The sequence below is a fragment of the Verrucomicrobiia bacterium genome, from assembly GCA_035574275.1.
GTDB lineage: Bacteria > Zixibacteria > MSB-5A5 > DSPP01 > DSPP01 > DSPP01.
The window spans coordinates 1-115343 of the sequence record DATLYY010000022.1; the positions used below are offsets into that span (position 1 = coordinate 1).

The 115343-nt window shown below is 54.8% G+C and carries 102 protein-coding genes, 1 tRNA gene and 1 riboswitch (1 of these 104 running past the window's edge); of the genes, 81 read left to right on the plus strand and 22 right to left on the minus strand.

Annotated features, from left to right (window positions below; translation table 11 throughout):
• Window positions 1–455: 455 nt before the first annotated feature.
• From VNL73_03655 to VNL73_03665, 3 genes are read right to left on the minus strand one after another with little or no spacing between them, the layout of a single operon-like run.
• Window positions 456–1511 carry a 2-oxoacid:ferredoxin oxidoreductase subunit beta gene (locus tag VNL73_03655; GenBank protein ID HXF48508.1) on the minus strand — a complete coding sequence of 352 codons (1056 nt, stop codon included), beginning with the start codon at window positions 1509–1511 and terminating at the stop codon, window positions 456–458.
• 7 nt (window positions 1512–1518) lie between these two features.
• Window positions 1519–3390: a 2-oxoacid:acceptor oxidoreductase subunit alpha gene (locus VNL73_03660; GenBank protein HXF48509.1), complete on the minus strand. Its 1872-nt coding sequence runs from the start codon at window positions 3388–3390 to the stop codon at window positions 1519–1521.
• Entirely contained in the window at window positions 3363–5156 is a 1794-nt protein-coding gene (locus VNL73_03665; GenBank protein HXF48510.1) for an FAD-dependent oxidoreductase, read from the minus strand. The genes VNL73_03660 and VNL73_03665 overlap by 28 nt, the downstream gene beginning before the upstream one ends.
• Before the next feature lie 362 nt (window positions 5157–5518).
• On the opposite strand from VNL73_03665, the gene VNL73_03670 reads away from it, so the two are divergent.
• The 18 genes from VNL73_03670 (at window position 5519) to VNL73_03755 (ending at window position 25061) form a co-directional block, all read left to right on the plus strand.
• Window positions 5519–7549 carry a fibronectin type III domain-containing protein gene (locus VNL73_03670; protein ID HXF48511.1) on the plus strand — a complete coding sequence of 677 codons (2031 nt, stop codon included), beginning with the start codon at window positions 5519–5521 and terminating at the stop codon, window positions 7547–7549.
• 75 nt (window positions 7550–7624) lie between these two features.
• Window positions 7625–8164, plus strand: a complete 540-nt coding sequence (locus VNL73_03675; GenBank protein ID HXF48512.1) for a hypothetical protein — start codon at window positions 7625–7627, stop codon at window positions 8162–8164.
• A gap of 253 nt (window positions 8165–8417) precedes the next feature.
• The gene (locus VNL73_03680; protein ID HXF48513.1) at window positions 8418–9554 is read left to right on the plus strand and encodes a Re/Si-specific NAD(P)(+) transhydrogenase subunit alpha; all 1137 of its coding nucleotides are present in this window, start codon (window positions 8418–8420) and stop codon (window positions 9552–9554) included.
• Window positions 9554–9847, plus strand: a complete 294-nt coding sequence (locus VNL73_03685; protein ID HXF48514.1) for an NAD(P) transhydrogenase subunit alpha — start codon at window positions 9554–9556, stop codon at window positions 9845–9847. Before VNL73_03680 ends, VNL73_03685 begins: the two co-directional genes overlap by 1 nt.
• Window positions 9847–11244 carry an NAD(P)(+) transhydrogenase (Re/Si-specific) subunit beta gene (locus tag VNL73_03690; GenBank protein ID HXF48515.1) on the plus strand — a complete coding sequence of 466 codons (1398 nt, stop codon included), beginning with the start codon at window positions 9847–9849 and terminating at the stop codon, window positions 11242–11244. The genes VNL73_03685 and VNL73_03690 overlap by 1 nt, the downstream gene beginning before the upstream one ends.
• A 190-nt stretch (window positions 11245–11434) precedes the next feature.
• Window positions 11435–11995, plus strand: a complete 561-nt coding sequence (locus tag VNL73_03695; protein ID HXF48516.1) for an NADPH-dependent FMN reductase — start codon at window positions 11435–11437, stop codon at window positions 11993–11995.
• Between the two features lie 76 nt (window positions 11996–12071).
• Window positions 12072–13055: a hypothetical protein gene (locus VNL73_03700; protein HXF48517.1), complete on the plus strand. Its 984-nt coding sequence runs from the start codon at window positions 12072–12074 to the stop codon at window positions 13053–13055.
• A gap of 22 nt (window positions 13056–13077) precedes the next feature.
• Window positions 13078–14763, plus strand: coding sequence for an amidohydrolase (locus VNL73_03705; protein ID HXF48518.1), 1686 nt, complete (start codon window positions 13078–13080; stop codon window positions 14761–14763).
• Between the two features lie 76 nt (window positions 14764–14839).
• On the plus strand, window positions 14840–15559 hold the full coding sequence (locus tag VNL73_03710) for an alpha/beta fold hydrolase (GenBank protein HXF48519.1): 720 nt from the start codon (window positions 14840–14842) through the stop codon (window positions 15557–15559).
• The gene (locus VNL73_03715) at window positions 15560–17428 is read left to right on the plus strand and encodes a bifunctional homocysteine S-methyltransferase/methylenetetrahydrofolate reductase (GenBank protein ID HXF48520.1); all 1869 of its coding nucleotides are present in this window, start codon (window positions 15560–15562) and stop codon (window positions 17426–17428) included.
• Complete coding sequence (locus VNL73_03720) at window positions 17425–17769, plus strand: tetratricopeptide repeat protein (GenBank protein HXF48521.1); 345 nt, start codon at window positions 17425–17427, stop codon at window positions 17767–17769. The genes VNL73_03715 and VNL73_03720 overlap by 4 nt, the downstream gene beginning before the upstream one ends.
• A gap of 113 nt (window positions 17770–17882) precedes the next feature.
• Window positions 17883–18329 carry a D-aminoacyl-tRNA deacylase gene (gene dtd, locus VNL73_03725; GenBank protein HXF48522.1) on the plus strand — a complete coding sequence of 149 codons (447 nt, stop codon included), beginning with the start codon at window positions 17883–17885 and terminating at the stop codon, window positions 18327–18329.
• A gap of 1 nt (window position 18330) precedes the next feature.
• The gene (locus VNL73_03730; protein ID HXF48523.1) at window positions 18331–18969 is read left to right on the plus strand and encodes a Maf family protein; all 639 of its coding nucleotides are present in this window, start codon (window positions 18331–18333) and stop codon (window positions 18967–18969) included.
• Entirely contained in the window at window positions 18966–19706 is a 741-nt protein-coding gene (locus VNL73_03735; protein HXF48524.1) for a RodZ domain-containing protein, read from the plus strand. Before VNL73_03730 ends, VNL73_03735 begins: the two co-directional genes overlap by 4 nt.
• An 11-nt stretch (window positions 19707–19717) precedes the next feature.
• Window positions 19718–23299: a chromosome segregation protein SMC gene (gene smc / locus VNL73_03740; GenBank protein HXF48525.1), complete on the plus strand. Its 3582-nt coding sequence runs from the start codon at window positions 19718–19720 to the stop codon at window positions 23297–23299.
• Between the two features lies 1 nt (window position 23300).
• Window positions 23301–24227 carry a signal recognition particle-docking protein FtsY gene (gene ftsY / locus VNL73_03745; GenBank protein HXF48526.1) on the plus strand — a complete coding sequence of 309 codons (927 nt, stop codon included), beginning with the start codon at window positions 23301–23303 and terminating at the stop codon, window positions 24225–24227.
• Entirely contained in the window at window positions 24224–24619 is a 396-nt protein-coding gene (locus VNL73_03750; GenBank protein HXF48527.1) for a secondary thiamine-phosphate synthase enzyme YjbQ, read from the plus strand. The genes ftsY and VNL73_03750 overlap by 4 nt, the downstream gene beginning before the upstream one ends.
• A 1-nt stretch (window position 24620) precedes the next feature.
• Window positions 24621–25061 (plus strand): 23S rRNA (pseudouridine(1915)-N(3))-methyltransferase RlmH, encoded by a 441-nt coding sequence (locus VNL73_03755; GenBank protein ID HXF48528.1) that lies wholly within the window; start codon window positions 24621–24623, stop codon window positions 25059–25061.
• Between the two features lie 5 nt (window positions 25062–25066).
• Here VNL73_03755 and VNL73_03760 read toward each other — a convergent pair whose 3' ends face one another.
• The 13 genes from VNL73_03760 to VNL73_03820 form a co-directional block, all read right to left on the minus strand.
• Complete coding sequence (locus tag VNL73_03760) at window positions 25067–25432, minus strand: VOC family protein (GenBank protein HXF48529.1); 366 nt, start codon at window positions 25430–25432, stop codon at window positions 25067–25069.
• A gap of 63 nt (window positions 25433–25495) precedes the next feature.
• Window positions 25496–25675 (minus strand): hypothetical protein, encoded by a 180-nt coding sequence (locus tag VNL73_03765; protein ID HXF48530.1) that lies wholly within the window; start codon window positions 25673–25675, stop codon window positions 25496–25498.
• Between the two features lie 411 nt (window positions 25676–26086).
• Entirely contained in the window at window positions 26087–26740 is a 654-nt protein-coding gene (locus VNL73_03770) for a class I SAM-dependent methyltransferase (protein ID HXF48531.1), read from the minus strand.
• A 1-nt stretch (window position 26741) separates the two neighbouring features.
• Window positions 26742–27371, minus strand: coding sequence for a uracil-DNA glycosylase (locus VNL73_03775; protein ID HXF48532.1), 630 nt, complete (start codon window positions 27369–27371; stop codon window positions 26742–26744).
• 76 nt (window positions 27372–27447) lie between these two features.
• A complete protein-coding gene (locus VNL73_03780; protein ID HXF48533.1) occupies window positions 27448–28005 on the minus strand; it encodes an SRPBCC domain-containing protein in 558 nt (185 codons plus the stop codon).
• Between the two features lies 1 nt (window position 28006).
• Window positions 28007–28468, minus strand: coding sequence for a DinB family protein (locus VNL73_03785; protein ID HXF48534.1), 462 nt, complete (start codon window positions 28466–28468; stop codon window positions 28007–28009).
• Between the two features lie 2 nt (window positions 28469–28470).
• On the minus strand, window positions 28471–28929 hold the full coding sequence (locus VNL73_03790) for a DinB family protein (GenBank protein ID HXF48535.1): 459 nt from the start codon (window positions 28927–28929) through the stop codon (window positions 28471–28473).
• Window positions 28930–28991: 62 nt separating this feature from the next.
• Window positions 28992–29417, minus strand: coding sequence for an OsmC family protein (locus tag VNL73_03795; GenBank protein ID HXF48536.1), 426 nt, complete (start codon window positions 29415–29417; stop codon window positions 28992–28994).
• The gene (locus VNL73_03800) at window positions 29414–29872 is read right to left on the minus strand and encodes a nuclear transport factor 2 family protein (GenBank protein HXF48537.1); all 459 of its coding nucleotides are present in this window, start codon (window positions 29870–29872) and stop codon (window positions 29414–29416) included. The genes VNL73_03795 and VNL73_03800 overlap by 4 nt, the downstream gene beginning before the upstream one ends.
• Before the next feature lie 53 nt (window positions 29873–29925).
• Window positions 29926–30813, minus strand: coding sequence for a DMT family transporter (locus VNL73_03805; protein HXF48538.1), 888 nt, complete (start codon window positions 30811–30813; stop codon window positions 29926–29928).
• A 19-nt stretch (window positions 30814–30832) separates the two neighbouring features.
• Window positions 30833–31315, minus strand: a complete 483-nt coding sequence (locus VNL73_03810) for a DUF6265 family protein (GenBank protein ID HXF48539.1) — start codon at window positions 31313–31315, stop codon at window positions 30833–30835.
• Window positions 31316–31334: 19 nt separating this feature from the next.
• Window positions 31335–31736: a hypothetical protein gene (locus VNL73_03815; GenBank protein HXF48540.1), complete on the minus strand. Its 402-nt coding sequence runs from the start codon at window positions 31734–31736 to the stop codon at window positions 31335–31337.
• A 24-nt stretch (window positions 31737–31760) separates the two neighbouring features.
• Window positions 31761–32861 (minus strand): methyltransferase domain-containing protein, encoded by a 1101-nt coding sequence (locus VNL73_03820; GenBank protein HXF48541.1) that lies wholly within the window; start codon window positions 32859–32861, stop codon window positions 31761–31763.
• A 153-nt stretch (window positions 32862–33014) separates the two neighbouring features.
• Window positions 33015–33139: riboswitch (FMN riboswitch) on the plus strand.
• Between the two features lie 125 nt (window positions 33140–33264).
• On the opposite strand from VNL73_03820, the gene ribD reads away from it, so the two are divergent.
• The 10 genes from ribD (at window position 33265) to VNL73_03870 (ending at window position 41943) form a co-directional block, all read left to right on the plus strand.
• Complete coding sequence (gene ribD, locus VNL73_03825) at window positions 33265–34368, plus strand: bifunctional diaminohydroxyphosphoribosylaminopyrimidine deaminase/5-amino-6-(5-phosphoribosylamino)uracil reductase RibD (GenBank protein HXF48542.1); 1104 nt, start codon at window positions 33265–33267, stop codon at window positions 34366–34368.
• Entirely contained in the window at window positions 34353–34985 is a 633-nt protein-coding gene (locus VNL73_03830; GenBank protein HXF48543.1) for a riboflavin synthase, read from the plus strand. Before ribD ends, VNL73_03830 begins: the two co-directional genes overlap by 16 nt.
• Entirely contained in the window at window positions 34975–36180 is a 1206-nt protein-coding gene (ribB, locus tag VNL73_03835) for a 3,4-dihydroxy-2-butanone-4-phosphate synthase (GenBank protein HXF48544.1), read from the plus strand. The genes VNL73_03830 and ribB overlap by 11 nt, the downstream gene beginning before the upstream one ends.
• A gap of 1 nt (window position 36181) precedes the next feature.
• The gene (ribH, locus tag VNL73_03840) at window positions 36182–36664 is read left to right on the plus strand and encodes a 6,7-dimethyl-8-ribityllumazine synthase (GenBank protein ID HXF48545.1); all 483 of its coding nucleotides are present in this window, start codon (window positions 36182–36184) and stop codon (window positions 36662–36664) included.
• Complete coding sequence (gene nusB / locus VNL73_03845) at window positions 36661–37086, plus strand: transcription antitermination factor NusB (GenBank protein HXF48546.1); 426 nt, start codon at window positions 36661–36663, stop codon at window positions 37084–37086. The genes ribH and nusB overlap by 4 nt, the downstream gene beginning before the upstream one ends.
• 86 nt (window positions 37087–37172) lie before the next feature.
• Window positions 37173–37871, plus strand: a complete 699-nt coding sequence (locus VNL73_03850; protein ID HXF48547.1) for an amino acid ABC transporter permease — start codon at window positions 37173–37175, stop codon at window positions 37869–37871.
• Window positions 37871–38593: an amino acid ABC transporter ATP-binding protein gene (locus VNL73_03855; GenBank protein HXF48548.1), complete on the plus strand. Its 723-nt coding sequence runs from the start codon at window positions 37871–37873 to the stop codon at window positions 38591–38593. Before VNL73_03850 ends, VNL73_03855 begins: the two co-directional genes overlap by 1 nt.
• Window positions 38594–38849: 256 nt before the next feature.
• Window positions 38850–40190, plus strand: coding sequence for an acetyl ornithine aminotransferase family protein (locus VNL73_03860; GenBank protein HXF48549.1), 1341 nt, complete (start codon window positions 38850–38852; stop codon window positions 40188–40190).
• A gap of 8 nt (window positions 40191–40198) precedes the next feature.
• Window positions 40199–41263, plus strand: coding sequence for an asparaginase (locus tag VNL73_03865; protein HXF48550.1), 1065 nt, complete (start codon window positions 40199–40201; stop codon window positions 41261–41263).
• Window positions 41260–41943 carry a DUF554 domain-containing protein gene (locus VNL73_03870; GenBank protein HXF48551.1) on the plus strand — a complete coding sequence of 228 codons (684 nt, stop codon included), beginning with the start codon at window positions 41260–41262 and terminating at the stop codon, window positions 41941–41943. The genes VNL73_03865 and VNL73_03870 overlap by 4 nt, the downstream gene beginning before the upstream one ends.
• A gap of 173 nt (window positions 41944–42116) precedes the next feature.
• Here the strand turns inward: VNL73_03870 and VNL73_03875 are convergent, their stop codons facing one another.
• Entirely contained in the window at window positions 42117–42446 is a 330-nt protein-coding gene (locus VNL73_03875) for a metalloregulator ArsR/SmtB family transcription factor (GenBank protein HXF48552.1), read from the minus strand.
• A gap of 392 nt (window positions 42447–42838) precedes the next feature.
• Between VNL73_03875 and porU the strand changes: the two genes are divergently transcribed.
• The 9 genes from porU (at window position 42839) to VNL73_03920 (ending at window position 60432) form a co-directional block, all read left to right on the plus strand.
• Window positions 42839–46768, plus strand: coding sequence for a type IX secretion system sortase PorU (porU, locus tag VNL73_03880; GenBank protein ID HXF48553.1), 3930 nt, complete (start codon window positions 42839–42841; stop codon window positions 46766–46768).
• Window positions 46769–46800: 32 nt separating this feature from the next.
• Window positions 46801–49446 carry a PorV/PorQ family protein gene (locus tag VNL73_03885; protein ID HXF48554.1) on the plus strand — a complete coding sequence of 882 codons (2646 nt, stop codon included), beginning with the start codon at window positions 46801–46803 and terminating at the stop codon, window positions 49444–49446.
• Window positions 49447–49450: 4 nt separating this feature from the next.
• Window positions 49451–52687: a T9SS type A sorting domain-containing protein gene (locus VNL73_03890; protein ID HXF48555.1), complete on the plus strand. Its 3237-nt coding sequence runs from the start codon at window positions 49451–49453 to the stop codon at window positions 52685–52687.
• Window positions 52688–52789: 102 nt separating this feature from the next.
• Window positions 52790–53617 (plus strand): hypothetical protein, encoded by an 828-nt coding sequence (locus VNL73_03895; GenBank protein ID HXF48556.1) that lies wholly within the window; start codon window positions 52790–52792, stop codon window positions 53615–53617.
• A gap of 1 nt (window position 53618) precedes the next feature.
• On the plus strand, window positions 53619–54383 hold the full coding sequence (locus VNL73_03900; protein HXF48557.1) for a hypothetical protein: 765 nt from the start codon (window positions 53619–53621) through the stop codon (window positions 54381–54383).
• 172 nt (window positions 54384–54555) lie between these two features.
• Entirely contained in the window at window positions 54556–55347 is a 792-nt protein-coding gene (locus VNL73_03905) for a hypothetical protein (GenBank protein ID HXF48558.1), read from the plus strand.
• 3 nt (window positions 55348–55350) lie between these two features.
• Window positions 55351–55680 carry a pyrimidine dimer DNA glycosylase/endonuclease V gene (locus tag VNL73_03910; protein ID HXF48559.1) on the plus strand — a complete coding sequence of 110 codons (330 nt, stop codon included), beginning with the start codon at window positions 55351–55353 and terminating at the stop codon, window positions 55678–55680.
• Window positions 55681–56125: 445 nt separating this feature from the next.
• Window positions 56126–58933: a hypothetical protein gene (locus VNL73_03915; GenBank protein HXF48560.1), complete on the plus strand. Its 2808-nt coding sequence runs from the start codon at window positions 56126–56128 to the stop codon at window positions 58931–58933.
• Window positions 58933–60432, plus strand: a complete 1500-nt coding sequence (locus tag VNL73_03920) for a hypothetical protein (GenBank protein ID HXF48561.1) — start codon at window positions 58933–58935, stop codon at window positions 60430–60432. The genes VNL73_03915 and VNL73_03920 overlap by 1 nt, the downstream gene beginning before the upstream one ends.
• Here VNL73_03920 and VNL73_03925 read toward each other — a convergent pair whose 3' ends face one another.
• Window positions 60433–60810 (minus strand): hypothetical protein, encoded by a 378-nt coding sequence (locus VNL73_03925; protein HXF48562.1) that lies wholly within the window; start codon window positions 60808–60810, stop codon window positions 60433–60435. It abuts the gene before it with no gap.
• Between the two features lie 528 nt (window positions 60811–61338).
• Here VNL73_03925 and VNL73_03930 point away from each other — a divergent pair.
• The 32 genes from VNL73_03930 to VNL73_04085 all read left to right on the plus strand — a co-directional run bounded on the left by VNL73_03930 (window position 61339) and on the right by VNL73_04085 (window position 98002).
• Window positions 61339–63564 (plus strand): TonB-dependent receptor, encoded by a 2226-nt coding sequence (locus tag VNL73_03930; GenBank protein ID HXF48563.1) that lies wholly within the window; start codon window positions 61339–61341, stop codon window positions 63562–63564.
• Between the two features lie 144 nt (window positions 63565–63708).
• Window positions 63709–64716, plus strand: a complete 1008-nt coding sequence (locus VNL73_03935) for a lysylphosphatidylglycerol synthase transmembrane domain-containing protein (protein ID HXF48564.1) — start codon at window positions 63709–63711, stop codon at window positions 64714–64716.
• A 45-nt stretch (window positions 64717–64761) separates the two neighbouring features.
• Window positions 64762–65259 carry a peroxiredoxin family protein gene (locus tag VNL73_03940; GenBank protein ID HXF48565.1) on the plus strand — a complete coding sequence of 166 codons (498 nt, stop codon included), beginning with the start codon at window positions 64762–64764 and terminating at the stop codon, window positions 65257–65259.
• Between the two features lie 51 nt (window positions 65260–65310).
• Window positions 65311–66930, plus strand: a complete 1620-nt coding sequence (gene bshC / locus VNL73_03945) for a bacillithiol biosynthesis cysteine-adding enzyme BshC (GenBank protein ID HXF48566.1) — start codon at window positions 65311–65313, stop codon at window positions 66928–66930.
• Window positions 66927–68045: an N-acetyl-alpha-D-glucosaminyl L-malate synthase BshA gene (gene bshA, locus VNL73_03950; GenBank protein ID HXF48567.1), complete on the plus strand. Its 1119-nt coding sequence runs from the start codon at window positions 66927–66929 to the stop codon at window positions 68043–68045. The genes bshC and bshA overlap by 4 nt, the downstream gene beginning before the upstream one ends.
• A 35-nt stretch (window positions 68046–68080) precedes the next feature.
• Window positions 68081–68797 carry a bacillithiol biosynthesis deacetylase BshB1 gene (gene bshB1 / locus VNL73_03955; protein ID HXF48568.1) on the plus strand — a complete coding sequence of 239 codons (717 nt, stop codon included), beginning with the start codon at window positions 68081–68083 and terminating at the stop codon, window positions 68795–68797.
• A gap of 72 nt (window positions 68798–68869) precedes the next feature.
• Window positions 68870–68963, plus strand: a tRNA-Sec gene (locus tag VNL73_03960).
• A gap of 5 nt (window positions 68964–68968) precedes the next feature.
• Entirely contained in the window at window positions 68969–70321 is a 1353-nt protein-coding gene (gene selA / locus VNL73_03965) for an L-seryl-tRNA(Sec) selenium transferase (protein HXF48569.1), read from the plus strand.
• Window positions 70321–72180: a selenocysteine-specific translation elongation factor gene (gene selB, locus VNL73_03970; protein HXF48570.1), complete on the plus strand. Its 1860-nt coding sequence runs from the start codon at window positions 70321–70323 to the stop codon at window positions 72178–72180. Before selA ends, selB begins: the two co-directional genes overlap by 1 nt.
• Entirely contained in the window at window positions 72177–73784 is a 1608-nt protein-coding gene (locus VNL73_03975; GenBank protein ID HXF48571.1) for an amidohydrolase, read from the plus strand. The genes selB and VNL73_03975 overlap by 4 nt, the downstream gene beginning before the upstream one ends.
• Window positions 73785–73815: 31 nt before the next feature.
• Complete coding sequence (locus VNL73_03980) at window positions 73816–75135, plus strand: nodulation protein NfeD (protein HXF48572.1); 1320 nt, start codon at window positions 73816–73818, stop codon at window positions 75133–75135.
• Window positions 75136–75168: 33 nt separating this feature from the next.
• Window positions 75169–75933, plus strand: a complete 765-nt coding sequence (locus tag VNL73_03985; GenBank protein ID HXF48573.1) for a slipin family protein — start codon at window positions 75169–75171, stop codon at window positions 75931–75933.
• Window positions 75934–76118: 185 nt separating this feature from the next.
• Window positions 76119–77438 carry a glutamine synthetase family protein gene (locus VNL73_03990; protein HXF48574.1) on the plus strand — a complete coding sequence of 440 codons (1320 nt, stop codon included), beginning with the start codon at window positions 76119–76121 and terminating at the stop codon, window positions 77436–77438.
• 99 nt (window positions 77439–77537) lie between these two features.
• A complete protein-coding gene (gene gatA, locus VNL73_03995) occupies window positions 77538–78995 on the plus strand; it encodes an Asp-tRNA(Asn)/Glu-tRNA(Gln) amidotransferase subunit GatA (protein HXF48575.1) in 1458 nt (485 codons plus the stop codon).
• Between the two features lie 10 nt (window positions 78996–79005).
• Window positions 79006–80445 carry an Asp-tRNA(Asn)/Glu-tRNA(Gln) amidotransferase subunit GatB gene (gene gatB, locus VNL73_04000; GenBank protein ID HXF48576.1) on the plus strand — a complete coding sequence of 480 codons (1440 nt, stop codon included), beginning with the start codon at window positions 79006–79008 and terminating at the stop codon, window positions 80443–80445.
• Entirely contained in the window at window positions 80435–81031 is a 597-nt protein-coding gene (purN, locus tag VNL73_04005) for a phosphoribosylglycinamide formyltransferase (protein ID HXF48577.1), read from the plus strand. The genes gatB and purN overlap by 11 nt, the downstream gene beginning before the upstream one ends.
• A complete protein-coding gene (locus tag VNL73_04010; GenBank protein HXF48578.1) occupies window positions 80970–82610 on the plus strand; it encodes a BamA/TamA family outer membrane protein in 1641 nt (546 codons plus the stop codon). Before purN ends, VNL73_04010 begins: the two co-directional genes overlap by 62 nt.
• The gene (locus VNL73_04015) at window positions 82603–84033 is read left to right on the plus strand and encodes a glycosyltransferase family 39 protein (protein HXF48579.1); all 1431 of its coding nucleotides are present in this window, start codon (window positions 82603–82605) and stop codon (window positions 84031–84033) included. The genes VNL73_04010 and VNL73_04015 overlap by 8 nt, the downstream gene beginning before the upstream one ends.
• A 37-nt stretch (window positions 84034–84070) precedes the next feature.
• On the plus strand, window positions 84071–84997 hold the full coding sequence (locus VNL73_04020; GenBank protein ID HXF48580.1) for a phosphoribosylaminoimidazolesuccinocarboxamide synthase: 927 nt from the start codon (window positions 84071–84073) through the stop codon (window positions 84995–84997).
• Entirely contained in the window at window positions 84997–86595 is a 1599-nt protein-coding gene (purH, locus tag VNL73_04025) for a bifunctional phosphoribosylaminoimidazolecarboxamide formyltransferase/IMP cyclohydrolase (GenBank protein HXF48581.1), read from the plus strand. Before VNL73_04020 ends, purH begins: the two co-directional genes overlap by 1 nt.
• A 44-nt stretch (window positions 86596–86639) precedes the next feature.
• Window positions 86640–87116, plus strand: coding sequence for a DUF494 family protein (locus VNL73_04030; protein ID HXF48582.1), 477 nt, complete (start codon window positions 86640–86642; stop codon window positions 87114–87116).
• A complete protein-coding gene (coaBC, locus tag VNL73_04035) occupies window positions 87116–88306 on the plus strand; it encodes a bifunctional phosphopantothenoylcysteine decarboxylase/phosphopantothenate--cysteine ligase CoaBC (protein ID HXF48583.1) in 1191 nt (396 codons plus the stop codon). Before VNL73_04030 ends, coaBC begins: the two co-directional genes overlap by 1 nt.
• Window positions 88303–89055: a uracil-DNA glycosylase gene (locus tag VNL73_04040; protein ID HXF48584.1), complete on the plus strand. Its 753-nt coding sequence runs from the start codon at window positions 88303–88305 to the stop codon at window positions 89053–89055. Before coaBC ends, VNL73_04040 begins: the two co-directional genes overlap by 4 nt.
• Window positions 89055–90467, plus strand: a complete 1413-nt coding sequence (gene dnaB / locus VNL73_04045) for a replicative DNA helicase (GenBank protein HXF48585.1) — start codon at window positions 89055–89057, stop codon at window positions 90465–90467. The genes VNL73_04040 and dnaB overlap by 1 nt, the downstream gene beginning before the upstream one ends.
• A gap of 78 nt (window positions 90468–90545) precedes the next feature.
• Complete coding sequence (locus tag VNL73_04050) at window positions 90546–91328, plus strand: ABC transporter permease (protein ID HXF48586.1); 783 nt, start codon at window positions 90546–90548, stop codon at window positions 91326–91328.
• Between the two features lie 47 nt (window positions 91329–91375).
• Window positions 91376–92122, plus strand: a complete 747-nt coding sequence (locus VNL73_04055) for an ABC transporter ATP-binding protein (protein HXF48587.1) — start codon at window positions 91376–91378, stop codon at window positions 92120–92122.
• A complete protein-coding gene (gene radA, locus VNL73_04060; GenBank protein HXF48588.1) occupies window positions 92122–93477 on the plus strand; it encodes a DNA repair protein RadA in 1356 nt (451 codons plus the stop codon). The genes VNL73_04055 and radA overlap by 1 nt, the downstream gene beginning before the upstream one ends.
• Before the next feature lie 53 nt (window positions 93478–93530).
• Window positions 93531–94637: a tRNA guanosine(34) transglycosylase Tgt gene (tgt, locus tag VNL73_04065; protein ID HXF48589.1), complete on the plus strand. Its 1107-nt coding sequence runs from the start codon at window positions 93531–93533 to the stop codon at window positions 94635–94637.
• Between the two features lie 59 nt (window positions 94638–94696).
• Window positions 94697–94951: a preprotein translocase subunit YajC gene (gene yajC, locus VNL73_04070; protein ID HXF48590.1), complete on the plus strand. Its 255-nt coding sequence runs from the start codon at window positions 94697–94699 to the stop codon at window positions 94949–94951.
• A complete protein-coding gene (gene def, locus VNL73_04075) occupies window positions 94951–95463 on the plus strand; it encodes a peptide deformylase (GenBank protein HXF48591.1) in 513 nt (170 codons plus the stop codon). Before yajC ends, def begins: the two co-directional genes overlap by 1 nt.
• Window positions 95460–96407 (plus strand): methionyl-tRNA formyltransferase, encoded by a 948-nt coding sequence (gene fmt, locus VNL73_04080; protein ID HXF48592.1) that lies wholly within the window; start codon window positions 95460–95462, stop codon window positions 96405–96407. The genes def and fmt overlap by 4 nt, the downstream gene beginning before the upstream one ends.
• On the plus strand, window positions 96404–98002 hold the full coding sequence (locus VNL73_04085; protein ID HXF48593.1) for an Rne/Rng family ribonuclease: 1599 nt from the start codon (window positions 96404–96406) through the stop codon (window positions 98000–98002). Before fmt ends, VNL73_04085 begins: the two co-directional genes overlap by 4 nt.
• Window positions 98003–98028: 26 nt before the next feature.
• Here the strand turns inward: VNL73_04085 and VNL73_04090 are convergent, their stop codons facing one another.
• The 4 genes from VNL73_04090 to bstA form a co-directional block, all read right to left on the minus strand.
• Complete coding sequence (locus tag VNL73_04090; GenBank protein HXF48594.1) at window positions 98029–99468, minus strand: sialidase family protein; 1440 nt, start codon at window positions 99466–99468, stop codon at window positions 98029–98031.
• 118 nt (window positions 99469–99586) lie between these two features.
• Window positions 99587–101419 (minus strand): peptidylprolyl isomerase, encoded by a 1833-nt coding sequence (locus VNL73_04095; GenBank protein ID HXF48595.1) that lies wholly within the window; start codon window positions 101417–101419, stop codon window positions 99587–99589.
• Window positions 101420–101548: 129 nt separating this feature from the next.
• A complete protein-coding gene (locus tag VNL73_04100) occupies window positions 101549–102970 on the minus strand; it encodes a Glu/Leu/Phe/Val dehydrogenase (GenBank protein ID HXF48596.1) in 1422 nt (473 codons plus the stop codon).
• A gap of 105 nt (window positions 102971–103075) precedes the next feature.
• Window positions 103076–103600: a bacillithiol transferase BstA gene (gene bstA / locus VNL73_04105; GenBank protein HXF48597.1), complete on the minus strand. Its 525-nt coding sequence runs from the start codon at window positions 103598–103600 to the stop codon at window positions 103076–103078.
• Window positions 103601–103730: 130 nt separating this feature from the next.
• Between bstA and VNL73_04110 the strand changes: the two genes are divergently transcribed.
• The 12 genes from VNL73_04110 to VNL73_04165 form a co-directional block, all read left to right on the plus strand.
• Entirely contained in the window at window positions 103731–104426 is a 696-nt protein-coding gene (locus VNL73_04110) for a rhomboid family intramembrane serine protease (protein HXF48598.1), read from the plus strand.
• Entirely contained in the window at window positions 104413–104862 is a 450-nt protein-coding gene (locus VNL73_04115; GenBank protein HXF48599.1) for a GNAT family N-acetyltransferase, read from the plus strand. The genes VNL73_04110 and VNL73_04115 overlap by 14 nt, the downstream gene beginning before the upstream one ends.
• The gene (locus VNL73_04120; GenBank protein ID HXF48600.1) at window positions 104859–108308 is read left to right on the plus strand and encodes a DNA polymerase III subunit alpha; all 3450 of its coding nucleotides are present in this window, start codon (window positions 104859–104861) and stop codon (window positions 108306–108308) included. The genes VNL73_04115 and VNL73_04120 overlap by 4 nt, the downstream gene beginning before the upstream one ends.
• Complete coding sequence (locus VNL73_04125; GenBank protein ID HXF48601.1) at window positions 108305–108493, plus strand: hypothetical protein; 189 nt, start codon at window positions 108305–108307, stop codon at window positions 108491–108493. Before VNL73_04120 ends, VNL73_04125 begins: the two co-directional genes overlap by 4 nt.
• An 86-nt stretch (window positions 108494–108579) precedes the next feature.
• Window positions 108580–109149 carry a thioredoxin fold domain-containing protein gene (locus VNL73_04130; GenBank protein ID HXF48602.1) on the plus strand — a complete coding sequence of 190 codons (570 nt, stop codon included), beginning with the start codon at window positions 108580–108582 and terminating at the stop codon, window positions 109147–109149.
• Between the two features lie 120 nt (window positions 109150–109269).
• Window positions 109270–109821 carry a TlpA disulfide reductase family protein gene (locus tag VNL73_04135; GenBank protein ID HXF48603.1) on the plus strand — a complete coding sequence of 184 codons (552 nt, stop codon included), beginning with the start codon at window positions 109270–109272 and terminating at the stop codon, window positions 109819–109821.
• Window positions 109822–109946: 125 nt separating this feature from the next.
• Complete coding sequence (locus VNL73_04140; protein HXF48604.1) at window positions 109947–110456, plus strand: heavy-metal-associated domain-containing protein; 510 nt, start codon at window positions 109947–109949, stop codon at window positions 110454–110456.
• An 85-nt stretch (window positions 110457–110541) separates the two neighbouring features.
• Window positions 110542–111486, plus strand: a complete 945-nt coding sequence (locus tag VNL73_04145) for a PorV/PorQ family protein (GenBank protein HXF48605.1) — start codon at window positions 110542–110544, stop codon at window positions 111484–111486.
• 30 nt (window positions 111487–111516) lie between these two features.
• Window positions 111517–113259, plus strand: coding sequence for a peptidylprolyl isomerase (locus VNL73_04150; GenBank protein HXF48606.1), 1743 nt, complete (start codon window positions 111517–111519; stop codon window positions 113257–113259).
• A 161-nt stretch (window positions 113260–113420) separates the two neighbouring features.
• Window positions 113421–113864, plus strand: a complete 444-nt coding sequence (locus VNL73_04155) for a hypothetical protein (protein HXF48607.1) — start codon at window positions 113421–113423, stop codon at window positions 113862–113864.
• Between the two features lie 223 nt (window positions 113865–114087).
• Window positions 114088–114288 carry a cold shock domain-containing protein gene (locus VNL73_04160; protein ID HXF48608.1) on the plus strand — a complete coding sequence of 67 codons (201 nt, stop codon included), beginning with the start codon at window positions 114088–114090 and terminating at the stop codon, window positions 114286–114288.
• A gap of 153 nt (window positions 114289–114441) precedes the next feature.
• Window positions 114442–115343: the 5' portion of a GntG family PLP-dependent aldolase gene (locus tag VNL73_04165; GenBank protein ID HXF48609.1), read on the plus strand. 613 nt of this gene lie beyond the right edge of the window; only the first 902 of its 1515 coding nucleotides appear in the window; the start codon lies at window positions 114442–114444; its stop codon lies off the right edge, out of view.

The window sequence follows — 115343 nt, forward strand, 5'->3', positions numbered from 1 at the left end:
AACCAAAAAAAGCCGGAATAGAACACCAAAGCGCCGCGCAAGCGGCGCAGGGCAGCTGCCTCTTTGAAGGCAGCCAACCCAATAGAACTGAAGGGAAGGTGGCGCCTCCCCTTCACATGCCGCCCAAATCCCGCGAACCCAAAGCCCTAAGACCCAAGGGCAGCCAAAAGGGTCAAAAGGAAAGGCAAAAGGGGCGGAGCGTACGCTCCGCCCCTCCCTTCCCTTAAATAATCGTCTTTAAATGGAGGTGACGAGCGGACGAATCACTAATCTCTGATCTCTAATCTCCGTCTTTCTTGTCCCCTCTCCTTGTAGGAGAGGGTCAGGGAGAGGTTGCGTTTTCCCCTGCAAAATCCCCCCGATTTTGCAGGAATAAAAATATAGAGAAGGGGATTTTTTTTATTTTTTTACAAAATCACAACCAAAACGGTGTCGTTTTTGAAGATTTAAGATTCTTACCGGAAATCTTCCATCAGCTTTTCCAGCTCTTTTGAGCCGGGGCAGAGGGAGGAAAAGGGGAGCTTGACGAGGGGGGTTTCGGAAGTGCCAATCATTTCGTGCATTTCGCCCACGGACTCGTCCAGATACAAAAGGCCGGTGGGGATGACGCCTTTGGCTTGGTGCTCCTGCAGGTAGGTGAAAACCTTGGCGCGGTCGGTGGGGTCGTAGCCATCGGGAACCGACGAGAAGCGCACCAGCGAGCCATCGTGCATCGGAACCACGGTTTCGCCATTTTCGCCAACATGGGCGGAAATTTCTTTTGCAGGCGGGACGAAATCGGCCTGGGCGACCTGCTGTTCGTGCTTGCGGGTGTACAAATAGCTTTTGGTGGAGCCCTCGTGGTCGTTGAAGGTGACGCAGGGAGAAATCACGTCCACCAACGCCAGCCCGCGGTGCTTCAATCCGGCTTTTAAAATCGGGACCAACTGTTGTTTGTCGCCGGAAAAGGAACGGGCGACGAAGGTGGCGCCGATGGAAAGCCCGAGCATCACCGGGTCGATGGGGGCCATCAAGTTCACTTCCCCTTTTTTCAGCTTGGAGCCGACATCGGCTGACGCCGAAAACTGCCCCTTGGTCAGGCCATAAACGCCGTTGTTTTCGATGACGTAGAGCATCCTAAGGTTTCTGCGGATGGCGTGGCACATCTGCCCCAGGCCGATGGAGAGGGAGTCGCCATCGCCGGAGATGCCGATATAGTAGAGTTCGCGGTTGGCGGCGTTGGCACCGGTGGCGACGGCGGGCATTCTACCATGGACGGAGTTGAAGCCGTGGGCGCCGGAGGCGAAGTAAGTCGGCGTCTTCGAGGAGCAGCCGATGCCGCTCATTTTGGCAATCAAGTGCGGCTTTAGGGAAAGCTCCCAGAGGGCGCGAATCAAGGCGGCGGTGATGGAATCGTGCCCGCAGCCGGCGCACAACGTGGACATGGCGCCTTCGTAGTCGCGAATGGTCATCCCCAACTCGTTTTGCTGGAGGGAGGGATGGGCGGCTATCGGTTTGGTTATCGAGGGCATTAGTTCATCATCCTTCAGCTCCACTTAGTGCTTTTGGCAATCCTTCGGGCAGCAGTTCGCGAACAGTTTTGCCATCCAGTTTGCCGAGAGCTTTCAAGAGGCCGTCCACGACTTGTTTTGCACTTAAAGGAAAGCCGCCGTAGAAAAGCAGGGATTTCAGCTTCTGCTTGGGGACGCTCGTTTCCACGGCAATCAAGGATTTCAACTGGTGGTCGCGGTTCTGTTCGACAATATAGTTCACTTCGTGGTCGTTCAAGAATTTTTCCACCGCGCCGTCGAAGGGGAAACCGCGAATACGCATGTAGTCGGCCTCGATTTTACGGGTGGAGAGGATATCCAGCGCCTCGCGCACGGCGGCGTCGCAGCCCCCCAGCGTAACGAGGGAGAGCTTGGCTTTTTTCTTCCGCTCAATTATCGGGGGTGGGATGAACTTGGCGGCGGCCTTGTGCTTTTCCAACAACCGGTCGAGCACGTCCTGATACTCCTCCGGCAGTTCGGTGTAACCCCCCAGGCGGTTGTGGCCGGAGCCGCGGGCCAGATAAGCCCCCTTTTCCGAAAAACCGGGCAGGGTGCGGGGGGTGACGAAATTTTCGTCCCAGTCGGAATAGCGGTGGAAACTTTTTATTTTTTCCAGCTCCTCCGGCGAGAGCACGCGGCCGCGGTCGGGCTTATAGCCGTCGTCCCATTTCAACTCCGGCACCACCCAGTCGTTCATGCCGATGTCCAAATCGCTCATCAAAATCACGGGGGTCTGGAATTTTTCCGCCAAATCGAATGCTTTTACGGCGAACTCGAAGCACTCGGCGGGGTCGGATGGAAAGAGCAAAATATGCTTGGTATCGCCGTGGGAGGCGTAGGCGGCGAGCATCAAATCGGCCTGCTGGGTGCGGGTGGGCATTCCAGTGGAGGGGCCGACGCGCTGGACATCCACCAAGACGGCGGGGACTTCGGCATAGTAGGCCAGCCCCAGAAACTCGTTCATCAAGGAGAGACCCGGACCGGCGGTCGAGGTGAAGGCCCGGGCGCCGGCCCAGCCGGCGCCGATGACCATGCCGATGGCGGCCAGTTCATCCTCGGCCTGCAAAATCGCAAAATTGTTTTTTCCTGTTTTGTCTTTTCGATAGCGGTTGCAGAAGCCCATGAACGCTTCCATTACGGAGGTCGCGGGCGTGATGGGATACCAGGCGGCCACCGTCGCTCCCGCGTAGAGCGCACCCAAAGCGGTGGCGGTGTTGCCGTCGATTAGAACTTTGCCGCCGTTGGCGTCCATCCGCTGCACACGGATAGGAAGCGGGGTTTCCAGATTTTTTTTGGCGAAGTCGAAGCCCAACTGCAGGGCCTTGTGATTGGAGTCCAAGAGGGCTTTTTTTTTGCCGAAAGTTTCCTGCAGCAACTCCTCCACCACTCCCATTTCGATATCCAGAAGGGCTATCAAACTGCCGGTGTAAGCAATATTTTTCATCAAAATCCGCTCGCGGGGTTCCTTGAAATTTTGAATACAAAGCTGGGCGTAGGGGACGCCTAAAAAGGTGACATCATCCCGGTGGAGCCGCTTGTCCAAGGGCCAACTTGAATCGTAGAGCACCCAGCCGCCGGGGCGGACTTCGCGGATATCGCGGCTATAGGTCTGGGCGTTCATCGCCACCATCAAATCGTATTCCAAGGCGCGGGAGGTATGGCCTTCTTTGTTCACGCGGATTTCGTACCAGGTCGGAAGCCCCTGAATGTTGGAGGGGAACAAATTTTTGCCGGAGACCGGAATTCCCATCCGGAAGATGGCCTGCATCAAAAGCCCGTTGGCGGAGGCGGAGCCGGTGCCGTTGACATTGGCCAGCTTGAAGGCGAAATCGTTTATACGGGAATCGGCTCGCTGGTCCATTTCAGAGTTCCGGCATAGGGTAAAATGACTTCCGATTTCTGCATATCCCAGGCGGCGGTGGGGCAGCGCTCCGCGCACAACCCGCAGTGGACGCATATGTCTTCATCCTTCACCATCACCCGTTTGGTCTGGGGCAAATCCTCCGACACAAACAAGGCCTGCTCCGGGTTGGCAAAAGGGGCGGAGAGGCGGGATTTTATTTCCTCCTCGGTGCCGTTGGGGGTGATGGTCAAACACTGCACGGGGCAGACGTCGATGCAGGCGTCGCACTCGATGCAGCGGGGGGCTTCGAAAACGGTCTGGATGTCGCAGTTCAAACAGCGTTCCACTTCGCGGGCGGTCTGCTCCGCCGAGAATCCCAACTCCACCTCGATGGAAAGCTCGCTGAAGCGCTTTTTCAAATCGACGTGGCTCATCTTCTGCCGATGGACGGGGTTGAAGTCGTTGGAGTAGCTCCACTCGGAGAGCCCCATTTTCTGGCTGATCAAATTCAAGCCGCGCGGCGGCCGCTGGGTTACCGGCTGGCCGTGGACGAACTGGTGGATGGAGATGGCGGCCTCGTGGCCGTGGGCGACGGCCCAGATGATGTTTTTGGGGCCCCAGGCGGCGTCGCCGCCGAAAAAGACGCCGGGGCGGGAGGACATAAAGGTTTTCTCATCCACCACCGGCAGGTCGTATTTGCCAAATTCAATGCCGATGTTGCGCTCAATCCAGGGGAAGGCGGTTTCCTGCCCGATGGCCAGGATTACGTCGTCGGCCGGGAGAAAGACGGTGTCGACTACTTTGGAATTTTTGGCTTCAGCATCCCATTCGAGCCGCTCGAACTCCATCCCGACCAGTTTGCCGTTTTCCACCACAAAGCGTTTGGGGGCATGGTTGATGACGATTTCAATTCCTTCCTCCTCGGCGTCCTCCAGCTCCCACGGGGAGGCCTTGAAGAATTGGCGGGGGCGGCGGGCCATCACCTTAATATCCATTCCGCCCAAGCGCCGCGAAGAACGGCAGCAGTCCATCGCCGTGTTGCCGACGCCGATGATTAAGACCTTTTCTCCGATTTTGTCAATATGTCCGAAGGCAATCGATTCGAGCCAGTCGATGCCGATGTGGATGTTGGCGGCGGCTTCCTGTCTGCCGGGGAGCTCCAAATCCTTGCCGCGCGGCGCTCCGCTGCCGACGAAAACGGCGTCGAAATTCTGTTCCAACAACGCTTTCATGCTGGTCACCGGCGAGTTGTAGCGGATATCAACCCCCATATCCAGAATGGCGGCGCATTCTTCCACCAGCACTTTTTCCGGCAGGCGGAAGGAGGGGATGTTGGTGCGCATCAAGCCGCCGGGTTTGTCGTGCTTTTCAAACAGCACCACTTCGTAACCGAGTGGCATCAAATCGTTGGCCACGGTCAGCGAAGCCGGGCCGGCGCCAATCAAAGCGACCCGTTTGCCGTTTTTCTTTTTGGGGGCTTTGGGGAGCAGGTGGCCGATTTCCCCTTTCAGGTCGGCGGCGACACGTTTCAAGCGGCAAATCGCCACCGGTTTGTCGTTTTCCAGCCTTCCTCTTCGGCAGGCGGGTTCGCAGGGGCGGTCGCAGGTTCTTCCCAGAATGCCGGGGAAGACGTTGGATTCCCGGTTCAGCATATAGCTGTCCGTGTAGCGCCCCTGGGCAATCAGCCGGATGTATTCCGGCACGTTGGTATGGGCCGGGCAGGCCCACTGGCAATCAACGACTTTGTGGTAATAGTCCGGATTTTTGGTATCGGTTGGTTTCATTCGACTATCTATAACTGCTGCCGGTTCTTTTCCATCCCTTCTCTTAACAACAGGAATGATGGGAAAGTGCCGGTCCTGGGGGCGGAGTTAAGTATCCGCTTTTTCCTGAAAGGCCTCCATCCTACAATTTTCAAGATAATCGAAACGGCTTCCATATTCAAGCCGAAGCGGATGACGACCTACAATCCCCATTTAGATGGGTCGGCCAACTGCTTATCGGGCTTGAGGTTTTCCCTTAATATTTTCAGACCTTCCCGGTGGGGATCCGGGTACTAATTAATTTTCCGAGCCAATGTAGGTAAACAGCATGGGAAATAGAGGTCGTGTTGGCAAGAGGGGCGAAAGATGCTATACTTTATATCATGGGCAGGCGACTTCAGTGCACGATAGGCACGGTCGTGATTCTCGGCTTCATTTTGAACGGTTGCAACAGCAAACGGCCGACCGGCCCCGAAAGGAATGTGCCCTCTGCGGTGACGAACTTATCTGCTGACTCGCCGACGGACACGAGCCTACGGCTGACTTGGACAGCCCCCGGAGACGACGGGATGACGGGAACTGCATCGCGGTATGATATTCGATTCTCTAAGAGTGTTAGTGCGACTTGGGAAGTGATGGCGCAGGTCATCGGAGAGCCAACGCCGAAAGCTGCAGGACAAACGGAGAGTTTTACCGTTGGCGGACTTTCTCCGACTACGACCTATTATTTCCTGCTCAAGACAGCAGACGAAGTGCCGAACTGGTCGGGACTTTCCAATAAGGCGGTCGGAATGACAAGTGCAAATCCGACCATCGCATTTAACCCGACATCAGTGACTTTCACCGACACGATTGGGACGTCGAGCCCGGCGGCCAAGACCGTGGATGTCACCAACGGCGGTGGTGGGTCGTTGACCGGGTTAGCGGTGGGTTCCATCACGTATGGTGCCGGAGCGAGCGGGTGGCTATCGGCCGGTTTGAGCGGCACGAGTGCGCCGACTACGTTGACGCTAACGGCAAGTCTTTCAGGGTTGTCGGCCGGGGGCTACACGGCGACCGTCCCGGTCACCTCTGGCGTGGCATCAAACAGTCCGCAGACGGTAAGCGTCACCTTTCAGGTTGTGGACCAATCGCCGACCATCGCATTTAACCCGACATCAGTGACTTTCACCGACACGATTGGGACAGCGAACCCGGCGGCCAAGATCGTGAATGTCACCAACGGCGGTGGCGGGTCGTTGACCGGGCTGACGGTCGGCACCATTAGCTACGGTGCCGGAGCGAGCGAGTGGCTGACGGCGGTGCTGAGCGGCACGACAGCACCGACGACACTTACGTTGATGTCAAACCTTTCAGGGCTGTCGGCTGGTAGCTATACGGCGACCGTCCCGGTCACGTCCGGCGTGGCATCGAATAGTCCGCAGATGATAAGTGTCAGTTTCAAGGTGGAGACAGCTCCGACGATTCAAGGTCGAGTTGTTGGCTTGAAACCGTCAGGATTTGTTGACCCAACCGGTCTCCGATTCTTCGTCCGTGCAGGCGCAACTGTAGATTCCGTCGATGTTCAAGGCGGCCAGTTCTCACTTTCAACTGAACTGCTGCGATTTGACTCCGTGGAATTATACCTAGACGCAAAGGATCCAAGTTTAAGAGAATTCCATCCGAGCTATATCAAAACGAGTAGCGCTGAAGTTATGAATCTCGTGGGACAAATGCGCCTCAATTTTGTCTTGGTCCCATACCAGTGGCTAGTAACAAACGGCATTCACGCAGGTAGTAACGTCGCCACAACCATGAGTGAAGCTTTCCAGAAAGACCCGATCAACCCAGAGCCGATAAACGTTGAACCCTTTTATCTGAGGGAACAGAGTGTTGTTCGCCTTGATCGTCCACTTAAGACCGCGTTCGATAGAGAGAAATCTAACATGCCGATCACAACCACAGACTCTGTTGCCTTCTGGACAAGCATCGACAGTTTACACGCTTACCTTGGGATGGGAGCCCTTTTCGCGCCAGCCAACATTGATGAACTGCCTTCCAGTGCTCGTGGAGTTAGAATCATCGTGGACACGACCGGATGCCGGGCCTGCGCCAGCCCCAATGTGGCGGTGGACAGAATCATAGGTGGGCAATTCGAAGTGAATTCAGTGCAAGTCTTCGCAAATCCTCGTATCATTATGCACGAGGCGATTCATGTTTTTGGATTCGGTCACACATGTTTGTGGCATACCATCATGATCAGACTTGGGTGTTCCTCATTCCCGACTCCGTATAGCTCCACTACGCCCACACCGATTGATGTCGCATACATTTGGATTATGTATTTAATCCGAGACTTTCAAATTGAAGAGAATTTTCCTTATGGAATCCTTGAGGCGAAGAATGGTGAAGAGATGGTGTCCCGGCTCCGATAGCGCAGGGGGCACCTACACTGCTTATCGTCCGCAGTTCATATACAATATGTTATTGCGGAGGAGGGGAAATCGTAAATGAAGCAGACGCTTGAGGGTTACATCGATGAGTATAACCAGCTAAGGGCAGAGATCCGAATGTATTTGGAGCATGGCACAAAGAGCCTGCAGATTGCAATGGTTCTGAGCGTAGCTGCGATGACCTTTGGTCATCAATACAAATTTCCGTGGCTACTTATCCTTTCCTCCCTGATTGTTTTGTACCTTTGGTATGACGAGATCCGGCATCTTCGCGCGGTCAAGAGAACGGCGGCATACTTGGAAGTTTTCGTCGAGCAAAAAGTTCCCGGTCTAAATTGGGAGACGTACAGTGCCGACCATCCGTTTGATAAAAGTTTTGTGAATCGGGCCATTGCGGCTGCGCCTTTCCCCACTTTGGTGGTTGTACAAGCGCTATACGGCTTCCATCTGGCAGGTTGGCCACTCTGGCTAGGTATAACGGGCATCGCCATCTTTACGGGCTATTTTTCTAGACTGTCGTATCTCACGGCTAAGTATGGCCGAGAGGAGGAGCGACAACACTGGGAAGAGGTTTTACGAAAGCGTACCTCGGACTAGCAAGAAAAATTACCAATGCCTGTGAAAGCACGGCTGGTACGGCCGCGTAAGAGACGGTAATACTGTTGTAGAATCTTCTATTCAAAACCTAAGACGAATGCCGCCTGTAAATTTGCGGCGCGTCATAGGTGTATTTTCGGGTTGCGCAAGGGGTTGTCGGCCCGAAAGTTGGCTGGCTGCGGTTTAGGGGATATAAGTTTTTTCGATTTTTCAGTTGCGTCAATGGACTTTCTGATTATATTAGCCGGCTCTTATGCGTATCGCCGTGCCGCTCGAAACTGCCCCCGGAGAAACCCGGGTTGCCCTTATTCCCGAATCCGCCGCCAAGCTGGTGAAAGCCGGGCAGGAGGTTTTTGTCCAATCCGGGGCCGGGATGCGGGCGCATTTCACGGACAAGGCCTATCAAGAAGCCGGGGCGACGGTCGTTGCCAGTGCGCGGGAAGTTTATGCCAAGGCGGAGCTGGTGGCGAAAGTCCGAGAGGTGATGTCGAGTTCCGAGGCCGGCGGGCACGAGGCGGATTTGATTCCGGAAGGGGCGGTTTACATCAGCTTTTTGGGGCGGAACAAAAATTCGGAGGCGGTCAAAAAACTGGCGGCGCGACGGGTCACCGCCTTTTCGATGGAGATGATTCCGCGCACCTCGCGGGCGCAGAAAATGGATGCGCTTTCCTCGATGGCCTCCATTGCTGGTTACAAGGCAGCTTTATGGGGGGCGGGGCATTTGGGGAAATTCTTTCCTTTAATGATGACGGCGGCGGGGACGATTGCGCCATCCAACGTTTTCATCCTTGGCGCCGGAGTCGCCGGTTTGCAGGCGATAGCCACCTGCCGGCGGTTGGGTGCCGTCGTCGAAGCATTTGACGTGCGGCCGGCCGTCAAGGAAGAAGTGCAAAGTTTGGGGGCGAAGTTTATCGGGCTGGAGCTTTTGGCCGAGGAGGCGGTCGCCGCCGGGGGATACGCCAAGGAGCTTTCGGAAGAGCACCAGAAAAAAGAGCGGGAGCTTATCGCCGTCAGTTTAAAAAAAGCGGACGTGGTCATCACCACGGCCGCCATTCCGGGGAAAAAAGCTCCCCTGCTCATCACCGAAGCAATGGTCAAGGATATGAAACCCGGCTCGGTCATTGTTGATTTGGCGGCGGAAACCGGCGGCAACTGCGAGCTGACCGAAGCGGGAAAAGATGTGCACAAGCATAACGTTTTGATTATGGGGCCGGTGAACGTCCCCGCCTCGCTTCCTTTTCATGCCAGCCAGATGTACTCGCGCAACGTTTTGGCGCTCATCCAGCTTATGCTTACGAAGGAAGGAAAGCTCAATTTGAATTTTGAGGACGACATCATCCGGGACAGCTGCATCACACGCTCGGAGGCGGTCGCGGCGGGGAAGGTGTAATGGATATTCTATACGAAGTTTACATTTTTCTTCTGGCGGTTTTTGTCGGGTTCGAGGTCATCTCCAAGGTGCCGGTGGTTCTGCACACCCCCTTGATGTCCGGCACGAACGCCATCCACGGCATCGTAATGTTGGGCGGGATGCTCGTTTTGGCCGAGGCGCAGGAGCCGCTTTTGGTCTGGCTTGGATTTGCGGCGGTTGTCCTCGGGGCGGCCAATCTATTCGGCGGGTTCGTGGTGACCGACCGGATGCTGGAAATGTTTAAGGCGAAGAAACCGGCGGCGAAAAAATAATGGACGCCAAAGTTCTTTCCGATCTCGCCTATCTAACGTCCGCCTTCCTTTTCATCATCGGCCTGAAATTCTTGAGCCATCCGGCCAAGGCGCGCCGGGGGAATTTTTTGGCGATTTTGGGGATGGCGTTCGCCCTCGTGGCGACTTTCATCTTTCTCTGGAGCGGGGGTTCGCCTGCGCGGGGGATGCTCATAATCGCCGGCATTGCAATCGGCGGGCTTTTGGGCACGGTCGGGGCGCGGATGGTGGCCATCACCAATATGCCGCAGATGGTGGCCTTGCTGAACGGCTGCGGCGGCGGGGCAGCGGCTTTGATTTCCACGGTCGAGTTCGTGGGCGGACATACCACAGACCCGGTCGGTTTCGGCTCTACGATTTTCGGCTGCATCATTGGCTCCATTTCCTTTTCCGGTTCTTTGGTTGCCTTTGGCAAGCTGCAGGGGATTATCTCCGAGCGGGCCGTCACCTCGACTTTCCAGAAAATTTTCAACGCCCTTTTGTTCTTCGCTTTAATTGCCAACATCATCTGGATTGCGGCAGGGGGCGGAGAAACGGCTTTTCTTTTGTTTCTGGCGGGTTCCCTCGTTTTTGGCGTTCTGATGGTCATCCCCATCGGCGGGGCGGACATGCCGGTGGTGATATCCCTTTTGAACTCCTTTACCGGTCTCGCGGTGGCGGCCACGGGGTTTGCGCTCAAGCAGCCGGCGCTCATCATCAGCGGGACTTTGGTCGGCGCTTCCGGAACGCTTCTGACCGTTCTTATGTGCAAGGCCATGAACCGCTCGCTGGCCAACGTGCTTTTTGCCGGGGTGGGGGCGGGTCCCGTGGCAACGCCGGGGGCGGCAGCGGCCGGGGAAGCGGCCAAAACGGCGCGGGAGATAACGCCCGAGGATGCGGCGGTTTTGCTCGGCAACATTCAATCCCTCATCATCATTCCGGGCTACGGGATGGCCGTGGCGCAGGCCCAGCACGTCGTACGGGAGATGGCGGATATACTTGCGGCCCGCGGGGTGGAAGTGAAATACGCCGTGCACCCGGTTGCCGGGCGGATGCCGGGGCATATGAACGTGCTTTTGGCGGAGGCGAACGTGCCCTACGACCAGCTTTTCGACTTGGACCAGATCAATCCGGAGTTCGAGCGGTGCGACGTGGCCTTGGTAATCGGGGCCAACGACGTGGTGAATCCGGCCGCCCGTTACGATAAATCCAGCCCGATTTACGGGATGCCGATTCTGGACGCCGACAAATCGAAGCATATCATCGTCATCAAGCGGAGTTTGAATCCGGGCTTTGCCGGCATCGACAACCAACTGTACTACGACCCCAAGACCTTCATGCTTTTTGGCGACGCCAAGGGGGCGGTGGCCAAGCTGGTGGAAGCGCTGAAGGCGGTTTGATTTTTCCTTACCGGGAGTAGTTGACCCCACTTCCACCCCTCCCCTCCAGGGGAGGGCAAGAAAGCGGGGAGTCCGGTTTTAATTTGTAAGGGACTCCGGAGCGGGGGCTCCGGATTACCCAAAAGAAAACAGCGTTGCACCGTCTCCCCGCATCTCGGATGGAACCTTTTTCTGTTATAATCGAATGGATATGGAACCGATAAAGATTTTTGCCGTGGCCGGGGCTTTGCGGGCGGGGTCGTACAACCGGAAGCTTTTGGCCGCCGCCGTGCACAAGATAAAGGACGCCGTTGTCGATATTGGTGATTTAAAAGAATTCGATATACCCCCTTATGACGGCGATTTGGAGGCAAAAGGACTGCCCGCCGGCGTCGTCAAATTGAAAGAACGGATAGCCGCTGCGGACGGGTTACTCATTGCCACGCCGGAATACAACTGGTCGATTCCGGGAACTTTCAAGAATGCCATTGACTGGGCCTCACGGCCGCCTTCCAATCCCTTCCGCGGAAAAACGGCCTTAATCACCGCCGCCTCCAACGGGCACTTTGGCGGCACGCGTTCCGTTTTGCACTTGCGGCAGGTCTTGGTCACGCTCGGCGTTTTGGCCATTTCGGAGCAGGTTACCGTCCCCTATGCCGACAAGGCCTTCGACGACGCCGGAAATTTAATCGACCCCAAGCTGAACGCCAGCTTGCAGAAGGGGGTCGACGCGCTCATCCGCTTTACGACCGCATTGAAGGCCAGTAAATAATCTTGCTTTGATTTTCTTATTTCCTTGACACGATTTTGGAAGGCGGCGTATAATAGGTAGGAAAACGGAGGTGCCTATGTCGCCAAAGGCCGAATGGATTCGGAAGAGAGGGGTTTTTGGTTCACTTTTGCTTCTCACAGTTTTCTACGCTTTACCAGTATACGCCACAGTTACTAAAATAAGCCCGCAAGGACCTCGGCTCGAGGTGCCTTATTCGCACGGTTCCATCGCCGCGTCGGAGACCACGGTGGTCGGCTGGGATTTCGGGTACTTGGTTGAAGGGGCTTTTTTGGATTTGATAAATACCCGTTTTACGTCCGTCTCCTACGTCATCACTTTGGAGAACCTGCCCGGCACGACGGCTTCCCCTTCTTCCGGGACCATTCCACCGCAAAGCGTGCAATCGGTTTTGATTTTTACCGACCGCTCCAACGTGCCGGTGGGGGAGTACACGGGCAAAATCCGGGTTATTTATCAACCGGACGACACGATTATCGTCCCCCTGCACTACTTTGTAGCCGACACCATCTTCGGCGTGGATTTCACCCCTCCCGAGGATTCGGTCTTGCAGCCGGGGACGGTGGTCAACTTCGGCCACCGGGTATTTTTTACACTTTGGAGCAAGAACACGGCGGCGGTGAACTGGCACGTCAAAAATCATTCCGGCGTGCGCATCAGCCGGAACTTCAACGCCAGTTTGACCTCGAAAGGGAACTGGGAGTGGATACCGGAGGATACGGTGACGATTCCGAACGGGACGCCGACAGTTACCTCCATTTCCAGGATGACGCCGACCGGCAACCCGGTCACGGATGATTACTTTTCGGTTGTCTATCAAACCTCCGGCGGGCCGCCAGCCACCACGCGGGGGGATTTGAACAACGACGGGTTTTTGACGCCGTCCGACGTCGTTCTGGAGCTGAATCTCGTATTCCTGAATCAGATTCCTCCGGCGGGAGCGGCGGAAGGGGACGTGAACTGTGACGGATTTCTTACGCCGGCGGACGTGGTTTTGCTTTTGAACAAAGTGTTTCTGGACAGCGGGACACTTTGCACGTAAGGCCGAGAATAGAGATTTGAGATTGAAAATTAGCAAAACCAAAGCGGGTGTGGTTCTTCTCACTATTCTTTTTTGTGCCGCTTCCGGTTTCGCCCAGCCGGCGGATTTGGTTTTTCAAAACGGGAAAGTCGTCACGGTTGATGACACCCAGCCACGGGCGGAGGCGGCCGCCGTTGCGGGAAATAAAATCGTTTTCGTCGGTTCCAATTCCGATGTGGAAAAGTGGGTGGGGCCGAAAACGGAAGTGATAGACCTTCAAGGCAAGCTGCTCTTACCCGGGTTCAACGACGCCCATTGCCATCTTTTAAACGGCGGTTTTCAGCTTATACGGGTGAATTTGCTCGGCGTTAAAACGCTCGAAGAAATTCAGGAAAAAGTTCGCGAGGCGGTCCAGCGGGCGCCGAAGGGGGCTTGGGTGCAGGGGCGGGGATGGGACCAGACCCTTTTCAACAACGGAGCGTGGCCTACGAAAGAGATGTTGGATGATGTGGCGCCGAATACGCCGGTTTATCTGCGGCGGGTGGACGGGCATTCCTCGTGGGTCAACTCGGCAGCCTTGAAGCTGGCCAACATCACTAAAGAAACGCCAAACCCGGCGGGCGGGGAAATTGCTCGTGACGAAACCGGCCAGCCGACCGGGGTTCTGAAGGAGAATGCCACGGAGTTGGTGACGCGTGTAATTCCCAAGCCATCTCCGGCGGAATTGCGGCAAGCGATTGAGAAGGGGCTGGAAGAGGCGCGTAAATTTGGTGTAACATCCCTACAGGAAGAGAGCGAGGGGACGTATCCGGGGGTGATTTCTGTTTACAAGGAATTGTTGAACGAAGGGGGGCTGACGGCGCGGATTTCGACTTGGATTCCCCTTGATTCGGCCAAATACCCGGAGCGGCTGGCGAAGTTGCGAAATGTTTTTCCGACCTATTCTTCCATTCTCCGGCTGGGAATATTAAAAGGGTACATCGACGGCTCGATGGGGTCGCGGACGGCTTTGCTTTTCCGGCCGTATTCGGACGATTCCACAACAAACGGGATTGCGCAGTACACCCAGAAGGAATTGGAGCGGCTGGTGTTTACGGCCGATTCGATGGGATTTCAAATCGGCATCCACGCCATCGGGGACAGCGGGAATTTTGTTGCGCTTTTGGCGTACTCGCAGGCGATTTTGCAAAACCAGCCGCGGGAAAGGCGGCATCGGATTGAGCATTGCCAGTTAGTACGCTTGCAGGATATACCGGCCTTCAAGGAACTGGGAATAATTGCTTCCATGCAGCCGACGCACTGCACGTCGGACATGCGCTGGGCGGAGGCGAGGGCGGGGAAGGAGCGGTGCAAGGGGGCGTATGTCTGGCGGTCGTTTCTAAATGCCGGGGTCTCCTTGGCCTTCGGCACGGACTGGGTGGTGGAGCCGCTCAATCCGATGGGGGGGCTTTATGCCGCCGTCACCCGCCAAGACCTTGAAACCGGGCAGCCGGAGGGGGGATGGTTTCCCGAGCAGCGGCTGACGATGGAAGAGGCGGTGCGGGCATACACGCTCGGTTCGGCTTACGCCGATTTTCGGGAAAAGGAGCTGGGTTCGATAACGACTGGGAAGCTGGCGGATTTGGTAGTGCTGGATAAGGATATCTTCAGCATCCCGCCGCGAGAGGTGTTGGCTACCTCGGTGGTGATGACGGTTATGGACGGGAAGGTCGTTTACCGCAAGAAATAGCTTGGCAGATTTGCCCTTTCAAACGTATTTTATTTCCGTGAGAAAGACAAGTTTTCTTCTATTCTTTGTCTGTCTTGTGGCTTTAGCCGGGTCGGAATGTTTTAGCGCCTCCCTTCCTTTCAGCGCCAAGGCGGATGACGGGCTGGTGCTCAAAGGAACTTTGTACTTGCCGGATGGAGTCAAGGAGGCGCGGCCGGTGGTGATTTTGTTGCCGAAGATGGCCAGCGACCGGAAAAGTTGGGGGGACTTTCCCAAAAAAATTTCGGCCGCCGGATACGCCGTTCTGGCCTTGGACCAGCGGGGGCACGGCGAGTCGGTCTGGCAGGGGAAGAAGAAACGGAGTTTTTTGAAATTCACCAATTTTGATTTTGCACGGATGGTCACGGATTTGGACGCCGTATTGGCTGCTTTGTCCAAGCAAAAGAAGGCGGACGTCAGCCGGGTGGCCATCTATGGGGCCTCCATCGGGGCGAACGTGGCCTTGGTGTATGGCGCCGGCCATCCGGAAGTGAGGGCGGTGGCGCTTTTGTCGCCGGGGATGGATTACAAGGGGATTACCCCGGCGGATGCGGTTGTTTCCTGGGGCCACCGGCCGGCCCTCATCGTAGCGGCGGAAAAGGACGGCTATTCAGCTTTGAGTTCACGAAAACTGGCAAGCAAAATAGGGGAAAACGCCATGCTTAAAATGTACGAAGGGAAAGAGCACGGGACGGGGCTTTTTACGGAACAAAAAGATTTCGGGCCGTTTCTTTTCGACTGGACGCTAGCGAATTTTCCCGTTACCTCTCCCAAATAGATGGAAAACCCCTTCTTAGAACGGCTGAAAAAAGGGCCCATCCTCTGCGACGGGGCAATGGGGACGATGCTCTATCAAAAAGGAGTATCTTTTGAGCGCTGTTTTGACGAGCTGAACATCTCCCATCCGGAACTCATCGCCGATATTCACCGGGCGTACATCAAGGCAGGGGCGGAAATCATCGAGACCAACACGTTTGGCGCCAACCGGTACCGGCTCTCGACATATGGATTGGAGAAGCAGACGGTAAAAATCAACCGGCAGGGGGCAAAAATCGCCCGGGATGCGCGGGAGATCGAGGGGAAATCGGTTTTCGTGGCGGGGGCCATGGGGCCGCTTGGAAAACCGCTGTATCCCATCGGAAAAATCAGGGAGAAAGAGGCATTTGACGCATTCAAGGAGCAGGCGGAGGGGCTTTTGGAAGGGGGAGTTGACCTATTTATCGTTGAAACGCAGAGTGATTTGAAAGAGGTGGAGCAGGCCGTTTTGGCCATCCGGTCGCTTTCTCAACTTCCCATAATCGCGCAGATGAGTTTCACGGAAGAGGGAAAAACCACCACCGGCACCGGCCCAGCCGAAGCAACGAAATTTCTTTCCAACCTGCCGGTGGAAGTCATTGGCGCGAACTGCTCGGTGGGGCCGCAGGGGGTTTTGGCGGTGGTTTCGCAAATGGCGCACGAGACGAAGAAATATGTTTCTGCCCAGCCGAACGCCGGGCTGCCGCGGCTGGTTTCCGGGCGGTTCGTTTATTCCACGCCGCCGGAGTACTTCGCCGAATACACACGCTACTTTCTGGCGACGGGAGTCACCCTCGTGGGCGGCTGCTGCGGCACCACGCCGGCACATACGGAAGCGATGGCGGAGGCCTTGGTTCATTTTGCGGAAAGGAAAGTTTTGCCGGAGACGGTGGAGGTTATCTCTTTTCCCGCGGAGGAGGAGAAACGGGAGTTTATGCCCGGGCGGCCGACGGGGCTGGCGGCAAAGCTGGGTAAAAAGTTTGTCATCTCGGTGGAGCTGGACCCGCCGCGGGGGATTAATCCGGAAAAACTTTTGAAGGCGGCGGCGCGGATTAAAGAAGCGGGCGTGGACTGCGTGAACATCGGGGATTCGCCGATGGCGCGGGTGCGGATGGGATGCCTTTCAGTCGCCTATATGGTGCACCAGCAGGTGGGGATTGACGTCGTGATTCACTTCACCACCCGTGACCGGAATTTGATGGGGATTCAGTCCGATTTATTGGGGGCGCACGCCTTGGGCATTCGCAACGTTTTGGCCATTACCGGCGATCCTCCCACGGTCGGGGATTATCCCCATGCCACGGGGGTTTTTGACATCGATTCGGTCGGTCTCTTGAAGGTTTTGACCAAGCTGAACACCGGGGCGGACTGGAACGGAAACTCCATTGGCAATCCCACTGAGTTCTTCATCGGCTGCGGCGTCAATCCCACGGCCGAGGATATGGAACGGGAGGTGGAGCGGTTCCATCAAAAGTTAGAAGCCGGTGCACAGTTCGTTTTCACCCAGCCGTTGTATGACCGGCGGGTTTTGGAAGAATTTTTGAAGCGGGTCAAAGGGGTGAGAATTCCCATTCTTCTGGGGATTTTGCCCTTGCAGAGTTCGCGGCACGCCGAGTTTCTGCACAACGAGGTTCCGGGTATAACCATTCCGGAGCCGGCCCGGCGGGAGATGCGGGAGGCAAAGGACAAAGGGCCGGAAGTCGGCATTGAGATGGCGCGCGTATTTTTGGAGGAAGTGAAGGATTTGGTCGCGGGCACGTATTTGATGCCGTCGTTCGGGCGGTACGAGCAGGTTTTGGAAGTGGTGAAAAACGTTTTACCGAAGGAGGAGGTTGTTAAAACGACGCGATGAAAAAGGTGACGCTTGCTTTTGCAATTCTAACGCTGGCTTTTGGCTGCGCCAAAAAAAATGACGAGGCGGAGGTTCAGGACCTTTACACGCAAGGACAGATTGCCATGAACCAGGCGAAATTTGATTCGGCGTTGGTGATTTACGACACGATTTTGAAAAAATATCCCAACCACCCGAAAAATGACCGGGCACTTTTTTTGATGGGATACATTGAAAACGAGTTTTTGGGGAATAAAGAAAAAGCGAAGACGCATTTTGACGATTTGATGGCACGGTACCCTAAAAGCGACCTGATCAAGGATGCCCGGTTTTTGCTTTCCGGAGAAACGCCCAGGATTTAGCCGTCAGCCATGCTTTTCCGGAAAGCATAGACCGTATTCAAGTGGGAGGCAAGACGCAACATATTGTGCTGAAATAGTTTGACATACCATTAAGTTGGGTTTAATTTGGGGTGGTGCGAGCCGTGATTCAACGGGTTTTGCGGGCTTCGGTCGCCGTTGGAGAAAAGCGGGTGGCCGAAACGGGGCCGGGTCTGCTCGTTTTTCTGGGTGCGGGTCAAGGCGACACGGCGAAAGAGGCGGAGTGGATGGCGCACAAGACTGCGAATTTGCGCATTTTTGAAGACGAAGCGGGAAAGATGAATTTGTCCGTAAAGGATGTTAAAGGAGAAGCGCTTGCCGTTTCGCAGTTCACCCTGTATGCCGACGCGCAGAAAGGAAACCGTCCCGGATTCACCTCTGCGATGGAGCCGGCCGGGGCGGAAAAATTGTACCGCCATTTCGTGGAGACGCTGAAAAAAGAGGCGATTGCGGTCAAGGAAGGGATATTCGGGGCCAAGATGGCCGTTGAACTCGTCAATTGGGGGCCGGTTACAATTATTTTGGAGAGTGAAAAAAAATAGGATGTCACTGGCACAACTGCTCACCGAAATACCGCAGCAACGGGAATGGCGGGAACTGGCCGTGCGGCTCGGTGAAAGGAAGGTCGTTCTGGCTTCCGCCTCCCCCCGGCGCAAAACCCTTCTTCGGCAGTTAGAAATTCCTTTTACCGTTTTTCCCAGCGAGGTGGCGGAGGAGGACGGAATTATCGAGTCCGCCAATCCGCCCGGTCTGGCCGCCGAACTGGCGGAGCGGAAGGGAGCGGACGTTTTAAAAAAAACGGGCGGGGATATCGTCATTGGGGCCGACACTATCGTAGTCCTGGGGAAAAAAATTTTCGGCAAGCCGCGAACAAAGAAAGAGGCGTCTCTTTTCCTTGCCGAACTGCAGGGAAAAAAGCACACCGTTTACACCGGTGTTGCCGTTTTTGCTTCCTCCGGAAAAAAAGCGAGCGGCGTGGAGAAGACGGACGTTTTTTTTCACGAGGTGGTGCCAGAGCAAATGCAAGCTTACATCGAATCGCGGGAGGGGATGGATAAGGCCGGAGCATACGGGATTCAGGGAATGGGGAGTTTTTTGGTGGAAAAAATCAAAGGTCCCCTCGACAACGTGGTGGGGCTGCCGCGGGTCAAGCTTTTGGAGCTCATTAAAAAGGTGCTATGACGACAACGCTTGGCGCTTTTTTGCGCTCCAAACGGGAGGAACGGGGGATTGCCCTCGAGGAGATGGCGGAAAAAACGCGCATTCCGCTGCGCTATCTTTCGGCCCTTGAGGAGGACCGGCTGGACGCCCTGCCGGGGAAGGTGTACGAACGGCTTTTTATCCGCACCTACGCCGATTTGGTGGGAATCAACGTGGAGGAGCTGGGGCGGCAGTTCAAGGAGATTCAAAACACGCTGGAACTCAAGGTGCGGCCGGAGGACGAACGGAGATCCCCTTTCCTAAAGCGGGGGATTTACGCGCTCGGGTTTTTGACCGTGATTTTGGTGGGGGTTTTGATTTTCATCCGCCGGGAGCCGGAGCCGGCCGCCGCACCGGAGCCGGAGGTGATTCCGAACCTGGTGCCTTCCCAATCGGCAGACTCCTTCATCCCGCAAGCGCCGGCCGCACCGCCGGAGCCGGAGAGTTTGCATTTGAAACTGGAAACGGCGGAAACCAACTGGGTGCGGATTTGGACGGACGGCAAAATGGTGCTTGAAGCGGAACTTAAGCCCGGGGAAAGCAAGGCGTTTGCCGCGGAGAAGAAACTGCGGCTGTCGCTCGGACGGGCGCGGGCGGCCGATCTCTGGATTAACGGACACCGTCTGAAAAAGCTGGGGCGGGAACGGGCGACCTTGATCAATTTTGAACTGACGCACGAAAATTATCCGGCCCTGATCGACTCGGCCGCCAACCCGTAAAGGAGAGTTATTTGTTTTTATCCCGCCTTGAAATCGTAGGATTCAAATCCTTCCCCGAGCGGACGGAAGTGCGCTTTGGCCCGGGCATAACCGGCATCGTGGGGCCGAACGGCTGCGGCAAAACGAACATTCTGGACGCCATTCGATGGGTAATGGGGGAGCAGCGTCCGACCCTTCTGCGCGGCGGGCGGATGGATGAGGTGATTTTCAACGGCGCCCCCGGGGTCAGCCCGGTGGGGATGGCGGAAGTTTCCCTCACCGTCGAAAACAACCGGGGGATTCTGCCGGTCGAGTATTCCGAAGTGGTCGTCACCCGGCGGCTTTTCCGCTCCGGCGAGAGCGAATATCTCTTAAACCGCGTTCCCTGCCGGCTCAAGGATATCGTCGAACTCTTTTTGGACACCGGGATGGGGTCGCACGCCTACGCCGTCTTTCAGCAGACAATGATAGACGCCCTGCTTTCCGAAAAACCGGAGGACCGGCTGGGGCTTTTCGAGGAGGCCGCAGGGGTGGCGAAGTACAAACTGCGGCGGCGGGCGGCGGAGCGGAAACTTTCCGCCACGGAGACGGATTTGGTCCGCTTGAACGATTTGTTCTCCGAAATCGAAAAGCAGTACAACTCCCTCAAACGGCAGGTGAAAAAAGCGGAACGCTTCAAAAACCTTGATGACGAAAAGCGGACTTTGAAAATGCGGCTGGCCTCGCTGGAATACCGGGATTTGAAAACGGGGGAGGAAAAAGCGGAGCTTGCCGTGCAGGCCTTGGAAATCGAGGAGGCAGAACTTTCCGCCCGGAAGCGGACTTTGGAGCTGGAAAAGGAAAACCTGTCGCTCAAACAACTGGAAAAGGAGGGGGAGAAGCGGCGGGTGGAAGAGGAGCTTGCCGCACTCGACCGGCAGTTGGTGGAGCTGGAAGGGCGGCGGGCACTGCTCTTGAAGGAGAACGAGAACTTTGCCGAGCGGAAAACGGAGTTGGACGGTGAGCTGGCACGGCTTGCCGAACGGCAGGGGGCCATCACCGAAGCAGTAGAAAATCTTGGCAAGGAAAAAGAAAGACTGGCGGCGTCCAAACTGGAATTGGAGCAGTCCGTCACTTCCGCCGAGGGGGAATTGAGTTCCCTTTCGACACGTTTGGCGGAGCTTGCAGATAAAAAGCAGGCGTTGGCGGTCGAACAGGAAGCCCTGCGTTCCCGCCGGTCGGAGCTGGAATCGGAAAAGAGGGTTTGGGAATCGAAAGCGGGGGAACTGGAGTCGGCCTTGGAATCGCTTTCCGCCGAGAAACGGAAGCTGGGGGAGGAATTTGCCGCAAAAGCGCTGGAAAAGAGGAAATTCGAAACACAGCTGACGGCGGCCTCGGGCGAGCTTGCCGGTTTGAATGCCGAAATCAGCGAGATGGAGCAAAAGCTTACCGCGCTGGCGGCAGAAAAGGAAACGCTTGCCGCCGAGAAGCAGAATTTGGAAAACCAAACCTCCGAATTGGGGGGACGGATTTCGGTTTTGGAGGAACTGGAAAAAAGCTTCGGCGGATACGAGCCGGCGACGAAGGAGATTTTGTCCCGGAAGAAGGAATTTCCGGGCCTGGTTGAGGGCTTGGCCAATCTGATTTCGGCCGACGAGCAATATTTAGGGCCGATGGAAGCCGCGCTCGGTGACCGGGCGCAGGCGGTGGTCGCAACCGATTGGGACGCGGCGGTGCGGGCGGCCGAATATTTGAAGGAGAAAAAGATGGGCCGGGCGCGCTTTTTGGTGCTGCCGAAAGAGGAATTAGTGGAGCCGGATGCGGAGGGATGGCCGGGAGCGGTCGGCTGGGCCTCCGATTTGGTATGGGGGGAGGAGCCGAATCTGACTTACGTGCGCCGGGCCTTGGCAAATATTTTAATCGTCGAGAACCGGGAGGCGGCGTTCCGGCTTTTGGAACGGGCGGGGGAAGGGATCACCTTGGTCACCATGGATGGGGAGGTTTTGGGGCCGGGCGGGTTTTTTGCCGGCGGAGGGAGCAAGGGGGCGCTTTTGGTCGGAAGAAAGGCGGAGCTCGACCGGCTGAACGAGAAGGTTAAAGCGTTGGAAAGGGAGAAATCAAGAATTGCCGCTCTCCTTGACGGCTATCTTTCCCAACTGGAAGCCGGCAAAAAGGAATTGGAACAACGGACGGCCGCGCGGGGCGAACTGGCGGAAAAGGAGACCGGGCTTAGGCGGGAATTTGAACGGTTGACCTTTGAAGAAGCTTCCCTTGCCGAGAAGGTTGGCGCGGCGGATAAAAGCGATTCCGAGTTTTCGCTGCGCCGGGAGGAGGCGCGGGGCGCGCTGGCGCGCCTTGAAAAAGAGCTGGCCGGGCTGCAAAGCAGGGAAGAGGGGCAAACCAAGCTTTTGGCTTCCCTTGATGAGAAGCTGGAAGGATTGGGAAGAGCGGAACGGGAAAAACAGGAGTCTTTGACCAAAAACCGAATGGAGCTGGTTTCCGTTCTGGCCTACTTGGAATCGGCGGAAAAGGAGCTTTTGCGGCTGGCGGAGGAACAGGGGCAGGTTGCCGCGCAGCTTGAAGAGAAGCAAAAAAAGCTGGCCGACCTTTTGGACATTCATGAAAACTTTGACATTCGCGTGGTGGAGCTTGGTTCGGAGGAGGAGGAGATCCGAACCGGACTGGCGGAACTAAATGCGAACCGGGAACGGTTGTCGCGTGAGCTTACCGAGCTTTCCACCGGACTCTCAACCACGGATAAAAGCCTTAAGGAAGTGGCGGGGAAACTGGAGTTAGCGTCCTCGCAGAAGCATGAAAAACAACTGGCGCAGACCGATTGGCGGGCGCGCAAGGAATCACTCTGTGCACGTTTTTACTTGGATTTCCAGCAGAAATTGGAGAACTTGCCGGACGAGCCCGTCCACGCCGATGTCACCATAGACGGGCTTAGAAACCGGCTGGAGGAGATTGACAAAAGCATCGGCAACATCGGGGCCGTCAACATGGAGGCCTTGGTCGAGTATCCGCAGACCGCCGAGCGGTATGAATTCATGAAAAAGCAAATAGAGGATTTGACCCAGGCGAAGGCGGAACTGGAAGGGACGATTTTACAAATCAACAAAAACGCCCACGAGCTTTTCATGAAAACCTTTGAACAGGCGCGGGAGAATTTTAAAAATCTTTTCTCCGAGCTTTTTGAAGGGGGACAGGCGGATTTGATACTGGAGTCGACGGAAGACCCCCTCGAGCCGGATTTGAGAATCGTGGCGCGCCCCAAGGGAAAGAAACTGGTAACCATCCAGCAGCTTTCCGGAGGGGAGAAGGCGCTTACGGCCATCTCGCTGCTCTTCTCCTTGTACATGGTCAAGCCCTCCCCCTTCTGCATTCTGGACGAAATCGACGCGCCGTTGGACGACGCCAACATCGACCGGTTTTTGGCCATCATCCGCAAGTTCTCCACCGGCGATACGCAATTCATCGTCATCACCCACAACAAGCGGACGATGGAGGCGGCGGACGTTCTGTACGGGGTGACGATGGAGAAGACCGGAATTTCCAAAATCGTCTCCGTCCGGCTGGAGGGGCTGCCCGTGGGGGCGTTTGCGGAACAGGAAGTGACCGAAATTTCCCGTTAAAATGGGTTTTTCCTTTGAGAAGTTGAAAGCCGGGTTGGCCAAGACCCGGCAAAATTTTTTTGGCAAGGTCCGCGGGGTTCTGGGGGTCGGTCAGTTGGACGAGGCGACGCTTTCACGCCTCGAAGAAATTCTGGTCGGCTCCGATTTGGGGGTGGCGACGACGGAACGGGTTTTATCCCATCTGAAAGAGGAGACCCAACGTTCGGGCGTCGCCAAAGATCGGGAGCAGGTGTTGGGTTTGCTTAAAAACGAACTCAAGAAAATCGTGGTAGCCAACGGAAAACCGGGGGATTTTGAGGAATCGATTTTCTTGCACAAGCCGCTCGTCATCCTCGTCTTGGGGGTCAACGGCACGGGGAAGACCACTTCCATCGGCAAGCTGGCGCAGCGGTTTGCCTCAAAAGGAAAGAGAGTCATGGTGGCGGCCGCGGATACCTTTCGCGCGGCGGCCGTGGAGCAGTTGGAGCAGTGGGCCAAACGCTCCGGCGCTGAATTCATCAAGGCCGCGCCAGGACAGGATCCGGCCTCGGTTGCCTTTGACGCCGTAACGGCTGCGCAAAAGCGAGGCATCGATGTTGTCCTTGTCGATACGGCCGGACGGCTGCATACCAAAACCAATTTGATGGAGGAATTGAAAAAAGTTAAACGGGTCATCGGCAAGGCGATGGCCGGAGCGCCGCACGAGGTCTGGCTGGTTTTGGATGCCACCGTCGGCCAGAACGGGCTGGCGCAGGCAAAAATCTTTCACCGGGATTTGGGAGTTACTGGCGTCGTTCTGACCAAGCTGGACGGGACGGCGAAGGGAGGAATAGTTTTGGCCATTGCCAACGAGCTGGGGGTAAAAGTCCGCTACATCGGGGTCGGGGAGAAACTGGAGGATTTGGAGCTTTTTGACCCGGAGGATTTCGTGGAGGCGCTTTTTGTATGACGGTGGAACTTTCGCTCCGTTCCCAAAAGAGAACCGAGCTTATCGACGTCACCGCCCAGATTGAAAAGGCCTTGCCTCAATCCGGCACGGGGTTTTGCCGCTTTTTTGTGCCGCATACGACCGCCGGGGTCATCATCAACGAGAACGCCGACCCCTCCGTGGCTGAGGATATTTCCGACTGTCTTTCCCGTCTGGTTCCGCATCAACAGAACTGGAAGCATCGGGAAGGAAATGCGGATGCGCATGTCAAGGCCGCGCTGGTTGGCACAACCACCGGCGCGCTATATTCCAACGGCAAACTGGTTTTAGGCCGGTGGCAGGGGGTTTTCTTCTGCGAGTTCGACGGGCCCCGCAGCCGCCGCTTGGTTCTGCACATCAGCCCGGACAAGTAATTTGGGGCCGAAGATTTCGCTCTTCCTTGCGGGACGGGCCAAAGAAAAATGGATAGAGGAGGGGTTCCGGCATTACCGGAAGCTGCTATCCGGCTTCGCGCAGGTGGAAATCAGGGAATTCGGGGAGTCGCCAAAGGATATGGAGCAGCTCGCAGCAAAAGTCCCGAAAAGATGTTTTACCGTTCTGTTGGATGTGGAGGGGGAACGGTTTTCCTCGGAGGGGCTGGCGGAGTTCTTTCGAACCAAGATGAATCAGGGCATTTCGCGCTTTTGTTTCCTCGTCGGCGGCTCGGAAGGGCTGCCACAGGAAGTCAAGGCGAGAGCCAACCTGCGCTGGTCGTTTTCACCGCTCACTTTTCCGCATCACCTCATCCGCGTCGTATTGGTTGAGCAACTCTACCGAGCCTTCTCGATTTTAGGCGGGCGGAAGTACCACAAATAGTCGAATTACTTAACCGCTCGGTCTTCCTGCGATATTCCGAACAAGCTTCCTTCAGTGTCCAGACAGTAAACCAGCCAGCCGACGCCGGGGATGGCCATCTTCGGAACCACCACTTTGCCGCCGCCGGCGGCGATTTTTTCCGCATACTCATCCACTGACGGCACATCGATAGTGTTGACGTGGCCGACCGGGCCCTGGCGCTTGAACAGGCCGCCGTTGATGCCCGGCTTCTCATTCGGGCCGGTGGTGACCAGCCAGTAGTCCTGCGGGCCGGGCCATTTTTTGAATTCCCAGCCGAAAATTTTGGTGTAAAAATCGGCCGCCCGCTGGGGGTCGTCGGCCGAAATTTCGAAATGAATTACACGGGGCATATTATCTCCTTTTGCAGCGCTTCCCTTCGTTTTCCCCTTTTATCTTCTTGTCGAGAGAGTGACTTAGGCCATTTGCGGGGCAGGCGCCGGTTTTTTGAGAAACAACGCCAGCGCCAACCCGGCCAAAAACCAACCGACGACGTGCTGCACGAGGTAAGACAGCGTGTAGCTGGTCGGGAAGCCGTACCAGTTCCAATAGGACAAATCGATTTCCACTCCGGCGAAAAGGCCGAAGAGCGCCACAAAGACCGCCTTTCCGAAAAGCCCGCCAAACCGCCCAAGGCCCTGCTCAACAGGAAGGCAGCTATGAGGGCCGCCAGAATGTTGGTGACCAGTTCGGTTATCAGCATGCTCGGAGGCATCATTTCACCCCCCTGCGGCTTGAAAATCATAATCCCGGCCGGGCTGGTGCGGTATTTTTCTGCCCAAGCATCCATTTGTTCCTTGGAACCTCCCCTATCACCCCAGGGAAAGAAATAGAAGCCCGGTTCGGTTACGTTGGCGCTCAAAGCAGAGAGCACGGCTTCCTCGTTCGGAAGTCCTTTGGTTTTGACCTTCCGGCCCCTTTTTTGACAGAGATGCGCGCGAATTCCGTGGTTTTGGTCACGCTGGCGGGAATATATGCACTCCCGTTTGGCGGGGGCAACAGGTTTTTTACGCTTTGCGGTAGGAAAGCAGCCAGTAGTGGGTCAGGTTAAAGAAACGAATGTCTTTGGCAAGCCCCTCAACGGTTTGGCGAAGGTCGGATTCGCTCGGAAAGTTTTTTAGAACTTCAAACTCCGTCCCGTTTTCCAGCGTTCTTTGTTGATAGGTGTTGCCTTCCTCGTCCGTTCGGCTTATTGGGAAGCTGGAGCCGGGGACGTAGTTGTTGTCCATAAAGACCAGTTTGGCGTTCGGAGCGAGGGCTTGGTGAAAATGGCGCAAAAATCCTGCAATTTCGGATTTTTTCAAATGCGACCACCAGAAAGCGGCCAGCCCGGCGCTGAAACGGTTGGGAAGACCGGAAAGTTGGAAGAGGTCCCGCTTCTCGAAAACCACATTTCCTTTCGGGTAGGTTTTCGCGCGGGCTATTTGCAGGACTTCATTGTTGATATCCGTGGCCAGAATCGATTGGGCCGATTGGGCGGCGATTTGCGTCCAGTAACCGGTACCACAGGCGATTTCCAAGATATCTTCTCCGACGAGCTCTTCCGGCAGACGGTGGTGCAGGGAGGATAAATCCTTTTGACGCTCCGGCTTTAGATAAATCTTCTCATACTCGGCGGCCCGTTTGGCGTAGTATTCGACAAGGTTTGAATCGGGGGACATTTCAGTTGCCTTTTTCGAGCAGTTGTTTGGCTTTGCGGAAAACGCTTTCAAACATCGCATCCGTCAACTTGCCGGTAAAGGTGTTCTGCTGGCTGGGATGGTAGGAGCCGAGAAGATACAGTTTGGGGTTTACCGGAATGGCAACGCCGTGGCCGAAGGCGGGTTTGGCTTTAAAGGTCGTCATTTCCAATTCTTTTAGCGAACGGAAGACGGCATCGAAAGCGACTTTTCCCAAGCCGACGATTGCCTGCAGGGAGGAAAGAAATTGGAGTTCCGCGAGCAGATACGGATGGCAATTGGCAATCTCCTTGGGGGTCGGCTTGTTTTGCGGCGGGGCGCAGCGGACTATGGCGGTAATATAGCAATCGTGCAATTTCAAACCGTCATCCCGCGTGTATGAAGTGGGCTGATTGGCAAAGCCGAATTTAAAAAGCGTTGGGTAAAGGAGTGATCCGCTGCGGTCGGAGGTGAACATTCGCCCGGTGCGATTGGCGCCGTGGGCGGCGGGGGCAAGGCCAACCACCAAAAGCCGGGCGTTGGGGTCGCCGAAGCTGGGAACCGGCCTGCCCCAGTAGTCCCAATCCTTAAACCGGGCGACTTTTTCTTTGGCAATTTTTTCCCGCCAGCGCACCAGGCGGGGACATTTTTTGCAGAGAATTATTTTTTCTTGCAGAGTGCGAAGCGGGGCGGCGTTTGTCAATGCGTATCTACGCCGTCAGAAATGCTTTGAGCCGATCCAAGGTTTTGCTCCAGTAGGATTTCATTTTGCCGGCGGCCTTTGCATCCGGCAATTTGCTGTGCTGGACGACCACTTGGCTTTTGGCCTGCCCCTTGGAGTAGAAGTAAACTTCCAAGCTGGTTTTATCATCCACCCAGGTAATACGCATCGTCTTGTTGGGGGTGGCTTTGCGAATAGTGAGTCCGTTTTTCTTTAGCCATTTATTACGGATGGGTTCGTTCTGCCAAGCACTGAAAACCTTTGAGACGGGGACTTCGAGCGTGCGGCTTACGCTGATGTCATAATGTCCTGCCGCGCGCTGGTGTTTTTCCCGCTTGCCGCGCGCCTGCTCGTAGCCGACGGTAATCATCTGCGACCACCAGCCGTCCACCTTGTGTGTTTCGTACAGGTAAAGGGCTACATCTTTATGCTCCATTTTACGGGCGCCGACTTTGTCCAGAAGCGCAAACCATTCCTTCCAGCCCTTGCCCGTTTTGGCACGGACGGCGTCATCGCCTACTCCGGCAAACTTAAGATTTTCGGGCAATCTATTTTGCTCCTTTCTTCAAAATGGCAATCTGGCCGGCGTGATACAGATCGTGCTGGATGGCGCCGTGCAAAAGGTCATAAACCGTGGGCTTGGGGTGCTTCAATACCTTGTCCAGTTCGCCATCGGAAAGGCGGGAGAGGGTTTGGCGCAATTCCATATGCCCTTTCTCCAAAGTTTCCAACGTTTTTTTCCAGGCGGCTTCGCTGGTGTCCTTTATTTTCGGCCAGTTGGCTTCATCGGGCACGTCTTTTGAATCGCCGCTTACCCAGCGTTTTACGGCATCCTCCCAAACGGCGATGTGCAGGACGAGCTCCCAGATGGAGTGCGCGCCGGGGAGCGGGCGGGCGGCAGCTTTCTCCGCCGTGACCCCTTCCAGCACTTCCTTGACGGAAGGACCGTGCCAGGCGCCGCCTTCGAATGCCCGTTTAAGCTGTTCGGATATGCGTTCAATTTCAGTCACCGTCAAACACCCTTTTTGAGAACTGCCAACTGGCCGGCATGGTACAGATCATGCTGAATTATTCCGTGCAGGGAGGAATAAAAGGTGGATTTCCCCTTGGCAATCGGTTTGTCCAGTTTTTTATCCGTAAGTTTGGAGATGGCTCTTTGCAGGCCGGCATGTCTGGTTTTCAGGAGTTTTATTGTTTTTTCCCAAGCGGCCGGGCTGGTGTCTTCAACAATCGGCCAATCCCCTTCGGCCGGTTCATCCATCCATTTTCCTTCGAGGCGCGATTTCATAGCGCCCACCCAAGCGGCAATGTGCAGGGCAATTTCCCAGATGGAGTGAGCGTTGGGAATCGGCCGGGCGGCGGCCTGCTGGGCCGTCACGCCCTTTAAAACCTCCATAACCGCCGGGCCGTGCCAGGCGTCTTTTTCGAAGGCGCGTTTGAGTTGGTCCCTGATCCGTTTCACTTCAGCCATAGCAACTCCTTTTTATCCTATATACGAGACGCTGGCCCAAAAAAGTTTCAAACGGGGCGTTTTCAGCTTTCCAGCTTGGCATCCAGCGAGATTCGGGTGTTCAAAAGCCGGGAAATGGGGCAGCCGGCCTTGGCGGCGTTGGCGGCGGCTTCAAACGCCTCCTTCTTGGCGCCGGGGATTTTGGCCACTGTTTCCAAATGGCTTTCGGTAACCGTCGGGCCGCCTTCCAGCATTTCGAGCGTAATCGTCGCAGTGGTGCTGATGGATTGCGGGGTCATTCCGGCTTTTCCCAACTCGGCGGAGAGGGCCATTGAAAAGCAGCCGGCATGGGCGGCGGCAATCAGCTCCTCCGGGTTGGTTCCTTTTTCGTTCTCAAAACGAGTGGAAAAGGAATAGGCGTTGTTCGAAAGCACGCCGCTTTCGGTCGAGACCGTTCCTTTTCCGTCCTTCAATCCACCCTTCCATACGGCTGACGCTCTGCGCTTCATTTTTCCTCCTTGGTTTTTAGTCGGGTTGAATGCAACAAGGCCATTTTCCAAACGTTGTTTTCTTTTCTAAATACGGCGCTTTCCGCCCATTCCAGATTTTCCCCACCCTCTTTGGAGGTGAGCACCGCCTTGTTTTTGTAGGTGAGCCAAGCGATGCCGCCTTCGATTGTGGCATTCATGTTTTCAAAGCTGTACACAATTTTGACGTTGCCTTCCATCGGTCTTATCGCCTCGATGAGGGTATCCACCGTCCAGAAGGAACCGTCTTCGATCAATTGATAATCGGCCGTGCAGGCGTTTCTAAGCTCTTGATAATCATAATTGGCGATGGCGTTGAAGAAACGGTGGAGGGCCAGTTCCACTTTTGGTTTTTCTGAAGAAACATCGATTCTCTGTTGACAACTCAAAACAAATATGGCAGCAAGCAAAAGCTTAATGGATATCGCTTTATTCATAATGTTGGTCAGAATATAAATGAAACTACAGCTTTGGAAAATACCATAAATTTTTATTTCCTCGTCACCATCCAGACCCCCAAAAGAATAATCGCGCCGCCAAAAAGCGCACCGAGGGTGATGTTCTCCCCAATGACGGAAGCGGCGACAGCCACGGCGAAGAGGGGTTCGATGTACAAAAGCGCGCCGACCTGGGAGGCGGGGGCGGCTTTCAAGGCATCGTTCCAGTAAATGTAGGCCAGGCCGGAGCAGAAGATGCCGAGGAAGCCCGTGGCCGTCCAGCCGGAGAGGGTGAGCTTGTGAATTTCACCGATGCCCGGGCCGGCAAAGAAAAGGGGGGTGGAGAAAAGCCAGCCCAAAAGGATAACGTAAAAAGTTAAAAGGGAAGCACTGTGCTCTTTCAATCCCTTGCGTGCAATGACGCAGTAGATGGCCCAGTTGGGGGAGCTGATAAGAACCAAGAGGTCGCCGGGGGTGCCGAAACTTCCCCTGAAAATCGAGTTCAAATCCCCTTTGCTGACGACGAGCAAGACGCCGATTGTGGCAACTAAAATTCCGGCTATTTGGTCCAACCGCAAATATTCCTTCAAGAAAAGCCAGCCCAAAATGGCGATGAAGATGGGCGTCGTGGAGACAATCCAGGCCGAGGTGGAGGCCTGGGCGGTTACGAGGCCATTGGATTGCAACCATTGGTGAAAGGTTATGCCGATAAAACCGAGAAGCGCAAAATAGGCCAACACCTTTGGCGGATGGAGGAGGAATTCTTTTCGTAAAAAGACGAATATTCCCAGAACAACAATTCCCATGGCGAAGCGGAGCCAGACCACGGTGGCTGGGGAGACGTCCTGCAGGGCGACTTTGGTGGCGATGAAAGAGGCGCCCCAGACGGCGACGGCGAAGGTTCCTTTGAGAAGCCCTAACAGCCGTGCCCTTTCGGTCACGCGGCGTTCGATGGATGATTTATTCGCACTTGGCTCGCTTCATCGGGAAGTCGATTCCGCGCACTTTTCCATCAGCCGTGCCCTCTATCCGGGCAATCAGCGAATCGCCGTTCAAGCGGTAAATCACTTTTTGCGGGAAATCATGCTGCGGGTTTTCAAAAATCCACATATTGCGCTCCGATTTTACCAACTTGAAGGAATCCGGCTTTTGGCCGGAGGGGTTGGCCACGTAGTAGATGGCTCCGTCCTTCTGTTCTTGGATGCGCAAAAATTCATAGGCGATTGTTTCCCCATCAGCCACCGTGCGGCTCATTCCCAGAACGGAAGTTCCCGCGGGCTTCATCCAATGCTCCTCGTAACGGCCGAGCGTATCGCCGTCATCCCAGCAGCCGGAGAGCCAGCGAAGGTCGGCCAGGGTTGTTTTTTTGTCCTGAGCCCTGGGAAAAAATGGGACGAATAAAACCAGCACCGCGAGAGACAGCGCAATCGAAACCCATCTCACCGGTCTTTCTTGACCGGCCCTACCCATTCGTTCCCGCAGGGGGTTGGGCGACACCGGCGTTTTTGACCCGCTGCCGCGTACGCAACCAGCCGCCGAGCAAAACGGCGGCCGTCAAGACCGCCATATTGGCGAGCTGGTACCACATCGGTTCCCTGCCGGGGGCGAAGAGCATTGAAAGGAGGGTCAATAGAATTCCGATTCCGGCTATGACCGCGGCGTGCTTGATTTCCGCGCCCCGGGCAATCAGGCCGCAGACCCAGCCGCCGAGGGTGCCGAACAGAAATCCATAAACCAAACTAAAGAGCATAAAGCCGCGGCCGGGGATTGCCGTGGGATCAGGATATGCAACGGCAAAGAGAATGATAATGGCTGCGGCAATCAACAAATACCCCGCTACGACGGCACCCACGCTTCTTAGCATACGATCTTCTCCTTTCAGGGTTGTTCAGTTTTTCCGGGCTATGTAATAAAAGTTAAAAATATCCCCCGGCACCTCTTTTATCACCACGTTGGAAAAGCCGGCCTCCGCCAGATACTCCAGCGCTTTTTGTCTGCCCCACATTGCTCCCAGTCCTTCCCCCTTCAGCGCCAGCGAAACGGTCATACAATGCAGGCAGGAAACCGTATAGAGTGTCGAACCGAGCGGATGGTCGATGTTTTCGTGAACGTTGCTCGAGGCGGCAATATCCACCATCAAATAAACGCCGTCCGGCTTCAACGCCCGGGCAATCGCTTTCAGCACGATTTTCGGTTTGGCCTGGTCGTGAACGGCGTCGAAGGTGGTGATGAAATCGAAACGGCCGCGCTCGTTCAGCCTGGATACGTCCTGAACCGAAAAGCGAGTATTGGAAAGCTTCCACTTTTTGGCCTCGGCTTTGGCCGCGGCAATCCCTTCCTTGGAAAAATCGTAGCCCGTAAAGCGGCTTTTGGGAAACGCCCTGGCCATCAAATTGACGGCGTGGCCGGAGCCGCAGCCGATATCGGCCGCCTCGATCCCCGCTTTCAGCCGTTCCACGATCCCCGGAACGATGGGGAGGGTGGTTTGAACCAACGTGGCGTCGTAAATGGAACTGGAATCCTCGGACTGGATTTTCTGGAATTTGGGATATGCGGAGTACGGAACGCCGCCCCCTTTGCGAAAGCTTTTTATAATCCCCTCCTCCACGTTTCCCAGAAGCGGAATGTACTGCATATACAGGGCCAGATTCTCCGGCCCGGCCGCCCTGGTCAGCGAAGCGGAATGTTCCGGCGGCAGAAAGTAGGTGCCGTTGGCGGGGTCGTATTCCACCACCCGGCCGGTGAGCATCGCCCCCAGCCACTCCCGCACGTAACGCTCCTTCAGCCTGGCCGCCTTGGCGATTTGCTCGCTGGTGGAGGGGGGGAGCTTGGCCATTGTGTCGAAAAGGCCGGTCTGGTGGCCGATACTCATCATTAAGGCCAGAGACGAATTGTTCAGAATACCGACCATCCGTTGCGCGAAGGCCTCTTTTTTATCAAGCGGCCCGGCCTGAGCGGTTTTCGTTTCTTCAAGGATCTGCGTGCTCATACGTCCTCCTTAAATTAAAGCCAAACGCCGGCTGTTTTTTATTCTTTTATTCAATCGTGCGGAATTATAAACCAAATTTGCCCGATACGAAAGAGCAAAGAATTTCTCCTGGAATGCTCTTGTTGACGGGGGGAGGTTTTGATTGTATAATAATTGGGCTTTCGGGGCGAGGTGAAATTCCTCGATCGGCGGTATAGCCCGCGAGTCCCCAAGAAATCGGGGACAGAGCCGGTGCAACTCCGGCGCCGACGGTACAGTCCGGATGGAAGAAGGCCAAAGGCAAGCACTTGGCGTTTGTCCGCATTTTTCCCCTATGCCCCGAAGTATTTTGGGGCTGTTTTTTGCCCCCTGATTTGGTTTGTTCGCCGGAATGAATTTAGGCCTGCGGGCTGGAAGAAAATCGATGACTGAAACTTACAGCGAAAAGGAGCTTGCCAATATGCGCCGGGCTCTTACTTTGGCCCGCCGGGGGTTGGGACAAACCTCGCCTAATCCAATGGTAGGAGCAGTCGTGGTAAAGGCCGGACGCATCGTCGGCGAGGGATTCCACCGCCGGGCGGGAGAGGCGCATGCGGAAGTTATTGCCCTCAAAGAAGCCGGGAAGGAAGCGCGGGGCGGAACACTCTTTGTCAATTTGGAACCCTGCTCCCATTTCGGCCGCACGGCCCCCTGCGTGGAGGCGATTGCCTCCGCTGGTATCAAGAAGGTTTATGCCTCCGTGGTTGACCCCAACCCTCTGGTGAACGGCAAGGGGATTGAGTTTTTGCGCAGGCGAAAAATTGAGATCGATATCGGCCTTTTGACGGATGAGGCGCGGGAGCTGAATGAGGTGCACTTCAAGGTAATGGAGAAAAAGCTGCCTTATGTCACGTTGAAATTTGCACAGAGTCTGGATGGAAGGATTGCTACCAAAACCCGCGATTCCCGGTGGATTAGCGGCGAGGAGGCGCGACGGTTCGCTCACTTTTTACGCGCTACGCACGACGCCGTTTTGGTCGGACGGAAAACCGTGGAAGTTGATGACCCCCAGCTTACCGTGCGGATGGTGCAGGGAAAAAATCCTTTGCGGCTGGTGCTGGATACGGAAGGGAAGTTGAGTTCAACGGCCCGGCTGGTTCGGGAAAACGAGGATGGGAAGACCGTTTTGCTTTCCGGACGGGCGGACGCTTCCAACTGCGAGTTGAGAGGGGAAGTTGCCATCTGGCCGGTCGGGTTGAAAAACGGTCGGATTGATTTGCGCGCGGCTTTGGAAAAAGTGCTGGCGCAAGGGGTCACCTCCATCCTTGTAGAGGGGGGCGCCGGCGTATTGACCAACTTTTTGAAGGAAAAGCTGGCGGACAAGGTATACGCCGCCATAGCCCCGATGATAATCGGAGAGGGAATTTCCGCCATTGGGGATTTGGGGGTCGAAAAGCTATTGCAGGCCGTTCGATTCGAACGAGTGCAGTTTAAGAAAGTTGGGGTTGATATGCTTTTTTCAGGATATCCCATATGTTCACCGGCTTAGTAACGGATGTTGGCAGGGTCGTTTTGGTTTCACCGAGGAAGGAAGGGAAGGAATTGTTGATTAAGGCGCCCAAAACAGTCAGGGAATTGAAGAAGGGGGATTCGGTTTCCATCAATGGCACCTGCCAGACCGTTATTTCGAAAAACGGGGCCAAGTTTGCCGTTCTGGCGATACCGGAAACGCTCGCACGGACAAATTTTGATAGAATTCAAACCGGCGGATGGGTTAATCTTGAATTGCCCCTCAAACTTTCCGACCGGTTGGGGGGACACTTCGTCACCGGACATATCGATACCAAGACACAACTGTTGGAAATCTCCAAAGAAAAGGGCGGGATGGAATGGTGGGTAGAACTGCCTCGGAAATTTGCCGGGCTCGTCATAGAGAAAGGTTCAATCGCCTTGGATGGCGTTTCGCTGACCATCGCCGGATTAAAACCAGAGCGATTCAAGGTGGCTTTGATTCCCCATACGTTAAAAGTCACCACGTTGGGAAAAAGAAAAGTGGGGGATTTTTTGAATGTGGAATTCGACCTTTTGGGGAAATATGTGCAACAGCTTGTCGGCGGCGGGAGGCGTTTGTCACGGCAGGGGAAAAGAGGCAAGAATGAAGTTTAACAGCATACCGGAAGCGATCGAGGATTTAAAAGCCGGGCGGATTATTATCGTCACGGATGACGAGGGACGGGAGGACGAGGGGGATTTGGTTTTTTCCGCGGAGGCCGCCGACTGGCAAAAGGTGGAGTTCGTGGTGCGGAATGGCGGCGGGCTGGTATGCGTTTCGATGCCGAAGGAGCGCTTACATCAGTTGAACCTGCCTCCTATGACTTCCGAAAATACCGCCCGGTTGGGAACCGCCTTCACCGTTTCCGTGGACGTCAAAGAGGGGACAACCACCGGCATTTCGGCGCGGGAACGGGCGGCGACCATCCGTGCTTTGGTCAACCCGGATACCAAGCCGGATGATTTGGCGCGGCCGGGCCACGTTTTTCCGATTTGCGCCGAAGAAGGGGGTGTTTTGTCCCGCCCGGGGCATACCGAAGCGGGGGTGGATTTGTGTCGGCTGGCGGGGCTTTATCCCGCGGCCGTGCTGTGCGAAGTCACCGATACGAAAGGGGGGATGGCGCGCGGACAGAAGCTTTTTGATTTCGCCAAGAAATGGAAATTGAAAATCGTCACGATCCACGATTTGATCCGCCACCGGCTGGCCACGGAAAAACTGGTCGATAGACAGGCGACGGTTGCCTTTCCAACCCGCTTCGGAAATTTCACTCTTTATCTGTATTGGTCGGAAGTCGATAGAAAACATCATCTTGTCTTGGAGAAGGGAAAAGTGGCCGGCCGCAAGGAAGTTTTGGTGCGGGTTCATTCCCAATGCACGACGGGGGATTTGTTTGGATCTTTGCGCTGCGATTGCGGGGAGCAACTCGCTTGGTCGCTCAAAGCAATGGAGAAGGCTGGAGAAGGACTTTTTATTTATTTGTTGCAGGAGGGACGCGGGATCGGGCTGGCAAACAAAATTTTGGCGTATAAACTGCAGGACGAGGGGAAAGACACGGTAGAGGCGAACTTGGAGCTGGGTTTTCAAGCGGATATGCGCAGCTACGGAACGGCGGCGCAGATTTTGAAGGATTTCGGCCTTTCTGAAATCCAGTTGATTACCAACAACCCCAAAAAGATTCAGGAATTGGAGGAATTGGACATTCGTGTGAAAAAACGGGTGCATGCCAAGATTGCTCCCACGGAGCACAATTTATCCTACCTCAAGACCAAGCAGGCGAAGCTGGGGCATCTTTTGGATTCGCTTTTCTAAAATGGGTCGTCTCAAATCGACAAAAAAAATTGTCGTTCCAGGGCTGGCCGTTGCCGGAAAGAAATTCGCCTTGGTGGTCAGCCGGTACAATTCTGAAGTCACCGAAGCGCTTTTGGCTGACGCAAGGGAGTGTTTTGAACGGCACGGCGTAACGGAGGAGGGAGTCGACATCGTCTATGTGCCGGGATGTCTGGAGATTCCGACGGTGTGCGCGAAGCTGGCGGAGTCGAAAAAATATGCCGCGCTCGTTGCGCTCGGGGCGGTGATTCGGGGGGAAACCCATCATTTTGAAGTGGTGGCGAACCATTCGACAAGGGCCTTGGTAGAACTTTCGATGAAGTACAAAATTCCTGTCGCCTGCGGCATTTTGACCGTGGATAATTTGCGCCAGGCCAAGGCACGGGCCGGAGGCAAGGAGGGGAACAAGGGGTGGGAGGCGGCCAAGACCGCTCTGCAGATGGCGGATTTAATGGAGAAGCTATGAAGGGGCGTCACCGCGTTCGGGAGATGGTGCTATCCTGCCTGTACGCTGTGGAGACGGAAGGGGGGGAGCCCAAGGAGATTTTAAAAAGCCGGTTGGCGGATGACCATCTGGACGAGAAGGAAAAAGCGTTCGCCCGCGCACTTTTTGAAAAGACCTTTACCAGCCGCGAAAGACTGGATGCCGAAATAGAACCCAAGCTGAAGCACTGGAAGCTTTCGCGCATTGCCCTTTTGGACCGAATCATCATGCGGATGGCCTTGGCCGAGTGGCATTTTTTCCCGGACATCCCGGAAAAGGTTTCCATCGACGAAGCCGTGGAGCTGGCCAAGAAGTTTTCCACGGCCGAAAGCGGGCATTTTGTGAACGGCATTCTGGACGCCATTTTCAAAGACCCGGATTTGCGCAACGCCAAGCTGGTTTAAGCTTAAATTTCAAGAACAAAAGCTTTTCTTGACCGTTTCCTCTTTGGCCGGTAACTTGGGCCGGGAAAAATGCGAGGAAGAGTTTTTTGCTTTTGATTTTGGAATCGGGGTGGCTGGCTGGTCAGCTTAAAACCCTCTGGCAGATTCTCGTTTATTTGCTACCGGTTGTGCCGGTCACCATCGAGCTTACGCTTTTTTCCTTCGGGCTGGCCGTCCTGTTCGGAATTTTTGTCGGCATCGCCCGGATTTCGCACCATCCGATCATCGAGAAGAGCTCCAAGATTTACGTTGACGTTTTGCGAGGGGTACCGCTTTTGGTGCAGATTTTTTTCATTTACTTCGGGCTTGGAAAGGTGCTGCACCTCTCCAGCTTTGTCGCGGGAGTTTTGGCTATCGGCATCGGTTATTCGGCCTATCTGGCGGAGACCGTTCGGGCGGGCATCCAGTCCATCCCCAAGGGGCAATACGAGGCGGCGCTTTCGCTCGGGATGAGCCGCGCGCAGATGATGCGTTATGTTATTCTGCCCCAATCGCTGCGACTGGTGGTGCCGCCGATGGCCAACGATTTTATCGCCTGTTTGAAGGACACCTCACTCGTCTCGGTCATCGGGATGCGGGAGCTGACCCGTGCGGGGCGGGAATTTTATTCCCAATATTTCGTTGATTTTCAAACCTGGCTGGTGGTGGGGCTTTTGTATCTGGCGATGACTGTGGGGCTTTCACGTCTCGTTGTCTGGCTGGAGAAAAAATTCAAGGTGCACGGACTGGGGGAGCGGGGCGCGTGATTATCCAAATTTCCAATCTGGTAAAACGCTTTGGCAAGCACACGGTTTTAGATGGCGTTTCCCTTTTCGTCGCGGCGGGTGAGGTACTGGTGATTTTCGGCCCGTCCGGTTCGGGTAAATCGACCCTTTTACGCTGCATCAACGGGTTGGAGCGGGCGGATGGCGGAAAAATCGAAGTGGACGGCATCGAATTGGATCATCACAAGGAGCATATCCGGAAGGTGCGGGCGGAGTGCGGAATGGTTTTTCAGCAGTTCAATCTTTTTCCGCACCTATCGGTTCTGGAAAACATCTGTCTGCCCCAGCGGGTGGTGCGGGGCAGAAAGGCGGATGAGTCCGAAGCCGTCGCCCAAAAACTTTTGGAGCAGGTCGGGCTTTTGGAAAAGAAAGACGCCTTTCCGGCCCAGCTTTCCGGCGGGCAGCAGCAGCGGGTTGCCATCGCCCGGGCTTTGGGGATGAACCCCAAGATTATGCTTTTTGACGAGCCGACTTCGGCTTTGGATCCGGAAATGATTGGAGAAGTTTTGGACGTGATGAAAAAGCTGGCGAAGGAAGGGATGACGATGCTCGTTGTTTCACATGAAATCGGTTTTGCCCGGGAGGTGGCTCACCGGATGGTTTTTCTGGACGAAGGAAAAATCATCGAAGAAGGCCGGCCACAGGAGATTTTAAACAGCCAGAAAAACAAAAGAACGGCGGAATTTTTGGGGAAAGTGCTTTAAAAGAAAGAAACCTGAAGGTTACCTTCCCAAAAATAAGGTTTTCTCTTTGACAGTTCGTCCCAAAAAAGTTAATTTTCGGCCATGCAAGGGTCGTTGCGCAAAATGCTTTTGTGCATCTGGCTGAAGTGCCAGACCTGATATTCCTCCTCCGTGTCAGGGTTGGCTTCTGACACAATCATCTTTGTTCATCAAGCAAAATCAATAACCACTCCCCATTTATCCGTAGGCGGGGAGCAAAGACAGCGAGGAGGAAAAAATGTTTGTACAACCAAAAATTAAAACCCGGCTGCCGGGAGCCAAGTCGAAACGAATTATCAAACAGGACGAAACGTACGTTTCCCCGTCCTACACCCGCACCCATCCGGTGGTCATTGACAAAGGAGAGGGAGCGATGCTTTGGGATGTGGACGGCAACCGATTTCTGGATTTTCATTCCGGCATCGGAGTGACTTCCACCGGCAACGTGCATCCGCGCGTAGTGAATGCTGCTGTCCGGCAGATGAAACGCGCGATGCACGTCGCCACGGCCGATTTTTACCACCAGCCGGTGGCGGATTTGGCCAAAAAGATAACCTCTGTGGCGCCGATGAAAGGGCCGAAGCGGGTTTTCTTCACCAATTCCGGCACGGAAGCGGTGGAGGCGGCCTTTAAGCTGGCGCGCTACACCCGCAGGCGGCCGCGGACGATCGCCTTCATCAACGCTTTTCACGGAAGGACGATGGGGGCACTTTCACTGACCTGCAGCAAGCAGACCCAGCGAAAACGGTTCGCCCCCTTGGTTCCAGAAGTGACTCACGTTCCATACGCCTATTGTTACCGCTGTCCCTACAACTTGAGTTTTCCTTCCTGCAACTATCACTGCGTGCAGGTTATCGAGGATGTTTACTTGAACAAGGTAGCGCCGGCGGATGAAGTGGCGGCCTTGATTGTAGAGCCGATTCAGGGGGAGGGGGGGTACGTCGTACCGCCTCCCGATTATCACACGCGGCTGAAAAAGATGTGCGAAAAAAACGATATTCTTTTTATCGCCGATGAAGTGCAATCCGGGATGGGAAAAACCGGCAAAATGTTTGCCATCGAGCACTGGGGGGTTGCTCCGGACATCATTTCCACGGCCAAGGCCTTGGGCTCCGGGCTTCCCATTGGAGCCGCGATTGCCTCCGCCAAACTGATGAGTTGGGATCGGGGGGCCCATTCCACCACGTTTGGCGGCAATCCGGTCGCCTGCGCGGCAGCTTTGGAAACAATCAAACTCCTCGAAGGTGGGCTGATGAAAAATGCGGAGCGGGTGGGAAAGGTGATGATGGAGGAGCTGGTCCGTATGATGCACCGGCATGACATCATCGGGGACGTGCGGGGGAAGGGGCTGATGCTTGGGGCGGAAATTGTCCGGGACAAAAAGTCCAAAAAACCGGCGCCGGACTGGGCGGATGACATTATGATGGATGCGTTTCGCCGGGGACTGATGTTTTTGACCTGTGGCCCAAACACGCTACGCATCGTGCCCCCGCTGATAATTTCCGAGGAACAGGCGATGGCCGGGCTGGCCATTTTGGACAAAAGCATCACCGCAATAGAGTCCCAAAAGAAAAAGTAACGGCCTGAATGGCTAAGACGGCATCAAAAACAGCTGCCCGACGGGAAAGAAAGAAATCACCCCCCTGCGGGCATGCTCTTTTGGCGGAGGTATATCGGGGAGGCGTTGTCGAATCGAGGCATTTTGGCTCGGTGGCCGTTGTCGACGAGAACGGAAAACTGCGCTATGCCGCCGGAAATCCGCAACTCACCACTTTCTTCCGCTCCGCCTCCAAGCCGTTCCAGGTTTTGGCGCTGATTGAAGAGGGAGGGGTTGAGCGCTACGGTTTAACGCCGGAGGAGATTGCCATCATGGCGGGGTCGCATTCCGGCCAGCCGGAGCATGTCGAGGTCATTGACCAAATTTTGGCGAAAGTCGGGATAAGCGAGCCGGATTTACAATGCGGTGTCCAGACACCGCTCTATTTCAGTTCGCAGAACAGAACTCCGGAAGCGGGTCAGCCATTTGACCAGCGGCATCACAACTGCTCTGGCAAGCATTCGGGAATGATAGCCCTGGCAAAAATTCTTGGCGAGGATGTTTCCAACTATCTTAATCCCAAAGGCAAGACCCAGCGGCGGATAATGGAAGGGGTGGCGGCGGCGTGCCAGTTCCCCGCCCCACAAATGGCAGTTTCCACGGACGGTTGTTCGGCCCCCAACCCGGCTGTACCACTTTACCATATGGCATGGGGTTTTGCGCGATTGGCCTCCGCATCCCGACTCAAGGGAGCTTTTAGCCGGGCGCTGCAAAAAGTGCTGGAGGCGATGCAGCGTTACCCGCTCATGGTTTCGGGAGAAAAAAGGCTGGATTATCTTCTTGCGAAAACCTTCAATGGCAAGATTGTTGCCAAGGCGGGAGCCGAGGCGGTCGAATGTCTTGGATTGACGGACAGGGGGTGGGGCGTGGCTGTCAAAATTGACGATGGATCGCAACGAGGAATGGCGCCCGTGGTTTTTTCTGTTTTGAATCAATTGGGATACCGGTTTAATAAAAAAGGGTTGGAGGACTACATTTCCATTCCGCTCAAGAATTACCGGCAGACCTTGATTGGAAAAATAGAGGCGGCGGTCGAACTTAGCAAAGCAAAATGAAAGGGACACTCGTAAACACGGCAACCGTGCTTATCGGGGCCGCCATCGGGTATTTTGCCGGGGCGCGACTGCCGGAGCGGATTCGGACCATTTTAATGCAGGGGCTGGGGCTGGTCACTTTAGTTTTGGGGGTGCGGATGATTTTGGCCGCCGAGGGCTCTAATGCCGTGATAAAAGTGGCCGGCGCGTTGCTTCTGGGCGGAATCGCCGGGGAACTTTTGAAAATCGAGCAGGGGCTGGAGAAAGTTGGGGACTATCTTAAAAATAAGATGCAATCCGAGTCCGCCACCTTCGTTTTGGGTTTCGTTTCCGCCTCACTCCTTTTTTGCGTGGGGCCGATGACCATTGTCGGTTCCATCGAAGACGGGGTGCGGGGGGACGCCTCGATTCTCTACACCAAATCGATTATGGATGGGGTGGCGGCGGTAGCCCTCGCGTCCAGTTTGGGGGTGGGAGTGTTCTTTTCGGCCTTGACTGTTTTGATTATCCAAGGCGGGCTGACCCTTTTAGGTGCGCAGCTTTCCGTCTTGTCCGGGTCAGCGGTTATCAACAACCTGACTTCCACCGGGGGAGCGATGATTCTGGGAATTTCGTTCAAGCTTTTGAACATTGCTGCCGTGCGGGTGGGGAATTTTCTGCCGGCTCTGGTTCTGGTCGTTTTGTTCTCGCTGTGGTTTTAAAGAAAGCCCCGGAGCTGTTCTTCCGGGGCTTTCCGGTCTGGTTGATTTAGCAACAAGTACCGCCGCCGCAGCAGCCGGGACCGCAACAATCCTGCATCTTTAATCACCTCCTTATACGTTTTACCAATGATTGTTATATGCGCATATATGCATATATTATTGTAAAAAATTTTCTATTTATTTTTCTGCTCTACGAAATCCACCACCGGCTGGCAGCAGGCAAAGCTGGAGAAAAAGCCGACGCAGCAGGCCTTCAAGTTCGGTTCCGAGAGGCGGTAAAAGACGTTTTGGCCTTTTTTATCCGCGTCCACCAGCCCCGCGTTTTTAAGAACCGCCAGGTGGCGGGAGATGGTGGGCTGGGAAAGGTTGAAGAAGTCCACGATTTCCGTCACCGAGCGGGGTTTTCCCTCCAGCATCAGCACAATCTTTTGCCGGGTGGGGTCGGAGAGGGCCTTGAAAACCGGCGCGTAGCGCCGGGCGGTTTGTTCGGCTCTGGCTTTCATATTCTTCGATATCTATATACGCATATATCTATAAAAGGTTTGAATTTTTTTAATTTTTTTTTCAGATTCGGGAGGCCTTTGGGCAGGAAGCGGATTTCACATAAAAGGATAGGGGTTGCGCCGGATTGTGCTCTTGGGACGGGTTTTAACCCATTGTCTCCAAGCCGGAAATTCACAACGAAAGAATTTGGCAAAGGGGTTGCTTTCAGTCCCAGTTTCGAGAATAATGCTTGACATTTCGGGGCGGGATAGTACCTTGTATAGCAACGAAAGGAGTTTTGCCGGGAAGGTTTAGGTAACGGTTTGTCGGCCTGCAACGGGCATCAAAAGGCCGCTTAAAATTGGGAAACATAGCCGATAGGGCGACAAACCCCTTTTCGGCTTTTTTGTTTATGGGAAAACGACTGACTCTTTTGATCATCACGGCGCTGGCGGCGGGGATTACGCAGGCCGCGGAATACGAGGATATTGAAATCGTGCGGGCAGATGAAAAAGGGATTTTGTTTGAGTATAAGCCGGCCAATGTGCGGCTGGAATTGGCGGAAGGGTTTGACTCAGCCACTACCGGAAAACAGACCAAGAAGCTGGGCATCAGCAATTGTGCCCGGACCGCGGCGAGTGGAGGATACGATTTGCCGGTGCGGGTAGTTCTGATTGGGATCCCGCCCGATGCCCGTCCCGAGGTTACGGCTTTGGCCGGCGGAGAAATTGAAGTGGCTGTTTCCAACCCGGCGAAAAACGGCCGGCCGATTGACAGAGAAAACCTAATGGCAATGGATAATTACGACTTGAACGAAGAGAGAATGGGTATGGAAAGCCGGGTGATTCCCGACCGGCCGTTCTGGATTGGGAACCAACGGGTATTGCGGCTAAAACTGTTTCCGGCCCGGTACGATGAGGCCGCCGGGGTTTACCGGGTGGCCGAAAAACTTCAGGTAGAAGTCCGCATGAATTCACTGGAACGGTTTGTTTCGAGTTCCACCTCCAACTCTTGGGAAAAGGTTTTGAGAAACGGGGTTTTGAATTACGAACAGGCAAAAGCATTTCGCGGCCGTCCGGAGGCAAGCGGCAAACTGGCCAAAGCGGCGGCATTCAGTTCTCCATTTGGCCAGTCTTCCAATTGGGTGAAGGTGATTTTTTCAGAAAACGGCATTTATCGTATCGACCGGAATATGCTTGCTGCGGCAGGTGTGTCCGTTACCTCCATCGACCCTCGCACGATTCGCATGTTCTGCCAAGGAGGGCGGGCACTGCCGGCGTTCAACAACATTCCCCGCCCCCAATGGCACGAGTTGACGATTGAGGTGGCGGGGGAACAAGACGGCATCTTTGATGCCGGTGATCAAATTCGATTTTACGGATGGAGTGCGGAGGGGTGGGATTACGACACGCTTAGCGGAGCTTTTTCGTTCGGCAAAAACAATTACACCACCGCGCAGGTTTTTTGGCTGACTTGGGGTGGAACTTTTGCTGGTTCGGCTTTGCGCGCCGGCAGTCAGGATGTTACACCGACGGGCACGTCACCTGTTGTAACTTCATTTCCGGCCCGTTTTCATCTGGAGTCGGACCGACTGCTGGCGACGGACAACTTGGGGGAGATTAGCGACTATTACAACTGGTACGGCGGCAAAGGGACGAACCAATCCTATTTTTTCAACCTACCGGAAATGGTTGCCGGTTTTGACACGGTTGGAGTGAAACATCTTTCTGCTGGAGTCTCCCTGCGTGTCAATGGAGTTTCAGCTTTCCCCATCGGCCCCAGTTTGGGCCTTACCCGCTTCGAAACCGGTGCGCTAAAAACGGGTCTGAACCGGGTGGATTTGACGCTTGGAACCATGGGGAACGGATTCAGCCATTTTGATTTTCTCGAAGCCCAGTACAGCCGGACGCCGGCATATTCCGCCCCACTTTTTGAGTTTGAGACGCCATCGAGTCCCGGGATGGTGGAATTTCAAATCGGCGGCTCGCCTGCAAATTTTGTCCTTTGGGACGTGACCAACCGACTCGTTCCCGCCGTTTTAACGGGAGGGGTACGGGACGGTTCGGGGGTTTTGTCTTTTGATGTGGATGCAACTGCGAAGCGGCTTTTTGTTCTCACCTCAACGGCTGATTACAAGACACCGACTCTTTCCTGGCAGCGACAACCGCCGGTGGACTTGACGGTGGCGAACACTCAAGGAGAATTCATCCTCATCGCGCCGGCGGCCTTCCGGTCCGCGCTTTCCGGATATGCCGCCCACCGGGCTTCCGTTAGCGGGCTTGACGTTCAGCAAATTGATGTGGAGCAGATTTACAACAACTTTTCTGGCGGGTTGCCGGACCCCGTGGCCGTTCGCGACTTTCTCAAATTTGCGCGGGAGAACTGGAGCGACCCCAAGCCCCGCTTTGTGCTTCTGGCCGGGGACGCGACCTACGATTTCCGCAATATCCTGGGCACTGGAACGGTCAATTTTGTTCCGCCGTTTATCGTGGATCAGGCCTTTGACGCCTCCAGCAACTCGGACGAGGGTTTTTTGTATTTCGGCAATCCCGGTATCCTGGATTCAGCCGACCAGTTTCTGGATATGACCATTGCCCGCTGGCCGGTGAAGAACGTTTCCGAATTGCAAATCATAGCGGACAAGATACGCAACTACGAGGCGTCCCCGGAATATGGAAATTGGAGAAACCGGGTGACGTTGGTGGCGGATGACGAATTTGCCGGAGCTTCCCAAACGCAGGGATTTCATACCAGCCAGGCGGAGGAGATGGCAAACCGGCACCTGCCGTTTGTTTTTGACCGGAATAAGATTTATCTGTTCGACTATCCCTTCGACGGGCTGCGGCACAAACCGGAGGCGGAGGAGGCGATTGTAAAGGCCTGGAACGAAGGGCATCTTTTGATTGATTACATCGGCCACGGAAACCCGAACGTCTGGGCGCACGAGCGGGTTTTCAAACGGGAGGAGGATGTTCCCCGTCTGTTTAACGGCGGCAGGCTTCCTTTGGTATATGCCGCTTCCTGTGAAATTAACACCTTTGTCGAACCGCTGGCGGAAGGGATGGGGGAGGATTTGATGAAAAATCCGAACGGCGGCGCGGTGGCAGTGATTGCCGCCGTGCGGGTGGTTTTTGCCGGGGCCAACACCGATTTGAACAACAAGGTTTTTGATTTATTGTTTGCCTCGGATTCCCTTTCCATCGGGGAGGCGTTTTATCTGGCGAAGCTTTTAAGGCAGCCCAATACGAACGACCGGCGCTATCTGCTTTTTGGCGACCCGGCGATGCATCTGGCCCGGCCGGCGCACAACATCCGGCTGTCCGCACCCGATTCCCTTTCCGCTTTGGAAGTATCCCTTGTTTCCGGCGAAATAACCGACACGGCAGGCAATGTTCTCACCGGCTTCAACGGGACTGTGGCGCTTTCCGTGTTTGACGGGCTGCGCTTCAAATCCCATCCCCTCGCCGGCGCGCCGGAAATACGGGTGGATTATGCGCTTCCCGGAAACATGATTTACCGGGGGGAAGCCTCCGTGTCGGCCGGAAGCTTTCAATTACAGTTCGTCGTACCCAAGGACATCGGCTATGGTTCGCGCACCGGGCGAATATCAGCCTATGCCTGGAACAATGCAGGAGATGCCGCCGGGAACCGGGATTCGATCCCCCTTTCCGGTTCAGCTTTGGCCTCCACCGATACGGCCGGCCCGGCCATCCGGCTGGTCACGGTGGGCGGCGCCTCCCTTAAGCCGGGGGAACCGGTTTCGACCGGGGTCACCCTGCGCGTTTTGCTGGAAGATTCGTCCGGGATCAACATCACCGGCGACCCGGCTCATACAATTACGGCAGAATTCGATTTTCCCTCCGGCATTAGTTTCGATTTGACGGGAATTTTCCGCTACGAAGCCGGTTCCTTCTCCCGGGGTGAGGCCGCTTTCACCGTGCCGGAGCTCCCTGCAGGACCACATACCTTGCGCATCAAAGCATGGGACGGGGCCAACAATTCCGCCGTTTTGGAAATGCCGCTGGAAGTGGTCGCCGCGGAAAAACTCAAACTGGCGGGTGTTTTGAACTATCCCAATCCAATGAAAGATATGACCAATTTCTGCTACACCCTTTCGGCCGCAGCAGATGAGGTCGTCGTTGAAATTTTTTCGCTGGCGGGACGGGCGATACGAACCATCCGCTCCACGGCCACCCGAGCCGGCTACAATTTTGACACCACCTGGGACGGACGGGACAACGACGGAGACCGGGTGGCCTCGGGCGTTTACATCTATAAAATCCGCGCCCGGCAGGCCTCCAAAGAAACCGAAGAGTTCGGCAAATTAGTAGTCATGCGATGAAAATAAAAAGGAAACCAATAAGGGAGGTTTTAATGAAAAGGGTGCTTTTCTTGGGATTGGTCACCACCTTGTCTGTTCTGATGGAAACCCAGACGGTCTGGGCTTCTTTGCGGCAGGCGGGTGCCTTGTCCCTGCGCATTTCCACCGGAACGCGTCCCGCCGGGATGGGGGATGCCTTTGTCGGGCTGGCGGACGATTATTCGGCGATGCATTTCAATCCCGCGGGATTGGGACGCTATCCGATGAGCCCGGACTGGCTTACCTTCCCCCTGCCGAAGGGTGTGGGGCCTATCCGGCAGATTGCGCTATTGCGGAACAATGTGCCGGATATGAACTACCAGCGCTATGACGTTTGGGTGTTGGCGGGCGATAACCTGTTGCGAATGGAATGGGGCAAGTCCAAAAATACCGATTTTGCGCCCTCGGGCGACGGTCTGTGGAGCCGCGGCGTTTTGCACGAGGTGCAGGGAAGCGAAACCTTGGAAGGAATCGTTGCCCGGTGGGTGCGGGGCGGAACGGAAGGGGTTTCCCCGGAACGACTGGCGGAATTGGTTCGCAAGGTGGCGGAAGTGAACAACCGCTTCACCTATCCAGAACTGGTCGGGCTCAAGGATGGCGTGCTCTCGGCCCTGCCCCCCGATTTTGTCGATTCCGAGAAAGAAAAGCTGGCGGAAGCGTTCGACCGGCTGTTGGAACGCTTTGACAAAGCCCTAATCGTGCCGTCGGGTCTGGTGGCGCTTCGAACGGCCTCGAATCGGGCGCTTGAGGACCAGAGGATTTCCGTGGAGGAGGCCTCCGGCATTCTGGCGGCCTGCCGGAAAGCTTCGGCCAACGCGATGCCGGATCGGGTATTTTTGCCCTACAACCTTGCGTTCAAAGATTCCCTCGTCGCAGTTGCCGGCGATGAGCGGGTTTTGTGGGTGGCTACTAAAAGCGAAGTTTTCCGTTTTGACGGGGAGAGCTGGAATTCCTACGGCTCCGAACAGGGTCTGCCGGAAGGGCCGTTCCGCTATTTGGCCGTTTCTCCGGCCCGCACGGTCTGGCTGGCCAATTCCAAGGCCCTTTTTTCCCTTTCCGGAGGCCGCTGGACGATTTCTGACGCCGAGGGGGGATTCCCGGAAGGTGGATTCAAAAAGATGGTGTTTTCGGGCGAACGGGACGGCTGGGCCATTACCGACAACGACCTGTATTATTACGACGGAAAACGATGGAATAATCGTTATGAGATAACCGCCGGGGTTTCACCCGAACTGGAAAAACTGATCAGCCAATTTGTGCCGGGGCTCGATTCGACGCGCCTTGCCGAAGCTGTCGCGGAAGTCCGACGGTTGAATAATTTGGAGAATTCGGAATTGGCGACCGGTCAGAAAATCTATCTTCCGTACCGCCTTGCCTTTGCTACTCCGTTAACCGCCTTGGCCGTTGACCCTTCCAAGGTGCTCTGGGTTGGAACGGAAGCGGGGGTCTGGCGTTTTGCCGAAGGGGAGTTTGCCCGCTTCGGGTACCAGCGTTTTACGGTCACCCGGGAGAAAACCATCCTCGAGGTGGCCAAAAAATTCACCCGCGATTCCAACCCCCAGCGGTTGGCGCGCTGGATTGAACGGGTCAAAGCATATAACCGGCTGGCCACGGACGACGTTTTTCCCGAACAGAAGTTATGGCTGTATTCCGGGCCGGCCGGCAGCCGGATTACCACCCTATACGCAGGTTCTGATGCGGTCTGGATGGGGACGGAATTCGGCGTTTTGAAATTCAACAGCAAGGAGTTTGAGCGGTACGAACCGGCCGGGCTGGCGCGGGTGCCGACGGTGGACGCCCAGTTCAAAGGGGCGGACGGATTTTTCGCCACAGGCGAACAGGTCACCGTTTACGCCCGCCCCTGGCAGCAGGTCGGGTTGATGCATTCCAAATGGCTGCCGGAGCTGGCCGAGGACTTGTTTTTCGATGTCCCGGCCTATCTGCGGCATTTTTCAGGAGTCGGCACCTTCGGGTTGCAGGTCACCTTTCTTTCGCTCGGGCGGAATACCCGCATTGCCGAGACGGGGGATACGCTCGGTTATTTTGACAGCTTTGAGGGTTCCATCGGGGTCACCTACGGCACCCGCCTTTCGCAGTCGCTGACCGGAGGGGTGACCGGAAAGTTTATTTTAAGCAAACTGGCAAGTTCCGGCGCCGGGCGGGAAATCGGGAAGGGGCAGGGGACCTCGTTTGCCCTTGACCTGGGCCTTCTGTACAACACTCCTATAAAAAAGCTGACGTTTGGCGCCGCATTGACCAATATCGGGCCGAAACTGCAGTTTATAGACGCTTCGCAGGCGGACCCGCTGCCGCGCAACCTGGCAATCGGGTTTTCGTATAAACTTATTGAATCGGCCTACAACAAACTCACGCTTTTGGCGGATTTCAACCGAGATTTGGTCAGCCGGGACACCAGCGAGAGTTTTATGAAATCGGTGTTCGACGAGTCGATTGGGAATTTTGGACTGGAATACTGGTACGGGTCTTATTTCGCCGGCCGGATGGGATACGTGTACGACCCGGACGGACAGTTGAAATACATGACCTTGGGAACCAGCTTGCAGTACCGGAATTTTCGGTTTGACCTTGCCTATATCCCCTCCTCCAAAAACTTGGCCCTGGCCAATACGCTGCGGCTGGCCGTGGTTGGAAGGTTTTAGAGGAGTGCAAGCGAGCCGTTTTTTCCGGGCCAGCCGGTGGCTTTTCGGCACCGGCTGGTTTTTGCTCATTTTGTCCCCTGTGTGGGGGGCCCACTGGCCCGTAAAGAAAGTCAAACTCGAAAAGCGGGAACCGATTGCCGAACCCGGATTCAAAAGTGCGGTTTCAGCCAAAAACCTGCTCAAGCTTTCGCGGCCGAATCCTGGCGCGCTGCCTTATGCCAGACCTACCACGGCGGCGGCGGTCGAAACCTTAAAAATTCTGGCGTTGCGTGTGGAATTTCAACAGGAGATACCGGACGATCCAACCACCACCGGTTTGGGGGCGTTTGACCGGCGGACCCAACTGGAGTTCCTGACACAGGAAGGACACCTGGTTGACCCGGCCCCGCACGACAAGAAATATTTTGAAAGCCACATTCAGGCGCTGGACCGGTTTTATCAGGCCGTATCCAACGGAAAACTGAAGATAACGGGAGAAGTTTGGCCGCCGGCGGATGATTCGGCCTACCAGTTACCCGTGCCGCACGCCTATTACGGAAGCGGCGGGCCGTATGCCGATTCAGCCATAGTTATCCAAATTTCCCGTTTTTTCAAGGATGCCGTGCGCTTGGCGGATTCGATTTCCCCTCAGATTGATTTTTCCGCTTACCAGTCGTTGGTCATTTTCCACGCCGGCAGCAGCCGGCAGGATGATATTTTTGGCAATACGCCGAACGATTTTTTCACCGGGTTTTTGCGGCTGGGGGATTCCTTGCTTGTGGATAACGGCGGCACCGTCATCACGGAGGGGATGATTATGCCGGAGTCCCCGTCGCAGGACAACCGCGTGGTCGGGCTGAATGCGACGTTTGCCCACGAATTCGGGCACCAACTCGGGTTGGTGGACTTGTACAACACAGAAACCATCCTTACCCAGGTGGGGGATTTTTCGCTGATGGACAACAACGGGCAGGATGTGGCCGTGGAGCTTGATTTCCGGGACGACGGAGGGCGGATTGTTCTGGCCTCGGGGCTTCTGCCGGTTTATCCGGATGCTTGGTCGCGGGCGTTTTTGGGGTTTTTGGACACCTTGGCGGTCACCCGCGGACCGCTTAATCTCTCACTTTTGGCCGGGGAGTTGCCGCGAAGCGGCACCGAGGCGGTCAAAATTCCAATTTCCGAACAGGAATATTTTTTGGTTGAAAACCGGGCGGTGGATTTCGACTCCTTTTCTGGATCGGCGTTGAAGGTGGATCCGATTACCGGCGTAGTTTTGGGGCCGGCCCGGCCGGATGCGGACAGCTCGGTTTTCACCGCGGAGTATGACATTCTTTTGCCCGGCTCCGGAATCCTCATCTGGCATGTGGATGAGGCCGTTGCGCTGGAGGCGGGTTGCGCCGACGATTTGGGAAATTTGTACAGCCGGTTTGTCTGCAATACCGTCAATAACAACCCGGCGAGACGGTTTTTGGAATTGAAGGAAGCGGATGGCTTTGTCGATTTTGGCGGCAACTATTACACGGGCGCTTTTGGCTTTGCGGAGGATATGTATTGGGCGCCCAATAATACGTCCTTTACGCCCACATCCAATCCTTCCACGCGGAGTAAATTCGGGGGGCAGACGGGGATTTCTGTCACGGGCATCGGCCCGGCGGATACAGTGATGAGCCTCTCGGTATCCGCCGATTATCTTCTGCCAGGCTGGCCGCAATATGCCGCCCCCTTTTCACCCAAAGAACCGCCAGTTTTGGGGGATTTGAATGGGGATGGGTCGGAAGAGGTTTTGGCCATCTCCGGGCCGTTTCTTTTGGCTTGGAATCAGGATGGCTCAAAATTCATCCCCAACGAATTTGAAAGAAAGCGGCTGGCCTTTAACGGCGATACCATTTCTTTCCCATTTGCCGTGATCGGAGTGGACACCAACGCCGCCACCAATCCCAATGCGGCTTTTTCTTTTGGACCAGTGGGTGTGGATATCGACAACGATGGAACCACGGAGATTTTTGTTGGTTCTACCACCGGTGCCGTTTGGGGTTTTGCCTCGACCGATTCCGATAACGACAGCTTGGCGGATATTCTTCCGGGGTTTCCTCGATATTTACGAAACGGGAGCGTAACCTGTCTTCTCGCCGGACAGATCGACACCTTTACGAACCCGATTATCTTCGTCGGAACATCCTCTGGAAAGGGATTTCTGGTTTCAAACACCGGCATTCCACGGGACTCCGCCCAATTTAAGGGATCGGTTATCGGGGCGGCTTTGGATTCTTCTGGAAATCTTTTTGTCACCACCGATCGGAATGATTCGGTTTTTGTCCATAAAGGAATTGGTTCAGTAGCGGGTTGGCCAAAAGGATTTGCCGTCGACAGCGTTTCCGCACCGGCACTGACACAAGGGGACAGCGGGCTTTTAATAGCGTTTACGACTGGCGCAGGAGAACTATATCTTTTGGATGGGAACGGCAATACGGCATCCGGATTTCCCGTCAATTTGGGGACTACCGAATTACCCCAGCCGGTTTGGAGTCACAGCGCCACAACCGGGCAGCCGGTGATTGTACTTGCTTTTGACAATCAAATTGTCGCCTATCAGACCAATGGGTTTCTGGTTTCCGATTTCCCCAAAAGTGTGGACCGGCAAAGGCCAATCAGTGGGAATGTTCCGCTTCTGACGAACCTGTCTTTACGCGAGAACGGGCTGGATATGCTCTGCGGTTTGCCTTGGGGAAATCTGTACTTTCCGGGTACTTTGGAGCGAGAGGCGGCTTTCGTTCTCGGAACGGGGGCCGGTATGGATGCTTTGCCCGCCGTGACAAAAAATGGCAAAATCTTTGCGCGTGATGTCAGCGGTTTCGTCTATGGATATAACGTACCCGGTTTCGGCTTTGATTCGCTGGCTTGGAGGCAGGCGAGGCACAATTTTTCGGGTTCGAATTTTATGCCGAATGTTTTGCTTTCTGGCCCAGGAGGCGGAGCATTGGTGGCGGGTAAATCTTTTTACAACTATCCCAACCCGGTTTTGGGCGGGATGACGGCATTACGTTACCGGCTTAACTCGCCGGGCACGGCGACTTTGAGCGTGTACGACATGGCCGGCAACCGGATTAAGGAGCCCCAAAGTGTCCCGGCGGAAGCGGGGAACGACAACGAAGTACAGTTGGACTGCTCCGGTTTTGCGGCGGGAGTATATCTCTGCCGGCTGGAAGTCAACGCCGCCGGGAAAAACGAGGTGGTGTTTTGCAAGGTGGCGGTGGTAAAATAGGTCTTCTTAAAATGAAATGGAAAGGGATGAATGAGTAGAACAGGTTTCCGAGTTTCAACGGGATTGGCAGCAGGTCTCTTTTTATTGCTGCCCGGGGTGCTTTTGGCAAAAACTCCGAGTGCGAGCGTGGAACAGCTTTACCGACAGCAGGTGCTGTATGGGCGCTATGCATTCTTACCGCTCGCCTTGGATTCTGCGCAGGAGCTTTTGCCGGGAACGGAAGAGAAAGGACCCAAGCAGCGTTCCGTGGCGAAGGCGGCCGTGCTTTCACTTTTGGTTCCCGGGGCCGGACAGTTTTACGTTGGTGAAAAGGTGCGCGCCATCCCTTTCTTTTTAGTAGATGTGGCCGGTTGGGCTACCTATTTCGGATTTCGTAGTCAGGGAAACAAGCGGGAGAATGAGTATCGGGTGTTTGCCGACCAGCATTGGAATCCAAGCAGTTATTTTGTATTCCTGGATACGGCATTGGGTATTTCGTCTCGCTCCGATTTTGATCCCACTGGCAGGGCCTATGATAGCAGGATGTACAACATTCCCGAGTCGGAAGCCTTTTTAAGGGTAGATTCCGGCTTTATTTTCAGCCACCACATACCCACCCGGAATGGAGAGGATACCTCAAACTTTGTTAGAAACCTTGAATATTACGAAAGCTTGGGGAAGTACGACCAGTTTTTTGCCGGATGGGATGATTTGGCCAACCGGCGCAGCTACCTTGGTATGCGGGCGGATGCCAACAGTTCGTTTTCCAATTCAAAAATAGGGCTGGTGGTTTCGCTGGCAGACCGTCTGGTGGCCGCCGTGGATGCGGCCCTTGGCGCCCGGCGGTTTAACCGTAAACTCGACAAGGACCGGGAAATCGAGTTGAGTTTGCGGCTTGTCCGCTACAACGGAGAGCGGATGCCGAAACTTTCCGCCATCTACCGATTCTAATATGAAAAAAGTTTTGATTCCTGCTTTTGCGGTTTTAACTCTGGCCATCAGCGCGCAGGCGGATAAAACAGGAGGGCCGATTTTTTTCTCCGAGCCGGTTCTGTTGAAAGGATTGGCGGAATACAAATCCGTGTCGTTAGACAGCAGTTTTCAGCCGGATGATGAAATCCAAACGCCGCTGGATATTCAAGATAAGGGAAAAGTTTCGACACTGAAGGCGGCCGGGCTTTCGGTTCTCTTGCCCGGAAGCGGGCACTGGTATCTGGGAAGCCGGAACCGGGCCAAAGTTTTTTTCGGCATCGAGGCGGCGGGGTGGACAAGTTTTGCGGGGTTTTTGTGGTACTCCAACCAGCGGGAGGGGGATTATCAGAACTACGCCGTCGTTCATGCTGGGGCGGATCCCGCCGGGAAGGATGAGCAATTCTGGCGCAGTCTGACCTTCTATGAAAACCGGGACGAGTACAACAAAATCGGCCGGGTCACCAACCTGGCCAATCCATTTTACCCGGAGATCGCCTTTTATAACTGGCAATGGGATTCGCCGGAATCGATGCGGGCCTACCGGGAGATGCGCAATTCCAGCAAAACGGCCCACCGCCGGGCGATTTTCACGCTGGCGCTTTTGGGCGTGGAACGGCTGGTGGCTGCCGCCGACGCTTACCGTATTGCAAAAAGAATTAACTCAAAAGCATCTTCCGGCGAATTGGAAGTGTTCTTTGAGCCGTCCGCTTCGGGCGGACGCCTCGTTTTATCCCGCAGTTTTTAATATGAAGCGGCTGTCTCCTCTCGCAAAAGGGGGAGTGGCGGGGGTCTTTTTTGTTTTCTTCTCGGGCACTGCCTCTTTCTGCCAAATCGATTCGTCATACGCTCTGTACCGGCTGGAGAAAACAGGAAATATTCGGTTCGATTTTAATGCAATTTTTCAAGGGGCGGAAACAATGTCCGCGGAGGACTTGGAGTTCCGGGTCGGTCAAAACGGAAATTTTTATTTCCTCTTTCACGAAAAAGGGAAAATTTGCCGTTTTGACAGTGCCGGCAAGCTTATCCGTTCCGTTTTAACTGCCGGCCCTTTAACACACCGCCACGTTGCTTTTACCCTGACTCCGGAAGGGGACGTTCTTTTGCTTGACGGTCGGGGACGGTCGCTTTATCGCTACGACGTGTCCCTGGATTTGGTGGGCAAATATTCCCTTGCAGGCAAGGATGAGCTGGAGCCTTTTTTCGGTCTGACAGCAACCTCTTGGGGGGATTTATTTGTAGCCGCGGGACTGCAATCGAAGATATGGAAGCTCGAGCCGGAAGGTCAGAGTTTTACCACCAAGCCGGTCTTTCTGCCCGAAAGTTTTCGTTATTCCTTCCCGTTTGAAGTGGAAGGGGGGAAGCTGGCGGCCACCGATCCATTGGGAGCTTTAATGATGATGGACCGGTATGGAAATCTTTTAAGGTCATTTAGCTTTCGCAAAGGGCTTCGCGCGGCGCCCCTTGGCGAAAACTTCCTTGCCACCTTCTGGCCTTACACGGAAGTCATGGTTTTGAATACCGTCGGGGTCGTACTTTCAAACTGGAAGGCCGCCGAACTGGATTCGGTGTTCAAAAACGTTATGGATTTCCAGGTTGTGCAAAGCAAAGTGTATTTTCTTTTGCCTTCCTCCAATACGATTCTTGTTTTTCAGCTCAAACAGCCCAAGTCCAAGTCTTCCACGGAAGAAGGAAATAGAGGATTGGAATAACACATGCGCATCTGGGACATTCCGCCCAAGAAACTGTGTCGGCAGCATCTTTTGGGCGAACATCGCGAGTTGCATGCGCTCTGGACAATTCTGACCAAGGGGAAAGAGGGATATGCCCGCCACCCGGAAACCCTGCGCTGGCGGGGAAAGACAAAGGCGCTTTATCGGCGGCATGAAATGCTGGTTGGGGAGTTTGAACGCAGGGGTTATCGGCATAGCACGCCGTTGTCCAAAAAGCTTGCCTTGGGCCGAACCAGACAGAATGAATTTGTAAACACTATGGTCGAGCAGCGAAGACTTCTTAAAGGGAAGAAGTGCGATTGTGATGTTTAAAACTGTATCAAGGTCAATCCCGAGGGGAATCCTTTTTTCCCTTGCCGTACAGCTTGTCTCGATGTATTTGATTGCTGTCAACGTTTTTGCTCAGTTGTTTAATGACGGCTCCGCGCCAGTGGATGTATACCCTGGATTTCAATGGCTGACTCCAAAGACCACAGATTATTTTTTTGACTATGAATCCGGCTATATTGCAAGCGGAGGAGGAATTTTCCTGAGTGGTGGATCAGGCAATACTCGAATCCTCTCATTTAATTTGTTGCCCCGCTATCAATTACGGCCATTACTGGAGGCCGGCCGCAGCGCTTCCAGCGCTGCTTTACATCCCCAGCCAGTTTTACCGGCAAAGAACAAGCGGACCGGTTTTCAAAAAGAGGAGCTGCTTATTTCCGGGCAGAAATCGTTCGGGTTGACCTATTCCCCAGCGGGGGAGGCGGAATTTATGCAGAGCTTATCGTTGGCTTTGAAGGGGAAGCTTTCCGAACGGGTTGGCTTTTCGGCCAATTTGTCGGATCGGAATCTGCCTTCCGGTTCGGGGAGTTTTTCCAAAAAGCTGGAGCAATTCGACCAGATTGGATTCGGCTTCAACTTTCCTAAGGGAAATCTAAGCTTGGGTGATGTCTTTTTCAAAAAAAATGCCGGAAGTTTTATGAATTTTGAGCGGAAAATTTCCGGATTGGGGGCGGCCGTTCATACGCCCAAGGAAAGCCTGGCGGTGGCTTTCGGCTCCGGGCCAGGTGAGTTTCGCACCGTGCTTTTAGCCGGGCAGGAAGGGAAGCAGGGGCCTTATTATTTTGCCTCCGGCCGCAGCTTCATCGTGCCGGGAGGAGAAAAGGTTTATCTCGATGGGGTGCAGCTTGCTTCCGGGCGAGGAGCAGATTATGAAGTCGATTACGAGCGGGGTTCAATAACCTTTACCCCCCGTCGCTCCATCAGCAGTTTTTCCCGCATCCGGGTGGAATATGAATTTCAGAGCGGGCCGTATGCCAAAAATATCACGGCGGCGCAATCCGCCACCCGGCTTGCAGGGGAAAACCTCAAGCTCCGGGTAGGGTATCTTACCGCCAAGGACAAGATGGACTCTCCCTTGTTGAGCGGACTTTCTCCGGAAGAGAAGGAACGGCTTGCATCGGCGGGCGGCGACTCGACCGCCGCCGTGCGGGACGGAGCGGTCTTTGTCGGTACCGGAAAAGGGGATTACACCCCCTTCTTGGATTCGACCGGCAGCCGTCAGTTTCGATATGTCGGCGCCGGCGCGGGGGACTATACGGTCGGCTTTTCCTTGGCGCGCGGCAGGCCGGGGGATTACCGCTATCTCGGCGGCGGGATTTATGAATACGCCGGCAAGGGTCAGGGCGCCTACCTGCCGGTTTTGTACCTGCCGATGCCGAGTTCCGAAAGGGGAGCCAGTATCGGGTTGGAATTCGGGCCGAAGAATTTTTCGGGATTTGCGGAAGCGGCGTTTACACAGGCCAACCACAACATTTTTTCCAACCGAGCGGACGTAAAAACTACTGGCGGAAGCTACATCGGCGGGCTGCGCTGGCAGAGCTCGGAAAACCCGTCTGTGAGGTTGGAAGCGGGATTGAAGCGGCGGGAAGCGGATTTCCAATACCTCGGCAAAAGGGAGGAAAACGAATTGTCTTATCGCTGGAATTTGCAGCCCGGGGAGGAAAATCAGAGCCAGACTCAGGGGAATGTCTCGCTATTCGCCCGTTGGGGTTGGGGAGAAAGCCGGCTGAATGTGGGAGGTCTTTTTATGGCCGATAACAGGCGGAACGGGTTGGGAGAATCGGAACTGACGCTATACCCGCTCGTCTGGTTGACCGTCTACAGCCGGACGGAGGCGGGGAGGTCGAGTTACCGTGCCGAGCATTACCGGACAAGGAATTCCCTCATCGGGCGCTGGGGAGGGCTGGCCTTCACCTCCGGATTGGAACGGGAGCGAGGCACACCGCTTTTGGGGCGGAATCTCGAGATTCGGGAGCGTTGGAGCCAGCGACTGGAATACAAAAGCTATTTTTTGGAAAACTCCTTCGGGCATCGAGAAGGAGCCGGGAATTCAGCCGCGGGCACTTTGGCGTGGGGAGTTCTTTCGAGATTCAGTGAAATTCGAATCGGCAGTTCTCCAATGCGATTGGGGGAAAAGCTTAATGCAGAAGGGATTTTGGGCTGGCGGCGGGCAAAGGAGGGGGGCAGGGATTTGGGGCGGGCCTATCTATTTTTGAAAACCAACTACTTCGAGGGAGGAAAACGTTTCACCTTTTTCCACGAGTTTTCCCCCGTGGAGACTCCTTCGGAAGTTTATTCCTACGTTGACGTCGGAAGGGGGAATGGGAATTTTCGTTACGAGAATGGACAATACGTTGCCGACCCCTACGGAAACTACGCGCTGGTCTCCGAACCGGCTGGGGACACCTTGGCCGTTTACCGCTTCCGCCAAAGCTGGGAAGCGGCTTGGGAGCCGTATCGCAGTTTTGGTTCAACTTCCGGATTTTGGGCGCACGTATCCTACCGGGCGAATCTCACTTTTGACGGCGATTTTGTCCGGCCAAAAGAATGGACGGCCGCCCTTCCAGTTTTCGGGCTGAACGAAACCCGGCGGCATGAGCTGGAATTCAGGCAGACCGTTTCCTATCTGCCGGAATCCCGTAAGTCCCGTTGGGAGCTCATCTGGCAGGAGAAAAACAGCCGGAGGAATTACGTTACCACGGCCGCATCGTCCGGCAGTCTTTATGCCGGCACCGCCCGGAGCGAGCGGAGATTCGGTTTCGGTTCAAGTTTTTACGGCCAAAAACTGACGCATAATTGCACCGTCGAGTATCTGCAGAAGAACTCCGCCGCCGGTTTTTGGACCCCCTTTGACATTCGGGGGTGGGGAATAAGAAATGAATGGTTGTATTCCTTCAACCGAAAGGTCACGTTTTCCTTGGGGGGGCGTTACTATCGGGACCAAGAACGGACATCCGGCGAGCCCTCCATTTTGATCGCAGCAATTCCAAAGCTGCTTTTCTCCTTTCCGGCAAAAGGTCGGGCCGAGGCCGGCCTGGAAGCCACACGGGTCTTCGGCCAACCCGTCACCTTCGAACAGGCGGACGGCAATCTGAAAGGACTGAATCTTGATTACAGTTTAAGCCTGGAATACCGTCTGGGGCCGAAACTTTCAGCTTCCGTTTCATTCGCAGGGGCTCAGAGACCCCGGTTAGGGAACAATCGACAGGCGAGCACCCATTTGAGCTATCTTTTCTGATGAGAGCAAAAGCGATAATCCTTGTCCCGTTTTTGGTTTGCGTTCTGGCCGCTGTTTTGTTCGCCGACCAGCCCGCACCGACTTCTGCGGATACCACCTACCTTCTTGAAGAAATCTGGGCGACTCCGGAGGATTCCATTTTCGATTCGTGGAAAAAATTTTCCCCTGGGAAATGGCGGGGAAAACCGGTGCAAAAGGAAACGCTGGAGCTGCTCATATCCGACCTTCTGCACGTCTATTCCCAGAACGGTTTCCCCTTTGCCGAAATTTCACCCCGCGTGGAGGAGGCGGGCGGGGGGAAAGCGCGGCTCCAATTGGCCATTGTCACCGGCCCGGCGGTTTATGTTTCCCGCCTGCAATGCGCCGCGTTTTCGGCCGGAGAGCAGAAACAATTGGCGCGTATGCTGGCGTTCTATCCCGGTTACTTTGACGAGCAGGAAGTGGAGGGCTTAAAAAACCGGGCCCAGCAATTTCCCGAACTGAACTGGAACGGGGAACCGAAGTTGGTGGAAGCGCCGGACTTTTCCTCCACCCGGCTGGACCTTCCGCTTTTCCGCCGGGCCAAAAACCGGGTGGAAGGAGGAGTGGGTTATTTGCCTTCTGGTTTGGACAACGGGGCCTTCGGAGAACTTTCCGTTCAACTGGTCACGCTTGGAAAAATCGGCCGGGAGGCGGATTTCCGCTGGAGCCGTCCCAATTCCCGCAGCCGTTTTTTGACGATTGGTTATCAGGATTTCTTTTTGGCCCCGGCCCCCTTTTATGTTTTCGGGAATTTAGGTCAGGAGGAAAGAGAGGAACAATTTTTCCGCTTTTCCGTCCGGACCGGTTTTTCCGCCTTCCTTTCGGGGAAATGGAAGGGTGGATTGAGTATTGAGTACGACCGTATGACCCCTCGAGAGGGAACCCTGCCAGATGCCGGCGACAGCACGGCAGCCCGGCAGTACGGGTTGGGCATGGAGGTACGGAAGGGAGAAGGGCGTCTAACAGAAGAGGCGTATTTCTCCTTGAGGTTTGGGGTTCAATACAAAAGGGTTTTTTATGGGAATGAAGTAAAAACGGGGGCGACAAAGCGGGCTGGTTTTGAAGGGTCAAGAATTTTTCGCATCGGTCGGAACTGGCGGCTGTTTTTAAAAGGGAGGGGAGAAGCCGGCTTCGTTCCGCTGTTACTTTTTACCCGATCGGATTTATTCTACCTCGGCGGATATGGAAGTGTGCGGGGGTATCCCGATGAAAGCTTTTCGGCCACCCGCTACTTTTTGGGAAGAGCAGAGCCCCGGTTCTTCCTTGGAGTCCGGAATTATCTATTTGGCCTTTTTGATTTTGCCCATCTATCCATCGGCAAAAACTATTCCGGACTTTCCGTTGCCGACCCGTTCAAGCCGGGCATCGGCTTGGGAATTTCGGCCGGGGATGACCGGCTGATTCTGGCTTTTGGCTGGGGAGAAAAAGCCAAAATCAAGGACGGAATTGTTTACCTGCGGTTGGCGGGGGAATTGTAGCTACTTCTTTTCGGCGTGGTCGAAAACGGGAATGGAGGCCTTTTCCAAAAGCTGCTGGCAGGCGGTCTGGTGGCGGCGGTAAATTTCCTGCGGGCGGGCGGCAAGCTTCAATTTTGCCTCCAGCGTATCCTTGACCTTGTACAGATTTTCCAAGGTCGGCATGTGGTAATCGCCCCCCACCTCGCGGAAGGTCGCTTTGGCAAGGGCTTCCGTCATCCGGTCCAACTCGCAGGATTTCTGGTCGTGCTTGACGGTTATTTTTCCACTGTCCAGAATCGTCCGATTGGTAAGACAAAAACTTTCCACCAAACCGTCGCGCGCCTCAAATACAGTAAGGTTTGTTTTGCGCAACCGCGCGTTCAGGCTTTTTTGCTTCAAGTCGTCCATCTCCAATAACTTATTCGTCTAGTTTGGGAAATTACTTTAGTCATTTTGGATGTTTTTTTTAAACTTTCGCATTTGGGCGGTTGCCCAACAGCAACCTTTTTTCTATTATCTGCGTAACAAAGGACGGATGGAAAAGTTCATGCCGCATACTTCGAGACGAATATTCTTCGGGTGGGTTGTCTTTTTAATTCTGGTTTTTCTGCACCCTTTGATTATGGAGTCCCTTGACCATAGCCACCGGGATCACTGTTCCTTTTGTCTTCATTTTTCCGGAAGCGGTTTCGTTCTTCCAGTTTTTTTGTTTCTCCCGTTTCTGGTTGTTCTTGGATACACACTTGTCATACCCGCGCGCAAATTAGCTTCCCGATTCTTTTTAGTTTCCTCCGGCCGGGCCCCGCCGACCATTTCCTAATCTTTCCGTTTTTTTCACCCTTAGTATTGTGCATGCCCCGGTCAGTTTGGCCGGGGAATGGGTTTGTTTTTGAAGGAAAAACGGAGTTATCGGGAAAGGAGTCAAAAATGTTCTTACGAAAATTCTGGTTTTGGGCGCTTGTCATTCTTTTTACGGCAGGCGGGGCCTCAAACGTTTTTTCGGCCCAGCTTTCCGGGCAGGTTTTGGATGAAAATCAAGCCGCCCTGGCAGACGTGCGGGTAGCCGTTCCGGCTTTGCACCGGATCGCTTTCACCGATTCAACCGGGCGGTTTCTTTTTAACCAAGTTCCCGCCGGCGTCTTTACGGTTGAACTTTCGCGTCTTGGATATAAGACCGAAACCCGGCAGGTCAATCTGGCGAAAGGGGACACCATTCTTTCGATTCAACTGGATATAAGCCCTCTGGAGTTGCCTCCACTTACGGTTACGGCCACCCCTCAACCTACCGATGTTTTAAGTTCCCCTTTGTCTGTCTCCGTGGTGAGCGGCAGGGAGCTGGAGCGGAGCCGTGGTGAAACTGTTATGCAGACGATCGAAAACAGTCCGGGAGTCGCGACCTTTTCCACCGGCGCCGGAATCGCCAAGCCGGTCATTCGCGGGTTGACCTCGCAGCGGGTCTTGGTGGTATCGGACGGTGTGCGGCAGGAAGGGCAGCAGTGGGGGGACGAGCATGGCCCGGAAATCGATGCGTTGGACGTGGAGAAAATCGAGGTAGTGCGCGGCCCCAACAGCGTTTTGTACGGTTCGGATGCGCTGGGGGGGGTGGTCAATATCATCAAGCCGGAAGTGCCCTGCGCCGACGAAGGCGCCCCCCCGCTGGCCGGCGAGGTGCTCCTGAACGGCTTTTCCAACAATCGGCAAGAGGCATGCGCCCTGGCCCTTTACGGGGCCAGCGGAGTTTTGGGGTATCGGGGGAATTTCAGCCTCCGGGACGGGCGGGATATTTCCACCCCGACAGGGAAGCTCTTCAACAGCGGGGAGCGGGAAATAAACGGGAGCGGGGCTTTGGGAACGGAGGGGGATTGGGGCAGCTTGGCCGTCGATTATTCGCATTTTGGCCAGGAGCTGGAAATTCACGAGGACCCGGCCGAAGATCCGACGGCTACTCCCTTTCAGCGAATTCGTCATGACAAGGTGCATCTGCACAGCAATTTCCCAATGGAAAAAGTGCGCCTTGAGATAAACGGCGGCTGGCAGCGCAATCACCGCACGGAGTTCGAAGATGAATCCGCTGCCGATACCGGTTTGAATCTGGTGCTGAATACGATCAATCTTGAAATCCGCGCCCATCACCAACCCTTGGGGAAGGTTTTCGGCACGGTCGGTTTTTCATTGATGAATCAGGATAACAACCTATCGAACGAGCCCTTGATTCCTGAATTTACCAGCTTGAATCTGGCCGGATTTGTCTATGAGGAGGCGCGCTTCAAGGACGTAACCATCTCGGCGGGTGTGCGCGTGGATACCCGAAGCATGGACGTGGACTCCAACCCGGATTTGGGGGTTTTGAAGCAAAGCCGCGATTACGACGCGGTCACCGGAACCGCTGGAGCGGTATGGCATATGGCCGAACCGCTTGCTTTTGCCGCCAGTATCGGCCGCGGTTGGCGCTCCCCCACCGCTTTCGAGCTTTTTGCCAACGGGGTGCATGAAGGGACGGTGCGTTTTGAAGTGGGGGACAGCACCATCGAGCCGGAAGAGTCGTTCAACGTCGATTTCTCCCTGCGTTACGCCACGGCCCGGCTGCAGGCGGAGGCGACCGTGTTCCGCAACCGCATCACCGGCTTTATCTTTCCCAGCCCTACGGGAGTGATTCACCCGGTGGAGAGTCTTGAGATTTTTCAATACCGGCAGTCCGACGCCACCTTTCTGGGGGCCGAGCTCTTGCTCAAAGGACAGGTCACCGACTGGCTGGTACTTTCTGCGGGCGCCGATTTTGTGCGCGGCACCAACGACCGCACTGACGACCCACTGCCGTTCATCCCGGCTCACCGTCTGAAGCTGGGAGCTCGTTTCATCCAGCCCTCTTGGAGAGGGCTTTCCAACCTTTACATCTCGCTCGGTTCAAAAGTGGTCGCCAAACAAGAACGAGTGGAACCGAACGAGACGCCGTCGAAAGGATATGCCCTGTTCGACGCCGGTGCCGGGGCAGAAATTCCGCTCGGTTCGCGGCGGGCACATTTGGATTTGGCGGTTGAAAACCTCTTGGACAAGGCCTACCGCGATCATTTGAGCCGGTATAAAAATTACGCCTTGAATCCGGGCTGGAATTTTTCATTGAAACTTTCTGTTCCGTTCACGCTGGTCCCATAGGCGATGACTTAAACAACGGGAGTGCCCGGCCGTGCGCTTGTCGCCATTACCCCCCTCCTCGGGAGCGGCGGCCGGGCGCTTCCCTGATGTGGCCGGGCTGAACCCGGCTTGCTGGGCCGGTTGTTTCCCGCTAATTTGCGGCCGATGACCTTGCGGAAAAAGATTTGGGGCTATCGGAAATTTTGGGGCGTTCCGGTTGCCCTGATCGTTCTTGTCATCGTTTTGCGCGACATTCACCTGCCGAGGGTTTGGGAGACGGTGAAAGGGCTCAAGCCCGAATATCTGCTTTTGGTTCTGGGGTTCGAATTAATGATTCCGGTTTTTCGCGCGGCCCGCTGGCGGGCCATCATTGCGGCCCACCAGCCTGTGAAATTTCAGCGGGTATTTTCGATTTACACAATAGGCGTTCTCGCTAATTTTCTTTTACCCCTTCTGGCTGGGGTGGCCATCCGGCTCTGGCTTTTGGCCCGCCGGGTCAGGGTGCCGAAAACCTTTGCCTTTTCGACGATGCTTCTGGAGGTTTTGTTTGACGCCTTTTCGCTGATTATCTTTATGTACGCCGTCTCCTTCATTTTCCGTTTTCCTGAGTCGTTCGTGCGCATTGAATCCATCGTATTCGGCGCGGTGGTTCTTTTCTTCTCCCTGTTTTATCTTTCCTTGTTGCACAGGAGGTGGTTTTTCGGCCTGCCGGAGAAGCTCGCGGCCCGGTTGCCGGGAAAGATGCGGTCGAAACTGGGGCGCTTGTTCTCCTCTTTCACGGCCGGGTTGTCGAGCCTGCGGAGCGTGCGGCATTTTGGGTTGGTGGTGTTTTTTTCGCTCGCATCCTGGACCTGTCAGGCGGGTGTCATTTACTGTCTCAATTTTGCCTTCGGCTACGCGCTGCCCCCACATGCGGCGGTTTTGGTGATGATCATCAACACGGTGGCGGTTATGATTCCAATCACGCCGGGGAACGTCGGGATTTTTCAACTGGCAACCCTTTTTTCGTTGGGCTTGTTCGGAATCTCCAAAGAGGAGGCGCTTTCCTTTGGCATCGTTCTGCATTTTTTTGATATCTTGCCCGCTGTGCTTTTTGGCGGTTATTTTATGGTTCGCGAACATGTGACCGTTCAGGAATTGGAGAAACAAGCGCCCAAAGAAGCCGTATTTTAAAAGAAAGGGGAACAACAATTGGTTAATACCGTTGGAGAAGAGAAAATGACCGTTGGAATGCCGAACTTCGTGAATCTGGTACAACCCGGTTTTTTTGCGCCGGCATTTGATTTGGAAAATGTGCAGGGTGGTCGGTTCAAATTGATTTATGAAATCAAAAAAGGGCCGGTCGTTCTTTATTTCTACGGCGGTGGCTGGTCGGCACCTTGTGTATACACGTTGAAGAGAGCCCAGCGGATCCTTCCGGAGTTCGAAAAAAGGAAAGGACAATTCGCGGCCGTGTCTCCCGAATCGAAGACGCTGACCAAGCGTCTTGCCGAGCGGGTGGGATTGACGTTTCCACTTTTAGTGGATGCCGATTTGGCGACTGTCCGACGGTACGGGCTTTTAAACTCCAGAAGCGAGCGCCCGGCGCCTTATCCAACATTTTTGGTTGTTGACCGAGAAGGGGTTATTCGTTTCAAACAGGTGGTGCTGGAGGAGAAGGATCGTCCCGATTTGGACATTCTCTTAAATGAGCTGGAAAGATATGGCGAGTTTTAACATTCCCTCGCGAACTGCAACTGTCGGCCATTATGGAAAAGGGTTCACATTGTGACTGAAATATCCTTCCAGAGACTTCCCGCCACCACCCGGCTTTTCGCCGATTTTCTTTACAATTTCAAGAAGGTAGAACCCTTTCTGGGGCGGGATTTTCGGGATGGGAAAAGTTTTTCCGCCGTAGCGGAACAGGTGCTCGCTGGCCGTTACAACCGAAAAGAGGCGGCCGCCGTCCTGACAGAGCAGAACCGGACATTTGGCGGCGGTCCAAATACTTTTGCTAACTTAAAGCGGTTTGAAAAGTCGGACTCGCTGGCGGTGTTTGGCGGTCAGCAGGGGGGGCTTTTCGGGGGGCCGATTTTCACGCTCTACAAGGCCTGGACGGTTCTGTATCTGGCGGAAAAGCTGGAGCGGGAGCTGGGGCGACCGGTCGTTCCATTTTTCTGGATGGCGGGGGATGACCACGATTTTGCCGAAGTGAACTGCACTTGTGTTGTGGATAATACCAACCGGTTGGTCAAACTTGAATATGCACCCCCGAATCCGCCCCAAGGGTTGCCAATGGGGCGGGTGCGGTTTGACGAATCGATAGGTTTAACCTTGAACGCGTGGGGTGACGCCTTTAACCCTACCGATTTCAAGAAAGATACTTTTGATAAGCTGTCAACCGCCTACCGTGCCGGCCGGAGCTTTCCAGAAGCGTTCGCTTTTTGGATGAACCAACTTTTGGGAGATTCAGGACTGATCTGGGTGAACCCTAACGATTCCCGGTTGAAGGAGCTGGCGGCGGATTTTTTTGCAACTGAACTTGGGTTGGACGGAACCTCACAGGCCAAAGTGGCAGCTGTAAATAAACAATTGCAGGCCTCCAATTACCACGTTCAGGTGCATAAGACGGAGGAACTCTTGAACCTGTTTTATCAGCCCGAAAAACGCGAAACCGTCCGCAAGTTCAATGAGGGCTTCGTCACAGAATCCGGCCGGCGCTTTTCAGCCGCAGAATTGCAGGAAAAAATCCATCGCTTGCCCGGAGATTTTTCCCCCAATGTTTTGCTCCGACCTGTGCTGCAGAGCCATCTTTTTCCGGTCGTCGCCGCGGTTTTGGGGCCTTCCGAGGTGGCTTATTTCGCTCAGATTGGGCAGCTTTTTGATTTACACAAGCTGCCATTTCCTGTTCTTTGGCCGAGGAAGAGCGTGACTTTGCTGGAAAGCAAAGTCACGAATGTGTTGAAGAAGCACAGTCTCTCTGTTTTAGATTTTGCTGACGATGCAGAAGTACTATTGGGCCGTTTGGTTCGGGGAAATGAAGGGAAGGTGCTTGAAGCGGTTTCCGCGGCGGTTCGCCAGACAGTCCGGGAAGCGGTGGAACGGCTGAAAGCCGACCTTGTCGGCATCGACCGGACGCTCGAAAAAACCGTGGAACAAGTCAAAGCAAAATTTGACTTAGAGATTCAAAATCTGGAGAAAAAAGGGATCGCGGCGGCCAAGAAGAAGAATGAAGTGTTGCGGGAGCAAATCTACCGTACCAAGGAGCTTTTGTTCCCTGAAGGAGTATTGCAGGAGCGGGTGGTCAACGCCACGTATTTTCTGGTCAAATACGGGTTTGACATTTTGCCAAAGATTAAAAGCCAGGTCAATTTTGAGAATTTTGACCATCAGGTGGTGACCTTGTGAAAATCGGAATCGTCTGCTATCCCGTGCCGGGCGGCTCCGGCGCCGTGGCCAGCGAGCTTGGAATCGGGTTGGCCGGGCGGGGGCACGAAGTCCACTTTTTGAGCTATGCTCGCCCTTTCCGTCTTGCCCGCTATTATGAGAACCTATTCTATCATGAGGTCGAAGTCACCAACTACCCGCTTTTCCAGCATCCACCTTATACCTTAACGCTGGCGGCTAAAATCGCCTCCGTGGCTGAAAAATGGAAACTGGATATCGTGCATGCTCACTATGCCATCCCACACGCTACCTCCGCTTTCTTGGCCAAGCAGATTTTGGGTACGGCCCTGCCCAAAGTTATCACCACCCTGCACGGCACGGACATAACCCTGGTGGGATTGAATCCCTCCTTTTTCGATGTCACCCGGTTTTCGATTATGTCCTCGGACGGCATCACCGCCATTTCCAACTTTTTGGCCCGCAAAACCAAGGAGCAGTTCGTCATTACCAAGCCTATTGAGGTGATTCCCAATTTTGTGGACATAAACCGTTTCAGCCCAACTAATCCAACTTGCAAGCGCGAACATTTTGCATCTCCCAATGAAAAAATAGTCATTCATATTTCCAATTTCCGGCCGGTCAAACGGATTCCGGACGTAGTGGAGGTTTTTCGCCGCATTCAGGCCAAAGTGCCGTCCCGCTTGCTGCTCATCGGGGACGGGCCGGAAGCCGCCCGGGCTCAGCAGATGGTCGAGCAGTACAAGCTCGAAAAGCGGGTAGATTTTTTGGGGCAGCAGGAATACGTGGAGAATCTTTTGTGCCTCGGTGATTTATTCCTCTTGCCCAGCGAGCAGGAGGGGTTCGGACTGGCGGCCTTGGAGGCGATGGCCTCCGGAGTTCCGGTCCTTGCCACGCGGGTCGGCGGTCTACCGGAAGTTGTTATTCCGGGGGAATCCGGCTTCTTGTTTGAAGTGGGAGATGTGGAGGGGATGGCGGCCAAGGCCATTGAAATTCTAAACGACGGCCAGGGAGAAGGTTTGAAAACGAAAGCACGGCAGGTCGCCGTGGAGCGGTTTGACTGGGAGAAAATACTGCCGCGCTACGAGGCCTATTACGAAAGGATTTTGCAGCAATGAAAGCAACCAAGAAAACACCGAGCGGAAAGGGAAAAATGGCGAAGAAGCTGGACGTTTTGGTTTTGGCGGCCCACCGTGACGACATCGAAATAACCTGCGGCGGGACGGTCATCAAGCTGGTGGATATGGGATACAAAGTCGGCATTGTTGATTTTACCCAAGGAGAAATGGGGACCAAGGGAACCGAAATCGACCGGGCAAAGGAAGCGGAGGCGGCCGCCAAGGTGATGGGGATTGCCGCCCGGGAAAATTTGAAAATGCCGGACGCCGGTTTGGAGATGACCCGCGAAAACGTTTTACGAGTGGCGGAAGTCATCCGCCGCTTCAAGCCGCACCTTTTGATACTGCCGTACTGGGAACAACGCCATCCCGACCATGCGATGTGCCCCCGGCTTTCTTGGGACGCCGCCTTTTTGGCCGGGTTGAAGAAGGCCAACCTACCCGGAGAACATCATCGGCCGTACAAAATCATTTACTCCACTTCCTTTCACGACGTCCGCCATTCCTTCATCGTGGACATTACCGATCAGTTCAAACGGAAGAAAGAGGCGGTGGCTTGTTACAGGTCGCAATTCGACGAAACGCCGGAATCGAAAGACATTTTTCCTCCCGCCCGTAATATCTTCGAGTTTATGGAAGTGCAGAACCGGGCTTTGGGATACCGAATCGGAAAGCCGTACGGGGAGGCGTTCTACACCAAGGAAATCGCCGAAGTGGCCGACCCGATGAAGCTCACAGTCAAATCGATTTAGCGCCGGATCCAAACACTTTCCGGCGCTTCCAACCGGGTTTCTAAAGCCATTTCAAAAAGCTATATTCCCATTGGAAGCGGATGGGATCTGGTGGTCCTCGCGGACTTCAAATCCGCTGGTGCAGGCCAAGCCGGCGCGGTGGGTTCGATTCCCACCCCTTCCGCCAAATTTATGACCAAACTTTCGGTTTTACCCAGCATCGAAAAACTCGCCGAACGCTCTGAAATTGTTCCGTTTATTGAAGCGTTGTCCCGCCCGCTCGTAGTGGAGACGGTTCGAAACGTTGTGGCGGATTTCCGTGAAAGGGTTCGGACTGGGAGCAGTTTCGAAGAATCGGAACTCATAGAAGCGATAATTCAGCGGCTTAAGGAGAAGGAACGGCGGTTTCTCATCCGGCTAATCAATGGCACAGGCGTTATTTTGCACACCAATCTGGGGCGGGCGCCGCTTTCAAAACATTCATTGGAAAAAGCGGGTGAGCTTTTGTCGGGTTATGTAAACTTGGAATATGACTTGAAAACCGGCGAACGGGGCGGGCGGGGAGCGTTCGTTGAGGAACTCTTCCGCTTAATTTCAGGCGCAGGAGCGGTTTTGGTGGTAAACAACAATGCTGCCGCGCTGTATCTGGCGCTTTCGGTTTTGGCCAAAGGCAGGGAAGTGGTGATTTCCCGCGGGGAACTGGTGCAAATCGGCGGGGGGTTCAAAATTCCGGAAATACTGGAGATGTCCGGCGCCGTTTTGAGAGAAGTCGGAACCACGAACCGAACGGTGTTTGCCGATTACGAGAAAGCCATCAACGACAAAACCGCCTTGATATTGAAAGTTCACACTTCAAATTTCAAACAGGTCGGCTTTGTGGAATCAGTTTCGGCCGCGGAACTGGCGGCTTTGGCCCGTTCAAGGGGAGTTTTGCTGGTTGAGGATTTGGGCTCCGGCGCTTTTGTTCCGACCGAACGGTTTGGGCTTCCGCGCGAGCCGTTGGTTTCTTCCGCCATTGAGGGGGATTGCGACTTGGTAACTTTTTCCGGCGACAAGCTTTTGGCCGGCCCGCAGGCCGGAATCGCCGTCGGCAAGAAAGAGGTTGTGGAACGGCTGAAGAAATCTCCCCTCTTTCGGGCCCTGCGCGCGGACAAACTATATCTTTTGCTTTTAGGAGAAGCATTAAAGTATTGCTTGAATCAAAAGGAAACCGGCGAACTCCCGGCTTATCGGCTGCTCTCAATGCCATTTGAGCAACTGAAAGCGCGGGCCGAGAAAATTGCAAAGCCGTTTCAAAAGCAGGGAATGGCGGTGGTCATGACTGACAGCCAGGCAGGCGGAGGGGCCTTGCCGGAGGAGCTGTTGCCCTCGTGGGGTTTAGCTTTGCCTGAAATATACCCGGCCAATGTCTGGGAAGAAAAACTACGCTTGGCCAGTCCGCCAGTGATTGGAAAGATTGTCAAAGACCGCTTTATTGTCGACCTTCGAGCGGTCTTTCCCGAAGAGGACGAAGTTTTGGTTTCTGTCCTAAAAACCTTACTCTAATGTTCGTCATTGGCACCGCCGGGCATGTGGACCACGGCAAATCGACTTTGGTGACGGCTCTTTCCGGCATCGACCCGGACCGGCTGCCGGAAGAAAAGGCCCGCGGAATGACCATCGATTTGGGATTTGCCTGGATGGCGCTGCCGGACGGCAGCGAAGTCGGCATCGTGGACGTCCCCGGCCACGAGCGTTTCGTCAAGAACATGATTGCCGGCGTGGGGGGTATTGATGCCGTTTTGTTCGTGGTGGCTGCCGATGACGGTTGGATGCCCCAGTCGCAGGAGCATCTGGAAATTCTGGAGCTTTTAGGGGTATCTGCAGGAATCATTGTCCTGACAAAAACCGACATCGCTTCCGCTGATTGGGTGGAAATGGTGGAACAGGATTTACGCGCCAAACTGTCGGGAACTTTTCTGGCTGAAGCCCCAATTATCCGAGCGGTTGCGTCGCAAGGCGTTGGGATTCCGGAATTGAAAGCCGAAATCGCCACACTCTTACGCTCAATTTCCGCCCGGCAGGACAAAGGCCGGCCGAGGCTTTTTATAGACCGAGTTTTTACACTCACCGGAAAAGGGACGGTTGTTACCGGCACCCTCACCGGGGGAAGTTTCAAAAAAGGGGAGAAAGTGGAGGTTCTTCCTTTCCGTAAACCGTTGCGCATCCGCTCCCTGCAGACCCATAAAAAAGAGGTTGAAGCGGGTGCTCCAGGAAGCCGGCTGGCTTTGAATTTGGCGGACGTGGAAAAAGTGGAACTTACTCGTGGCAACGTTTTGGTTCGCCCGGGGGACGGCGTTCTCACCACGCGGCTGGCCGCACGGGTGAAAATTCTGTCCTCCCCACACTTCGGGCTGAAGGATAACCAGCAATATCTTTTCATTTTGGGGACGCAGGAAGTTTTGGGGTACGTATCGCTTTTTGACAAAAAGGAGCTTGCGCCCGGTGTTGAAGATTGGGCGGCTTTTCGATTCAAGGCAGGAGTCTGCACCTCCTATTTGGACCGCTTTATTGTCCGTCTCCCTTCTCCGGGAATAACCCTCGGGGGGGGAAGGGTGTATGACCCCGTTTTTTCGGCCCCAGCCAAAAAAGAATCGACATCGCAACTGGAAACGTTACTGGCCGAAACGCCGGAGGTCTGGATCGGCTATCAACTGGGAAAACATTTTTGTTTGTCTACAGATGACATGTTGAAACCAGCGCTTTTCAGTTCGCATGAATTGAATTCGGCTTTGGAACAGTTACAAGTACAAGGGAAATCAGAAAATTTAGCTGAGCGGTGGGTTCGAAGCGACCGGATTGAAGCGATAGTCACCCTTCTTAAAAAAGCAATATCCGAGTACCAAAGAAAATTCCCCAGCCGCCCGGGTCTGCAGATGGCCGAGGCGGGGAAATTGTTGGGCCTTTCCGAAGAAGAGGGATTTTTGGTCTGCGATTATGTGGTTTCCAATGAGGGATACAAAAAGAAGGGGCCGTTCATTGCAGAAGCTGGGTTTGAGCCGGCACTGACCGATTTGCAAAAAAAGGTTGCCGAGAGGCTGTTGGAACAGTTGCGGTTCGATAAACAAAATCAGGCGGTCAACGGCGGGACCTCGCAAACGGACGAGGAAAAAGAGGTGCTGCATTATCTGGTTTATTCCGGTCAGATTGTGGATGTAGCCGCCGATTTTCTCCTTCCCAAGTCGGATTTTGACAAACTGGTCGAAGAGGTCAAAAAACTGATTCAAAGTGAAGGGAAAGCCACCGCGGCGCGGGTTCGGGATGCGTTGAGTTCCTCTCGCAAACTGGTCATTCCGTTATTGGAAAAGCTGGATGCGCTCGGCATAACCCGCCGAATGGGGGATGAAAGGGTTCTGGCGGAATGAGCAGCATCTTTCTAAATGGGACCATTTATACGCTTGACAGCAAAACGCCCCGCATTGAGGCGCTGATGGTGGAAGATGGAAAAATTGTTTTTGCCGGGACTTCCCGGGAGGCCAAAAAACTAAAGCGGCGCGGCGACCGGGTTTTTGATCTCAAAGGCCGGACCGTTCTTCCCGGCTTGGTGGACAGCCACGTCCACTTTGTGTACTGGGCGGAAACCCGCTCCCGGCTGGATTTGGAAAATGCCCGCTCGACGGCAGAGGTTCAAAAAAAAGTGTCTACCTTTGCCAAACGGCTTGCCGAAAAGGAGTGGCTGTTTGGAAGCAATTTTAACAAGAACCTTTGGCCTGCGGGTGAATTGCCGGACAAGAAAATTCTGGACGCTGTATGTCCGACTCGGCCTATTGTGCTTGCCAGCAAGGATGTCCACACCCTTTGGCTCAATTCGGTGGCCCTTTCAGCCGTAGGAATTGGTTCGTCAAATCCAGACCCACCGGGGGGAAAAATTGTCCGCTACCCCGGAACGGGCGAGCCGACCGGCTATCTTTTGGAAACGGCCTGCCGAATCGTAAACGAATATCTCGAAAAAAACCAAAAGAAACCGGATATGGAAAAAGTTGTGCTTGCCGGTCAAAAAGAGGCCTGGAAACAAGGGGTAACCGGCATTCACGCCTTGCCCGATCCCGGGTTTGAAAAGTCGTTTGCCCTTCTGGAGCGGTTGACCCGTGAGGAGAAACTTCGACTGCGCATATTAATGTATATCCCGGAAAAACGGCTGGACTGGGCAATTGAACTTGGTCTCCAGTCCGGTTTCGGCAACGACTTTTTCAAAGTCGGCGGCGTGAAAATCTTTGTGGACGGCGCCTTAGGTTCTCAAACTGCTTTAATGTTTGAGCCGTATGAGGGTACTTCCAGCACAGGAATCGAGGTGTCGTCGCTGTTTCATCTGGAAAGTCAATTGACCAAGGCGGCGAAAGCCAATCTGGCCTGCGCCGTTCACGCTATCGGGGACAAGGCGGTGTTTTACGCGCTGGAGGCCTTTGGCAAGGCGCTTCCATTGCACGACGGCCGTTTGAAGCAGCGAATCGAACATGTTCAACTCATCCGAAACGAAGACGTGCCCAAATTCAGGAAGTACAAAGTGACGGCTTCGATGCAGCCGAGCCACGCCCCGTCTGATCGGTATATTGCCGACCAGCATTGGGGTAGCCGCTGCCGGAGCGCTTACCCTTGGCGCTCCCTTTTGAAGGCCGGCGCTTTGGTTGCATTCGGCTCGGATGCCCCGGTTGAGCCTTTGGAACCGCTGGCTGGAATCTACTCCGCAGTTTGCCGAAAAAAACCGGTAGAAAAGGAGAGTTGGTATCCTTCCCAGTCCGTTACGGTTGGCGATGCGTTTAGGGCCTACACCGTTAACCCTGCCATTCTTTCGGAAGATGGGCAGAAGCGGGGAACATTGACGCCCGGAAAGCTGGCCGATTTCATACTCCTTTCAGAAGATCCCTTTAAAATGTTGCCCGAACGGTTGTCTTCCTTGGAAGTTTTGGCCACCGTCATCGAAGGAGAGGTCGTGTACACTCAAAAGAGTGGCGGGCTGGGGCGGAATTGACAAAGCCGAAGGGGGGTGTTAGCTTAAAATCGTGAGCGCTATCCGCAAGTTCCCTTCTTTTCTGTTTCTGTTCGCCTTCCTGGCCGCCGCCGCTCTGCCGGTTTTGGCCCAAAAACGCACCGTTTATGTTTTAACCATTGAAACCGCCATCACCCCCATCACGGTCAAGCAGATTCAGCGAGCCGTGGAAAAGTCGGTTGAAGAAGGCGCAGAAGCGCTCGTTATCCAGTTAAACACCCCCGGCGGGCTGGTGGCTTCCACTTGGAAAATCAATTCCACGCTTTTGAATGCCGACGTTCCTATTGTTGTCTATGTTGCTCCCTCCGGCGCGCGGGCGGCTTCGGCCGGGATGTTCATCATCTACGCCGCCCACATTGCGGCAATGGCTTCCGGCACCAGCATCGGGGCCGCCCATCCGGTAGAAGGGGGTGGGGGAAAGATGGACTCCACGATGTCTGAAAAAGTGACCAACGATGCCGTGGCCAACGTACGCTCGGCGGCCGTCAAACGCGGCCGCAATGCCGACTGGGCCGAACAAGCTGTGCGCAAGTCGGTCTCAATTCCCGAGTATGAAGCACTCAAAATCAACGTTATTGATGTCGTGGCCGATAATCTTTCCCAGCTTTTGGAAAAAATTGACGGGCGTAAAGTTCAGCTACCTTTGGGTGAACGCGTGTTGAAAACCAAAGGGGCTGAAATCATACACATCAAGTCCAATGTATTCGATCGGATTTTGGAAGTGATCGTGGATCCCACCATCGCCTACATTTTAATGACTATCGGGCTTTTGGGGTTGTACTTTGAGTTTTCCAACCCGGGCGCCATTTTGCCGGGGGTTATCGGCGGAATTTCCCTCATTCTGGCTTTCTTTGCCTTTCAAGCCCTGCCCATCAACTATGCCGGGGTTTTGCTCATCCTTCTGGCGATGATATTGTTCATCTTGGAAGTGAAATTTCCAAGCCACGGGATATTGACCATCGGCGGGGTGGTCGCGATGTTTTTGGGCTCGATAATGCTCATCAATTCCACCGCGCCGTATATGAAGATTTCGTTATCGGTAATTATCTCCACCGTAGGTGCCACGGCGGCTTTTTTCCTTTTTGCCGTTGGTGCCGGCTTGCGGGCGCAACGCCTTCAGGCCACCACCGGCATGGAAGGGATGGTCGGTCTGGTGGCGGTTGCCACGGAGCCGTTGGCGCCGGAGGGATTGGTCAAGGTGGCCGGCGAAATCTGGAAAGCCCGTTTGGTGCAAACCGCTGGAGAAGCAACCACGGAAAAGGTGAATCCGAACGAAAAAGTGAAAGTGGTCGGGGTGGAAAATTTAACCCTTTTGGTATCCAAGGAAAAATAATCATAGGATTGAGAAATCACTTGAGGAGGGAAGATGCTGCCGATAAACGTTAGCGCGCTCACCGTTATTCTGATTGGCCTTTTCATTCTGGCCAACGCCATCCGCATTCTGCGGGAATACGAACGGGGAATCATTTTCCGGTTGGGGCGATTGATTGGCGCCAAGGGGCCGGGGATTATTTTTCTGATTCCCATCATCGATAAAATGGTCAAAGTTTCCCTGCGGACAGTGACAATGGATGTTCCCTCGCAAGACGTCATCACCCGCGACAACGTTTCGGTGAAGGTAAACGCGGTCATCTATTTTCGGGTGATTGACCCCTCCCGGGCCATCGTGCAGGTAGAGGATTTTCTTTACGCCACCTCCCAGATTTCGCAGACGACCCTTCGTTCCGTGCTCGGCCAGGTGGAACTGGACGATTTATTGGCCAACCGCGAAAAAATCAATCAGGAACTGACCAAAATCATCGATGCCCAGACCGAACCGTGGGGGATTAAAGTTTCCGTAGTCGAGGTCAAAAACGTCGATTTGCCGCAGGAAATGCAGCGGGCTTTGGCCCGGCAGGCCGAGGCGGAGCGGGAGCGCAGGGCCAAAGTGATTCACGCCGAAGGGGAGCTGCAGGCCTCCACGAAGCTGGCGGAAGCGGCGGCCATTATCGGAAGGGAGCCATCGGCCATCACCCTTCGATTCCTGTCCACGCTGGTGGAAATTGGGGCGGACAAAAACTCCACGATAGTCTTTCCGCTGCCCATCGATTTGTTGACGCCGTTTCTAAAGCACGCCATCGAGAAGAAATAATCGGATGGTTTGAAGTTTCCGGGAGGTTAAAGTTTCGCTTTAACCTCCTTTCGTTTTTTTCTTTTAATTCCGGTTGACAAGGCCGGTCGAAATAATACATTTGGGGGATTATGAAAAAACAAAACGAGGTTTTGGAGGCGGAAAAAATAATCCGAGGCGTTGCGAATTCCAAGGGAGAAGGAAAAATGACGGCCGCAGAGTTTTTGAAGGAGTTGGACAAACAGGAAGTAAAATACGTCCGGCTCTGGTTTACGGATATTCTGGGACAGTTGAAGGGAATGGATATGACCCGCCGGGAAATGGAAGGAGTCCTGGAGCGGGGTCAGGGGTTTGACGGCTCCTCTATTGAGGGGTTTGTCCGCATCGAAGAATCGGATTTGATTGCCCGCCCCGATTTGTCCACCTTCCGGGTCATTCCGTGGCCGGTGGGAGGCGTCAAGGTCGGAATGCTCTTTTGCGACATTTTCAACCCGGACGGAAGCCCGCACGAAGCCGACCCGCGCTACATTCTGCGCCGCACGCTGGATAAAATCAAAAAGCTCGGTTACACCTATTACTGCGGCCCGGAAATTGAATACTTCTATTTGAAATCTGCCAAAGAGCCGGAGGTTTTGGACCGGGAAGGGTATTTCAGCTACGGCACCATCGACATCGGCACTCATCTTAGAAAAAAGACCGCCACGGCTTTGGAGGCCATGGGTATTCCGGTTGAATGCACCCATCACGAAGTGGCCCCCAGCCAGCACGAAATTGATTTGCGCTATCAGGATGCCTTAACGATGGCCGACCAAGCAATGATTTACCGCTTGGTGGTCAAGGAACTCGCCGCACAGGAAGGGGTTTATGCCACCTTTATGCCCAAGCCGATTTTCGGTGAAAACGGCAGCGGCATGCACTGCCATCAGTCCTTGTTTAAAGGGAAAACCAATCTATTCTTTGATGCCAAAGATAAATACCACTTATCCGCTTTTGCAAAAAGCTACATCGCGGGTTTGTTGACGCACATCCGGGAAATCACCCTGATTTTGTGCCAGTGGGTTAATTCCTACAAGCGGCTGGTGGTCGGTTATGAGGCACCCGTCTACATTTCCTGGGGCCGCCGCAACCGCTCCTCGCTTATCCGCGTTCCAATGTACCAACCGGGCAAGGAAAACGCCACGCGCGTCGAGCTTCGCTGTCCAGACCCGGCCTGCAATCCCTATCTGGCGTTTGCCGCCATGCTGGCGGCGGGGATGAAGGGTGTGGAGGGGAAATATTCGCTTCCCGAGCCGATTGAGGACGACATTTTTGAAATGGACGACAAGGAATTGAAACGCCGCAAAATCGGTGCGCTTCCCGGCTCGCTTATCGAGGCGATTGACCTGGCGGAAAAAAGCCCCCTGGTTCGCGAGGTTTTGGGAGACCACCTGCTTGACAACCTCATTGCCAACAAGAAAGTGGAATGGGATCGTTACCGGATGCACGTTTCCCGGTACGAAACCGAGAATTTTCTCCCCATTCTGTGAGCCGGTGTCTGGAATGAAAACGGGCGGCCTTTTCGGCCGCCCTTTTTATTTGGGGAAGTTTAACTTGCGCGGAGAGGGAAATTCCGTTTTTTTAGTTTTATGAGCGACCTGAATACCAAAAAGGCTTGGGAGCTTTTGCCTCTTTTGGAAGGGAAGGAAATTTCCGCCGTTGAGCTCGCCGAGTCATGTCTTTCCGAGATTGACCGCACCGGCAAAAAACTGAACAGCTTTATCACCATTCTGGCCGATTCGGCTCTGGAAAAAGCCCGGGAGGTGGACGCCAAAAGGTCGAAGGGCGAGCCCGTTGGAAAACTGGCCGGAGTTCCCGTGGCGGTCAAAGACATCTATTGCACCAAGGGGGTGCGCACCACCTGCGGGTCGAGGATTTTGGAAAATTTCGTCCCCCCCTACGACGCCACCGTCATTCGGAAACTGAAGGAGGCGGATGCGATAATCGTCGGCAAAACCAACATGGATGAGTTTGCGATGGGTTCTTCCACCGAACATTCCGCCTTTGGGCCAACCTTGAATCCGCTCAATCCATCCAAGGTGCCAGGGGGCTCTTCCGGCGGTTCGGCCGCAGCCGTGGCCGCGCATCAGACGATTCTTGCCTTGGGCACCGATACTGGCGGCTCGGTGCGCCAGCCCGCCTCGCTTTGCGGCATCGCCGGTTTCCGGCCCACCTATGGTGCCGTTTCCCGTTACGGACTAGTGGCTTTTGCTTCATCCCTCGACCAAATCAGCCCGTTCGCCAAGGATGCCCGGGACTTATGGTTGATTTCGGATGTAATCGCCGGTCACGACCGGAAGGATTCCACCTCCATTCCAGAACGGCTTTTCAATTATCCGTTTTCAGGCTCCAACGGAAAAGTCGAATTGCCCAAGAATACCCGATTTGGTGTTCCGAAGGAGTTCTGGGGGGAAGGTCTGGCACCGGAGGTGCGGGAAGCCGTTCGAGACGCCATCGACAAAGTTGCCAAGGCCGGTTACACCGTGGAAGAAGTTTCACTTCCTGCCATTTCAGCCGGCATTGCCGTTTACTACATCATCTGCACGGCAGAGGCTTCCTCCAATTTAGCCCGCTACGACGGGGTCAAGTACGGTCTGCGGGTCAACGGATATGCGGATTTGTTCGAGATGTACGCCAAAACGCGGGAGGCCGGGTTCGGCGCGGAAGTGAAACGCCGCATCATTCTCGGAACCTATGTGCTTTCGAGCGGATATTACGACGCTTACTATTTAAAAGCCCAAAAAGTGCGGGCCGTGATGAAAATGGAGTTCGCCGAAGTTTTCAAAAAAGTGGATTTCCTCCTGGGGCCGACTACCCCTTCTGTCGCTTTCGATGTAGGGGAGAAAACGGATGACCCGATGGAAATGTATCTGAACGACATCTACACCGTCCCGGTAAACTTGGCTGGTGTGCCGGCAGTGTCGATCCCCTGTGGAAAGAACAAAGACGGGCTTCCAATGGGGCTGCAAATTATCGGGCCGCAGAAAAAAGATGAGATGTTGCTCAAAGCCGCAATGACTTTTGAAAATCTCGGAATCACGATTTAGAAGGACAAAGATGACCGAATATGAAACTGTAATCGGATTGGAAGTCCATGCCCAGCTGGACACCGCGACCAAGATTTTTTGCGGCTGTTCGACCGCATTTGGCGCTGAGGGGAATACCCAGACCTGCCCCATCTGCTTGGGAATGCCGGGTGTTTTACCCGTTCTGAATAAAAAGGCGGTCGAGCTGGCCATCCGCTCGATTTTGGCCGTCGGGGGAACGGTTCAGCCCAAAAGCATCTTCGCCCGCAAAAATTACTTTTATCCCGACCTGCCCAAAGGGTATCAAATCTCGCAATACGAAAGACCGCTTGGCTTGGGCGGTTCGTTAACGATTCATCTGGACGGTTCAACCAAACGGGTCGGCATCACACGCATTCATCTCGAGGAAGATGCCGGAAAATCGTTTCACCCCGAGGGGCGGGCCATTGACTACACCTTGGTGGATGTGAACCGCTGCGGGGTGCCGTTGATAGAAATCGTTTCCGAGCCGGATATCCGTTCGTCGGAAGAGGCCTATGCCTATCTGGTCACTCTCAAACAGATATTGCAGTACACGGAAGTAAGCACGGCGGACATGGAGAAAGGAAAGCTTCGCTGTGACGCCAACGTTTCCATCCGGCCCAAGGGACTGAAAGAGTTTGGTACGAAAACGGAGTTGAAGAATATGAATTCTTTCCGGGCCGTACAGAAAGCCCTTGACGTTGAGATTGCCCGGCAAATCAAAATAGTTGAAAGTGGCGGCAAGGTTATTCAGGAAACCCTGCTGTGGGATGAGGATAACCAGTCCGTACATCCGATGCGGGCCAAGGAGTTTTCGGACGATTACCGCTATTTTCCGGAACCGGATTTACTGCCTTTGGAGGTTTCCACCGACTGGCTGGAAACGGTGCACAAGGCAATGCCGGAGTTGCCGGAAGCAAGACGGAGACGCTTTGTCGAGACCCACCAGCTTTCCGATTACGACGCCTCTCTCTTAACCTCCGAGCGGCCGGTGGCGGATTACTTTGAGACGGTGATTAAATCATTCCCCAACGCGAAGACCGTCGCCAATTGGATAAGCGTGGAAATATTTAGGTTCCTTAAAGAAAAAAGGATTTCCATTGACGAGTTGAAGGTGTCGCCGGTTGAGCTGGCAACTCTTTTGAAAAAGCTGGATTCCGGTGCCCTCTCCAACAATATGGCCAAGGAGGCCTTGGCCGAAATGGTGGAAACCGGCAAGACGGTTGAGACGGTCGTAAAGGTGAAGGGGTTGGTGCAGGAATCGGACGAAGCCGTTTTGGATGGTTGGGTGCGGGAGGTAATCGCTTCTTTTCCTAAACAGATGGCAAGTTATAAAGGTGGGAAAAAACAGCTCTTGGGGTTTTTCGTAGGGGAAACGGTTAAAAAAAGCGGGGGAAAGGCGAATCCCAAGCTGGTGGCAAACCTGGTAAAAAAGCACCTTGGCGAGTAGGCTTTCCGTCTGGGTCTCCGGTTCGGGCTCCAATCTGGAACGGATTGTAGAGGCCAGCCGCAACGGGGAAATTCCCGCTTCCGTTGTTTTGGTCGTCTCCGACCGGCCCGGAATCTTGGCTTTGGAACGGGCTGCAAAGCATTCCATTCCATCCGCGGTCATATCCAAAAAGGATTACGAAAGTGAGGGGGCCTATGCCTTGGCGCTTATGGAACTGCTCAAAAAACATCGCGTTGATTTAATCTGCCTGGCGGGATATCTGAGAAAGGTGCCAAATGAAGTGGTGCGCGCCTATAGCGGCAGAATCTTGAATCTCCATCCCGCCCTTTTGCCCAACTACGGCGGCAAAGGATTTTTCGGCCGCACCGTGCACGAGGCGGTTTTGGCTGCCAAGGAAAAAGAGACCGGGGCGACCGTTCATTACGTGGATGAACAATACGATCATGGTTCCATAATCCTTCAAAAAAAGATTCCCGTTTTGCCAACCGATACTCCCGAAACACTGGCCGAACGGGTCCATCAACTTGAATACGAAATCTATCCTGAAGCCATCAAGCTGGTTCTGCAAAAGCTGGCTCGCCGGTAGCCTGATTTTCGGGGCCTTTTTTTGCACTAGGGCCTGGGCCGATTCACTGGAAACGGCCGTTCCCAAAATCCGCTCCGTAGTAATCGAGCGGCAGGATATCTTTCCCGCGGAAGAGGAAAGCCTCTGGCTGTTTCGGCTGGCCAACCGGTTTCACCTGCGAACAAAAGAGCCGGTCGTCCGGCGCGAGCTTTTGCTGAAAGCGGGCGAAAACTACGATTCCGTCTTGGCGGAGGAGAGCGAGCGGAATTTGCGAGCGTTGGGGATTTTCGGATCGGTTTTGGTGACCCCGCATATCATTTCCGATTCGCTGGTTGACCTGTTGGTCGAAACAAGCGACCAGTGGACGACCAGCGGCAATTTTGCCTTCGGGGGCGGGGGAGGGGCCTACGAATTCTCGCTCGGGTTTGAAGAGGAGAATCTACTGGGTTGGGGGCAGCGGTTCGAGCTGCTTTATGAAGAGAGCGACTTGCGGGTGGGGAGGTGTGTCTCTTTCTATGACCGCAAGCTTCTTTCCAGGCCGGTCTCCCTTTATTGGATTGCCGAAAGCCGATCGGACGGGGATTATTATCTTATTGAGGCCGCCCGGCCGCTTTATTCTTCGAGGGACAAGTGGGGTGCCCGCCTGCAGGGTTTAACCTATACCGACCGGCTGCGCTTTTTTGACCACGGTGAGGAGCGGTTCTATTTTCAGCAGAAAGTAAGAGAAGCCTCGTTTTCCGTTCTGCGGTCATGGGGCAGGGAATTCAAAACGAACGCCTCGCTCGGCTATACAATAACTCAAAATCGGTTTTCCGGGCCGTTTTATTTCTTTTCGGCCGACACTGTTCATACGCCGGGTCGATACGGGTTTGTTCCGCCGGAGGAGCGGGTGCACGCGTTCACCGCCGCCCTTAATTGGTATGTGAATCGTTTTTCGGAAGAGCGGTATTTGGACAACTTTGGGGTGGTTGAGGATGTCCGGAACGGCGAGTCGGTTTCGTTTGAATATGTCTTTGGGGCAAAGTTTTTGGGTTCCTCCCTCTCCCGCCACGAACTGGCTTTTTCAACCGGCACAACCCGCAAAGCGGGCAGGCATCTTTTCCAAGTTGTTGCCGGAAACCGGACCTCTTTTTTGTCCCAAAATTGGGAAGGAAGTTTTTGGCAGGGGAACCTCCGTTATTATTGGCGCTGGACCGAACGCCAAACGACGGCGTTCCGGTTTGACCTGTCAACCATCAACGGCCTTTCCCGTTACGGTCAATTCCTTTTAGGAGGGGAAAAGGGGCTGCGGGGATACGAGGCGCGAACGCTTGCCGGCAGCCGGATGGTTTTGGGGACGGCGGAGCATCGGTTTTTTGGCCCCAATCTTTTTTCCCTTTTCGGTTTGGGGGGGGTCGTTTTTGTTGATTTTGGCGAGGCCTGGAAAGCGGATGAGAGGTTCCAGTCGAACGAACTCAAAGGAAATTGGGGCGCCGGACTGCGGCTGGGACTTTTGCGTTCCTCACAGTTTCGGGTGTTGCGCTTTGACTGGGCGCGCCCTTTCGGTTCGGGCGGCTGGATTTTCACCTTCGGAACGGGGATGAGTTTCGAACTTGAATAAATGCATTTGGATTCTGATTGGCGGAATCTTTATCGGCCGATTGGTTATGGCACTTGTTTTGCCCCTTACCCCGCAGGAGGCCTACTATTGGAATTACTCCCGCCACCTTGCCTTGAGCTACTTTGACCATCCTCCTTTGACGGCTTGGACAATTTTTATTTTCACGTTGTCGTTCGGCCATACCGAACTGGCCGTCCGGCTGCCGGCGCTTTTGTATTCCGCCGGGGCTTTTCTTGTTCTTTATGCGTTGGTTTGTAAATTGGCGGGGCCCCGACCCAAGGAATTTCTGCCGCTGCTTTTGTCCCCTTTTTTCGTCATCGGCGGGTCGCAGATGCTGCCCGATTCTCCTTTGCTTTTCTTTTTTGCATTGGCCCTTTACTTCAGTTATCGGGCGGCGGTGGAGGGAGACGAAAAGGCTTGGTACGGCTTTGGTGCGGCGGCCGGATTGGCTTTGCTTTCCAAATACAGCGCTGTTTTAATTTTTGCCGGTCTTGGGATATATACGCTGTTAACCAGGAGCCGGCTTTTTTTGCGTTTGCGAAGTTTTTGGATTTCCCTCCTTCTGTGCGGACTAATCTTTGGACCAGTCATCGTCTGGAACGTCCAAAACGATTGGGTCTCCTTCCTTTTCCAATCCGCCCGCCGGGCACAGGAATTATCCGAATTCAGCTTGTACAATTTTGGACGCTATCTGGTCACGCAAATTTTAATCGTTTCACCGGCCCTTTGGCTGGTGGGCTGGCGGGCTTTGTGGGTCGGTATTCGTGAAGGATGGGGAGGCGCCAATCAGCAGGCCTTGTTTCTGGCCGCTTTTGCGCTTCCTTTTTTGGGGGGATTTACACTTCTTTCCTTTTTTTACTGGGTGAAACTGAACTGGCTCTGGCCGGGGTATTTAGGCGCGACCACTTTGGCCCTTCTTCTCGCTTCGCAGGGGAAAATGAGCTTTTGGTTTAAAACCAGTTTGGCTAGTTCGTTTGCCTTTCTTGGGCCATCTGTGTTCCTGCTTTTTTATCAGCCCCTGGCTGTAAACTGGCCGGGAAACAGCTTGGCCGGCTGGAGGGAACTGGCGGAAAAAGTGGAGAGAATGAGAAAGAAGCAGAGAGGGGATTGGCTCGCAGCCGGGTATGAATACAAAACCGCCTCGGAATTGGCTTTTTATCTTCCAGGCCGACCGGAAACCTATTCCAATCCGCTCATCGGCCGGCCCGGGCTGCAGTACGATTTCTGGTTCGACAAGAAGAAAGTCTTGGGAAAAAACCTTCTGTTCGTGGTTGACCGGCGGGACCGATTGAACGATGCGCCAGCCGTTCTCTCCCGCTTTTTCAAACGTGTTGACGACCCCGATTCATTGGTTGTAAAGAGCGGACGGGGATACGTCACCACCTTCTATATATATCCCTGTTACGATTATAAGGGGGGATAAACTTGCGTAAAACAAATTTTTCCCCATATTTGCCGGTATGACAGACATAACGGATACGGCCGCAGCTTTGTTGAAAACAGACTTGCCTGGACTTCCGCTTTTCCGGCGCGGAAAAGTGCGGGACATCTACGATTTGGGGGACTACCTGCTTTTGGTCGCCACCGACCGGCTTTCCGCCTTCGATGTGGTGATGCCGGAAGGGATTCCGGACAAGGGGAAGATTTTGACCGCCCTGTCGGTTTTCTGGTTTGAGTTTCTTGCTGACGTTGTCCCCAATCATCTGGTGGCCTGCCGGGTTGAGGACTTCCCAAAGGATTTGCAAAAACATCGCGACCAGCTGGAGGGACGCTCCCTTTTGGTCAAAAAAGCCCGGCGCATCGATTTGGAATGCGTGGTACGGGGCTACATCGCCGGGTCGCTTTGGAAGGAATACAAAGCTGCACGGGGGGAAAACGGCAAGCCGGTGCAGTTGTACGACTACCATTTTCCCGGCGATTTGCTCGAATCACAAAAGCTGCCGGAGCCGATTTTCACTCCGGCCACCAAGGAAGACACCGGTCACGACCAGAATATTTCGGTTACGGAAGCCGGAAATCGATTCGGTATGGAGACCGTTGACCAGTTGAGGCGTCTTTCGCTTGCCATTTTCCACAAAGCGGCCGGCTACGCGGCGTCCAAGGGAATCATTTTAGTGGACACCAAGTTTGAGTTTGGCTACATTGATGGAAGGCTTTCGTTGATAGACGAGGTGCTCTCCCCCGATTCCTCCCGTTTTTGGCTCGCTTCGCAGTATCAGCCGGGCCGCCCGCAGGACGGATTTGACAAACAATTTGTCCGCAACTACCTCGAATCGATAAATTGGGACAAAAAGCCGCCCGCCCCGCACCTGCCCGAAGATGTAGTCTTGAAAACCCGTGAAAAATATATCGAGGCCTATCGTCTTTTGACCGGCCGGGATTTTTGATGGCGACGGAAGAGGTTTTGATTGAGGAAGAGAGGGTGACCGACCGGATCGCGGTCAAACGGGCTCTGGTTTCGGTTTACGACAAATCAAAGCTGGAACTTTTGGCGGAGATTCTGAAACGCCATTCGATAGCCGTTTTATCGACCGGCAAGACGCTGGAGGTTCTGGCCAAACTGGGCGTTTGGGTCGAATCGGTGGCGGCCTACACCGGCTCGGAAGAAATTCTGGACGGCCGGGTGAAAACCCTCCATCCCAAACTCTTTGCCGGTATCCTTTCACGCCGTACGAAAGAAGAGCATCAAACTACAATGAAAAAACAGGGATGGGAAAATATTGACTTGGTGGTGGTAAATCTCTACCCCTTTGAGGCCACCATACAGAAGGCGGGCGTCACGGAAGAAGAGGCGGTCGAAAACATTGACATCGGCGGGCCTTCGCTTCTGCGTGCGGCGGCCAAAAACTTTGAATCGATTGCCGCGATCACGAGCCCGGATGAGTATGAACTCCTTGGGAAGGAATTGCAGAAAAACAACGGGTCTTCCACGCTCGAGTTCCGTAAAAGCTGCGCCCGCAAGGTGTTCGCCTTGACCGCGCGGTACGACGAGCTAATCAGCCGGTATCTTTCCGAAACGGAAATGGGCGTTTCGGAGGGTTTGCCGGAGAACATTCGCATGGAGCTTCTTAAAAAACAGGAACTGCGCTACGGTGAGAACCCCCATCAAAAAGGGGCTTGGTATTCTGCCGGCGAAGGATGGGGAGCGGACAGCTTCGAAATTTTAGGCGGCAAGGAACTTTCCTATAACAACCTTCGCGATTTGAACGCCGCTTACAAACTATGCTTGGAATTTGACGAGCCGTTTGCCGCCATTTTCAAGCATACCAACCCCTGCGGTGCGGCGGTCGGAAAAACGCTGGCGGAAGCGTATCGGGATGCCTACGAGTGTGACCCCCTTTCGGCTTATGGAGGCATTGTCGGATTAAACCAGAAAGTGGATTTGACTACGGCTCGAGCACTGAATGATTCGGTTTTTCTCGAATGCATCTTGGCACCCGCGTTTGCGGCGGATGCGCTGGAACTACTGAATGAAAAGAAAAACCGGCGCATCGTCGCCTGCCGGAATTGGAAAAGTCACGGGGGGAGCGGTTTTCGGCTTTTCCATCTGGAAGGCGGTTTTTTGGCGGAAAGCGTGGATACCGCCGTCTCGGAAAAGCAGGATCTGCAAGTGGTTTCGAAGCGAAAGCCGGGCGAGGAGGAAATAGAAAGTTTGCTTTTTGCCGAAAGAGTTGCCAAGCACACCCACTCGAACGCCATTGTATTAGTTCAAGGGGAAAAAACGGTCGGCATTGCCGGCGGAATCACATCGCGGGTGGATGCCGTCTGGCTGGCTCTGCACAAAGCGGGCGGCCGGGCCAAGGGCTCCGTTCTGGCTTCAGATGCCTTTTTCCCGATGCCGGACGGGGTGGAAAAGGCGGCGTCGGGCGGAGTGATTGCCGTTTTGGCTCCCTCCGGTTCAAAAAAGGATGCGGATGTGATTGCGGCTGCTGACCGGGCCGGCGTCAGTTTGGTTTTTTCCGGCCACAGGCATTTTCGGCATTAAAAGCTTGGCAAATCTGCCCCCAGGTTTTACCTTATAACCCAGCTATGAATGACGAGCGGCTTTTGGAGGCGGTCACCTTTTTGGTGGAAAAAGCCTGCCCGGAGCGGCAATCAGGCAAGGACTACCAAAAGGAGCTTTCCTATTGGTCGGCCCAGTTGGGGAAAATGGGTTTCTCCGACCGTGAAGTGGGTATGGCCTTGAGCTGGATTCTGGAACGCTTTGGTCCGCAGGGGGAGAGAAGGCCCACTCCTTCCTCCATACGGATTTTTTCCGACGCGGAAATATCCTTTTTTACGGCGGATGCCTTTTCCGCCTTGGTGCGTTACTACGCCCTGGGTCTTTTGCCTGCTGACCGGCTTGAACTTCTTTTGGAAAAGGTGAGCTGGGCCGGGAAGGCGCCGGTGGACCGGAAGAATCTGGAATGGCTGGTTTCGATATTGATATTTTCCCCGGCGGAACGGATGATGGGATACCCGGCGGACCCGGCTTCCACTACCCCGAACGCAGGCGGGGTGCACTGATGCTTTCCGGCAAAAAGATTCTGGTGGGGGTAACCGGCGGAATCGCCGCCTATAAGACTCCGTTTTTGGTACGGCAACTGGTTGAGGCAAAGGCCTCCGTACGGGTAGTGATGACCGAGGCGGCGCATCATTTCGTCACCCCCCTCGTTTTGGAAACGCTTTCCGGCAACCCGGTGTCGTCCGAGCTATTTCCGCAGCAATTTGCGTCCACCCACCATATTGAGCTGGCCCGCTGGCCGGATTTGATTGTGGTGGCTCCCGCCACGGCCGATTTCATCGGGCGGGTCGCGAACGGCTTGGCGCCGGATTTGTTGTGCAGCATCCTTTTGGCGACAAAAACCGAGGTTCTTTTGGCTCCGGCGATGAACACTGAAATCTGGCGCCATTTCCAAGTGCAGGAAAACTGCGCCAAGCTGGAAAAGCTCGGATTTCAATTTGTAGGGCCGGAGGAGGGGAAGTTGGCTACCGCCTCGGAAGGGGAGGGGATGGGGCGGATGAGCGCGCCGGAGCAAATTTTCAACAAAATGGATGCGATATTTGCCGACCGGGAGCTTTTGAAGGGGAAAAGAATCATCGTCACCGGCGGGCGGACGGAGGAAGCCATCGACCCGGTGCGGTATTTGTCAAACCGCTCCTCCGGCAAGATGGGGGCGGCTTTGGCCAAAAACGCCGTTTATATGGGGGCAAAAGTGACTTTTGTGCACGGCCGGATGTCCATCGAGCCGCCGGGGAATACGGAAAACGTTTTTGCCGCCACGGCGGAGGAAATGCAAAAGGAGCTGGCCGGGCTGTATCCGAAGAGCGACGCGGTGATAATGGCGGCGGCGGTCTCCGATTTCCGGCCGGAAAAGGTGAGCAAGGAAAAAATCAAACGGGAAGGGAAAATGACTTTGAATTTGCTCCCCAACCCGGACATTCTGGCCCGGCTGGGAAAGGCCAAAAAAAAGCAAAAACTGGTGGGTTTTGCCCTTGAAACTGGAAACGGGCTTACGAACGGGAAGAAAAAACTGGAAGAGAAGAATCTGGACATTTTGGTTTTCAACCGGGCGGATCTTCCGGACGCCGGGTTTGACGTGGATACCAACCGGGTGACTTTGTATTTTCCTTCCGGAAAAAGAGAAGAAGTGCCCTTGGCTTCCAAGGATGAAGTGGCGCGGGTGATTTTACGGAAGCTGGCGGGGATTTTGTGAACTCGAAAGAAAAGCTGAAAAAATATCTGGCCCAACGTGTGGAGTTGGGGGTGAGCGAAGCGGTGCTGCCGCCAAAAACAGTATCAACAAAGACGTCAACGGTGGCCTCGTCTCCAGTGGTAAAGCAGGCGACGCTTTTCGGCGGGCCGGCGGCCGGTTTGAAGGAGAATCCGGTGCGGCCGGATCCGGGGCGGACTTTGGAATCGTTTTACCACGAAATCAAGGACTGCGTCCGCTGCCCCTTGGGGCACACCCGCACCAAGTTTGTCTTCGGCGTGGGGAATCCCAAAGCGGATATCATGTTTGTCGGCGAGGCGCCGGGAAGGGACGAGGATTTGCAGGGGGAGCCGTTCGTCGGGCGGGCGGGCAAGCTTTTGGATAAAATTCTGGAAGCGACCGGGTTTCGCCGGGAAGAGGTGTATATTGCCAACGTTTTGAAATGCCGTCCGCCGGAAAACCGGGACCCCCAGCCCGATGAGATGGAAACCTGCTCCCCATATCTTTTGGAGCAGATTCGCTTAATCAATCCCAAATTCATCGTTTGCCTGGGCCGCATTGCCGCGATGCAGCTTCTGGAAACGAAACTCGCGCTCGGAAAACTGCGGGGCGCCTTCCACGACTTCAACGGCATCAAGGTGATGGTCACCTATCATCCGGCAGCGCTTTTGCGCTTTGCGGAATATAAAAAGGATGTCTGGGAGGATATGAAGGTTTTGAGAAAAGCGTATGACGGGGTGGTGTTGAAGTAATGGCCGACCGGATCCGGTTTGAAACCGAAACGGAAACCGCCGAGCGCATCCCTCCCAGCAATCTGGAGGCGGAGCGGGCCGTTTTGGGGGCGATGCTTCTGGACAAGGAGGCGATCGGCCGGGCGCTTGAAATCCTCGACGAGGATGCCTTTTACCGTCCCGCCCACCAAAAGATTTTCCGAACCATGATAAAACTCTACGACGCTTCCGAAGCCGTCGATTTGACCACCCTTTCGGAGGCGTTGGTCAAATCGGGTGAATTGGAGGAAGTGGGGGGGCGGCTTTTCCTGGTCTCGTTGGCCGAGGGGGTGGCCACCTCGGCCAACATCGAGTACCATTCCCGCATCGTTCTGGAAAAATCCACGCTTAGACGGATGATAGAGACCGGCACGCAAATCGTCTCCTCCTGCTACGACCCTACGGCGGACGTGGACGAGCTTCTGGACCAGGCGGAATCGAAAATCTTCGCCATTTCGGAAGTGCGGACCAAAGAGGGGTTCGTGCCTTTGGGCTCGATTTTGCCGCACACCTTTGAATCGATTGAGGAATACCATCGTCAGGAGGGGGCCATCACCGGGCTGGCGACCGGCTTTACGGAGCTGGATGCCTTGACCGGCGGGCTGCAGCCCTCCGATTTGATTGTGGTGGCGGGGCGCCCTTCGATGGGGAAAACGGCGTTTGTTTTGACCATCTGCGAGCAGGTCGCCGTGGAGCAGCAGATTCCGGTGGCGGTTTTTTCCTTGGAAATGTCCAAACAGCAAATCGCCCAGCGGATGCTCTGCAGCCGGGCGCGGGTTTCCTGGCACCGGATGCGCACGGGGCGGCTGGCGAACGCCGAGTGGACCAACCTGGGAATCGCCGTCGGGCCGCTTTCCGACGCGAAAATCTTTGTGGATGATTCCCCCAACATCGGCATACTCGAGATGCGCGCCAAGGCCCGCCGGCTGATGTCCCAGCACCAAATCGGGCTATTGGTCATCGACTATATGCAATTAATGCATGGTCCGCGCGGAGCGGAATCCCGCCAGCAGGAAATCTCCATCATCTCCCGCTCACTGAAGGGGCTTGCCAAGGAGCTGGACATCCCGGTGGTGGCGCTTTCCCAGCTTTCGCGCCAAGTGGAGGTGCGCGGCGGCGACCGCCGCCCGCAACTCGCGGATTTGCGGGAATCGGGCGCCATCGAGCAGGATGCCGACGTGGTGGCCTTCATTTACCGCCCCGAGATGTACAAAATCGACCGGGATAAGGAGGGCCGTTCCCTCGAAGGGGTGGCGGAGGTGATTGTCGCCAAGCAGCGCAACGGCCCGACCGGCTCCGTACGATTGACCTTCCTCAAGGAATACGCCCGCTTTGAGAATATGGCTTCCCTTCCAGAGGCTGTTCCATCGGGCGGCGGGCCGGCTCCGTTTTGATGGTGCGCATCCCCTTTCGATTCAATCGCAACGCAAGGACTTTCTCTGCTTCGCTTCCCACATTGGAGAGGATATTAAATGCCCCGCACGGTAGAGCTTGAATATGTCGGCGGAAAAGTGGTTCGTTTTTTCGCCCACACGGGGGCGGTTTTCATTCTGCTCGGCCGCACGGTTGTCGCTTTTGGCGAAATCGGAAAGCGCATCGGCCTCTGGTTCGACCAGATGCTCTTCGTCGGTGTCCGCTCGCTGCCGCTCATCGTCATCACGTCGGTTTTCACCGGCGGCGTCTCCGCCTGGCAGGCGGCCTATCAGTTCAAGGGGTACATCCCTTTGCGTTACCTCGGTACCGCCGTTGGCAAGGCCATCGTCATCGAATTAGCCCCTGTATTGACGGCATTGGTCGTGGCCGGCCGCGTCGGTGCGGCGATGGCGGCGGAAATCGGCACGATGAAGGTGACCGAGCAGGTGGATGCCCTTGAGGCGATGGGAGTAAACCCGGTATCCTATCTGGTTTTCCCCCGGGTGGCGGGCTCCATCATCATGCTCCCCGTTCTCACGGTATTTGCCGACTTTATTGCCATCATGGGGGCGATGGCGGTGGCGGTTTTCTTTGTTGGGCTCTCCGGCGAGATTTTTCTAAACGGCGTGAAGCTGTTTTTCCACGTTTCCGATTTGGTTTCCGGCCTGGTGAAAGCGGCGGTTTTCGGGCTTATCATTTCGCTGGTCGGCTGCTACCACGGCCTTTCGGCGGAGGGGGGGGCGGAAGGGGTCGGCCGTTCCACCACCCGGGCGGTGGTCTGGGCCTCGGTTTTGATTTTGGTTTCGGATTACTTGATTGCGACATTGTTGTTCTCGATTTAGAATGTCCCGGGAGCAGGGGCTCCCGGGCTACCCGGAGAAAAACAGGATTGATTGAAATCATCGATTTGCACAAAAGCTTCGGCAAAAAGGTTGTCCTGGACGGGGTGAATTTGACCCTCCGGGACGGGGAGACGGTGGTCATCATCGGCGGTTCCGGCACGGGAAAATCGGTGCTCCTGAAACATATCATCGGTCTTTTGGAGCCGGACAGCGGGCGGATTATCGTGGACGGCACCGATGTCGGCTCCGTGCGGGGAGAGGAGCTGTACCACCTGCGCAAAAAATTCGGAATGGTTTTCCAGAACGGGGCGCTTTTCGATTCCCTCACCGTCGCAGAAAATGTCGGCCTCCCCCTGCGTGAGCATACCAACCTCAAAGAGGAGGAGATTTTGGAAATCGTCCGGGAAAAACTTTCACTGGTCGGGCTTTCCGGGGTTGAAAATCAAAAACCGGCCGAGCTCTCCGGCGGGATGCGCAAGCGGGTGGCTTTGGCCCGGGCCTTGGTCGCCGAGCCGGAAGTGATGCTCTACGACGAGCCGACCACCGGTCTGGACCCGATTATGGCGGACGTCATCAACGAACTGATACTCGATTTGCGCAAGCGTCTCGGAAACACCGCCGTGGTTGTGACCCACGATATGGCCTCCGCCTTCAAAGTCGCCGACCGAATCTGCATGCTTTTCAAAGGAAAGATCATCTGGGACGGCTCCCCTGCGGAAACGCGCGAAAGCCGCGACCCCGTGGTCCAGCAATTTATCACCGGCACTTCCGTCGGGCCGATACAGGTGGTCTGATGCCGGCGCTCAAGACCAAAACCGCCTACGTCTGCCAGAGCTGCGGCACGGTAGAGCCCCGCTGGCTGGGGCGCTGCCCCTCCTGCGGCGGGTGGAATACTTTTGTTGAAGAACGGGTGGAGCGGAAAACCTCCAAGCCCGCGGCTTCCTTCGAGGAACCGGTTGCCTTGGAAACGGTCACCAACGGTGAAGCGGGGCGGATTCCAACCGGAATACCGGAGTTTGACCGGGTATTGGGAGGAGGCGCCGTGCACGGCTCGGCCATTTTGGTCGGCGGCGACCCGGGAATTGGAAAATCGACTTTGCTTTTGCAAGTCGCGGGGAAATTGGCGCGGCAGGGAGAAACCGTCTTGTATGTCTCCGGGGAAGAATCACTTCTGCAACTCAAATCCCGCGCCCAGCGGCTGGGGATTCATCAGCAGGGGATTTGGTTTTTGGCTGAAACACGGCTTGAAGTCATCCTGGAGCAGTTGAAGAAAATTAAGACCAAGGTCTTGATTTTCGACTCCATTCAAACCATCTCCTCCGGCCAGCTTTTTTCCCCGCCCGGCTCGGTCGGGCAATTGCGGGAGGTTACGCAGGCCCTGATTGAACGGGTCAAGGTCTCCGGGGAGATACTTTTTCTGGTTGGGCACGTCACCAAGGATGGTTTTTTGGCCGGGCCTAAGGTTTTGGAGCATATGGTGGATACCGTTTTGTACTTCGAAGGGGAAAAGAACCACTTCTATCGCATCCTTCGGGGGGTGAAAAACCGCTTTGGTTCGACGGCCGAAATCGGTATATTTCAAATGACCGAAAAAGGGTTGGCGGAGGTGGAAAACCCCTCCGGCTTTTTCTTGGGAGAACGGGCCGAGGCCGCCTCCGGGTCGGTCGTGGTGGCGGCCTTGGACGGCAACCGGCCGCTTCTTTTGGAAGTGCAGGCGTTGGTGGCCCCGACCCCTTGGGGTACGCCTCAGCGGGTAGTAGGCGGGTTTGACGCCCGGCGGCTTTCCTTGATTCTGGCGGTTTTGGAAAAGAGGCTGGGACTTTCCTTCGGGACGAAGGATGTTTTTGTCAACGTCGCCGGTGGAGTAAAAATTGAAGAGTCGGCCTGTGATTTGGGATTCGCCCTTGCTTTGGCCTCCAGCTTGGAGGATATCCCCTTCGACTCCAAATCGGTGGCGGTCGGAGAAGTCGGTTTGGGTGGGGAAATCCGGGGAATAAGCCAGGCCGAGGCCCGGGTTGCCGAAGCCCAGAAAATGGGTTTTGAGCGGATTTTAATCCCCCTGACCAACGCCAAGGGGCTGCGGAAATTCGAAATTGAAGTGGTGGGAGTTCGGAAGATGGAAGAGGCGTTGAAGAAAGGTTTGAAGTGAGTTTGGCAGTAGCCAGCGAAACAGGAAGTTTCGCGGTTGACGCAGTTGACAAAATAAGCGCCGCCCGCAGCGGGTTGATGAAAACTTCTCATGGCGTTTTCCAGACCCCGGCGTTTGCTCCGGTTGCCACGGCGGGGAGTGTTAAAACACTCCTGTTTGAGGAAGTCCGCTCGCTGGGCGCCGAAATCGTCCTTTCCAACACCTACCATCTTTATCTGAAACCGGGAGTGGAGGTTATCCGACTGGGGGGAGGATTGCACCGCTTCATTAACTGGGAAGGACCGATTTTGACCGATTCGGGCGGTTTTCAGGCCTACCGGCTCTCGGAGTTTTTCGACTATCAGGAGGAAGGGGTGGCCTTCCGCTCCCATTGGGACGGCTCGCCCCACTTCTTTTCACCGGAAAAGGTCTTGGAAATCCAGCATATTTTTGGTTCCGACCTGATAATGCCCCTTGATTTCTGCCCGCCTTATCCGGCGGATGAGGCGTTGGTCGCCCGTTCCGTCCGGATAACCACCGAGTGGGCCAGACGCTCCAAGGTCTGGTGGGATTCGCACGAGCGGATGTCCCACTGGGGACAAAAGCAGGCCCTTTTCGGAATCGTGCAGGGCTCCACCAGTCCGCTTTGGCGGAAGCGCTCGGCTTTGGAACTGGCGGAGCTGGAATTCGACGGGTATGCCTTGGGCGGACTTTCGCTGGGAGAATCGAAGGAGGAAACCTTTTCGATGGTTGGCGTAGCCGTTGAAAATCTGCCGGCCGACAGGGTGCGCTATCTGATGGGGATGGGAACGCCGGTCGATTTGCTTTTTGGAATTGGGCAGGGGATCGATCTTTTTGATTGCGCCCTGCCGACCCGCAACGCCCGCAACGGAACGGTTTACAATTGGAGTGGTAAACTCGTATTGAAAGGGGCCGGTTTCAAGGACGACTTTGGCCCCATCGACGAACGCTGCGGCTGTGCGGCCTGCCAAAACTACACCCGGGCTTACATCCGGCATCTTTTCAACGCCAAAGAGATTACCGGGATGCACTTGGCGACTTTGCACAACCTATGGTTTTATCAGGAACTTTTGGGGGCCGCTCGCGAAAAGATACGTGCGGGTGAGTTTGCGGCTTTCAGAAAACAGTTTATCGAACGGTACAGAGAGGAGGAAGCTTGATCGCTTCGGCTTTACTTTTAATGGGAGGAGCCCCCAGCCAGGGGGGGGGGAATTTCTTCATGCAAATTCTGCCCCTGCTTTTAATCATCCCGATTTTCTATCTTTTTCTAATCCGCCCCCAGCAGAAAAAGCAAAAGGAGCACCAGCGGATGCTGGCCGAGCTAAAGAAAGGGGACCGGGTGGTCACCTCCAGCGGCATTATCGGCTCCATCTGGGGGATTGACGAAAAGGAGAACAAAATCGTTTTGAAAGTGGGGGAGGAGACCAAAATCGAATTTCTGCGCTCCGCCATTGCCGGCAAGCTGGAGTCGTAGTGGTTTTGGAAATACGGAAATACGGCGACCCGGTTTTGCGCCAAAGGGCCGAGCCGGTGGCCGTGTTTGATGAAAAATTGGCCCGCCTGGCAGCGGATATGATGGCTACGATGGAGGCCGCCAACGGAGTCGGTCTGGCCGGGAACCAGGTGGGCGTCCTTAAACGAATCTTTGTGGCCGATACGGCCAGCTTTGAATTGACCGGAAAGAAACTCGCCGTCGTGAACCCGGAAATTGTCTTCCGCTCCTCCGAGGAAGTCATCGAGGAGGAGGGATGTTTGTCCATTCCGGGGGTGTATGCCGAGGTGCGGCGGCCGAAGAAAATAAAGCTGGCGGGCCAGAACCTGAAAGGGGAAAGAATGGAGTTGGATGCGGAGGATATGATTGCCCGGGTGTTTTGTCACGAAACGGACCACTTAAACGGGGTTTTGTTCATCGACCACCTTTCGGCCTTGGAACGGGACTTGCTGAAAGGAAAGCTTTCGGAGTTGAAGAAAAAAGCGGCGTTGTGAGGGTGGTTTTCATGGGGACGCCGGAATTTGCCCTTCCCTGTCTGGAAGCGCTTGTCCGCTCCAAACATAAACCGGTCGGCGTGGTAAGCGCGCCGCCGAAGCCGGCCGGAAGGGGACAGAAAGTCAAATCTTCACCGGTTGAAGTTCGCGCCCGCGAACTCGGCCTTGCCGTTCAAACACCGGAAAGGCTGAATGACACGGGCTTTTTGGGATGGCTCCGGGACCTGAATCCTGACGTGGCCGCCGTGGTCGCCTTCCGCTATCTGCCGCGGGAGGTTTTTGCTTTGCCGCGCAAAGGAAGCGTCAACCTGCACGCCTCCCTTTTGCCCAAATACCGCGGCGCCGCTCCCATCAACTGGGCCATCTACAACGGGGAGCGGAAGACCGGCGTCACCACCTTTCTTCTGGACGACCGGGTGGACACGGGCGCCATCTTGGCCCAGCGGGAATGCCCCATCGGCCCGGATGAAACGGCCGGGGAACTCGCGGAAAAACTTTCCCGACTGGGAGCGGAGCTTCTTTTGGAAACGCTGGACGGACTGGAAGCCGGAACCTTGATTCCCGTGCCCCAGACGGAAGCGGGCGTAACTCTGGCCCCCAAGCTGAAAAAAGAAGACGGATTTATCCTTTGGGAGCGTCCCGCTTTGCAGGTCCACAACCAAATCCGGGCCTTTTCCCCCGCCCCCGGTGCCTTTGGCAAGTTGGGGGGCGAAGTTATAAAAATTTATCGATCGAGAGTCCTTCCTTCAGATGCTAAAAATACCGCCAAACGCCCCGGGAGCTGGCTTTGCTTTGACGGCCGCACCGGGCTCGCGGTTTGCTGCGGCGAGGGGGGCGTGGAAATTTTGGAGCTCTCTTTGGAAGGAAGAAAAAAATTAACCGGGCCTGAGTTCGCCCGCGGCCAGAAGCGACTGGCCGACAAAACCTTTGAGTTGAAAATATGATAAAAAATCCATTGGCATGGTTCAAGCAGAAGGAATCGAAAAAACAGCCGCCAAAGCTCTCCAAGGAGATCGTCATCAACGCCTCCGAGTACGAAACCCGCATCGCCCTTCTCGAAGAGGGCCGGGTGATGGAACTGATGGTGGAGCGCGCCGACCGGGAGCGGATAGCCGGCAACATCTACAAAGCGAAAGTCAACTCCATCCTCCCGGGGATGCAGGCCGCTTTCCTGGACATCGGGCTGGAAAAATCCGCCTTTCTGCACGTTTCCGATTTGGCCTGGCACTACGGAGGGCAGAAGGATGAGGAGGTGGAGGAGTTCGAGGAGGACGCCCCCGCTCCGGAGCGCCATCGCTTCCGGGCCTCCATCGAGGAGATTCTGAAAAAGGGGGAGGAGGTTCTCATCCAGGTGGTCAAGGAGCAAATCGGCACCAAGGGCCCCCGGGTCACGACTGAACTTGCCCTGCCCGGCCGTTTTATCGTTCTGATCCCCGGCGGGCGCTCTGTGCGGGTTTCCAAGCGGATTTCAAACTGGGCGGAAAAAAGGCGTTTGAAGGAACTGGTCTTAAAACACCTTCCCGCCGGTTTCGGAGTCATCATCCGCACGGAAGGGGAGGGGAAGGAGGAAAAGGAGTTCGCCGCCGATTTGAAAAGCTTGCTGCACCTGTGGAAAAGGGTTTCCCGTTTGTCCCCCCGGGTCAAAGCGCCGGCGCTTTTGCACAAGGAAAGCGGCAGCACGGTCTCCGTCATCCGGGATTTGTTCACCTCCGACGTGGACCGGCTGGTCTGCGACAACAAGGATGAATACCGTCAAATTCTCCGCTACTTAAAGGAAGTGGCTCCGGATTTGCGTTCCAAAGTGGTGCTCTACACCGAGCCGGTGCCGATTTTCGACCTATACGGCATCGAGCCGGAAATCGACAAGATGCTGGAGCGGAAGGTCTGGCTCAAGCGGGGGGTGTACCTGGTCATCGACCAGACCGAGGCCTTGGTCACCGTGGACGTAAACACCGGCCGGTTCGTGGGCAAGGACAACCAGGAGCAGACCATTTTCCGCGCCAATATGGAAGCGGCCAAGGAGATTGCCCGCCAGATACGGCTACGCGACATCGGCGGGCTTATCATCGTGGATTTTATCGATATGCCCTCCCGCGAGCACCGCCGCCGGCTTTTTGACGAGTTCCGAAATGCGATGAAAAGCGACCGTTCCAAATACGCCATCAGCCCGATTTCCGAATTCGGGCTTATCGAAATGACCCGGGAACGGGTGCGCCCCAGCTTGATTTTCACCCTCTCCGATTCCTGTCCCACCTGCAGCGGCTTCGGGCGCATCTTGTCGCGGGAGACACTGGCCACCAAAATCGAGCGCTGGTTCCGCCGGGCCAAGGCCGGTTCCAACACCCGCTCGTTCAAGCTCATCATCCATCCCTTTTTGGCGGAGGCCGTGGCGGACGGCGCCGGCAACCGGATTTCCGGTTTGGCCAAAAGCTTGAAGCTGGATATCGACGTCATCCGCGACACCTTCACCCCGCCGGATCAGTTCCGGGTTCTGGAGGCGGACACCAAAAAGGAAGTAACCGAGATGTTTATGAAATAGAGGAGCGCCTCAATTTGGCGGATTTGCTAACAGGGGAACGCCGTGGTTAAGAAAACTGCTTTAAGTAATAACACTACATCTGTTGGCGACAAATCCCCGCTGCAGTTGCCGTCCGCATTTTGGAGCGGAGCAGGAAAAGAGTGTCCTGAAAAAACCGCGTTTATCTCCAGCACAACGTCTGTCGCCGTGAGCATTTCATCCAGGTTCAAATCCCCTTTCAGAAGCCGAACGAATTTTCCGGGGGCCCCGAAGAGAAGTTGAATAAACTCAATTTGGTTTGTATAGCGGCCATCCCGCCAAGCCACAAAAGCCTTACCCGCTTCATTGACCGCAAGACCTGGCCTGTCGCGCCAGCGATTGTTGGGGTCTGTAGTGTTGACGTTAATGTCAATGCTGGGAGCAAAACTTTGGCCGCTATCCAAACTGTAAGAAAAAAAGATTTTTTGCTTCCCAAAAGGACTGTCTTCTCGCATATAGGCCACATAAAAAATGTCGTTTGTAAAGGCCAAGGAGGGATCGAATGGAGCCGTGTTGAAAGTAAGGTCACTGTCGTCGTCCACTCGCACACTTGGGGAAAAGGTCTGGCCGTAGTCGAAGCTAACGGAAAAGTGTAAGATGTGGTTGAGAAAATTATTCATGAGCCGTGTACCGTCCCAGGCAATACCGATTAGGCCTCCTGGAGCAAGAGTCATACTTAACCTTCCCGTGGTCCACAAAGGGTCGTTGGCAAGTGTGCGAAAATTAAAACTCTGTCCGGAATCATCGCTTCGGGCTACTACAATCCCGCTTTGCCCGCCGGTTGTCCCGTGGTAAGCAACGTATACCCGCCCACTGTCATCCGCCGCAATATCTCCGGGAAAACCTCTCGTACCCGGTTCGCTGACCTGAACATTTGGCGTAAAAGTCTGGCCGCCATCATAGCTGGCGGAGGCAAAAACAGAATAGGGGTTAGTTCTATAATCAAGCCAAGCCACAAAAATATGGCCCTTGTTGTTGAGGGCTAACGCCGGAGCTGCCGCCCCTGCCGGGGCACCCGTATCATCGGTGACTCGAACCTGAGCGCCAAAGGAGGTGCCGCCGTTGGCCGATTTGCGGAAAAGGATGTCGCCGCCGTTCGCATAGACCAAGTAGATAACCCCGGCGCTGTCCACCCGCATCGAAGGATACCATCCGGCATCCGCATATACGTTCGACCCAAAGGTCTTCCCTCCATCCGGTGATTTGGCAAATAAAATCCAAGATCCGTAGGGATCGTACCGGTCTTCATGCCAAATTACGTACACGGTATCCCCCCGGTAGGCCGTGTAATGCTGACCGGTGCTGTAAAAGTAGAGAGAGTTACCATCGTATTCCCCGGATTCGGTTATTTTCACATCTGGAGAAAAAGCGTAGATACTGTCGGGTTGGCTGAAGGCGGCGGGTGCTAAAGCGAAAAAGAAGAATCCGGCCGACAATATGAGCTTCATTTTCGCATCCTTTAATCCCTTTCCTTAGTGGTAAGATGAAGCGGAAAAGTAGGTAGTCAAGAGATATCTATGAAATAAAAAAAGCGCCCGTACGGGCGCTTTTTCTAAGTTGTTTGGCTTAGAAATTTGCCCCCAAGACTTCCATCCGGTAATCCTCGATGTCCGCATCCCTTTGCAATTGCGCCAGCCAGGCATTCAAAGCGTCCGTGCGGCGTTTTTGATAGAGGGATTGGGTCGTCGAATCCTTGGCGGCGGCAAAACGGGCCGCATCATAGGGGAGATATTGCACCAATTCCCCCAAGGCGTAGCCCAAATCCGTGGGAACCGGAGGAATAAACCGCTGTTTTTGCTGGTGGGCGCGGATGACGGCTCCCAAAAAGGCGGGCGCATCTCCCATGCCCGGAACCCAAGCGCCCCACCCCCAAATATGCTCGGTGCCCACCGTGTCTCCAAATTGGGCGGCGGCTTTTTCAATGGGCGTGCCCTTTTGCAATAACTGCCAGATTTTGTCCGCTTTCTGCCGGGCCAATTCCATCGTTTTCCGGCGGAGCAGGTCCGCGCGGACCATGTTCCTCACCTCTTCGAACTTGGGAATGCCCGCGGCCAGCCGCTTTTGCACCTTCACCACCACGTACGCGCCCGGGACGTTGTACGCCGGGGATACGGCGCCCGGTTCGTTGGAAAAGACGAACTGGTTTATCTCCGTGAAAAAACCGATGCCTGTGATGGAGGCATCCCGGGTGAAGATATTGGAGGAGTCGATGACCAGCTGCATTTCGGCGGCCGTTTTTTCAAATCCCTCACCGGCGGCCCGGCGGGCAAAATTGTCGGCCATCGTTTTCATCGCCTCGGCCCCTTCCAGGTTGGGTTTGATGTTCACCAGAATATGGCTGGCGTGCACCTGTTCCTGGCCCTTTTGCTTTCTTTTGCCCCAGAGTTTGATGACATGCCAGCCGAAATCGGTCCGCACGGGCTGGGAAAGCTCCCCCGGTTTTAGGGCAAAGACGGCCGAGTCAAAAGCGGGAACCATCTGTCCGCGGACGAACCAGCCCAAGTCCCCGCCGTTTTTTCCCGCTGTGGGGTCCTCCGAATACTGACGGGCCAGCGCGGCAAAGGCGGTTGTGTCCAGGGCCTTCTGGGCCTGCAGCCGGAGGCGCAGCGCCTCGTCTTCCGCCCGGCGTTCATCCTCCTGGGCCGAGGTTTTGGGAAAGCGGACAAAGAGCACGTGCGCCCGCTCCGGCTGGCGGTATTTTTCCCTGTTCTTGTTGTATGCCGCCGTCAGTTCCTCGTCCGGCGTCTGAATCTGCGACCGGAACTGCTCCGTTCGCACCTGAAGGATTTTGACCTTGTAGTATTCGTTGTACTCCTTGTACCGGTTGACGATGTCTTGGTTGGAAACCCGGGCGGTGGAAAAAACGGAGTTGGAGAGCTTGAACTCCAAAATTTTGGGGCGCACCATCGCCTCGATTTGCGCCCAGAAGGGGCCCGCCGCCGGGTCTTTGGAGTTCATGATGGCCAGATACTTGTTGTAATCGAATTGCCCGTTCGTTTGAAAAACCTCCAGCTGCATCAGTTCGGGGACGGCGTAGTAGTATTTCTGCAGAAACTCCACGATTTCCCCGTCGGTTACTCCGAGGCCGTATCGTTCGACCTGTTGCCGCATCAAAACGTTTCGCAATAATTCCCGCCAGGCGTCGTAGTGCAGTTTGGCCCGCTGGTCCTCGGACATCTCGGTTTGGGGATTCTGGGCCTCCCATTGCTTGGCCAGCCGGTCAAAGTAGAAGAGATACTCGTCGGCGGTGATTTTTTCGCCGTTGACCTTGGCCACGTAATTTTTCATCTGTTGGGAGGCCGTGTACTGCATCCCCCAGGCGAAAACGATGGTGCCGAGAAAGGCGGCGATGACAATCCAAAGGACAATCTTGGTGTTTTTGCGCATGGTTTTCAGCATTTTTACTCCTTTTCTTTTTACACCTAAACAATCAAGCAGGGCCGCCGGCCGCGGCTCCTGCTTGAAGTAAAAGATATGAAAAAAACTCTATTTTGCAACCGCGCGGACGGTCCGCACGGCCCTTGAGCGCTACGGGAAGACCCCCAATTCCATATAGGAGGTGGCAATTTTATTGATGGAGGAAACAAAGGCGGCCGTGCGCAAATCGGGAATTTTGGGGTTTCCCCTCCAGACATCCAGAATCTGGTTGTAAGCCCCGATCATGGTTTCCTCCAGACCGGAGTTGACCAAATCAATCTCGTCGGCCCCCTTGGCGACAATCCGGCGCTCCGCCTCCGTGAACTTTTTGCCCGTGGTTTTCTCGATGGCGCCCAACAAACTGTCAAAAGCCCTTTCCTCAAACCGTTTTCCCATCCGCCCGAAGCGCACGTGCGAAAGGTTTTTCAACCACTCAAAATACGAAACGGTAACCCCGCCGGCGTTCAAGTACATGTCCGGAAGGACCAAAATACCCTTTTTCAACAAAACCTCCTCGGCCGCCGCCGTGGTGGGGCCGTTGGCCCCTTCGGCTATGATTTTGGCCTTGATTTTTGGGGCGTTGGCTTCCGTTATCTGGTTCTCCAGCGCGGCGGGAACGAGGATGTCGCACTCCAACTCCAAAGCCAAGGCCGAGGGGGTGACGTTTTTCGCCCCCGGAAAATTCAAAACGCCGCCGGTTTCCCGCCGGTGTTTAACGACCGCCTCCACGTCCAAGCCCTGGGGACTGTGGATAGCTCCCTCGTATTCAGCCAGCGCGATAATGCGGCAGCCCCCTTCCTGGCAGAACTTGGCAACGTGGTAGCCGACGTTACCTAATCCCTGAACGACGACCGTTTTTCCCTCCAATCCTCTGGAAAGTCCCAGCTTATTCATTTCCTCTTCGTGATTGCAGACCTCCCGCAGGCCGTAGAACACCCCCCGCCCGGTGGCTTCCGTCCGTCCGCGGACCCCTCCCTGGGTTACCGGTTTCCCGGTGACGCAGGCAAAGGCATCCAGTTGCCCCGGGTTGAAGGCGGCATAGGTATCGACAATCCAGGCCATTTCCCTTGGCCCCGTTCCGTAATCGGGCGCCGGCACGTCCACTCCCGGCCCGATGAAATTTTTCTTTATCAGCTCGGCCGTGTAGCGGCGGGTGATCTGCTCCAGTTCGGCGAGCGTGTATTTCTTGGGGTCGATTTTGACCGCCCCCTTGGCCCCGCCGAACGGAACGTCCACAATGGCGCATTTGTAGGTCATCAACGCCGCCAGCGCCTTGACCTCGTCCTCGTTCACCTCCTCCGAATAACGGATGCCCCCTTTGACCGGCAGCTTGTGGTGACTGTGTTCCACCCGCCAGCCGGAGATGACCTCATAGCCGTTTTGGGTTCGAATGGGGAACTGGAAGGCGTAAATGCTGTTGCAGGCCTTGATTTGCTCCAAAAGCCCCTTGGGATGGCCGGTAAAGGCGGCGGCCTTGTCGAAATAGAAGTTGACGTTTTCAAAAAAGGAGCGCTGGCCTGACGCGGTTGTCACGGTATCCTCCGGGATATTCGGTTTTTAGTATGCGGGTCGCGGAATTCACGGCGGGAAGTTTGCACTCCTCAAGGAAAAAGTCAAGGGAGTCATCAAGTTTATTGACTACCAGCCCTGCCGTTCCCGAAACGAGGTGATGTGCGCCGTATGGTGGCGGCCGTGCCAGGCGTAGAGGGCCAAAAGCTTTTCCAGCGTCATAATCCCGCTTTCCGGATGACGCAAGGTGCGGTTGAAGTCCTCCGGTTTAAGCGACCTTAAAAGCGAAACCCAGCGGATGTGCAGGGAATCCAAAAGATTCAAGGAAACCTCAATCGGGGTTTTCTTCGTGTCCGCCAGTTCCGCCCAGCGCGCTTCATTATACGGCTTGATGGTCGGTTCCTCTTCCGTGAGCGTGAGCTTGAAGCGGGTATAGGCGTTCAGGTGGCTGTCCGGGACGTGGTGCACCACCTGCCGGACGGTCCAGCCGCCATCCCGGTACGGCGTGTCGAGCTGCTTTTCGGAAAGCCCCGCCACCGCCTTGCGCAAAAGCGCCGGTGCGGCCGCTATCTGTTCAATCCAAAGTTGATGGACTGTTTCGCTAACGTTTCCTTCAAATTTGAACGGGCCTATGGGGTAGCGCGGGTCGGTCATGTCGTTTCTCCCATATTTTGAATATACATGCAGATTCAATCAAACAAAATAATGGGTGAGAGAAACAATGGCAATTGATGATTTTGGCCGATTTGGTTGACAATTAAACGGTCTCGGTTATTATACTTTTATGTTTCCGTTGAAAGATGACATACCCTCTTCCCGAATGCCCGTTCTCACGGTGCTTTTAATCGTTGTAAACACCCTGATTTTCTTCTGGGAAAAGCTGAATGTGGCGGGGTTCGAGCCCACCATTTGGAAATGGGGTTTGGTTCCCTACGAATTTACCCATCAAGTAGAACTGACCCCCGGGATGGACGTGCCGCCATTCAGCAATGTCTTTTCCTCGATGTTCATGCACGGCGGGTTTTTCCATCTGGCCGGTAATATGCTCTACCTTTGGATTTTCGGGGACAATGTGGAAGACCAGTTGGGGCACGTCCGCTTCATCCTGTTTTATTTGCTTTCCGGCGTAGTCGCCGCGTTAAGTTTCACCTATCTTTTTCCGAACTCGAAAGTTCCCTTGGTGGGGGCTTCCGGCGCCATCGCCGGCGTTTTAGGGGGGTATCTTTTGCGCTTCCCGCGTGCCCGGGTTTACACGCTTATTTTTCTTGGTTTTTTTGTTCAGGTTGTGCGCATACCGGCGTTGATTGTCTTAGGATTATGGTTCGTCATACAGCTTTTAAACGCCGGGGCGAGCTTTACCGTGGCCGCCACCTCGGGTACCGCCTGGTTTGCCCACGTGGGGGGGTTCGTCGCCGGATTTCTTCTGTTTCCCCTCTTGGGGGGTATGAAACGAAGAGCGGTTCATTATGATTACCGGTGAGATTACTTTGCGGAACGCCACCATAAACGATATGCCGCACATCGTCCGGATGATCGGGGAGTTCGATTTGGATTATGAGCAGCTTTCGCCGGAGCAGTTTTTAGTCATCGAGGATGGGGGGCAAATCGTCGCTTTCGGCCGGTTGAAACCCTACTCGGATGCCGTCGAGCTGGGGAGCGTCGGTGTGCGTCCTGACCGCCGCAAGATGGGATATGGAAAAATGATGGTGGAAGCCTTGATTGAAAAAGCGCCCGACGAAATCTGGATAACCACCAACCTGCGGGATTATTTTCGCCTTTTCGGCTTTACCGAGTCTGAAAAGATGCCGGCTTCCATAAAAAACAAGCTGGAAAATTTCTGCCATTTCACCTGCCGGCCGGGGATTGCGGCGATGGTGTTGCGGAAAAACGCCAACCCATCGGATGGAAAAAAATGAAGCATTTGGCCGATTTTGTTCACCTGCACAACCACACCACATATTCGCTTTTAGATGGGGCGATAAAGATCGACGACTTGATGGCCAAGGCCAAGGAATACGGAATGCCGGCTTTGGCGTTGACCGACCACGGCAATCTTTTCGGCGCCATCGAATTTTACAAGTCGGCCAAAAAGCACGGCATCAAGCCGATTATCGGCTGCGAGGCGTACGTGGCGCCGGAAAGCCGGCATAAAAAAGAGCCGCTGCGGGGATTCCCGGACGCCGGGTATCATTTGATTCTCTTGGCCAAAAACCTCGCGGGCTACCGCAACCTGGTCAAACTCTCCAGCGCCGGGTATTTGGAAGGGTTCTATCACCGTCCCCGGGTGGACAAGGAGTTGCTGCGGGCCCATTCGGAAGGGCTGGTCTGCCTTTCATCCTGCTTGAACGGCGAACTGCCGGCCCAATTGCGCAACAGCGATTTCAAAAAGGCGCGGGAAGTGGCCAACGAGTACGCCGACATTTTTGGCAGGGAAAACTTCTTTGTTGAACTCCAAGATCACGGCATTTCCGAAGAGGACCGGATTCGAGGGGAACTGGCCAAAATCGGGCAGGAACTGGGGTTTGGTCTGGTCGCCACCAACGACTGCCATTACCTGCGGCGGGTGGATGCCGCCGCCCACGACGCTCTTTTGTGCATCCAGACCGGCAAGGTTCTGACCGACACGGACCGGCTGAAATACGAAACCGACCAGGTATACTTCAAATCCGACCGGGAAATGAAAGAGCTTTTCGGCTGGGCGCCGGAATCGATTGAAAACACGCTGCGGATCGCCGAGGTCTGCAACCTCGAACTGGAACTGGGGAAACTGCACCTTCCCCGCTTTCCCCTGCCCTCCGGCTTCAATTCAGCCGACCAATTTCTGGAACACCTGGCCCGCAAGGGAATGGAGGAGCGCTATCATCCGGTTACTCCGGAAGTAAAGGAGCGGTTGGAATATGAACTGAAAGTCATCCGCGAAATGGGGTATTCCGGCTACTTTTTAATCGTACGGGATTTTGTCGATTACGCCCTGCGCAACAACTTTCCCGTAGGCCCGGGACGGGGTTCAGTCGGGGGAAGCCTTGTGGCCTATTGTATCGGAATAACCCGAATCGACCCAATGAAATACGGACTTCTATTCGAGCGCTTTTTGAATCCGGAGCGGATTTCGATGCCGGATATCGATATCGACTTTTCCGATCGCGACCGGGACAGGATTATCCAATATGTCATTGACAAATATGGTGAAGAGAACGTCTGCCAGATTATCACTTTCGGGACGATGGCGGCACGGGCGGTGGTGCGGGACGTCGGCCGGGTGATGTCCCTGCCCTATTCGGAAGTCGACCGGATTGCCAAACTGATTCCATTTGACACTGAAATGACCTTGGAGCGGGCAATGGAGATGCAGCCGGATTTGAAACGATTGACAGCTTCGGATCCCAAAATTGCCCAATTGATGGAATATTCCAAAACTTTGGAAGGACTTTCCCGCCACGCCTCGGTTCATGCCGCCGGCGTGGTCATTGCCCCTTCCAAGTTGACGGACTACGTCCCGCTATACCGCACCAACCGGGATGAAACGGTGACCCAGTTCGATATGAAGGGAATTGAAGAGATCGGCCTTTTGAAAATGGATTTCCTGGGGCTGCGGACGCTGACCGTCATTGAGGATACCGTCCGCTTCGTGAAGGAACGGGAGGGGATTGCAATCGACATCGATAAAATCCCGCTGGACGACGCCAAAACCTTTGAGCTTTTCGCCTCCGGCGAAACCACCGGCCTATTCCAGTTTGAGTCGGCCGGAATGCGGGACTATTTGCGTAAGCTAAAACCGGATTCCCTCTCCGATCTGGCGGCGATGAACGCCTTGTACCGCCCCGGCCCGCTGGATGCTTACATGGTGGATGAGTACATCGACCGCAAAAAGGGAAAAAAGGTTCAGTACGAACATCCCAAGCTGGAGAAAATTTTAAAGGAGACCTACGGGGTCATCGTCTTCCAGGAGCAGGTTTTGGAAATTGCCAAGGAACTGGCCGGTTATACCCTGGGGAAGGCCGACATTCTGCGCAAGGCGATGGGGAAAAAGGATGCCGAGTTGATGGCGGGGGAGAAGGAGGAGTTCATTCAGGGGGCCGTGGCCCATCATATCGACAAACAGAAAGCGGAACGGATTTTTGAACAAATCGCCACCTTCGGCCGTTACGGGTTCAACAAGGCCCATTCCGTCGGCTACGCCTATCTCGCCTATCAGACCGGCTATCTAAAGGCCCACTGGCCGGTCTATTTTATGGCCGCCTCCCTTTCCTCCGAAATGGGGAACACCGACCGGGTGGTCCTGCTGATTCTGGAAAGCCAAAGGCTCGGTATAGAGGTCCTGCCCCCCGACGTGAACCGAAGTTTTTCGAAATTTACGGTCGAGGATGGCAAAATCCGCTATGGTTTGGCGGCCGTCAAAAACGTGGGAGAGGGGACCGTCGAGACGCTCGTGACCACCCGTCAAGCCAAGGGGGAATTTAAATCAATCTTTGATTTTGCCCGCAAAATGGATACGGGCGCCTTGAACCGCCGGATGGTGGAAAGTTTGGTCCTGGCGGGGGCCTTCGACTCGCTCGATTCCAACCGGGCACGCCTTTTCAAAAACGTTCAGCGGGCGATCGATTGGGGTGCGGATGCACAGGCGGCAGACGCAGCCGGACAAGCTTCCTTGTTCGGGGGACGTTCCGACCTCGGTATAAGCGAGCCGGCGCTGGAGCCGGAAGAAAAATGGCCCCCTGTAATGCGCCTGACCCGTGAAAAAGAGGTTTTGGGATTCTACTTTTCCGGCAATCCCCTGGAAAACTACCGCCGGGAATTGGATTTATTTTCCACCACGCAAATCGGCAATCTGGAAAGCTTTCGGGACGGAGAGGAAGTCGTTCTTTCCGGGATGATAGGGGATATAAAAACCAAGCTGGACAAGAAAGGGAAGCGGATGGCGTTTGCCGGCATCGAGGACATCACCGGGCGGACCGAGCTGGTAATTTTTTCCGACGTTTTCGAAAGATCCCGGGCCGCCCTTCATCCGGAGAAGCTTGTGGTTGCCCGCGGGCGGGTTTCCACCAAGGAGGGGGAAAAGCCCAAACTGGTCGCCTCGGAGGTTTATTCCGTAGAAGAGGCCTACCTGCGCTCCCCCCTCGCGCTGACGTTGACCTTCGACGTAGCCGAACGGCCGCTTTTGGACAAGGCCTTGCCGCTTCTTGAATTTGGAAGTTGGCCCGGCTTATTGAACATCCGGCTGGTCTCTCCGGAAGAAACCGTTCTTTTCTGCTCCCGTCTTGGGGGGGTGCGGCTCTCACGGGAGCTTTTGGAGAGCTTGCGCCAGTTCGTCGCTCCGGAAAAAGTTGAACTTTCAGGCCCGCGGCAGGGGAAAAAGCCGTGAACTTTTTCCGCCCGCAAGGAAGCATCGGTTTGCCCCTCCGGGAATGGCGGCTCAATGGTGCCCTGGCCGAGCCGATCGCACTCAATTTTCTCCTCCGGGCAGTCGATGATAACCCTAAGGCGGGCAAGGGGTCGGTGGAAAAGGGAAAAAAATTAGTTCGTGACTTTTCGACCGCATCAGTGTAAAATAGTCAAGGGGTGGAAGCGATTTTGGATGTCAGGAACAAACGGTAGGAGCGGTGCGGTTGGTTAAGGGTATGATAAAAGGAGGTATGGTGCGTTTCGCCACGATATTGCTTGCCGGAGTTTTGTTTTTGGGCGCTTCCGGGCCGGAACAAAAGGAGGGGGCCGGGGTTTCCCGGAAAGGCTCCGTTTCAAAAAAGGGGCAGGCATCCGCCCCGGCTGAAATTGTCTGGCTCAGCTATGAAGAGGGACTGAAAAAGGGGAAGCTGGAAAACAAGAACATTTTCATCGACTTTTACACCAATTGGTGCGGGTGGTGCAAAAAACTGGACAAGGATGTCTATTCCGACAGCGCCGTCAAAACCGTCCTTTCCCGCCATTTCGTGACCGTTAAAACCAACGCCGAATCCGGCCGCCGCTTCACTCTGGAGGACGGCAAGCAGTACACGGATGCCAGTCTGGCCCGGGAGGTGTTCGGGGTTCAGGGGTATCCGGCGCTTTGGTTTTTAACCGCCAAAGGGGAAAAATTGACGTATATTCCGGGGTATGTTCCAAAGGAAAAGTTTGTCAACATTTTGACTTTTATCAGCAGCAAGGCGTACCAGACAAAGAAATTCGAGGATTACGAACAGGAACTGGCCGCCAAGAAGGGAAACTAAAACTACCGTTGCCGACCACGCCAGACCGAGTTTCCCTCAACCCCCCTCTCGTGTTTGGCAGGCAGCGGTAGTTTAAATTTTGGGAACTTTCAAACCGGACGGGGGGTTAAAAAAGAACTGATGTTGATAAAACGCTTGTTGATTGCCGGCCTTGCCGGGCTCACCATGGCTATGTCGATTTTCTCCTGCGGAAAGCAAGAGGACCGGCAGGAAGCCACCACCGGCGGTTCGGTGAATAACGCTCCCCAAACCGCTGCGGACGGTTCGGGTTCGGTCGGTTTTTCCTTGGCGGATATCGATGGCAACACGGTTTCATTGGCCGATTATAAGGGGAAGGTGGTTCTGGTCGATTTCTGGGCCACTTGGTGCGGCCCCTGCCGTCAGGCGGTGCCTCATTTGAAGGAACTTTATGAAGAAAATCGGGGGAAAGGGTTTGAAATTCTGGCCATCGCAATGGACGAGGACGGCCAGAAGGTGGTGCCTCCGTTCGTCGAAGATAACCGGATTAATTACACCGTCCTTTTGGGGACCCCCGAGGTGGAATCGGAATTCGGCGGTCTGGTGGGGTATCCCACCACCTTTCTTATTGACCGGGAGGGTAAGGTTGTTGACAAGACTTTGGGGTATCGTCCCAAGGAGTATTTTGAGGAAAAGCTGAAACCCCTGTTATAGGGATCTCCCCGGAACCTTTCCGGTTTCGGGGGTTATAAAAGGCAAAAAGGGCTTGTTCTGAGGCAGGGAAAGATTATATTGAGACGGAAGGGGAAAACGATAAACGCAACCGGAAGGAGGAGTTCGTGAAGAAGATTCTGGCAGTGGTGGTTGGTCTGGTCGTTCTGGGTTTCAGTGCCTGGGCGGTCGCCGGCCCGAATTGTTGTTCCAAGGCCAAATCCACCGCGTCGGCTTCGGCCGCGGGTGAAAAGGTGGAAAAGGCCTCCGCGGCTTGCGAGCCGAAGGAGACCAAAACCGCCGAAGCGACGGGTGCCGTCAACACCGATGCGTCCGCCTGCGTGGAAAAAGCGGTCAAGCTGTCGATCACCGGAATGCACTGCGGCGATTGCAGCAAAAAGATTCAAGCCGCTCTTTCCAACCTGGAGGGGGTTTGCGCCTCCAAAGTCAGCTACACCCGCAAGAATGCGGAAGTGGTTTATAATGCGAACCAGCTTTCCGAGGAGCGCATCGTTCAAACGGTTACAACGGCCGGTTTTACGGTGGCCTCCACCAAGGCATCCAACTGGAAAGCCTCCAAGAGCGAAGACTGCTGCAAAGCCAAAAAATCGGCCAAAACCACCGGGTCGGATACTTAATCGGGACGGGAGTTTGAAAAAGCGGAGCGCAAGCTCCGCTTTTTTTATTGACAGCAAAACCCCGGCAAATAGATTGATTAAGGGAATGAAGGCAGCGGTTTTAGCCATGTTTTTGTTTATGGCTTTTTCCATCGCCAAAGCCACCAAATATGCCGGTGAATTCTTGAGTTTGGGCGTGGGGGCTCGGGGCTTGGGAATGGGGGGGGCCTATGTGGCGGTGGTCGATGACGCCACCTCCGGCTGGTGGAATCCGGCCGGCGCCGCCCGGCTTTCCGCCCGCCAGGCGGTTTTTATGCACGCGGAGACGTTTGGCTCCCTTTTGAACCACGACTATCTGGCCCTCGGGCTGCCAAAAGAAAACTACGGACTGGTTTTTTCGGGCGTTCGATTGGGGGGTGGGGGAATCAAGGTTACGGAATTGCCGAATCCCGATTCCTTGGTAGGAGACAGAAACCGCCCCTATGTGGCAAAAGTGGAGGGGCACGGGGATTACGCCGTCATCGCCACGTATGGACGTCCTTACCGGGAGAACCTTTTTTGGGGGGGGAGTGTAAAAATTATTTACCGGGCGATTGCGGATAATTCCGCATTCGGGCTTGGGGCCGACGCCGGCCTTCTGTGGCAGCCTAAGACGAACTGGTGGGTGGGAGCGGCGGCGATTGATTTTACGGGAACCTTTCTGGCTTACGACACGGGCACCAAGGAGACCATAACGCCGACATTGAAATTGGGAACGAGCTACGTGTATCCATACCGGGAATTCAGTTTTTTAGGGGCTTTTTCGACCGATTTGCGCTTCGAAGGCCGCAAGGCCTCCGCCCAGTACTATCAGGGTTCGATTTCGGCCGACAACCATTACGGGCTGGAAATCGGCTATCGCCAGAAGGGTTTTGCCCGTTTCGGTTTTGATGCGGGGGATTTTACCGCCGGCGCCGGTGTGTGGATCGCTCCCCTAAGGATTGATTTTGCTTTTCTGACCCATCCGGCGCTGGACAACAGCTACCGGGTTTCGCTTTCGGCGGATTTTTAACTAATTATGGGTGAACAAAGGAGGTTGGTAATGCGCAGTTTTTTAGGTACATGCCGGTGCTTGGGGATTTTGTTCTGGCTTTTGCCGTTTGGGCTTTTTGCCGCGCCGAAACCGAGGGATGTGGTGGCGGAGGTGGATGGGCACCCCATAACCGTGGAAGAGGTGCAAAAAAAGCTTGCCGGTTTGCGCGTTGCCCGTCCCGAATCGAAGCCGGACGAGTTGAAACGGGAGGCATTGAACGAAATCATAACCGAGCGTTTGGTTAAAATAAAAGCCCCCTCCATTCCAGTGGAACAGGATTCTGCATTCATGCGCCGTGCCGACTATATGCTGGCCCAGGTGGCCACGCGCGAAGTTTTCAACCGGGAAGTTATTTCCGTCGTTTCCGTTTCGGACAGCGAGGTGACGGAGCGTTACCGGCAAAGACCGCAGGATTACCAGATGCTGGCATGGGCGAGGGCCAGCCACATACTGATTGCTCCGGTCAAGGACACCCTGCTGCTTACCGCCCGCCAGAAGGAGACCGGTTGGTGGGCCGATTCGGAACCCAAGGCCAGGGTAATCGCCGATTCGCTTTATCGGCTGATCAGGTCCGGTTTTTCGTTTGATTCGCTGGCGCGTCACTGGTCGCAGGATATGGTCTCCGGTGTTAAGGGCGGGGATTTGGGGCGGTTTTCCCCCGGCCAAATGGTGCCGGAGTTTGATTCCGTCGTCTTCAGCCAGGAGGTGGGAAGTGTTTCGCCGCCGGTGAAAACCCGCTTCGGTTATCATCTCATCAAAGTGACGCACCGACAGGAGAAGGAAACCGCACCGCTGCACGATTCGCTGTGGCAGGAAATCCACAAGCAGCTTTTGAACGAAAAAATGATCCGGCGCAGCTTTGTTTTCCTGGACAGCCTGCAGCAGGCGGCCGGCGTCCGGTTCAACGAAAAAGTCCTGGAGATGAGTGATTCCGCGCTGCAGGCCCAAAAAATCTGGGCCGTGGTTTCCCGTCCCGGGGACACGGTCTGGTCCGACCGCTTCGGTTCCCAACTGGTCATGGCCCGCCCCATTGCCCCCCGGGCCGTGGACCGAGACTTCAAGATAGAATTGCTCAAGGAGGCGATAACCCCGTTTCTTATGCGCCGCGCGGTGGCGGATATGAAAATCAACGAGACCGAGGCCTACCTGGCCCGCAAGGAACAGCTTTTTCTGAATGAAAAGATGGACCGCTTGATGAAGGAATCGCGGATTGAATACAACCCGACGCCGGACGAGGTGGAGACCTATTACCAGACGCATAAATCGGAGTTTAGGACCGCCGAAAGTCTCTCCGTGCACGTTCAGCAAATGGTATTTAAAACCAGGGCGGAAGCCGACCGCGCCTTTCATGAACTGGAAGCCGGCGCCGACTTTGTCCTTTTGGCCAGAAAGTATTTCAAGGGGGATTCGGACATCGCGCAGGAGGCTTTTGATCTGGGTTTCATTTCCTATCCGGCAATGCCGCAGGATTTTTTTGCAGTGGCGGAAACGTTGACTGTGGGGACGATCAGTCGGCCGGTTAAAACCGAATGGGGCTATCATTTGCTCAGAGTTTTGGCCCGCCGCCCGGATTTAAGTTTGGAAGAGGCCCGTCCAAAAATCACCGCCGCTATCCGCAAATCCAAACAGGAAGAGCATCGCCAAAGATGGGAGGCCAGCCTGCGCGAGGGCCATAGGATTTCGATCCGGGAACGGGTATTGAAAGGCATCAAGTACGATCCACCCCGCACGGGCAGTTCCGGCCAGCCTTGAACGGAGGGGGTTCTTCAGCGGACAGCCGGGCTGAAATTCCCTACTCCGCGGAAATTAAGCGGAAGCTTGTTCATCTGACTTCGCTTTGGATCCCGCTTGCAATTTGGCATCTCCACCAACGTACGGCTGGCATCGTCCTGTGCCTCGTCTTGGCGGGCTCTTTGGGCCTCGATCTGCTGCGGCATTACGTTCCAAAAGAGACGCGAGGCTGGCGCCATCTGGTGGTTCTGTTTCGGCCGAAAGAACAGGGCAATCTCTCCGGATCCAGTTTTCTTTTGCTGGCCGCCTTGCTTTTGGTTCTTTTTTTCAGCCGCGAGGCGGCCGCACTTTCCCTTCTGTATATCGTCGTGGGGGACGTGGCTGGCGCGCTGGTCGGCCGCCGCTTTGGACGCCACCCGCTTTTTGATAAAACCTGGGAGGGGAGCCTCGCTTTTTTTCTGGCCTGTGTCGTAATTTCGCCGTTTGTACCGGGGTTGCCGTTTTGGGTAAAACTCTGTGCGGCTGCGCTGGCCGCTTTTGTGGAACTCCTGCCGCTGAATCTTGATGACAACCTGTCCGTCCCGCTCGCAACGGCCATTTTTCTGGCCGCCGTACAACGGCTATAACCAAATACCTTCTTTTAAACGACCGTTTTTTGACCGCGTTGTCATTTTTTCCTATGGAGACCGGACTCAATTTTTTTGTGCCAATACAACCGCTTGTCCACAAACGGGTTACTGAAAATTTTTTCCCCTTGACATCCTTTTTTCTCCGATTAGATTTTATTTTAGTGAAGGAAGGTGGACTCCAGAAACCGTTCAACCTTAACCCAATACAGGAGGTTTGGCCGTGGCCAAAGGCAGAGTCAAGTGGTTCAATGAGACTCGGGGGTATGGCTTTATAACCAACCAGGAAGGTGAAGAACTGTACGTCCATTTCACGGACATACAGGGGAGAGGGTACAAGACGTTAGTGGAAGGGGAAGAGGTCGAATACGAAGTGAAAGCCAACGAGAAAGGAAAACAGGCCACCAACGTAATGAAACTCTGACCCGTACGGGCCAAATCCCCCACAACCTCCAAGGTTGTGGGGGATTTGTTTTACCGATCAAGTCAATAAAGTCTTACAAATAGGTTAGACCAATAGGAATAACAGAGAAGGCAGAACCAACCTTAAAGCTTAAATCACAAATTTGAGGTATCTATGAAGGCAATCGATTTGCGCTCCGACACGGTCACCCGCCCCTCCCCCGGCATGCGAAGAGCGATGTACGAAGCCGAAGTGGGGGATGATGTTTTCGGGGACGATCCGACCGTCCAAATTCTGGAGGAACGAGTAGCCGAACTTTTCGGCAAAGAGGCCTCCGTTTTCGTCCCTTCCGGGACAATGGGGAATCAGATTTCCCTTAAAGTTTTAAGCAGTCCCGGCGACGAACTGCTCTTGGATGAAAACTCGCATATTTTCAATTACGAAGTGGGTGCGCCGGCCGCCCTCTCCGGTCTTCTCGTTCATCCGTTAAAAGGGGAGCGGGGGCACTTGACCGCCCTGCAAATTGAATCTCACGTGCGCGGATCTGATTTGCACTTACCTCCCACACGCGTGGTGGCCGTGGAAAACACGCACAACCGCGCCGGAGGGACGATTGCCTCCCTGGATGAGTTCAAACGAATCAAGCAGGTCGCCGTCACCCGTCAGTTGAAACTGCATCTGGACGGCGCCCGTTTGTGGAACGCCTCGGTCGCCACCGGCATTCCGCTGGCCGACTGGGCCGCTCCTTTTGACACGGTGATGTCCTGTCTCTCCAAGGGGCTTGGCTGCCCGGTGGGGTCTATGGTGGTTGGCAATAAGGAGACGATAGCCAAAGCCCGCAAAGTCAGGAAGTTGTTCGGAGGCGGCATGCGCCAAGTGGGGATTCTCGCCGCCGCCGGGCTGTACGCCTTGGAGCACAATTTTGCCCGGTTGGCGGAGGACCACGCCAATGCCCGGCACCTTGCCACCGGTCTGGCAAACCTGTCCGGTTTGCAGGTCGATCTGGATTCCGTTCAAACCAACATTGTCATAGTGGATTTAAAACCATCCGGCAAATCTGTTCCGGACGTCGTTGC

Excerpts from the sequence above, each read along its gene's own strand:
- VNL73_03655 (HXF48508.1), bottom strand. The coding sequence starts at position 1,511 with ATGCCCTCGATAACCAAACCGATAGCCGCCCATCCCTCCCTCCAGCAA.
- VNL73_03660 (HXF48509.1), bottom strand. The coding sequence starts at position 3,390 with ATGGACCAGCGAGCCGATTCCCGTATAAACGATTTCGCCTTCAAGCTG.
- VNL73_03665 (HXF48510.1), bottom strand. The coding sequence starts at position 5,156 with ATGAAACCAACCGATACCAAAAATCCGGACTATTACCACAAAGTCGTT.
- VNL73_03670 (HXF48511.1), top strand. The coding sequence starts at position 5,519 with ATGGGCAGGCGACTTCAGTGCACGATAGGCACGGTCGTGATTCTCGGC.
- VNL73_03675 (HXF48512.1), top strand. The coding sequence starts at position 7,625 with ATGAAGCAGACGCTTGAGGGTTACATCGATGAGTATAACCAGCTAAGG.
- VNL73_03680 (HXF48513.1), top strand. The coding sequence starts at position 8,418 with ATGCGTATCGCCGTGCCGCTCGAAACTGCCCCCGGAGAAACCCGGGTT.
- VNL73_03685 (HXF48514.1), top strand. The coding sequence starts at position 9,554 with ATGGATATTCTATACGAAGTTTACATTTTTCTTCTGGCGGTTTTTGTC.
- VNL73_03690 (HXF48515.1), top strand. The coding sequence starts at position 9,847 with ATGGACGCCAAAGTTCTTTCCGATCTCGCCTATCTAACGTCCGCCTTC.
- VNL73_03695 (HXF48516.1), top strand. The coding sequence starts at position 11,435 with ATGGAACCGATAAAGATTTTTGCCGTGGCCGGGGCTTTGCGGGCGGGG.
- VNL73_03700 (HXF48517.1), top strand. The coding sequence starts at position 12,072 with ATGTCGCCAAAGGCCGAATGGATTCGGAAGAGAGGGGTTTTTGGTTCA.
- VNL73_03715 (HXF48520.1), top strand. The coding sequence starts at position 15,560 with ATGGAAAACCCCTTCTTAGAACGGCTGAAAAAAGGGCCCATCCTCTGC.
- VNL73_03720 (HXF48521.1), top strand. The coding sequence starts at position 17,425 with ATGAAAAAGGTGACGCTTGCTTTTGCAATTCTAACGCTGGCTTTTGGC.
- VNL73_03730 (HXF48523.1), top strand. The coding sequence starts at position 18,331 with ATGTCACTGGCACAACTGCTCACCGAAATACCGCAGCAACGGGAATGG.
- VNL73_03735 (HXF48524.1), top strand. The coding sequence starts at position 18,966 with ATGACGACAACGCTTGGCGCTTTTTTGCGCTCCAAACGGGAGGAACGG.
- ftsY (HXF48526.1), top strand. The coding sequence starts at position 23,301 with ATGGGTTTTTCCTTTGAGAAGTTGAAAGCCGGGTTGGCCAAGACCCGG.
- VNL73_03750 (HXF48527.1), top strand. The coding sequence starts at position 24,224 with ATGACGGTGGAACTTTCGCTCCGTTCCCAAAAGAGAACCGAGCTTATC.
- VNL73_03760 (HXF48529.1), bottom strand. The coding sequence starts at position 25,432 with ATGCCCCGTGTAATTCATTTCGAAATTTCGGCCGACGACCCCCAGCGG.
- VNL73_03770 (HXF48531.1), bottom strand. The coding sequence starts at position 26,740 with ATGTCCCCCGATTCAAACCTTGTCGAATACTACGCCAAACGGGCCGCC.
- VNL73_03790 (HXF48535.1), bottom strand. The coding sequence starts at position 28,929 with ATGGCTGAAGTGAAACGGATCAGGGACCAACTCAAACGCGCCTTCGAA.
- VNL73_03795 (HXF48536.1), bottom strand. The coding sequence starts at position 29,417 with ATGAAGCGCAGAGCGTCAGCCGTATGGAAGGGTGGATTGAAGGACGGA.
- VNL73_03800 (HXF48537.1), bottom strand. The coding sequence starts at position 29,872 with ATGAATAAAGCGATATCCATTAAGCTTTTGCTTGCTGCCATATTTGTT.
- VNL73_03815 (HXF48540.1), bottom strand. The coding sequence starts at position 31,736 with ATGCTAAGAAGCGTGGGTGCCGTCGTAGCGGGGTATTTGTTGATTGCC.
- VNL73_03820 (HXF48541.1), bottom strand. The coding sequence starts at position 32,861 with ATGAGCACGCAGATCCTTGAAGAAACGAAAACCGCTCAGGCCGGGCCG.
- ribD (HXF48542.1), top strand. The coding sequence starts at position 33,265 with ATGACTGAAACTTACAGCGAAAAGGAGCTTGCCAATATGCGCCGGGCT.
- VNL73_03830 (HXF48543.1), top strand. The coding sequence starts at position 34,353 with ATGTTCACCGGCTTAGTAACGGATGTTGGCAGGGTCGTTTTGGTTTCA.
- ribB (HXF48544.1), top strand. The coding sequence starts at position 34,975 with ATGAAGTTTAACAGCATACCGGAAGCGATCGAGGATTTAAAAGCCGGG.
- ribH (HXF48545.1), top strand. The coding sequence starts at position 36,182 with ATGGGTCGTCTCAAATCGACAAAAAAAATTGTCGTTCCAGGGCTGGCC.
- nusB (HXF48546.1), top strand. The coding sequence starts at position 36,661 with ATGAAGGGGCGTCACCGCGTTCGGGAGATGGTGCTATCCTGCCTGTAC.
- VNL73_03860 (HXF48549.1), top strand. The coding sequence starts at position 38,850 with ATGTTTGTACAACCAAAAATTAAAACCCGGCTGCCGGGAGCCAAGTCG.
- VNL73_03865 (HXF48550.1), top strand. The coding sequence starts at position 40,199 with ATGGCTAAGACGGCATCAAAAACAGCTGCCCGACGGGAAAGAAAGAAA.
- VNL73_03870 (HXF48551.1), top strand. The coding sequence starts at position 41,260 with ATGAAAGGGACACTCGTAAACACGGCAACCGTGCTTATCGGGGCCGCC.
- VNL73_03875 (HXF48552.1), bottom strand. The coding sequence starts at position 42,446 with ATGAAAGCCAGAGCCGAACAAACCGCCCGGCGCTACGCGCCGGTTTTC.
- porU (HXF48553.1), top strand. The coding sequence starts at position 42,839 with ATGGGAAAACGACTGACTCTTTTGATCATCACGGCGCTGGCGGCGGGG.
- VNL73_03885 (HXF48554.1), top strand. The coding sequence starts at position 46,801 with ATGAAAAGGGTGCTTTTCTTGGGATTGGTCACCACCTTGTCTGTTCTG.
- VNL73_03900 (HXF48557.1), top strand. The coding sequence starts at position 53,619 with ATGAAAAAAGTTTTGATTCCTGCTTTTGCGGTTTTAACTCTGGCCATC.
- VNL73_03905 (HXF48558.1), top strand. The coding sequence starts at position 54,556 with ATGTCCGCGGAGGACTTGGAGTTCCGGGTCGGTCAAAACGGAAATTTT.
- VNL73_03910 (HXF48559.1), top strand. The coding sequence starts at position 55,351 with ATGCGCATCTGGGACATTCCGCCCAAGAAACTGTGTCGGCAGCATCTT.
- VNL73_03915 (HXF48560.1), top strand. The coding sequence starts at position 56,126 with ATGCAGAGCTTATCGTTGGCTTTGAAGGGGAAGCTTTCCGAACGGGTT.
- VNL73_03920 (HXF48561.1), top strand. The coding sequence starts at position 58,933 with ATGAGAGCAAAAGCGATAATCCTTGTCCCGTTTTTGGTTTGCGTTCTG.
- VNL73_03930 (HXF48563.1), top strand. The coding sequence starts at position 61,339 with ATGTTCTTACGAAAATTCTGGTTTTGGGCGCTTGTCATTCTTTTTACG.
- VNL73_03935 (HXF48564.1), top strand. The coding sequence starts at position 63,709 with ATGACCTTGCGGAAAAAGATTTGGGGCTATCGGAAATTTTGGGGCGTT.
- VNL73_03940 (HXF48565.1), top strand. The coding sequence starts at position 64,762 with ATGACCGTTGGAATGCCGAACTTCGTGAATCTGGTACAACCCGGTTTT.
- bshB1 (HXF48568.1), top strand. The coding sequence starts at position 68,081 with ATGGCGAAGAAGCTGGACGTTTTGGTTTTGGCGGCCCACCGTGACGAC.
- selA (HXF48569.1), top strand. The coding sequence starts at position 68,969 with ATGACCAAACTTTCGGTTTTACCCAGCATCGAAAAACTCGCCGAACGC.
- selB (HXF48570.1), top strand. The coding sequence starts at position 70,321 with ATGTTCGTCATTGGCACCGCCGGGCATGTGGACCACGGCAAATCGACT.
- VNL73_03975 (HXF48571.1), top strand. The coding sequence starts at position 72,177 with ATGAGCAGCATCTTTCTAAATGGGACCATTTATACGCTTGACAGCAAA.
- VNL73_03985 (HXF48573.1), top strand. The coding sequence starts at position 75,169 with ATGCTGCCGATAAACGTTAGCGCGCTCACCGTTATTCTGATTGGCCTT.
- VNL73_03990 (HXF48574.1), top strand. The coding sequence starts at position 76,119 with ATGACGGCCGCAGAGTTTTTGAAGGAGTTGGACAAACAGGAAGTAAAA.
- gatA (HXF48575.1), top strand. The coding sequence starts at position 77,538 with ATGAGCGACCTGAATACCAAAAAGGCTTGGGAGCTTTTGCCTCTTTTG.
- gatB (HXF48576.1), top strand. The coding sequence starts at position 79,006 with ATGACCGAATATGAAACTGTAATCGGATTGGAAGTCCATGCCCAGCTG.
- VNL73_04020 (HXF48580.1), top strand. The coding sequence starts at position 84,071 with ATGACAGACATAACGGATACGGCCGCAGCTTTGTTGAAAACAGACTTG.
- purH (HXF48581.1), top strand. The coding sequence starts at position 84,997 with ATGGCGACGGAAGAGGTTTTGATTGAGGAAGAGAGGGTGACCGACCGG.
- VNL73_04030 (HXF48582.1), top strand. The coding sequence starts at position 86,640 with ATGAATGACGAGCGGCTTTTGGAGGCGGTCACCTTTTTGGTGGAAAAA.
- coaBC (HXF48583.1), top strand. The coding sequence starts at position 87,116 with ATGCTTTCCGGCAAAAAGATTCTGGTGGGGGTAACCGGCGGAATCGCC.
- dnaB (HXF48585.1), top strand. The coding sequence starts at position 89,055 with ATGGCCGACCGGATCCGGTTTGAAACCGAAACGGAAACCGCCGAGCGC.
- VNL73_04050 (HXF48586.1), top strand. The coding sequence starts at position 90,546 with ATGCCCCGCACGGTAGAGCTTGAATATGTCGGCGGAAAAGTGGTTCGT.
- radA (HXF48588.1), top strand. The coding sequence starts at position 92,122 with ATGCCGGCGCTCAAGACCAAAACCGCCTACGTCTGCCAGAGCTGCGGC.
- yajC (HXF48590.1), top strand. The coding sequence starts at position 94,697 with ATGCAAATTCTGCCCCTGCTTTTAATCATCCCGATTTTCTATCTTTTT.
- VNL73_04085 (HXF48593.1), top strand. The coding sequence starts at position 96,404 with ATGATAAAAAATCCATTGGCATGGTTCAAGCAGAAGGAATCGAAAAAA.
- VNL73_04090 (HXF48594.1), bottom strand. The coding sequence starts at position 99,468 with ATGAAGCTCATATTGTCGGCCGGATTCTTCTTTTTCGCTTTAGCACCC.
- VNL73_04095 (HXF48595.1), bottom strand. The coding sequence starts at position 101,419 with ATGCTGAAAACCATGCGCAAAAACACCAAGATTGTCCTTTGGATTGTC.
- bstA (HXF48597.1), bottom strand. The coding sequence starts at position 103,600 with ATGACCGACCCGCGCTACCCCATAGGCCCGTTCAAATTTGAAGGAAAC.
- VNL73_04110 (HXF48598.1), top strand. The coding sequence starts at position 103,731 with ATGTTTCCGTTGAAAGATGACATACCCTCTTCCCGAATGCCCGTTCTC.
- VNL73_04115 (HXF48599.1), top strand. The coding sequence starts at position 104,413 with ATGATTACCGGTGAGATTACTTTGCGGAACGCCACCATAAACGATATG.
- VNL73_04120 (HXF48600.1), top strand. The coding sequence starts at position 104,859 with ATGAAGCATTTGGCCGATTTTGTTCACCTGCACAACCACACCACATAT.
- VNL73_04130 (HXF48602.1), top strand. The coding sequence starts at position 108,580 with ATGGTGCGTTTCGCCACGATATTGCTTGCCGGAGTTTTGTTTTTGGGC.
- VNL73_04135 (HXF48603.1), top strand. The coding sequence starts at position 109,270 with ATGTTGATAAAACGCTTGTTGATTGCCGGCCTTGCCGGGCTCACCATG.
- VNL73_04145 (HXF48605.1), top strand. The coding sequence starts at position 110,542 with ATGAAGGCAGCGGTTTTAGCCATGTTTTTGTTTATGGCTTTTTCCATC.
- VNL73_04150 (HXF48606.1), top strand. The coding sequence starts at position 111,517 with ATGCGCAGTTTTTTAGGTACATGCCGGTGCTTGGGGATTTTGTTCTGG.